The 109,773-nt window shown below is 68.3% G+C and carries 116 protein-coding genes and 15 pseudogenes (1 of these 131 running past the window's edge); 52 read left to right on the top strand and 79 right to left on the bottom strand.

The genetic code is table 11. The annotated features are described in order from the left end of the window. From V8F63_RS07900 to V8F63_RS07890, 3 genes are all read left to right on the top strand, one after another. Positions 1-59, top strand: partial view of a hypothetical protein gene (locus V8F63_RS07900; protein ID WP_392354976.1) — the final stretch only. 640 nt of this gene lie to the left of the window's left edge; only the last 59 of its 699 coding nucleotides appear in the window; the start codon falls outside the window, past its left edge; the stop codon is at positions 57-59. Beyond that, positions 17-1,786, top strand: coding sequence for a phosphonate-binding protein (locus tag V8F63_RS07895; protein WP_392354975.1), 1,770 nt, complete (start codon positions 17-19; stop codon positions 1,784-1,786). Before V8F63_RS07900 ends, V8F63_RS07895 begins: the two co-directional genes overlap by 43 nt. A 93-nt stretch (positions 1,787-1,879) precedes the next feature. Further along, complete coding sequence (locus V8F63_RS07890; RefSeq protein WP_392354974.1) at positions 1,880-2,155, top strand: RNA-binding S4 domain-containing protein; 276 nt, start codon at positions 1,880-1,882, stop codon at positions 2,153-2,155. Between the two features lie 32 nt (positions 2,156-2,187). Here the strand turns inward: V8F63_RS07890 and V8F63_RS07885 are convergent, their stop codons facing one another. Continuing rightward, the gene (locus V8F63_RS07885) at positions 2,188-2,838 is read right to left on the bottom strand and encodes a YceI family protein (RefSeq protein ID WP_392354973.1); all 651 of its coding nucleotides are present in this window, start codon (positions 2,836-2,838) and stop codon (positions 2,188-2,190) included. Positions 2,839-3,006: 168 nt separating this feature from the next. Between V8F63_RS07885 and fdxA the strand changes: the two are divergent. Then, a pseudogene (gene fdxA, locus V8F63_RS07880) lies at positions 3,007-3,347 on the top strand (ferredoxin FdxA). 308 nt (positions 3,348-3,655) lie between these two features. Then, positions 3,656-4,196, top strand: a pseudogene (locus V8F63_RS07875) (CarD family transcriptional regulator). Between the two features lie 74 nt (positions 4,197-4,270). On the opposite strand, the gene V8F63_RS07870 reads toward V8F63_RS07875, so the two are convergent. Beyond that, positions 4,271-4,768, bottom strand: a complete 498-nt coding sequence (locus V8F63_RS07870) for a DUF3617 family protein (protein ID WP_025978495.1) — start codon at positions 4,766-4,768, stop codon at positions 4,271-4,273. Positions 4,769-4,985: 217 nt separating this feature from the next. On the opposite strand from V8F63_RS07870, the gene rpmB reads away from it, so the two are divergent. The 5 genes from rpmB (at position 4,986) to V8F63_RS07845 (ending at position 10,463) form a co-directional block, all read left to right on the top strand. Beyond that, complete coding sequence (rpmB, locus tag V8F63_RS07865; protein ID WP_003170390.1) at positions 4,986-5,282, top strand: 50S ribosomal protein L28; 297 nt, start codon at positions 4,986-4,988, stop codon at positions 5,280-5,282. Between the two features lie 104 nt (positions 5,283-5,386). Continuing rightward, positions 5,387-6,478, top strand: a complete 1,092-nt coding sequence (locus V8F63_RS07860; protein WP_392354972.1) for a M1 family metallopeptidase — start codon at positions 5,387-5,389, stop codon at positions 6,476-6,478. Between the two features lie 14 nt (positions 6,479-6,492). Beyond that, the gene (locus tag V8F63_RS07855) at positions 6,493-6,930 is read left to right on the top strand and encodes a hypothetical protein (protein WP_392354971.1); all 438 of its coding nucleotides are present in this window, start codon (positions 6,493-6,495) and stop codon (positions 6,928-6,930) included. Then, positions 6,927-7,082, top strand: coding sequence for a hypothetical protein (locus V8F63_RS07850; RefSeq protein ID WP_392354970.1), 156 nt, complete (start codon positions 6,927-6,929; stop codon positions 7,080-7,082). The genes V8F63_RS07855 and V8F63_RS07850 overlap by 4 nt, the downstream gene beginning before the upstream one ends. A gap of 510 nt (positions 7,083-7,592) precedes the next feature. Beyond that, positions 7,593-10,463, top strand: a complete 2,871-nt coding sequence (locus V8F63_RS07845) for a TonB-dependent receptor (protein WP_392354969.1) — start codon at positions 7,593-7,595, stop codon at positions 10,461-10,463. A gap of 114 nt (positions 10,464-10,577) precedes the next feature. On the opposite strand, the gene V8F63_RS07840 is transcribed toward V8F63_RS07845, so the two are convergent. The 5 genes and pseudogenes from V8F63_RS07840 to V8F63_RS07820 form a co-directional block, all read right to left on the bottom strand. After that, the gene (locus V8F63_RS07840) at positions 10,578-11,150 is read right to left on the bottom strand and encodes an HNH endonuclease (RefSeq protein WP_201105680.1); all 573 of its coding nucleotides are present in this window, start codon (positions 11,148-11,150) and stop codon (positions 10,578-10,580) included. 136 nt (positions 11,151-11,286) lie between these two features. Then, on the bottom strand, positions 11,287-11,400 hold the full coding sequence (locus V8F63_RS07835) for an ASCH domain-containing protein (RefSeq protein ID WP_392355058.1): 114 nt from the start codon (positions 11,398-11,400) through the stop codon (positions 11,287-11,289). Then, positions 11,397-11,684, bottom strand: a complete 288-nt coding sequence (locus tag V8F63_RS07830; RefSeq protein ID WP_392354968.1) for an ASCH domain-containing protein — start codon at positions 11,682-11,684, stop codon at positions 11,397-11,399. The genes V8F63_RS07835 and V8F63_RS07830 overlap by 4 nt, the downstream gene beginning before the upstream one ends. A 21-nt stretch (positions 11,685-11,705) precedes the next feature. Continuing rightward, complete coding sequence (locus V8F63_RS07825) at positions 11,706-12,359, bottom strand: trimeric intracellular cation channel family protein (RefSeq protein WP_313633933.1); 654 nt, start codon at positions 12,357-12,359, stop codon at positions 11,706-11,708. Positions 12,360-12,428: 69 nt separating this feature from the next. Beyond that, positions 12,429-13,081 (bottom strand): annotated as a pseudogene (locus V8F63_RS07820) (DNA-3-methyladenine glycosylase). Positions 13,082-13,125: 44 nt separating this feature from the next. Here V8F63_RS07820 and V8F63_RS07815 point away from each other — a divergent pair. Together V8F63_RS07815 and gluQRS are read left to right on the top strand one after the other, a co-directional pair. Next, entirely contained in the window at positions 13,126-14,259 is a 1,134-nt protein-coding gene (locus V8F63_RS07815) for a cupin domain-containing protein (protein WP_392354967.1), read from the top strand. Positions 14,260-14,276: 17 nt separating this feature from the next. After that, complete coding sequence (gluQRS, locus tag V8F63_RS07810; RefSeq protein WP_392354966.1) at positions 14,277-15,125, top strand: tRNA glutamyl-Q(34) synthetase GluQRS; 849 nt, start codon at positions 14,277-14,279, stop codon at positions 15,123-15,125. Between the two features lie 80 nt (positions 15,126-15,205). Here the strand turns inward: gluQRS and V8F63_RS07805 are convergent, their stop codons facing one another. Both V8F63_RS07805 and V8F63_RS07800 read right to left on the bottom strand, forming a co-directional pair. Beyond that, complete coding sequence (locus V8F63_RS07805; RefSeq protein WP_003170380.1) at positions 15,206-15,409, bottom strand: cold-shock protein; 204 nt, start codon at positions 15,407-15,409, stop codon at positions 15,206-15,208. Between the two features lie 198 nt (positions 15,410-15,607). Next, positions 15,608-16,207, bottom strand: coding sequence for an extensin family protein (locus V8F63_RS07800; protein ID WP_392354965.1), 600 nt, complete (start codon positions 16,205-16,207; stop codon positions 15,608-15,610). A gap of 288 nt (positions 16,208-16,495) precedes the next feature. Between V8F63_RS07800 and ppk2 the strand changes: the two genes are divergently transcribed. Then, positions 16,496-17,239, top strand: coding sequence for a polyphosphate kinase 2 (gene ppk2, locus V8F63_RS07795; RefSeq protein ID WP_392354964.1), 744 nt, complete (start codon positions 16,496-16,498; stop codon positions 17,237-17,239). 6 nt (positions 17,240-17,245) lie between these two features. Here the strand turns inward: ppk2 and V8F63_RS07790 are convergent, their stop codons facing one another. Both V8F63_RS07790 and V8F63_RS07785 read right to left on the bottom strand, forming a co-directional pair. After that, entirely contained in the window at positions 17,246-17,506 is a 261-nt protein-coding gene (locus tag V8F63_RS07790) for a hypothetical protein (RefSeq protein WP_392354963.1), read from the bottom strand. A gap of 2 nt (positions 17,507-17,508) precedes the next feature. Further along, positions 17,509-17,832, bottom strand: coding sequence for a hypothetical protein (locus V8F63_RS07785; protein ID WP_392354962.1), 324 nt, complete (start codon positions 17,830-17,832; stop codon positions 17,509-17,511). Between the two features lie 226 nt (positions 17,833-18,058). Between V8F63_RS07785 and V8F63_RS07780 the strand changes: the two genes are divergently transcribed. Genes V8F63_RS07780 through V8F63_RS07765 form a run of 4 tightly spaced genes read left to right on the top strand, consistent with a single transcriptional unit; the run spans position 18,059 to position 19,944 of the window. Beyond that, positions 18,059-19,078 (top strand): UbiA family prenyltransferase, encoded by a 1,020-nt coding sequence (locus V8F63_RS07780; protein ID WP_313633927.1) that lies wholly within the window; start codon positions 18,059-18,061, stop codon positions 19,076-19,078. A gap of 25 nt (positions 19,079-19,103) precedes the next feature. Beyond that, complete coding sequence (locus V8F63_RS07775) at positions 19,104-19,475, top strand: hypothetical protein (protein ID WP_392354961.1); 372 nt, start codon at positions 19,104-19,106, stop codon at positions 19,473-19,475. Beyond that, a complete protein-coding gene (locus V8F63_RS07770; protein ID WP_392354960.1) occupies positions 19,475-19,765 on the top strand; it encodes a hypothetical protein in 291 nt (96 codons plus the stop codon). The genes V8F63_RS07775 and V8F63_RS07770 overlap by 1 nt, the downstream gene beginning before the upstream one ends. After that, positions 19,690-19,944: a hypothetical protein gene (locus tag V8F63_RS07765; protein WP_392354959.1), complete on the top strand. Its 255-nt coding sequence runs from the start codon at positions 19,690-19,692 to the stop codon at positions 19,942-19,944. The genes V8F63_RS07770 and V8F63_RS07765 overlap by 76 nt, the downstream gene beginning before the upstream one ends. Before the next feature lie 159 nt (positions 19,945-20,103). Here the strand turns inward: V8F63_RS07765 and V8F63_RS07760 are convergent, their stop codons facing one another. Both V8F63_RS07760 and V8F63_RS07755 read right to left on the bottom strand, forming a co-directional pair. Next, complete coding sequence (locus tag V8F63_RS07760; RefSeq protein WP_025978509.1) at positions 20,104-20,301, bottom strand: helix-turn-helix transcriptional regulator; 198 nt, start codon at positions 20,299-20,301, stop codon at positions 20,104-20,106. Then, positions 20,301-20,708 carry a hypothetical protein gene (locus tag V8F63_RS07755; protein ID WP_392354958.1) on the bottom strand — a complete coding sequence of 136 codons (408 nt, stop codon included), beginning with the start codon at positions 20,706-20,708 and terminating at the stop codon, positions 20,301-20,303. The genes V8F63_RS07760 and V8F63_RS07755 overlap by 1 nt, the downstream gene beginning before the upstream one ends. Before the next feature lie 123 nt (positions 20,709-20,831). Here V8F63_RS07755 and V8F63_RS07750 point away from each other — a divergent pair, with 123 nt between their 5' ends. Beyond that, the gene (locus tag V8F63_RS07750; protein ID WP_392354957.1) at positions 20,832-21,404 is read left to right on the top strand and encodes a hypothetical protein; all 573 of its coding nucleotides are present in this window, start codon (positions 20,832-20,834) and stop codon (positions 21,402-21,404) included. Further along, entirely contained in the window at positions 21,391-22,056 is a 666-nt protein-coding gene (locus V8F63_RS07745; protein WP_303705801.1) for a methyltransferase, read from the top strand. Before V8F63_RS07750 ends, V8F63_RS07745 begins: the two co-directional genes overlap by 14 nt. Before the next feature lie 7 nt (positions 22,057-22,063). Here the strand turns inward: V8F63_RS07745 and V8F63_RS07740 are convergent, their stop codons facing one another. From V8F63_RS07740 to V8F63_RS07725, 4 genes are all read right to left on the bottom strand, one after another. Continuing rightward, entirely contained in the window at positions 22,064-22,222 is a 159-nt protein-coding gene (locus V8F63_RS07740; RefSeq protein ID WP_392354956.1) for a hypothetical protein, read from the bottom strand. Next, positions 22,219-22,635, bottom strand: coding sequence for an NADPH-dependent FMN reductase (locus V8F63_RS07735; RefSeq protein ID WP_392354955.1), 417 nt, complete (start codon positions 22,633-22,635; stop codon positions 22,219-22,221). Before V8F63_RS07735 ends, V8F63_RS07740 begins: the two co-directional genes overlap by 4 nt. 77 nt (positions 22,636-22,712) lie before the next feature. Then, positions 22,713-23,492 carry a hypothetical protein gene (locus V8F63_RS07730; protein WP_392354954.1) on the bottom strand — a complete coding sequence of 260 codons (780 nt, stop codon included), beginning with the start codon at positions 23,490-23,492 and terminating at the stop codon, positions 22,713-22,715. After that, positions 23,384-24,022, bottom strand: coding sequence for a hypothetical protein (locus tag V8F63_RS07725; protein WP_392354953.1), 639 nt, complete (start codon positions 24,020-24,022; stop codon positions 23,384-23,386). The genes V8F63_RS07730 and V8F63_RS07725 overlap by 109 nt, the downstream gene beginning before the upstream one ends. A gap of 242 nt (positions 24,023-24,264) precedes the next feature. Here V8F63_RS07725 and V8F63_RS07720 point away from each other — a divergent pair, with 242 nt between their 5' ends. From V8F63_RS07720 to V8F63_RS07710, 3 genes and pseudogenes are all read left to right on the top strand, one after another. Next, the gene (locus V8F63_RS07720; protein ID WP_134582385.1) at positions 24,265-24,678 is read left to right on the top strand and encodes a CBS domain-containing protein; all 414 of its coding nucleotides are present in this window, start codon (positions 24,265-24,267) and stop codon (positions 24,676-24,678) included. 89 nt (positions 24,679-24,767) lie between these two features. Continuing rightward, positions 24,768-25,357: pseudogene (locus tag V8F63_RS07715) on the top strand (hypothetical protein). Between the two features lie 102 nt (positions 25,358-25,459). Continuing rightward, entirely contained in the window at positions 25,460-27,847 is a 2,388-nt protein-coding gene (locus tag V8F63_RS07710; protein WP_392354952.1) for an ATP-binding protein, read from the top strand. Here the strand turns inward: V8F63_RS07710 and V8F63_RS07705 are convergent. The 3 genes from V8F63_RS07705 to V8F63_RS07695 form a co-directional block, all read right to left on the bottom strand. Further along, a complete protein-coding gene (locus V8F63_RS07705; protein WP_278070438.1) occupies positions 27,832-28,365 on the bottom strand; it encodes a periplasmic heavy metal sensor in 534 nt (177 codons plus the stop codon). The genes V8F63_RS07710 and V8F63_RS07705 overlap by 16 nt on opposite strands. Before the next feature lie 451 nt (positions 28,366-28,816). Then, positions 28,817-29,392, bottom strand: a complete 576-nt coding sequence (locus tag V8F63_RS07700; protein ID WP_303703074.1) for an RNA polymerase sigma factor — start codon at positions 29,390-29,392, stop codon at positions 28,817-28,819. A 62-nt stretch (positions 29,393-29,454) separates the two neighbouring features. Next, on the bottom strand, positions 29,455-29,619 hold the full coding sequence (locus V8F63_RS07695) for a hypothetical protein (RefSeq protein WP_392354951.1): 165 nt from the start codon (positions 29,617-29,619) through the stop codon (positions 29,455-29,457). A gap of 74 nt (positions 29,620-29,693) precedes the next feature. Here V8F63_RS07695 and V8F63_RS07690 point away from each other — a divergent pair, with 74 nt between their 5' ends. Next, entirely contained in the window at positions 29,694-30,044 is a 351-nt protein-coding gene (locus V8F63_RS07690) for a hypothetical protein (RefSeq protein ID WP_392354950.1), read from the top strand. 115 nt (positions 30,045-30,159) lie between these two features. Here the strand turns inward: V8F63_RS07690 and V8F63_RS07685 are convergent. From V8F63_RS07685 to V8F63_RS07640, 10 genes and pseudogenes are all read right to left on the bottom strand, one after another. Beyond that, a pseudogene (locus tag V8F63_RS07685) lies at positions 30,160-33,041 on the bottom strand (bifunctional [glutamine synthetase] adenylyltransferase/[glutamine synthetase]-adenylyl-L-tyrosine phosphorylase). Next, a complete protein-coding gene (locus tag V8F63_RS07680) occupies positions 32,965-34,452 on the bottom strand; it encodes an ATP-binding protein (protein WP_392354949.1) in 1,488 nt (495 codons plus the stop codon). Before V8F63_RS07680 ends, V8F63_RS07685 begins: the two are co-directional and overlap by 77 nt. Next, on the bottom strand, positions 34,449-34,847 hold the full coding sequence (locus tag V8F63_RS07675; protein ID WP_392354948.1) for an endonuclease domain-containing protein: 399 nt from the start codon (positions 34,845-34,847) through the stop codon (positions 34,449-34,451). Before V8F63_RS07675 ends, V8F63_RS07680 begins: the two co-directional genes overlap by 4 nt. A gap of 77 nt (positions 34,848-34,924) precedes the next feature. Beyond that, on the bottom strand, positions 34,925-35,596 hold the full coding sequence (locus V8F63_RS07670; RefSeq protein ID WP_025978525.1) for a response regulator transcription factor: 672 nt from the start codon (positions 35,594-35,596) through the stop codon (positions 34,925-34,927). Positions 35,597-35,659: 63 nt separating this feature from the next. Next, positions 35,660-36,988 carry a Do family serine endopeptidase gene (locus V8F63_RS07665; protein WP_392354947.1) on the bottom strand — a complete coding sequence of 443 codons (1,329 nt, stop codon included), beginning with the start codon at positions 36,986-36,988 and terminating at the stop codon, positions 35,660-35,662. Positions 36,989-37,380: 392 nt separating this feature from the next. Then, the gene (locus V8F63_RS07660; protein ID WP_392355057.1) at positions 37,381-37,731 is read right to left on the bottom strand and encodes a cytochrome c-type biogenesis protein; all 351 of its coding nucleotides are present in this window, start codon (positions 37,729-37,731) and stop codon (positions 37,381-37,383) included. Positions 37,732-37,852: 121 nt separating this feature from the next. After that, positions 37,853-39,861, bottom strand: a pseudogene (locus V8F63_RS07655) (heme lyase CcmF/NrfE family subunit). Next, positions 39,858-40,354, bottom strand: a pseudogene (gene ccmE, locus V8F63_RS07650) (cytochrome c maturation protein CcmE). The pseudogenes V8F63_RS07655 and ccmE overlap by 4 nt, the downstream one beginning before the upstream one ends. 66 nt (positions 40,355-40,420) lie before the next feature. Beyond that, on the bottom strand, positions 40,421-41,239 hold the full coding sequence (gene ccmI, locus V8F63_RS07645) for a c-type cytochrome biogenesis protein CcmI (protein WP_392354946.1): 819 nt from the start codon (positions 41,237-41,239) through the stop codon (positions 40,421-40,423). Positions 41,240-41,257: 18 nt separating this feature from the next. Then, positions 41,258-42,601 (bottom strand): hypothetical protein, encoded by a 1,344-nt coding sequence (locus V8F63_RS07640; protein ID WP_278070426.1) that lies wholly within the window; start codon positions 42,599-42,601, stop codon positions 41,258-41,260. Between the two features lie 318 nt (positions 42,602-42,919). Here V8F63_RS07640 and V8F63_RS07635 point away from each other — a divergent pair, with 318 nt between their 5' ends. Continuing rightward, positions 42,920-43,372 (top strand): GNAT family N-acetyltransferase, encoded by a 453-nt coding sequence (locus V8F63_RS07635; protein WP_392354945.1) that lies wholly within the window; start codon positions 42,920-42,922, stop codon positions 43,370-43,372. A gap of 112 nt (positions 43,373-43,484) precedes the next feature. Here the strand turns inward: V8F63_RS07635 and V8F63_RS07630 are convergent, their stop codons facing one another. Next, complete coding sequence (locus tag V8F63_RS07630) at positions 43,485-44,957, bottom strand: sensor histidine kinase (protein ID WP_392354944.1); 1,473 nt, start codon at positions 44,955-44,957, stop codon at positions 43,485-43,487. A 10-nt stretch (positions 44,958-44,967) separates the two neighbouring features. Beyond that, a pseudogene (locus tag V8F63_RS07625) lies at positions 44,968-45,647 on the bottom strand (response regulator transcription factor). 616 nt (positions 45,648-46,263) lie between these two features. On the opposite strand from V8F63_RS07625, the gene V8F63_RS07620 reads away from it, so the two are divergent. Together V8F63_RS07620 and V8F63_RS07615 are read left to right on the top strand one after the other, a co-directional pair. Next, positions 46,264-46,494 (top strand): hypothetical protein, encoded by a 231-nt coding sequence (locus V8F63_RS07620; protein WP_392354943.1) that lies wholly within the window; start codon positions 46,264-46,266, stop codon positions 46,492-46,494. A gap of 1 nt (position 46,495) precedes the next feature. Continuing rightward, the gene (locus V8F63_RS07615; protein ID WP_392354942.1) at positions 46,496-46,639 is read left to right on the top strand and encodes a hypothetical protein; all 144 of its coding nucleotides are present in this window, start codon (positions 46,496-46,498) and stop codon (positions 46,637-46,639) included. Between the two features lie 80 nt (positions 46,640-46,719). Here V8F63_RS07615 and V8F63_RS07610 read toward each other — a convergent pair whose 3' ends face one another. Genes V8F63_RS07610 through V8F63_RS07600 form a run of 3 tightly spaced genes read right to left on the bottom strand, consistent with a single transcriptional unit; the run spans position 46,720 to position 48,475 of the window. Further along, positions 46,720-47,319, bottom strand: a complete 600-nt coding sequence (locus tag V8F63_RS07610) for a nucleotidyltransferase family protein (protein ID WP_392354941.1) — start codon at positions 47,317-47,319, stop codon at positions 46,720-46,722. Continuing rightward, positions 47,316-48,134 (bottom strand): bifunctional hydroxymethylpyrimidine kinase/phosphomethylpyrimidine kinase, encoded by an 819-nt coding sequence (gene thiD / locus V8F63_RS07605; RefSeq protein WP_392354940.1) that lies wholly within the window; start codon positions 48,132-48,134, stop codon positions 47,316-47,318. Before thiD ends, V8F63_RS07610 begins: the two co-directional genes overlap by 4 nt. After that, positions 48,134-48,475: a multidrug efflux SMR transporter gene (locus V8F63_RS07600; protein WP_303705292.1), complete on the bottom strand. Its 342-nt coding sequence runs from the start codon at positions 48,473-48,475 to the stop codon at positions 48,134-48,136. Before V8F63_RS07600 ends, thiD begins: the two co-directional genes overlap by 1 nt. 283 nt (positions 48,476-48,758) lie before the next feature. On the opposite strand from V8F63_RS07600, the gene V8F63_RS07595 reads away from it, so the two are divergent. Beyond that, entirely contained in the window at positions 48,759-49,205 is a 447-nt protein-coding gene (locus V8F63_RS07595) for an SRPBCC domain-containing protein (RefSeq protein ID WP_392354939.1), read from the top strand. Between the two features lie 3 nt (positions 49,206-49,208). Here V8F63_RS07595 and folP read toward each other — a convergent pair. Continuing rightward, positions 49,209-50,038: pseudogene (gene folP, locus V8F63_RS07590) on the bottom strand (dihydropteroate synthase). Positions 50,039-50,507: 469 nt separating this feature from the next. Here folP and rnk point away from each other — a divergent pair. Further along, positions 50,508-50,915 carry a nucleoside diphosphate kinase regulator gene (gene rnk, locus V8F63_RS07585; protein WP_392354938.1) on the top strand — a complete coding sequence of 136 codons (408 nt, stop codon included), beginning with the start codon at positions 50,508-50,510 and terminating at the stop codon, positions 50,913-50,915. A gap of 69 nt (positions 50,916-50,984) precedes the next feature. Here rnk and ftsH read toward each other — a convergent pair whose 3' ends face one another. From ftsH to V8F63_RS07480, 21 genes and pseudogenes are all read right to left on the bottom strand, one after another. After that, positions 50,985-52,919 (bottom strand): ATP-dependent zinc metalloprotease FtsH, encoded by a 1,935-nt coding sequence (gene ftsH / locus V8F63_RS07580; protein ID WP_392354937.1) that lies wholly within the window; start codon positions 52,917-52,919, stop codon positions 50,985-50,987. A gap of 42 nt (positions 52,920-52,961) precedes the next feature. Continuing rightward, a complete protein-coding gene (locus V8F63_RS07575) occupies positions 52,962-53,546 on the bottom strand; it encodes a hypothetical protein (protein ID WP_392354936.1) in 585 nt (194 codons plus the stop codon). Positions 53,547-53,643: 97 nt separating this feature from the next. Beyond that, positions 53,644-54,351, bottom strand: coding sequence for a tRNA lysidine(34) synthetase TilS (tilS, locus tag V8F63_RS07570; RefSeq protein WP_392354935.1), 708 nt, complete (start codon positions 54,349-54,351; stop codon positions 53,644-53,646). Next, the gene (locus V8F63_RS07565) at positions 54,351-55,199 is read right to left on the bottom strand and encodes a tol-pal system protein (protein ID WP_025978543.1); all 849 of its coding nucleotides are present in this window, start codon (positions 55,197-55,199) and stop codon (positions 54,351-54,353) included. The genes tilS and V8F63_RS07565 overlap by 1 nt, the downstream gene beginning before the upstream one ends. A gap of 43 nt (positions 55,200-55,242) precedes the next feature. Then, positions 55,243-55,392: a hypothetical protein gene (locus tag V8F63_RS07560; protein WP_392354934.1), complete on the bottom strand. Its 150-nt coding sequence runs from the start codon at positions 55,390-55,392 to the stop codon at positions 55,243-55,245. 2 nt (positions 55,393-55,394) lie between these two features. After that, positions 55,395-56,363 carry a DUF3667 domain-containing protein gene (locus V8F63_RS07555; protein WP_392354933.1) on the bottom strand — a complete coding sequence of 323 codons (969 nt, stop codon included), beginning with the start codon at positions 56,361-56,363 and terminating at the stop codon, positions 55,395-55,397. 132 nt (positions 56,364-56,495) lie between these two features. Further along, a pseudogene (gene pal / locus V8F63_RS07550) lies at positions 56,496-57,048 on the bottom strand (peptidoglycan-associated lipoprotein Pal). Between the two features lie 151 nt (positions 57,049-57,199). Further along, positions 57,200-58,045, bottom strand: coding sequence for a hypothetical protein (locus V8F63_RS07545; protein WP_392354932.1), 846 nt, complete (start codon positions 58,043-58,045; stop codon positions 57,200-57,202). Further along, positions 58,021-58,581, bottom strand: coding sequence for a hypothetical protein (locus V8F63_RS07540; RefSeq protein WP_392354931.1), 561 nt, complete (start codon positions 58,579-58,581; stop codon positions 58,021-58,023). The genes V8F63_RS07545 and V8F63_RS07540 overlap by 25 nt, the downstream gene beginning before the upstream one ends. 124 nt (positions 58,582-58,705) lie before the next feature. After that, positions 58,706-58,969, bottom strand: coding sequence for a hypothetical protein (locus V8F63_RS07535; protein ID WP_392354930.1), 264 nt, complete (start codon positions 58,967-58,969; stop codon positions 58,706-58,708). 613 nt (positions 58,970-59,582) lie between these two features. Continuing rightward, positions 59,583-60,047: an ExbD/TolR family protein gene (locus tag V8F63_RS07530; protein WP_025978548.1), complete on the bottom strand. Its 465-nt coding sequence runs from the start codon at positions 60,045-60,047 to the stop codon at positions 59,583-59,585. A 3-nt stretch (positions 60,048-60,050) separates the two neighbouring features. Further along, positions 60,051-60,805 (bottom strand): annotated as a pseudogene (gene tolQ, locus V8F63_RS07525) (protein TolQ). A 301-nt stretch (positions 60,806-61,106) separates the two neighbouring features. Continuing rightward, complete coding sequence (ybgC, locus tag V8F63_RS07520) at positions 61,107-61,556, bottom strand: tol-pal system-associated acyl-CoA thioesterase (protein ID WP_025978550.1); 450 nt, start codon at positions 61,554-61,556, stop codon at positions 61,107-61,109. 6 nt (positions 61,557-61,562) lie between these two features. After that, the gene (locus V8F63_RS07515; RefSeq protein ID WP_227157509.1) at positions 61,563-61,913 is read right to left on the bottom strand and encodes a hypothetical protein; all 351 of its coding nucleotides are present in this window, start codon (positions 61,911-61,913) and stop codon (positions 61,563-61,565) included. 104 nt (positions 61,914-62,017) lie between these two features. Beyond that, positions 62,018-63,048 (bottom strand): annotated as a pseudogene (ruvB, locus tag V8F63_RS07510) (Holliday junction branch migration DNA helicase RuvB). Between the two features lie 172 nt (positions 63,049-63,220). Further along, positions 63,221-63,847, bottom strand: coding sequence for a Holliday junction branch migration protein RuvA (gene ruvA, locus V8F63_RS07505; RefSeq protein ID WP_227157510.1), 627 nt, complete (start codon positions 63,845-63,847; stop codon positions 63,221-63,223). Then, on the bottom strand, positions 63,844-64,356 hold the full coding sequence (gene ruvC / locus V8F63_RS07500; protein ID WP_253109964.1) for a crossover junction endodeoxyribonuclease RuvC: 513 nt from the start codon (positions 64,354-64,356) through the stop codon (positions 63,844-63,846). Before ruvC ends, ruvA begins: the two co-directional genes overlap by 4 nt. A gap of 70 nt (positions 64,357-64,426) precedes the next feature. Beyond that, entirely contained in the window at positions 64,427-65,077 is a 651-nt protein-coding gene (locus tag V8F63_RS07495) for an MgtC/SapB family protein (protein ID WP_392354929.1), read from the bottom strand. A 130-nt stretch (positions 65,078-65,207) separates the two neighbouring features. Then, positions 65,208-65,378: a hypothetical protein gene (locus V8F63_RS07490; protein WP_392354928.1), complete on the bottom strand. Its 171-nt coding sequence runs from the start codon at positions 65,376-65,378 to the stop codon at positions 65,208-65,210. Further along, positions 65,342-65,908: an MgtC/SapB family protein gene (locus V8F63_RS07485; protein ID WP_392354927.1), complete on the bottom strand. Its 567-nt coding sequence runs from the start codon at positions 65,906-65,908 to the stop codon at positions 65,342-65,344. The genes V8F63_RS07490 and V8F63_RS07485 overlap by 37 nt, the downstream gene beginning before the upstream one ends. Beyond that, positions 65,901-66,419: a hemerythrin domain-containing protein gene (locus V8F63_RS07480; RefSeq protein WP_025978556.1), complete on the bottom strand. Its 519-nt coding sequence runs from the start codon at positions 66,417-66,419 to the stop codon at positions 65,901-65,903. The genes V8F63_RS07485 and V8F63_RS07480 overlap by 8 nt, the downstream gene beginning before the upstream one ends. A 128-nt stretch (positions 66,420-66,547) precedes the next feature. Here V8F63_RS07480 and V8F63_RS07475 point away from each other — a divergent pair, with 128 nt between their 5' ends. Then, positions 66,548-67,246, top strand: coding sequence for a hypothetical protein (locus V8F63_RS07475; protein WP_392354926.1), 699 nt, complete (start codon positions 66,548-66,550; stop codon positions 67,244-67,246). Positions 67,247-67,249: 3 nt separating this feature from the next. On the opposite strand, the gene V8F63_RS07470 is transcribed toward V8F63_RS07475, so the two are convergent. Then, complete coding sequence (locus V8F63_RS07470) at positions 67,250-68,023, bottom strand: YebC/PmpR family DNA-binding transcriptional regulator (RefSeq protein WP_025978558.1); 774 nt, start codon at positions 68,021-68,023, stop codon at positions 67,250-67,252. 125 nt (positions 68,024-68,148) lie between these two features. On the opposite strand from V8F63_RS07470, the gene V8F63_RS07465 reads away from it, so the two are divergent. Then, positions 68,149-68,358, top strand: coding sequence for a hypothetical protein (locus V8F63_RS07465; protein WP_025978559.1), 210 nt, complete (start codon positions 68,149-68,151; stop codon positions 68,356-68,358). A gap of 164 nt (positions 68,359-68,522) precedes the next feature. Here the strand turns inward: V8F63_RS07465 and V8F63_RS07460 are convergent, their stop codons facing one another. The 3 genes from V8F63_RS07460 to V8F63_RS07450 form a co-directional block, all read right to left on the bottom strand. After that, positions 68,523-69,368, bottom strand: a complete 846-nt coding sequence (locus tag V8F63_RS07460) for a ribokinase (RefSeq protein ID WP_134582350.1) — start codon at positions 69,366-69,368, stop codon at positions 68,523-68,525. Continuing rightward, positions 69,365-70,264: a nucleoside hydrolase gene (locus tag V8F63_RS07455; protein WP_392354925.1), complete on the bottom strand. Its 900-nt coding sequence runs from the start codon at positions 70,262-70,264 to the stop codon at positions 69,365-69,367. Before V8F63_RS07455 ends, V8F63_RS07460 begins: the two co-directional genes overlap by 4 nt. Before the next feature lie 85 nt (positions 70,265-70,349). Beyond that, on the bottom strand, positions 70,350-71,381 hold the full coding sequence (locus V8F63_RS07450) for a S1/P1 Nuclease (protein WP_253119872.1): 1,032 nt from the start codon (positions 71,379-71,381) through the stop codon (positions 70,350-70,352). Positions 71,382-71,933: 552 nt separating this feature from the next. On the opposite strand from V8F63_RS07450, the gene V8F63_RS07445 reads away from it, so the two are divergent. Continuing rightward, positions 71,934-72,440, top strand: coding sequence for a 3D domain-containing protein (locus tag V8F63_RS07445; protein WP_392354924.1), 507 nt, complete (start codon positions 71,934-71,936; stop codon positions 72,438-72,440). A 117-nt stretch (positions 72,441-72,557) separates the two neighbouring features. Here V8F63_RS07445 and V8F63_RS07440 read toward each other — a convergent pair whose 3' ends face one another. The 3 genes from V8F63_RS07440 to V8F63_RS07430 all read right to left on the bottom strand — a co-directional run bounded on the left by V8F63_RS07440 (position 72,558) and on the right by V8F63_RS07430 (position 75,883). Further along, positions 72,558-72,878 carry an Mpo1-like protein gene (locus V8F63_RS07440; RefSeq protein WP_392354923.1) on the bottom strand — a complete coding sequence of 107 codons (321 nt, stop codon included), beginning with the start codon at positions 72,876-72,878 and terminating at the stop codon, positions 72,558-72,560. A gap of 175 nt (positions 72,879-73,053) precedes the next feature. Continuing rightward, a complete protein-coding gene (locus V8F63_RS07435; protein WP_392354922.1) occupies positions 73,054-75,051 on the bottom strand; it encodes a DEAD/DEAH box helicase in 1,998 nt (665 codons plus the stop codon). Positions 75,052-75,223: 172 nt separating this feature from the next. Beyond that, on the bottom strand, positions 75,224-75,883 hold the full coding sequence (locus V8F63_RS07430; protein ID WP_392354921.1) for a helix-turn-helix domain-containing protein: 660 nt from the start codon (positions 75,881-75,883) through the stop codon (positions 75,224-75,226). 122 nt (positions 75,884-76,005) lie between these two features. Between V8F63_RS07430 and V8F63_RS07425 the strand changes: the two genes are divergently transcribed. From V8F63_RS07425 to V8F63_RS07410, 4 genes are all read left to right on the top strand, one after another. Next, a complete protein-coding gene (locus tag V8F63_RS07425) occupies positions 76,006-76,449 on the top strand; it encodes a VOC family protein (protein WP_392354920.1) in 444 nt (147 codons plus the stop codon). 3 nt (positions 76,450-76,452) lie between these two features. Further along, positions 76,453-77,049 carry an SRPBCC domain-containing protein gene (locus V8F63_RS07420; RefSeq protein WP_392354919.1) on the top strand — a complete coding sequence of 199 codons (597 nt, stop codon included), beginning with the start codon at positions 76,453-76,455 and terminating at the stop codon, positions 77,047-77,049. After that, positions 76,937-77,425 (top strand): VOC family protein, encoded by a 489-nt coding sequence (locus V8F63_RS07415; RefSeq protein WP_392355056.1) that lies wholly within the window; start codon positions 76,937-76,939, stop codon positions 77,423-77,425. Before V8F63_RS07420 ends, V8F63_RS07415 begins: the two co-directional genes overlap by 113 nt. 166 nt (positions 77,426-77,591) lie before the next feature. Then, positions 77,592-77,945, top strand: coding sequence for a DUF1428 domain-containing protein (locus V8F63_RS07410; protein ID WP_134582340.1), 354 nt, complete (start codon positions 77,592-77,594; stop codon positions 77,943-77,945). Between the two features lie 194 nt (positions 77,946-78,139). On the opposite strand, the pseudogene rpoD reads toward V8F63_RS07410, so the two are convergent. Then, positions 78,140-80,061 (bottom strand): annotated as a pseudogene (gene rpoD, locus V8F63_RS07405) (RNA polymerase sigma factor RpoD). Between the two features lie 74 nt (positions 80,062-80,135). Continuing rightward, positions 80,136-82,008, bottom strand: a pseudogene (gene dnaG / locus V8F63_RS07400) (DNA primase). Between the two features lie 172 nt (positions 82,009-82,180). Here dnaG and V8F63_RS07395 point away from each other — a divergent pair. Both V8F63_RS07395 and V8F63_RS07390 read left to right on the top strand, forming a co-directional pair. Further along, positions 82,181-83,392, top strand: coding sequence for a patatin-like phospholipase family protein (locus tag V8F63_RS07395; protein WP_392354918.1), 1,212 nt, complete (start codon positions 82,181-82,183; stop codon positions 83,390-83,392). A gap of 172 nt (positions 83,393-83,564) precedes the next feature. Continuing rightward, positions 83,565-83,840 carry a hypothetical protein gene (locus V8F63_RS07390; RefSeq protein WP_392354917.1) on the top strand — a complete coding sequence of 92 codons (276 nt, stop codon included), beginning with the start codon at positions 83,565-83,567 and terminating at the stop codon, positions 83,838-83,840. A 6-nt stretch (positions 83,841-83,846) separates the two neighbouring features. Here V8F63_RS07390 and V8F63_RS07385 read toward each other — a convergent pair whose 3' ends face one another. The 5 genes from V8F63_RS07385 to V8F63_RS07365 all read right to left on the bottom strand — a co-directional run bounded on the left by V8F63_RS07385 (position 83,847) and on the right by V8F63_RS07365 (position 88,091). Continuing rightward, entirely contained in the window at positions 83,847-84,674 is an 828-nt protein-coding gene (locus V8F63_RS07385) for a hypothetical protein (RefSeq protein ID WP_392354916.1), read from the bottom strand. 140 nt (positions 84,675-84,814) lie between these two features. Then, positions 84,815-85,975, bottom strand: a complete 1,161-nt coding sequence (gene carA / locus V8F63_RS07380; RefSeq protein WP_392354915.1) for a glutamine-hydrolyzing carbamoyl-phosphate synthase small subunit — start codon at positions 85,973-85,975, stop codon at positions 84,815-84,817. 86 nt (positions 85,976-86,061) lie between these two features. Further along, positions 86,062-86,358, bottom strand: a complete 297-nt coding sequence (locus tag V8F63_RS07375) for a hypothetical protein (protein WP_392354914.1) — start codon at positions 86,356-86,358, stop codon at positions 86,062-86,064. A gap of 14 nt (positions 86,359-86,372) precedes the next feature. Then, positions 86,373-87,368, bottom strand: coding sequence for an amino acid permease (locus V8F63_RS07370; RefSeq protein ID WP_392354913.1), 996 nt, complete (start codon positions 87,366-87,368; stop codon positions 86,373-86,375). A 9-nt stretch (positions 87,369-87,377) separates the two neighbouring features. Continuing rightward, positions 87,378-88,091 (bottom strand): SDR family NAD(P)-dependent oxidoreductase, encoded by a 714-nt coding sequence (locus V8F63_RS07365; protein ID WP_392354912.1) that lies wholly within the window; start codon positions 88,089-88,091, stop codon positions 87,378-87,380. Between the two features lie 133 nt (positions 88,092-88,224). Between V8F63_RS07365 and V8F63_RS07360 the strand changes: the two genes are divergently transcribed. The 14 genes from V8F63_RS07360 (at position 88,225) to trxB (ending at position 101,829) form a co-directional block, all read left to right on the top strand. Next, positions 88,225-88,923 carry an HAD family hydrolase gene (locus tag V8F63_RS07360; RefSeq protein WP_312446986.1) on the top strand — a complete coding sequence of 233 codons (699 nt, stop codon included), beginning with the start codon at positions 88,225-88,227 and terminating at the stop codon, positions 88,921-88,923. A gap of 223 nt (positions 88,924-89,146) precedes the next feature. Next, positions 89,147-90,835, top strand: coding sequence for a TonB-dependent receptor plug domain-containing protein (locus V8F63_RS07355; protein ID WP_392354911.1), 1,689 nt, complete (start codon positions 89,147-89,149; stop codon positions 90,833-90,835). A gap of 170 nt (positions 90,836-91,005) precedes the next feature. After that, complete coding sequence (locus tag V8F63_RS07350; RefSeq protein ID WP_392354910.1) at positions 91,006-92,040, top strand: TonB-dependent receptor; 1,035 nt, start codon at positions 91,006-91,008, stop codon at positions 92,038-92,040. After that, a complete protein-coding gene (locus V8F63_RS07345) occupies positions 91,935-92,465 on the top strand; it encodes a TonB-dependent receptor (protein ID WP_392355055.1) in 531 nt (176 codons plus the stop codon). The genes V8F63_RS07350 and V8F63_RS07345 overlap by 106 nt, the downstream gene beginning before the upstream one ends. 172 nt (positions 92,466-92,637) lie before the next feature. Then, positions 92,638-92,958: a ribonuclease E inhibitor RraB gene (locus V8F63_RS07340; RefSeq protein WP_134582329.1), complete on the top strand. Its 321-nt coding sequence runs from the start codon at positions 92,638-92,640 to the stop codon at positions 92,956-92,958. Positions 92,959-92,968: 10 nt separating this feature from the next. After that, positions 92,969-96,268 carry a carbamoyl-phosphate synthase large subunit gene (gene carB, locus V8F63_RS07335; protein WP_227157429.1) on the top strand — a complete coding sequence of 1,100 codons (3,300 nt, stop codon included), beginning with the start codon at positions 92,969-92,971 and terminating at the stop codon, positions 96,266-96,268. A gap of 351 nt (positions 96,269-96,619) precedes the next feature. Beyond that, the gene (locus V8F63_RS07330) at positions 96,620-97,936 is read left to right on the top strand and encodes an amidohydrolase (RefSeq protein ID WP_303705311.1); all 1,317 of its coding nucleotides are present in this window, start codon (positions 96,620-96,622) and stop codon (positions 97,934-97,936) included. A gap of 70 nt (positions 97,937-98,006) precedes the next feature. Then, positions 98,007-98,204, top strand: coding sequence for a cysteine protease (locus V8F63_RS07325; protein WP_392354909.1), 198 nt, complete (start codon positions 98,007-98,009; stop codon positions 98,202-98,204). A 42-nt stretch (positions 98,205-98,246) separates the two neighbouring features. After that, positions 98,247-98,447, top strand: a complete 201-nt coding sequence (locus V8F63_RS07320) for a hypothetical protein (protein ID WP_227157431.1) — start codon at positions 98,247-98,249, stop codon at positions 98,445-98,447. A 189-nt stretch (positions 98,448-98,636) separates the two neighbouring features. Continuing rightward, positions 98,637-99,110 (top strand): transcription elongation factor GreA, encoded by a 474-nt coding sequence (greA, locus tag V8F63_RS07315; RefSeq protein ID WP_003170051.1) that lies wholly within the window; start codon positions 98,637-98,639, stop codon positions 99,108-99,110. Between the two features lie 157 nt (positions 99,111-99,267). Next, entirely contained in the window at positions 99,268-99,759 is a 492-nt protein-coding gene (locus tag V8F63_RS07310; RefSeq protein ID WP_392354908.1) for an ELM1/GtrOC1 family putative glycosyltransferase, read from the top strand. Between the two features lie 5 nt (positions 99,760-99,764). After that, complete coding sequence (locus V8F63_RS07305; RefSeq protein ID WP_392354907.1) at positions 99,765-100,244, top strand: ELM1/GtrOC1 family putative glycosyltransferase; 480 nt, start codon at positions 99,765-99,767, stop codon at positions 100,242-100,244. A gap of 159 nt (positions 100,245-100,403) precedes the next feature. Beyond that, positions 100,404-100,745, top strand: a complete 342-nt coding sequence (locus V8F63_RS07300; RefSeq protein ID WP_134582324.1) for a hypothetical protein — start codon at positions 100,404-100,406, stop codon at positions 100,743-100,745. 76 nt (positions 100,746-100,821) lie between these two features. Further along, a complete protein-coding gene (trxB, locus tag V8F63_RS07295; RefSeq protein WP_392354906.1) occupies positions 100,822-101,829 on the top strand; it encodes a thioredoxin-disulfide reductase in 1,008 nt (335 codons plus the stop codon). A 9-nt stretch (positions 101,830-101,838) separates the two neighbouring features. Here trxB and V8F63_RS07290 read toward each other — a convergent pair whose 3' ends face one another. From V8F63_RS07290 to V8F63_RS07275, 4 genes are all read right to left on the bottom strand, one after another. Beyond that, positions 101,839-102,966 carry a cell wall hydrolase gene (locus V8F63_RS07290; protein WP_392354905.1) on the bottom strand — a complete coding sequence of 376 codons (1,128 nt, stop codon included), beginning with the start codon at positions 102,964-102,966 and terminating at the stop codon, positions 101,839-101,841. Positions 102,967-103,157: 191 nt separating this feature from the next. Further along, positions 103,158-103,634 (bottom strand): Dps family protein, encoded by a 477-nt coding sequence (locus V8F63_RS07285; RefSeq protein ID WP_392354904.1) that lies wholly within the window; start codon positions 103,632-103,634, stop codon positions 103,158-103,160. A 166-nt stretch (positions 103,635-103,800) separates the two neighbouring features. After that, complete coding sequence (locus tag V8F63_RS07280) at positions 103,801-104,163, bottom strand: DUF6481 family protein (RefSeq protein WP_025978589.1); 363 nt, start codon at positions 104,161-104,163, stop codon at positions 103,801-103,803. 220 nt (positions 104,164-104,383) lie between these two features. Further along, on the bottom strand, positions 104,384-104,581 hold the full coding sequence (locus V8F63_RS07275; RefSeq protein WP_134582320.1) for a hypothetical protein: 198 nt from the start codon (positions 104,579-104,581) through the stop codon (positions 104,384-104,386). A 427-nt stretch (positions 104,582-105,008) separates the two neighbouring features. Between V8F63_RS07275 and V8F63_RS07270 the strand changes: the two genes are divergently transcribed. Beyond that, the gene (locus V8F63_RS07270; protein ID WP_025978591.1) at positions 105,009-106,091 is read left to right on the top strand and encodes a cell wall hydrolase; all 1,083 of its coding nucleotides are present in this window, start codon (positions 105,009-105,011) and stop codon (positions 106,089-106,091) included. Positions 106,092-106,097: 6 nt separating this feature from the next. Here V8F63_RS07270 and V8F63_RS07265 read toward each other — a convergent pair whose 3' ends face one another. The 4 genes and pseudogenes from V8F63_RS07265 to V8F63_RS07250 all read right to left on the bottom strand — a co-directional run bounded on the left by V8F63_RS07265 (position 106,098) and on the right by V8F63_RS07250 (position 109,657). Next, positions 106,098-106,307, bottom strand: coding sequence for a hypothetical protein (locus V8F63_RS07265; protein WP_253119915.1), 210 nt, complete (start codon positions 106,305-106,307; stop codon positions 106,098-106,100). An 88-nt stretch (positions 106,308-106,395) separates the two neighbouring features. Further along, on the bottom strand, positions 106,396-107,271 hold the full coding sequence (gene nadC, locus V8F63_RS07260; protein WP_029972737.1) for a carboxylating nicotinate-nucleotide diphosphorylase: 876 nt from the start codon (positions 107,269-107,271) through the stop codon (positions 106,396-106,398). Further along, positions 107,272-108,850, bottom strand: a pseudogene (locus V8F63_RS07255) (L-aspartate oxidase). It lies immediately after the preceding gene. Between the two features lie 3 nt (positions 108,851-108,853). After that, positions 108,854-109,657 (bottom strand): site-2 protease family protein, encoded by an 804-nt coding sequence (locus tag V8F63_RS07250; RefSeq protein WP_392354903.1) that lies wholly within the window; start codon positions 109,655-109,657, stop codon positions 108,854-108,856. Between the last annotated feature and the right edge of the window lie 116 nt (positions 109,658-109,773).

Raw genomic sequence — 109,773 nt, 5'->3', positions numbered from 1 at the left:
GTTCCAGTCGGGCGAGGTGGACTTCCTGGTCGCCACCGACGCCATCGGCATGGGGCTGAACATGGACGTGGACCATGTGGCCTTTGCGGGCCTGCGGAAGTTCGACGGGCGGCGCACGCGCTGGCTGCACGCCGCCGAGATCGGCCAGATCGCCGGGCGGGCCGGGCGGCACCTGCGCGACGGGACCTTCGGCGTCACGGGCGAGGCCGAAGAGCTGGACGAGGATCTGGTCGAACAGGTGGTCGAGCATCGCTTCGATCCGGTCGAGGCGGCCGAATGGCGCAGCGGGCGGCTGGACTTCGACACCCTGCCCGACCTGCTGCGCTCGCTGACGGTGACGCCGGACCGTCATGGACTGCGGTTGACGGCCCAGGCGTTGGACGAAACCCTGCTGCGGCGCTTTGCGGTCGATGAGGACGTCAGGAAGATCGCCCGCTCGCGCGGCGCCCTGATGCGGCTGTGGGAGGCATGCCAGCTGCCGGACTTCCAGAAGACGACGCTGGACGAGCATGCCCGCCTGTCGAAGGAGATCTTCACCGCCCTGACCAGCCGACGCGGGCGGCTGACCGAGGACTGGGTGGCGCCGCGTTTCAACGACCTGGACCGCGACGACGGCCAGATCGACCAGCTTTCGGCGCGGCTGTCGGGGGTGCGGACGCTGAGCTACATCGCCAACCGGCCCGACTGGATGGCGGGCGCGCAGGAGTGGCGCGACAAGACCAAGGCGCTGGAGGAGCGGCTCAGCGACGTGCTGCACGAGCGGCTGACGGCGCGCTTCGTCGACCGGCGCACGGCGGCCCTGATGCGAGCGCTGCATGTGCGCTCGGACGTGCTGGCGGGCGTGGCCGACGACGGCGAGGTGACGGTCGAGGGCGAGGTGGTCGGCCATCTGGACGGGGTGCGCTTCACCGTCGACGCGGGCGGCTCGGCCCTGGCCGACCGGGCGCTGCGACAGGCCGCGACGCGCGCCGTCGGGCCCGAGGTGGCGCGGCGGCTGGGACGACTGGCGGCGGACGAGGACGCGGCCTTCGGCGTCACGCCCGACGGCGGAGTTCTGTGGACCGGGGCCCTGACCGGCCGCATCGTCAACGAAGACCCCTTCTCGCCACGCGTGCGGCTGCTGGGCGAGCTGGGGCCGGCGCCGGCGCGCGAGCGGGCCGAGCGGCGCATGGAGGCCTGGCTGGCGGGCGAGGCCGGACGCGCGCTGAAGCCGCTGAAACGGCTGCGCCATGCGATCGAGAGCGGCGCCCTGACCGGCCTGCCGCGCGGCCTGGCCTTCCGCCTGATCGAGGCGGGCGGCCTGATCCCCCGACGCGAGGTCGAGCGCGACCTGGCGGCGCTGAGCCAGCATGAGCGGCGCACGCTGAAGACCTTCGCCATCCGCGTCGGCGCCCATTCGGTCTGGCTGCCGGGCGTGACGAAGCCGCGCGGCGCGGCGCTGGCCCAGGCCTTTCTGCCCCGCGAGGCGGCCAACGGCCTGGCAGGCGAGGGCCTGCTGCCCCTGCCGGAGCCGGCGCCCTCGGCGCGCGCTCTGTCCGCCTTCGGCCGACGCGCGGTCGACCGCTGGACAGCGCCGGTCGAGGCGCTGGAAGCTCTCGCTGACGCGGCGCGGGCGGCGGGCAAGGAGCCGCTGTCAGCAGAAGCGCTGGATGCGCTCGGCTGGACGGCGGATCAGGCCAAGGCGATCCAGGCCGCCCTGCGTACGCCGCGCGCCGAGCGGGCGCCGCGCCCCGGCACGCCCACGCCGCCGCCCAAGGATCGCCCTTCGCCGCCCTCGCCCAGCTGAGCCAGCCGGCGCGCCCGGCCCCTCAGCCACGCCCAAGACGGCGCGCAGACCCCGGCGACGCCCTCGCAGAGCGGCGGCCGGCAAGACCGCCGAATGAGCGTGGAGAGCTGTCGCATCGACCTCTGGCTGTGGCGGGCGCGCTTCGCCAAGACCCGCAGCTTGGCCGCCTCTATGGTCGAGAAGGGCGCGATCCGCCTCACGCACAACGGCGTCCAGGCGCGCCTCGACAAGCCGAGCCGCAGCGTTCACCCCGGCGACGAGGTGCTGTTCGCCCAGGGCGGGCGGCTGGTCGCCGTGCGCGTGGTGCAGACGGGCGAAAGGCGCGGCCCGCCAGAGGAAGCGCGCGCCCTGTATGAGGCGCTGGACTAACCCCTCTCCTCCCCTGCAATGGGGAGGAGAACTCAGCCCTGCGGCTTCACGAACTCGCCTTCGATGTGCAGCTTCACCTCGTCGCCCAGTGCGGGCAGGCCGAAGTTGATGCCGAAGTCGGACCGTTTGATCGTCGCCTCGCCGTCGAACCCGGCCTTGTAGCCGCCGCGCGTCGGACCGGCCTGATTGAACTCGACCTCCATCACGACCGGGCGGGTCACGCCGCGCAACGTCAGATCGCCGTGAACCGTCGCCTCGCCGGGGTCGTCGGCGTCGATCATGATCCGCGTCGATCGGAAGGTGGCGACGGGGTGGTTGGCGGTGTCGAAGAAGTCCGCCGTCTGCAGGTGTTTGTTCAAGCCGTCGGAGTTGGACGCCACGTCCGTCAGCGGAATGGTTGCGGTCAGGGTGCTGGCGGACGGATTAGCGGGATCTAGCTTCAGCTCGGCCTGCACGTTCACGAACTGGCCGACATAGGTCGAGAAGCCCAGATGATCGACCGACCAGGTGATCTTGCCGTGCGCGGAATCCAGCTTGTAGTCGCCAGCCTGCACTTCGGCCGGGACCTTGGTCATGGCGGCCTGGGCGACGACCGCGCCGCCTGTCAGCAGGCTAAGCGCCACGCCGGCGGCGCCGATGCGGCCGAGAGCCGAGCGAGGGATGAAACCTTGATTGAAAGTCATAGGGCTGCCTCCAGGAAGATGACGATTTGGCGTTGGCGAAAGGAAGCGCGGCCCGGCGCCGTCGGGCCTGAACAGCGTTGCAACAGCGCCGTCGGTTGACAGTTGGTTCCGTCGGGGCCATGTGCCCGCCCTCGACCTCCTCGCTGCCACAGGCCCGCCCGAAACGCCATGACCTACATCGTCACCGACGCCTGCGTGAAATGTAAGTTCATGGACTGCGTCGAGGTGTGTCCGGTGGACTGCTTCTACGAGGGCGAGAACTTCCTGGTCATCGCCCCTGACGAGTGCATCGACTGCGGCGTGTGCGAGCCCGAGTGCCCCGTCGACGCCATCGTCCCCGATACTGAGGACGAGCCGGATGGCAAGTGGCTGCAGGTCAACGCCGAATACGCCAAGGTCTGGCCCAACATCACCGTCAAGGGCGTCCCCCGGCGGACCGCGAGCAGTACGAGCGCGAAACCGGCAAGTTCGAGAAGTATTTCAGCCCCAAGCCGGGCAAAGGCTCCTAAGAACGCGCCACATTGCAGTCACAATGTGCCAGTCGTCGCCGACGGCCCTGTGGATGTTTTGAGATTTCCTAATTTTATGATAGGTTCCTCCCTATTCGAAACGGGCGGTACCGCAAGTCTGCGCGCCGCCGGCATTTACGACAGAACCTCGCCGCGAGGACGGGGTCGGCCAGAGGTTCGGTGATCCTTTTTCGCGTCTGACAATACCACCTCCGCTCAACCGCCTGGCTCCTTGCCCGGCGGCCGGGCGGATTTTGCTTTGAAAGACACGGCGGAGATCTCGCCCTTCGGTTCGGGAAAGGAATGACATGACGAGCAAGACCGGTCTGGAATTCAAGGTTGGCGATGCGGTGGTCTATCCCGCGCACGGCGTCGGCAAGGTCGCCGCGATCGAGACTCAGGAAGTCGCCGGCATGGCGCTCGAGGTCTACGTCGTGACCTTCGAGCACGAAAATGACCCTGCGCGTCCCGACCAAAAAGGCCAAGACCGCCGGTCTGCGCACCCTGGCCGCCGACGACACCGTGTCCAAGGCCCTGACGACCCTGAAGGGCCGCGCCCGCGTCAAGCGCACCATGTGGTCGCGTCGCGCCCAGGAATATGAAGCCAAGATCAACTCGGGCGACCTGATCTCGATCGCCGAAGTGGTCCGCGATCTGCACCGCGCCGACACCCAGCCGGAACAATCCTATTCGGAGCGTCAGCTCTACGAATCGGCTCTGGACCGCATGGCCCGTGAAGTCGCCGCTGCGAACAAGATCGACAAGGACGCCGCCATGGCTCTGCTGGGCAAGTCGCTCAGCGCCAAGAAGCCGGTGGCTCCTGCGGCCGAAGAGGCTGAAGCCGCCTGATCTAAGGCGCCTGCCGATAATGAAAAGGCCCGGCGGCGACGCCGGGCCTTTTGTTTTGGGCCGAACCGCTGAGTTTAGAAATACTCCGCACCGGCCGGGCATTGGGCGGCCAGCCGCCGCGCCGTGATGCTGGCGGGGATGTAGGGCGTCCCGCGCGCCAGCTGGGCGCCGCCGTTGAAGCGGAAGGCCTGCTCCTCATAGGTCCCGTTCAGACGCACGTTGATGCGGCGGCCCTTGCGGTCCTGACAGCTGCCTTCAAAGCGGGCCTTGCCGTCGCCGACCTCGCGCGTGGGGTAGGTGCAGCGCCATTTACGCGTCGACAGGCCGCCGAAGAAGCGGTTGATCTCGCTGGGACGAACGCATTTCTGCTCGGTGTCGCGAGCGCCCATCACGCTTGTAGTGTATTCCCAATAACCGGGCAGGACCTCGGATTGGGCGGCCGACTGGGCCTGGGGCGCCGACGCGGGCGCGGCCAGCATAACAGCGCCCGCGACCATGGGGGCGGCGACGGCCATCAGCTTGGCCAGGTTGGGCAGGGTCTTCATGGATTTGCCGTTCATGGGACTCATCATGGGGTTCTCTATATAGTCAGGGCTTGAACGGCTGCTGAACGAAGGTGATCCCTCGCCTTCACAATGACTCGACGCGTACTGCGCCACGACTCCGGCCTTGACGCCCGACGATTCATTCCTCTATACGGCCCCCTCTCGCGCAGGCCTCCTTGGCTTGCCGCGCCCCTGTTTCATGCGTCCGCGCCGGTATTGCGGATGTGACCTTGAGGATCTTCAGATGTCGCGTCGCTGCGAACTCACCGGTATCGGCCCCATGGTCGGCAATCACGTGAGCCACTCCAACATCAAGACCAAGCGTCGTTTCCTGCCGTCGTTGAAGACGGTCAAGGTTCAGTCGGACGCTCTGGGCCAAACCTTCTCGCTGCGTATCTCGAACGCCGCGCTTCGCACCCTGGACTTCAAGGGCGGCCTGGACGCCTTCATCGTCAAGGCGCGCGACGAGCAGCTGTCGATCGCCGCCCTGCGCATCAAGCGTCAGGTCCGCGCCAAGCTGGCCGAGCAAGCCGCCGCCTGATTGGCGTCAGCTGACGGATTTTGAAGAGGCCGGTGGAAACACCGGCCTTTTTCTTTGAGCGCGCTCCCGCTACCCTCACAGCTCGTCCAGCCGGAGCCACAGCCTTGCGTCCTCTCGCCGCCCTCTGCCTGACCACGGCCCTATTGTCGTCCCCAGCCTTCGCCCAGGAGGCCGCGCGCGAAACCTCCGCCTTCACCCTGTCCAGCGGCACGCCGCGTACGCCTGAACAACTGGCCCTGCGTTTCGACAAGGCGGACCTGTCCTTCAAACTGCTGCCCGAGACGCAGTCGCTCGAAGGCGTCGCCGTTCTGGACTTCACCGCTACAGCGCCGACAGCGGCGGTCGGGGTCGAGCTGGACGCCGTCTTCGCCATCGCCGCCGTCACCGTGGACGGTCAGGCGGTCGCCGACTGGTCCAACCCCGAGGGACGGCTGACCATCCCCCTGCCCCGCCCTCTTAAGACCGGGGAGACGGCCAGCGTCCGCATCGTTTACGCCGGCCGCCCGCATCAGGCCAAGCGCGCGCCCTGGGACGGCGGCTTCGTCTGGACGACCACGCCCAACGGCCAGCCGTGGATCGCCAGCGCGGTCCAGGGCGAGGGCTGCGATCTGTTCTGGCCCTGCATCGACCATCCGCAGGGCGAGCCGAAGCGGGTCGACCTGCATATCACCGTCCCCTCAAGCCTCAGCGCCCCCGCCAACGGGCGCTTTCTGGGCAAGAGCGACAATGGCGACGGCACGACCACCTGGAACTGGACGACGCGTCAGCCCGACACCTACGCCATCAGCCTGAACGTCGGCCCCTATGTGGAGATGGCCGCCGACTATCACAGCCGGCTCGGCCATGTGATTCCGTTGCGCTTCTGGCGCCTGGCCTCGGCCGATCCGGCCAAGGCGCAGCGCCTGTTCGACGAGTTCCCGCAGATGCTCGACTTCTATGAGGCGACGATCGGCCCCTTCCCCTTCGGCGACGAGAAGATGGGGGTGGTCGAGACCCCGCACCTGGGCATGGAGCACCAGACCATCAACGCCTATGGCAACGGCTATAAGCTGGACGGCAAGGGCTACGACTGGCTGCTGCAGCACGAGTTGGCGCACGAATGGTTCGGCAATCAGCTGACCAACGCAGACTGGGACGACATGTGGCTGCACGAAGGGTTCGGCACATACATGCAGCCCTCTACGCCCGCTGGCTGAACGGCGAGCGGGCGATGCAGGCCGAACTTCAGACCATGCGGCTGACCCTGGCGAACCGCTTCCCGGTCGTGTCCGGCCAGTCGCAGGACGCGGCGACCGTCTATGACGACAAGACCGGCCCGGCGCTGGATCTCTACTATAAGGGCGCGCTGATCGCCCACACCCTGCGCCTCTACATCGGCGACGACGCCTTCTATGAGAGCCTGCGCCGCCTGGTGTACGGCCGCGCCGATCCCAAGCCGGGCAACTTCCAGCCGCGCTACGCCACGACCCGCGAGTACATGGCCATCGTCAATGAGGTGACCGGCCGCGACCTGGGCTGGTTCTTCGACGCCTACCTCTATCAGGCCGCCCTGCCCGACCTTGTCATGTCGCGGCAGGACGACCAGGTCACTCTGGAGTGGAAGACCGGAAACGGCCGCCCCTTCCCCTGCCGGTCGAGGTCGAGGTGAACGGCGAGCCGGTCGCCTTGCCCATGACCGACGGCCGCGCGACCTTCACCACCCCCGAAAGCGCGCACATCCTGCTGGACCCCGGCTCGAAATTACTGAGACGGTTAGAATATCTAGAGGCGTGGAAAGCCTCGCAGGCGAAGACGAACTAGCGCCTGCGCGACACTCGCACCGGCCAGGGCGCCCGTTGCCCTATGCCTTGAGCAAGACCTCTAGGCGCGCCAGGCTAGCTGCGCCCGCTTTGTCGAAAGACGGCGGATGTGAGTTCCCATCGTCCCCAATCCCACGACAGGCTCGACGCAAGCCTGTCGCCTCCAGGCAGTTTACCGGGGCTAGAGCGATCCGTCCTTCTTGCGCCGCCGCACGGGCCGCCACCCGCGCGGGCCGCCAGAATGTGGCAAATGTGTCAAAGCGACGAAAATAAAGCGCAAAAAAGGCAAGACTCGACTTCTGGACCTAAACATGGCTTTTTCCGGGCGCTGTCATATGGCTATAGCTAAGCTCACGTCGACGATTGTGACGTACGGTAGCGGCCCAGGCTGGGGAAGAACCTTCAGCAATAATGGGCGCGCGTTCTTCAATGGGGGCCTCTTTTGAAAAAGAGATTTATGCGCGAGCAGTTGCTCGCAACGACAATAATCGGGGGAGCTGCGCTGGGCTTCATGGCGGCCACGCCTGTCATGGCGCAATCTGTCAGCGAGGAAGTGTCCGAGGTCAGCGCGATCGTCGTGACCGGCTCGCGCATCCGCCAGCCGGGCTATGAGGCGGCCAGCCCGATCTCATCGGTAGGGGCCGAAGAGATCGCCCTGGAGCAACCGGTCGCGGTCGAAGAACTGGTCAAGGACCTGCCGGCCGCCGTTCCGGCTGTCGGTTCGGCCACCAACAACGGCTCGGGCGGCGGCGCGACCATCAACCTGCGCGGCCTGGGCACCAACCGTACGCTGGTGCTGATCAACGGCCGCCGCGTGGTGCCGTTCAACCTGGCCGGCGTCGTCGACACCAACACCATCCCGGTGGCGCTGGTCGAGCGCATCGACGTCGTCTCGGGCGGCGCCTCGGCCGTGTACGGCGCTGACGCCGTCGCCGGCGTCGTCAACTTCATCCTCAAGGACAACTTCGAAGGGGTGGAGTTTGCTTCATCCTACGGCATGTCCGAAGAAAACGACGCCATCCGTCGTAAAGTCGACCTGACCATCGGCGGCAACTTCGCCGACGACCGCGGCAACGCCGTCGTCAGCTTCGGCTACACCAAGACCGACCCGCTGTATCAGGATCAGCGTCCGTGGGGTCTGGTCGCGCGCTCGTCGAACACTGGCGCTCCGCTCGGTTCGGGCACCTCGGTCCCCGGCCGCTTTGGCGTGACGCCCGTCGCTGGCGGGACCCCGCTGCCGTCCGGCGCCGAAATCAATCCGGCCACCGGCGCCCTGATCGGGGCGGGCTCACCCGGCTACAACTCGGCGGGCTATAACTACAACCCGTTCAACCTGTATCAAACGCCGCTGAGCCGTTATCAGATCAACGCCCTGGGATCCTACAAGATCAGCCCGGCGGCCGAGGTCTACAGCCACCTGACCTACGTCCAGAGCGACGTGTCCCTGGACAACGCTCCGACCGGGACGTTCGGCAACACCTACAGCGTGCCGATCGGCAACCCGCTCATCCCTGAACCGATGCGCCAGCAGCTCTGCGCGGCGCGCGGCATCCCGGCCGCCAGCTGCGTCCCCGGCGCCGCCGGTTCCACCATCGTTCCGCTGACCATCAACCGTCGCTTCACCGAGATGGGCAGCCGCCCGGTGGACTATGAGAACAAGACGGTTCAACTGCTGGCCGGCATCCGCGGCGACATCGGCGCCAGCTGGAACTACGACGTCTACGCCTCGCACGGCGAGACCGAGCAGCTGGTGACGCGTCGTGACTGGGGCTCGCTCTCCAAGCTGCGCAATGCGCTGAACACGACCTCGGCCACCCAGTGTATCGCTCCGGGCACCACCACCCCGGTGGCCGGCTGCGTGCCGATCAACGTCTTCGGCGCCGAAGGCTCGATCACCCAAGCGATGATCGACTACATCAACCTGGCCTCGATCAATAAGACCTCGATCGACCAGGATGTGATCTCGGGCTCGATCTCGGGCGTCCTGCCTGAGCAGCTGAGCAGCCCGTGGGCCGCCCGCCCGATCGCGACGGCCTTCGGCCTGGAATGGCGTCGCTCCGGCGCCGCCACGCGCGCCGATGCTCCGTCCCAGATCAACGGCGAAGTCCTGGGCACCGGGGCGCCGGTTCCGGATCGTGAAGGCCAGTTCGAAATGCGCGAAGCCTTCGCCGAACTGTCGATCCCGCTGGTCGAGAACCTGCCCTTCGTCCAGAGCCTGAACCTGGAAGCGGGCTACCGCTACACCGAGTTCGAAGCCTCGGGCGCCAAGACCGACTACGGCAGCTACAAGATCGGCGGCGACTGGTCGCCGATCGAGGACGTCCGCGTCCGCGCCATGTTCCAGCGCGCCACCCGCGCCCCGAACATCGGCGAGCTGTTCAACCCGCAGGTCACCGGCCTGAGCAACCTGGCCGTCGACCCCTGCCAAGGCGCCAGCATCAACGCGGGCCAAGCCACCTCGGCCGGCACGCTCAGCAATCTGTGCCGTCTGACGGGCGTTCCGACCGCAGCCGTCGGCTTCGTCGCGCCGCCGAACTCGGGCCAGGTCAACGTGCTCACCGGCGGCAACCCGAACCTGGGGCCGGAAGAAGCCGACACCTGGACCATCGGCGCCGTCTGGCAACCGGCGTTCGTGCCGAGCCTGCGTCTGAGCCTGGACTACTACGACATCAAGATCGACAAGACCGTCAGCAGCAACAGCGTCAATGACGTCATCCAGGGCTGCTACAGCACGGCTTTGAACCCGAGCTTGACGTTCAACGAGTTCTGTCAGCTCATCGGCCGCAACACGGCCAACGGCACGCTGAACGGCGTTGAATCCCCGGGCGTGGCCCTGCTGCTGTCCAACCTGGGCAATGAGCGGGTGTCGGGCTTCGACCTGGCGGCCAACTATCGCGTCGAACTGTCGGACTACGGCTTCGGCGACGTCGGCCGGATCGACCTGAGCGTCAACGGCAACATCGTCACCAAGAACGAGAGCCAGGCCACCCCGTCGTCGATCCTGCGCGACTGCGTCGGCTTCTACTCGACCTCGTGCGGCGAGCCGCGCCTGAAGCAGCGTTGGACCAGCCGTGCGACCTGGTCGCTGGGCGACTACGCCGCCTCGCTGCAGTGGCGTCACCTGGACGGCGCCGTGGTCGAACCGGGCACCGGCAACTGGTACGCCCCCTACGCCAAGATCGACGCCTACAACTACTTCGATCTGACCGCGCGTTGGGACCTCACCGAAACCGTGCGCTTCACGGCGACGGTCAACAACCTGCTGAACGAGGCGCCCCCGAGGTCGGCTCGAACATCGGCACCACGGCGTCCAACAACGGGAACACCTTCCCGCAGACTTATGATGCGATTGGCCGCTACTACACCTTCGGCCTGCGTCTGAAGTTCTAATCGGAACGAAGGTCAAACAGGGCGACGGGAAGCATTCGCTTTCCGTCGCTTCTGGAGCTGAAAACTTCAAGGCTCGCCTCGGCGGGCCTTTTTCATGCCGCCCGGCCTAGGGTTCCAGCTCGATGTCCCAGTAGAGATAGTCGAGCCAGCTCTGGTGCAGGAAGTGCGGCGGGAAACGACGTCCCGCCTGTTGCAGCTGCCAGGCGCTGGGTTGGTGGGCGGTGCGGCGCAGGGGCATCTGCGCCTGGCCGGGCGTGCGGCCGCCCTTCTTCAGGTTGCAGGGTCCGCAGGCGGCGACGATGTTCTGCCACGTCGTGCGCCCGCCGCGCGAACGCGGGATGACGTGGTCGAAGGTCAGGTCCTGGGACGTGCCCGGCTCGCCGCAGTACTGACAGGCGAAACCGTCGCGCAGGAAGACGTTGAAACGGGTGAAGGCCGGCTTGCGGTCCTGGTCCACATAGGACTTCAGGCAGACCACGCTGGGCAGCTGCATCTCCAGCGAGGGGCTTCGCACGACCTTGTCATAGGTGGCGACCACGTCGACGCGGTCCTGCCACACGGCCTTGACCACCTCTTCCCAGGGCCAAAGCGACAAAGGGAAGTAGGACAAGGGCCTGAAATCGGCGTTCAGCACCAGGGCTGGAAAGCCGGACGGCGGACGGGTCAGGACCTGCATCAGGCCCTCCCGCAGATACGGGGGTTATCGACGCGACAGGACTGAAGACACGTCTCCTTCCTTGGTCTGATGGCGAAACCCTACGCCTGATTCTCCCGCATCGCCATGACAGATACGGCGCGTTTTCGTGACGCGGCGGTCAGAACTCCTCGACCAGTTCAAAGCGTTCGCAGACCACCTTCATGCCCGGCGCCCAGGCGCCTTCGCGGCGGAAATAGGCCTCATGGGCGTCGCGCCACCATTCGTAGCTCAGGTCGCCCTCCCCTCGGCCCGGGCGAAGTCCTCGCTAACCTGCTCGAAGGGCATGATCTCGACCTCGGTCGTGCGGATCGCGCAGCGAGGAACGCCGGCGCCGTCCAGAATGACGCTGACCTCGCCCACGGTCGGCATGATGTCGGCCTCGCACGACGCCAGCGACGAACAGGTCGCGCGCTTGCCGCCGGCCAGCACCAGGGTCAGCAATTCATCAGCCAGTTCAGGGCTGTCGCCAAAGGGCCAACGGGGCGCGGCTGCATAGGCGGCAGGAAGGTCTTTCATCTGCGTTCTCGTCAGTTGGGTTCAATATCGCGAAGCGGCGGTTGGGAAGGCGGGCAGGCTCCAGCCCCATTTCAGAGCGCCGGCCCGCACGCCGAACCCGGCCACGACAGCCACCGCCACAGCGGGCCATGTGGGAAGGCTCACGGCCTTCAGCCCGACGAACAGGGCCGCCGAGACCAGGGCGGCGGTGATGTTCAGCTCGCGCCGCAGCAGGATGGAGGGCTGGTGCGCCAGCACGTCGCGCACAATGCCGCCGAAGCAGGCCGTCAGCACGCCCATGACGATGCAGATCAACGGCGTCACGCCATAGGACGCCGCCTTGGCCGCCCCCATGACGCCATAGGCCGCCAGCCCGACCGCATCCAGCCACAGCAAGGCCCGGAACCGCCACGAGCGCGCGCCCAGCAGCCAGAAGCCGACCGCCACCGCCAGACAGACCGCCACATAGACCCAGTCCTGCACCCAGAAGACCGGCGCCCCGATCAACAGGTCGCGCAGGGTGCCCCCGCCCATGCCGGTGACGGCGGCGAAAAAGGCGAAGGTCAGAACATCGTGCTTGGCCCGGGACGCCGCCAGGGCGCCGGTGGCGGCGAACACGGCCACGCCCGCGAAATCCAGCAGCGGCAGCACCGCAGCCGGACGAACCAGGTCTGCGCCCGCGATCGGCTCCAACATCGTCATCATCCCCAGGGCGCCGCCGGGCGCCGTCTTCGGGGTCGCCCCCAGCCTTCATGAAGACGAGGATCAGGCGCCCTCGTCCAGCGCGATTTCGCCGCGCCGAACGCCACCATACCACCCCCAGAGCAAATGCGCCGCCACCGAGCGATGCGGCCGCCAGATCTCGGCCCGGGCGTAGGCCTGTTTCTCATTTGGACGGTCCTCGGCGCGGTCCGCCCAGCGCATGGCCTCCTGCAGGGCCACGTCGCCGCCGGGGAAGACGTCCTGTCGCCCCTCGCAGAACATCAGGAAGGTCTCGGCCGTCCACCGCCCCACCCCTTGATGGCCACAAGGGCGGCGATGGCCTCGGCGTCGTCCAACCGCTCCAGATGGTCGAAGTCGATATGACCCTCGGTCTGGGCGCGGGCGATCTCATGGCCGTACTTCGCCTTCTGGCCGGACAGGCCGAAGCTCCGCAGCGTCTCGACATCGCGCGCCAGAACCGCCTCGGGCGTCACCTGCCCGTCCAGCCCCTCGACCACCCGTTTCCAGATCGAGGCGGCGGCCGCCACCGAGACCTGCTGCTCCACGATCATGCGGAACAGGCCCTCATAGCCGCCGGGCCTCAACCGCCATTCAAACACGGGCGTCGAGGCGTGGGCGCGCGCCAGGGCTGGATCGGCGGCGGCCAGAGCCTCGCGTGCGGCGGCGACGGAGGCGGGAGACGGAGCAAGGGCCATGGGATCGTATCGACAGAAAAACGGCGCCGCTTTAGCATCGCGCCATGCGTACCTTGGACGATCTTCTCCACCCGATCACGCCTGATCGTTTCTTCGCCGAATTCCACGGCCGAAAACCGCTGCATATCCCCGCGGAAGCAGGCGCCGCCAAGCGGGCCCTGCTGGACTGGTCGACGTTCAACGGCCTGCTGAACCAGCCCTCGATCTGGACGGCCCAGAGCCTGAAACTGGTGCAGAACACCCAGCCCGTGCCGCCCGAACGCTATTGCAGCACCGTCCAGACCCAATCCGGGCCGGCCTTCCGCCCCGAGCCGGCCAAGGTGGCGCTGTTCGTCGCCGAGGGGGCCAGCCTGATCGCCGGCGACGTGCAGGATCTGACCCAGCCGATCGCCGAACTGTCCTCTGTCCTCAGCCGCACCTTCGCAGCCAGCGCGGGCGCCAATATCTATTGCTCGTTCAAGGGGGTGCAGGCTTTCGGCGCCCATTTCGACCTGACGGATGTCTTCGCCGTTCAGACCGAGGGCGAGAAACTGTGGCGCATCTATGAGAACCGCGCCGACGCCCCGGTCGAGATGCCGTCCGACGTCGGCGACATGCGCCGCTGGTTCGACCAGACGAAGGGCCGCCTGCTGGCCGAGGTGATGATGCGGCCGGGCGACGTGCTTTACCTGCCGCGCGGCTGCTACCACGACGCCCTGGCCCAAGACGCGGCGTCGCTGCACATCACCTTCTCCATCGCCGCCTTGCATGGCCGCATCCTTTTCAACCTGCTGGAACAGGCCGCCATGCAGGACCCCGCCTTCCGGGCCTATCTGCCGCCATCCGGTCAGGACGGCGGCCGCGCCCTGCAACAGCACCTGGCGGGCCTGGGGCAGAGGCTGGCGCAACTGGCCGCCTCATCCGCCTTCCGCGATGAGATCGCCATGGCGCAGGAACGGCTGACGCCGCGCGCCCATCGCTTCACCCTGCCCTATCGAGAAGCGCTGACCCGCTACAGCCGCACCGCCATGACGGCCCCCGCCTACGCCGGGCCTGTGGCCCACGCCATGCACTGGGCGCTGTCGCAGCACGTCTTCAGCCTTGAAGATCTGATCGCCCAGTTCGACTTCGTGTCCGAGGCCGACATCCGCGCCGCCGTAGATCAGGCGGAGAAGGCAGGAGCGTTGAAGCGGGTCTGACCCGTTTCGCCGACGCCATGTTCGTCACCCGTTTCGCCCCTTCACCTACCGGCCGTCTGCACAAGGGCCATGCCTTCTCGGCCCTGACGGCCTGGCGGGCGGCGAAGGATGCGGGCGGGCGCTTCCTGCTGCGGATCGAGGACATCGACCCGACGCGATGTCGGCCCGAGTTCGAGGTCGGGATCTTCGAGGATCTGGCCTGGCTGGGGCTGGATTGGGAGACGCCGGTGCGGCGTCAGTCCGATCACCTGACCGACTACGCCGCCGTGGTGGAGGCGCTGGACCGGCGCGGCCTGCTCTACCGCTGTTTCCGCACCCGCAAGGAGATATTGGACGCCATCAGCGATGCGCCCCACGGCCCCGCCGAGGCTGCCCGGCCCGGCCCGCACCCGGCCGACGAGGAAGCGCGCCTGCTGGCTGAGGGACGCCCCTTCGCCTGGCGGCTGTCGCTGGATCGCGCCAGGGAGGCGCTGGGCGGCGCCGCCTGGGACGGCTTGAACTTCATCGAGGAAGGCTCAGGCCCCGACGGCGAAAGCGGGCGCATCAAGGCGCGGCCGGAGACGGCGGGCGACGTCGTGCTGGCCCGCAAGGACGCGGGAACGGCCTATCATCTGGCGGTGACGCACGACGACGCCCTGCAGAAGGTCAGCCATGTCATTCGCGGGCAGGACCTGTTCGAGGCCACCCACATCCAGCGGTTGATGCAAGCCCTGATGGGCTGGCCCGCGCCCGTTTATCGCCACCACCGCCTGCTGGTCGGGCCGGACGGGCGCCGCTACGCCAAGCGCGACCGCTCCGTCACCCTGGCCGAGCTGCGGGCCGGCGGCCTGACGCCGGATCGCCTCCGCGCGGAGCTGACGCCCTGAGTTCGCGACAAGCGCCCAACAAAAAAGACGCGAAGGTCGCCCTCCGCGTCTCTTCTTAGAATCCGTTAGGATTCTTGGCCTTAGAGAACCTTGAGGTCCACAGCCGAGGTCTTGCCGCGCTGGGTTTCCAGCTCGTATTCGACCTTGGCGTTTTCATCGAGGCCCACCAGACCAGCCTTCTGAACGGCGGTGATGTGGACGAAAACGTCCGAGCCGCCGGTGTCGGGTTGAATGAAGCCGAAGCCCTTGGTGGGGTTGAACCACTTGACCGTGCCGGTCGCCATATTGCGTCTCCGTAAACGCGCTTTTCCAGGCGGACGTCCTTGCAGGATCGCCCGTCAGCCCATCTGGACAAGCTCGTTCAGGCGAAGGAGCAAGACGCGGGTTTGGACCCCACGTGAAATCCGGACTGCGCCGATGTTGTCACCCGACTATCCACAGCGGTCAACTGTAAAGCGAATCTGGAACGACGGCCTTTACAGTTAATCTCGGGTCCTTGCGCACACGCCTGTGGCGGCGGCGTCTAGATGAAAGTGGTCCCCATGCGCAGCATTATAGTCCGGCGTCAGGACATTTTTGAACAACTTGCACCCGCCGTCGCGCAGACGCCGAAGAAAGATTGCGCCTTCGCGTCCCGTCGGCCCCAAACCGTCCCAATCCTCCGCTACCGACACCCGGCGGCCATCCGAAAGCCTTACCCCGCTGACGTCCAGGGCGTTGGCGCGCGCATGCTGGCTGGGCCGCGCGGCCGCATCGCGCGAGCCATAGACCCGGCGGCAGGCGAAGGTCCCCAGGTTGTCGATCCGCGCCGCCTGCGACCCAAGGATGTCGCGCGACGCCGGCTGCACTGTCTCGCGATCCCACAGAAGCAGACGCGCGGCCATGGGGCAGCGCATGACCACCCCCGCCGGATTGAGCGGCGTCTGCTCGCCGCCGGAAATCCTGACCGCGCCGCGCACCACACAGAAGCCGCCGTCATCCTGATCCGGGACCCGCGACGCGGTCACGCCGGCTTGCCGCAGCAGGGTCAGGCATTGAGCCGTCAGTTGATCGGCGCGTTGCGCCGTGTCCGCGTCGGACACCTCCAACGCCGCGAGCTTGGCGGCGGTCGCCGCGCCGATCGGCTGACGCAGGTCCAGAGGCTTCCAGGGAGGTCCTGAGCCGGCGCGAAGGCGTCCACGAGCGCGAACAAGCCGCAGGCGGCCAGGATCGCCGCCCAGAGTCCGCTCCACAGATCCGCAACAGGGGTCGCACGCGTCGCCATAGGGGCCAATGCATCGAACCGCGCGTTGATCCTTCAAGCCGGCCGCCTCTGGCGCGTCCGGCGAAATGGCCGCAAGGTCGATACATCACGACACAGGGACACGCCGATGGCCAAGGACGACTATGCCGACATCCTCGAAGCCCTGCAGATCCAGATGGTCGAGACCCAGGCCTGGGCCATCGAACAGGGGCTGAAGGTCGTCATCGTCTTCGAAGGGCGCGACGCCGCCGGCAAGGACGGGGCGATCAAGCGGATGACCGAGTATATGGCGCCGCGCCAGACGCGGGTGGTCGCCCTGCCCAAGCCGACCGAGCGCGAGACGACCCAATGGTATTTCCAGCGCTACGCCGCCCATCTGCCGGCGGCGGGGGAAATCGTGATCTTCAACCGCTCTTGGTACAACCGGGCCGGGGTGGAGCCGGTCATGGGTTTCTGCACGCCTGCGCAACATGAGCGCTTTTTGCACGACGCTCCGCATTTCGAGCGGATGCTGAGCCAGTCGGGGACCCTGCTGATCAAGCTGTGGCTGGACATCAGCCGCGACGAACAAGCCCGGCGTCTGGAGGAGCGCGTCGACCATCCGCTGAAGCGTTTCAAGGTCTCAGCCCTGGACGCCGAGGCTCAGGCCCGCTGGAGCGCCTATTCCGCCGCACGCGATGAAATGCTGAATCGCACCCATGTCGACTATGCCCCCTGGACCGTAGTGGCGACTGACAAGAAGAAGACAGCGCGGCTGAACATCATGCGCCACGTCCTGCGCCGTCTGGACCGGCCCGGTCTGGAATGCCGCGAACCGGACCCTGCGGTCGTCTTCTCCGCCGATGCGGCGCAGGGGCGACTGGCGCAATAGGCGTCGTCAGCCGCCGAACAGACGCCGGTTCCTGTCGATGAAGGCGCGCATGGCCCGCACCAGCGGCCCGCCTTCGCGCCCTTTCAGATAGGCCCAGCCGGCGCCCGCCCCGATCAGGGCGCCGACAGTGTCGACGATCAGATCCCACATGGTGTCGACCAGGCCGGACTTCTGGGTGTTGAGGCCGAACACCTGGTCCAGCATGAACTCCCAGATCTCCCACAGGGCGCCGATGGTCACGGCGAAGCAGAAGGCGAAGAAGGCCACCGTCAGGGCGCCGCCTTCAGCTGGCTTCCCTGCACCAGCATCAGCATCAGCAGGGCGCCGACCAGGCCGAAGGCCACGGCCGAACCGCCGTGCAGCACCACGTCCCACCACCAGTAGCGCTCGTAGAAATCGCCCAGTTCGCCCAGGAACAGGGTGGCGCACAGGAAGACGGCGATGGCGGTGACGAAGCCGATCGGCAGATTCAGCCCCACGCGCGGCGCCAGCCAGAAGGGAACCAGGGTAAGCAGGAAGGTCCCGACGCCGACGAAGGTGACGCTGAACTCCCCCGTCAGAAAGCCCCCGACGGCCGCCCCCAGCAGCACCATCCAAGTCAAAAGCAGCAGCCACGGTAAAGGGGCTCTTGAGCGCGTCGTCATCCGTCCTGTCCGCCCGGCTGCTGTTCTCCGGTCACGACCCTGATCTGGACGGCTCGGGCGCGCAAGCCCGCCCTCTCCGATCCCCTCGCCTGTCTGGCCGGTGAAAGACCTTACGCAACGGCGATCTGACGCAGCCTCTTCACCCGGCGCCGCCTTGGAGGCTAAGACCAGAGGCATGAACACAGCCCCGCTTCCCGACGCCGCTGGCCAGAACTGGGTCGATCGGCATGCGCCCGAGCGTCTGAAGCCCTGGCTGAAGCTGGGCCGCTTCGACCGGCCGATCGGGACGTGGCTGCTGCTGCTGCCTGGATGGCAGGGGATCATGCTGGCGCTGAACCAGTACGACCGGCCGTTCGGCGGCTATGAGCTGTGGCTGGTCGTCGGCTTCGCCATCGGCGCCGCCCTGATGCGCGGGGCGGGCTGTGCGGTGAACGACATCGTCGACCGCGACTTCGACGCCCAGGTGGCGCGCACCGCTTTGCGGCCTATTCCGGCAGGCCAGATCAGCGTCAAGCAGGCGTGGGCCTTCGTCGGCGGCCTCAGCCTCGTCAGCCTGTGCATCCTGCTGACGATGAACCTGATGTCGGTGCTGCTGGGCGCCCTGTCGCTGGGGCTGGTGGCGGCCTATCCCTTCATGAAGCGCATCACCTGGTGGCCGCAGGCGTGGCTGGGCCTGACCTTCAACTGGGGCGCCCTGCTGGGCTTCGCCGCCGCGACGGGCGGGCTGTTCGCGCTCGGCTGGCTCTATGTGCTGCAGGTCAAGCTCAGCGGCGACAGCTACTGGATGGCCGAGGGTCTGAACCGCATGGGGAACCTGGCCCTGTCGGCGGGGCTGCTCTATGCGGGCGGGCTGTTCTGGACCCTGGGTTACGACACCATCTACGCGCTGCAGGACATCGAGGACGACGTCATGGCCGGGGTGAAGTCCTCGGCGCGAGCGCTGGGCGGCAAGGTGAAGGAAGGCGTGGCCGTCTTTTACATCCTGGCCGTGGCCCTGGCGGGCGCGGCGGGCTACGTCGCGGGCCTAGGGCCGGTCTTCTATGTCGGTCTGGCGCTCTACGCCCTGCATTTCGTCTGGCAGGTGCGGCGGTTGCGGCCGGACGATCCGAAGCTGTCCCTGCGTCTTTTCAAATCAAATCGCGATGCGGGGTTGATCCTTCTGGCCGCCATAGCGTTCAACGGCCTAGCTTTCTGATCGAACCGTTCCAAAGGAGCCCGGCATGATCCCTTCGCGCCCCCTTCGCGTCCTTCTCGTCACCGCCGCCGTCGCGGCCTCGCTCGCAGCGTGCCAGCGCAATGAGAAGAAGGAGGCCCCGGCCGCGCCGGCCGCCTCCGCCCACGCCGTCGAAGGGCCGCTGAAGTACGACAGCGCCACGCCCTACGCCAAGGTCAGCCTGAGCCTGCCGGAGGCCGTGCTGTCCTATCCGGCGCTGTACACCCCGCTGTACCGCGACGAGGTGGCCAAGCTGAAGGAATACGCCGAGGGCGCTCAGGCCGACCGCACCGAGGCCGGCTCGCCCGAAGGCATGCCCCCTATGAGAAGACCATCGTCTACGGCGCCCCGATCGAGACCGGCCGCCTGTTCAGCCTGATGCGGACCGACTTCGACTATTCGGGCGGCGCCCACCCGAACACGGTCGCCACCGGCCTGCTGTGGGACAAGAGCGAAGGCCGCCGCATCGCCGCCGCCGACCTGTTCGCCGACAAGGCCGACAAGACCAATCTGGAGCGCGCCCTGTGCCAGGCGGTGAACACCGCCAAGACCAAACGCCCCGGCGCCACGCCCGTCTCGACCACCAGCGGAACGTGGACCTGTCCCAAGCTGAAGGACGTGGCCGTGACGCTGGCTCCGGGCTCCACGCCGGGCAAGGCGGGGGCCTGACCTTCCTGCTGGACGCCTATGCGGTCGGTCCCTATGTCGAGGGCGCCTACTACCTGACCTTGCCGCTGTCGGCTTTCCAGAGCGCCCTGTCGCCAGAGTATGCCGGCGAGTTCGCAGGCGCCCCGACCAAGGCAGGCGACGTGACCGAGGACTTGCGCCTGAAAGCGCCGGCCGCCTGATCAGGGCGCCCAATCGTTCCGGTTGGTCGATCATGGTGAAGCGCCGGGCGTCGTCGACGCGCTTCAGCGTCACGCCCGGCGCCGTCGTCGTGCGTCCACGTCTCCCCGGATGACGGTGACGCGGGCGATTATGAAGTAAGGTTATCCTGACTTTACGTGTCAGGCGTGCGGGTTCTCGAAGATGTCCTCGACCGGCTGTTCGAACAGGGCGGCGATGCGATAGGCCAGGTCCAGAGATGGGTCGTGCTTTTCAGTCTCCAGCGCATTGACCGCCTGGCGCGACACGCCCAGTGCCTGACCCAACTGCTCCTGGGTCCAGTTCCTCTCGGCGCGCAGCAGTTTCAGCTTGTTCTTCATCAGTTCGACGACCGGATGAAGGGCGAGACCAGGCCGAACGCAGCCCAGAACAGCGGATAGATCAGCCAGGCCGGCAAATGCGGCGCCCCGGCGAAACTCTCCCCGAAGCCCCAGAAGGTTGCGACCGCCATCGCCAGGCCGGAGGCGATGATGAACTGCTTGGCCGTGACCATACGCACGAACTCGTCGCTCTCGCGCATCAGGGCCAGGGTGGCCCAGATTTGCCCCACCACGGGGGCGACGACCATAGCGGCGAGCGCCCAACCGACAGGCCTGCCGATGACGCCATCGAACAGGTCCGTGGTCATCATCGCCACGCAGATCGCCACATAGGCCGCCATAAAGCCGAACGTGCGCAGGACGTAGCGGCGTCCCGCCGGAGTGTGTTGCTTGGAAAGGGCCGGCATAGCAGGTGCTCCTGACTTTATGTCACGGAAACCTGACACCACCCTCATGTCATGTCAACCTGACTTTTTATCAGCCTGTGCTGACTTTATTGCCAGAGGCTTCGGCGCCCCTAGCTTGCCCTCATGCGTAGTCTCCCCGCCCTCGTCGCCGCTTTCCTGTCGACAGCCGCGCCGCTTTCAGCGGTCGCCTCCGCCCCCGCGCCATTTCACGCGGAAGACGTGCGCGGCGCCCGCGACTACAAGGACCTGCCGCGCCTGGACGGGGCGCGCATTCGCGCCTGGCGGCAGTTGTCGGTGGCAGAGATCACCTTGCCGACCGCCGCCGTGGCCGAAGGCGCCGCTTCTGAAGACGCCCTTCGCATGCAGGGCCAGATCAGCCACCTGGACTATGTGGTGCGCCCTGCCGTCGCGCCGATCGACATGGCGCGGCATTATGAAGACGCCCTGCGCGAGGGCGGTTATGAGACCGTCTTCGCCTGCACCGGCATCGCCCGCTGCGGTTCCGGCATGAGCGCCTTGATCCTTCTGAGCGACACCGTGGCCCCGGCCGGGTTCGCCGACGGCGTGTTCAACGATCAGGTCAGAGTGATCGTGGCGCGCAAGGGTTCGACCTGGGTGCTGCTGCACATGACGCGCGGGCCGGACCGGTCGCTGGTCTATCAGGCCGTCGTCGAGGGCGCCCGTGAGCTCGACTAGGCGCATCGCCGACCCTGCCCGTTTCATTCGCGACAACACCCGTCTTCAGCCCGTTTCGCATACGCCCGAGATTTCCCTGTGGCTGGCAGACGAGGTCACGCCCATCTGGCGCCTGACGGAAGAAGAGCTGGGCGAGATGGGCCTGCCGCCCCCGTTCTGGGCCTTCGCCTGGGCGGGCGGACAGGCGCTGGCGCGCTGGCTGCTGGATCATCCGGAAGCTGTGGCGGGGCGGCGGGTGCTGGACCTGGCCGCTGGATCGGGCCTGGTGGCGATCGCGGCGATGAAGGCCGGCGCCGCCTCGGTCCTGGCCGCCGACATCGACCCCTTCTGCGCCGCCGCCGTGGCCGCGAACGCGCAGGCCAACGGGGTCCAGATCGCCTTCACCGCCGACAATCTGCTGGAGGCGCCGCCTGCGTCGTTCGACCTGATCTGCGCCGGGGACGTTTTCTATGAGGGGCCGATGGCGCAGGCGATGCTGGCATGGCTGAAGCAGGCGCGCTCAGCCGGGGCAAGCGTGTTGGTCGGCGACCCCGGCCGCACCTATTTCCCTAAGGAAGGCCTCAGCCTGCTGGCGGAATACCGGGTGCCCACGACGCGCGAGCTGGAGGACCAGGAGGTCAAGCGCACGCGGGTCTGGTCGCTGGACGCCTGACGCCCCCTCAGGCGTCTCTCGGCAGGACGGTCAGCACCCGCGCCATATGCTGGTGGAAGGCTTCCATATAGTCGCGCAGGAACTGTTCGGTGCCGGGGACGCTGACGTTTCCGTCATCGTCGATCAGGTCTGGCTTGAACTGGATGTAGGCCTCGACCGCGTTCATCTGCGGGGCCTGGAGGAAGCCCAGGATCGGGCGCAGGGCCTGTTGACCGACCGCCGTGCCGATGGCGCCGGGCGAGCGCCGATGACCGCCGTCGGCTTGTTCTTGAAGACGTTGGTCCCATAGGGCCGGCTGGCCCAGTCCAGCGCGTTCTTCAGCCCGCCGGGGATGGAGCGGTTGTATTCCGGCGTGACGATCAGGATGGCGTCGGAGCCCTTGATCGCCGCCTTGAAGTCGTTGGCGACGGCCGGATAGTCGGCGTCGTAGTCAGAGGAATAGAGCGGCAGGTCGGCGAAGCTGATCTCGCTCATGTTCAGCTTGTCCGGCGCCAATCGAACCAGCGCCTTGGCCAGTTTGCGGTTGATCGAGCCCTTGGCCAGGCTGCCGATGATGTAGCCGACGTTATAGGTGGTCATGAGGGGCGTCCTGCTGGGTAAGGGCCGCGTCCACGGCCGCTGGCGAGTCAATGCCCAGCCAAGCTTGGCGGTTCCGTTCAGACGCGCACGGCCTGCCGCCCCCGTCCCGCCTCGCCGAAGACGCGCAGATAGCGTTCGATCTCGGCGCGGTCGCCGGTGGCCTTTTCGACATTGTCCGACAGCTTGACCGCCGGGCGGCCCGCCGCCTGCGTCACCTTGCACACCAGCGACAGGGGCAGAAGTTCAGGCGCCTCGACCGGCGCGCAGTCGCGGAAGTCGTTGGTCAGATTGGTGCCCCAGCCGAAGCTGGTGCGCACCCGGCCCTTGAAGTGGGCGTGGGCCGCCTCGATGCCGTCCACGTCCAGCCCATCGGCCAGGACCAGCAGTCGTTCGCGCGGGTCGCGGCCCTTGGACGCCCACCACTTCATGATGATCTCGCCGCCCTCGATCGGCGGGGCGGAATCGGGGCGGAAGCCCTTCCAGTCGGCCAGCCAGTCGGGCGCATCATCCAGAAACGCCTGCGTGCCGAAGGCGTCCGGCAGGGCGATCAGCAGATTGCCGTTATAGGCGGCGCGCCATTCCTCCAGCACGCGATAGGGCGCGGCGCGCAGAGCCGCCTCGTCCTCGCCCGCCATCGCCGCCAGCACCATCGGCAGTTCGTGGCCGTTGGTGCCGATGGCCTCAAGGTCGTTGTTCATGGCCAGCAGGACGTTGGAGGTGCCGATGAAGGCGCTTCCCAGCCCCTCCTTCAGCGCTTCGACGCACCAGCCCTGCCACAGGAAGCCGTGGCGGCGGCGCGTTCGAAGTCGGACAGGGACAGCGGCTCCAGCTGTCGCAGGCGCTCGATCTTGCTCCACAGCTTGGTCTTGGCGCGCGAATAGAGGATGTCCAGTTCGAACCGGCCCATTCGGCGCAAGGCCCGGCGGCTGCGCAGCTCGTTCAGGATCGACAGGGCGGGGATTTCCCACAGGCTGACATCGGCCCAGCTCCCCGAAAACTCGAGTCGGTATTGGCCGTCGGCGCTGCGCGAGAGGTCGTATTCCGGCAGACGATACTCGGCCAGCCACGCCAGGAAATCAGGGCTGAAGATCTGCTTCACCCCATAGAAGGTGTTGCCGCCCAGCCAGATCAGCTCGCGGTTGGTGAAGCGCAAGGAGCGGGCGTGGTCCAGCTGGGCGCGCAGTTCGGCCTCGTCCACCTCTTCGGCCAGGCGCACCGAAGTCGTGCGGTTGATGACCGAGAACGTCACCGGCACGTCGCGGAACCGCCGCCAGATCAGCTGCAGCATCAGCAGCTTGTAGAAGTCGGTGTCCAGCAGGCTGCGCACGATGGGGTCCAGGCGCCAGCCGTGGTCATAAGCCCGCTTAGCCAGGTCGATGTTCGCCATGCCCGATCAGTCCGCCTTTTATTTCACCGGTTCGCCTGACGCAGGGCGCGTCGGCCCCCTGCCTATCACACACAAGCTCGGCCGCCAGGCTGCGCCTCCGCTAACATATTGGGCGCGCCGCGATCGATTACGATAGCGGGCGTCCTGGCGGACGTCGCCAACACGCCTGCGGTGGAACTGCACGCCTCGCGCGCGGGTTTCCCCGCAGGGCCGCCACGAGCCCCTTTCACCGGGAGAACGCCATGAAGATTCGCGACGTGATGAGCAAGGACGTGCAGGTCGCCCGCCCCGAAGACACCCTGCAGGCCGTCGCCGGACGGATGGCGGCGGGCGACTTCGGCTTTATCCCGGTGGCCGACGGCGACCGGCTGATCGGCGCCCTGACCGACCGCGATATCGTCGTGCGCGGCGTAGCGTCGGGGGCCGGGCCGGACGCGCGAGTGCTGGACGTGCTGTCGCGCGACGCCCTTGTGGTGCGAGCCGACGATGATTTGAAGGTCGCCCTGGACCTTATGTCCTCGCGTCAGATCCGCCGCTTGCCGGTGGTGGACAAGGACGGCCGCCTGGTCGGGGTGGTGTCGCTGGGCGACCTGTCCACGCGGGTCAAGGAACGCTACGCCGGAGAGGCGCTGGAAGAGATTTCCCGCCCCGGCTGACGGCTTTAATGCCCGCTAACCATGTCGCGGAACCCCGCGATAACAGCTGATGCGCCATGCTGCCTCTTTGATTTTCAGGAGAGACCGGCATGGCGCGCGCCCAGTTCCAGAAGGGCCAGAAGGTCTGGGTCGAAAGCGTCGGCGTGTGGGCCCAGGTCGAGAAGGTCAATCCGGTCTGGGCCAAGGGCTTCGACGAGCCCGTCCGCATCACCTACGACGTGGGTCTGGGGCGTGAATCGCCGGCGCCGAGCTGCAACTGCCCGCTGAGGACCGCGCGGCCACAGCCATAGGCGACTGGCGCATCCTCCGCGCGCGCAACAAGTGGCAGGACGCCGCCGATTGCGCCCACCATCCCTTCCCCGGCAGCTATCCGGTCGTAGTCACCGACAAGGCCGACTGGGGCGGCTGGCGCGTGCCCGGCGCCGAATACGACCGCGATCCTCAGCGCATCGAGTTCCAGTCCCGCCTGATCGCCGCCGCGCCTGACCTGATGGATTTGGCGCGCGAGCTGCTGGCGTCGGTGGCCGAGGCCCCGGAAGACGCCCCGCCCGAGACCGTGCGCCTGGCGCGCCGGGCCCAGACGGTGCTGCGTCGGATCACCGACGTGCTCGCCCCTCCGCCCGAAGCCTCGAAACCCGGGCCCGGCGAGGCCGCCCCGCCTTTCGAAACCGAGGCTTAGCGGCCAAGCGCAGCCTTGAGGCCCCCTCCCGGCCGCCGACCCTCGACAGGAGTCGGCGACACAGCCTAGATTCTTCGCTGAATCGGCACAGGAGGTCGCCTTTTGCAGGGCATAGAGCGGCGCAGCTATGGGCCGGGCCGCAGGGCCACGGACCGACAGGGCGCGCGATCCGCTCCCTGGGCGCGCATCCTTGCGCTCGCCGTCGCCATTGCGCTTGTGGCTTACGCCCTGCTGGTCCTGCGCGAAGCCGACCGGCCCCGCCGCGAGGCCGAAGCCGCCCGCATCGAAGCGCTGAGCCTTGAAGCGCGCCTTGCCGCCTCGCAGGTCGAGGCCCAGGCCAACCGCGCCGCCCTGGCCCTGCGCGCGGGCGCGCGGGCCCTGAACCAGACGCCCGCTCAGCCCGCCGCCGCCCTTGATCATGCGCGCGGCCTGGCGCCCGAAGCCGCCTTCATGATCGTAGACCCGCAGGGCCGGATTCTGGCCGCCAGCGGCGCGCGCCTGTCCGCCCCCGCCGCCGCTATCTCCGCCGTCCAACTGGGCGAGGACGGCATGACCCAGAGCGTCACGGCGGGCGGCGGCGCGATCCTGCTGGCCCGCACGCCCCTGCCCGAACTCAAGCCCAGCCTGAAGGACGTGACCCTGTCGGTCATGCCGGCGGGCCAGGCCCCGGCCGAGCCGGGCCGCGCGGTCAAGGGACCGGACGGACAGGCGCGCTCGGCCGCCGTCGCGCCCATTGGCGACACCGGACTGGCCGTGGTGGCCGCCCTGCCCCGGGCCCACGGCCTGGCCGCCTGGCTGGAAGACGCCTGGATGCTGGCCGGGCCCTTGCTGCTCGTGGTGCTGATGCTGGCCGTCATCGCCGTTCAGAACAGCCGCCAGATGCGGGCAGGCCGTCGCTGGGCCGAGACCGAGCGGCGCTTCCGCGTGGCGGTCGAGGCCGCTCGTTGCGGCATATGGGAGTGGGACATCAGTCGCGGCGAAATGGTCCTGTCCGACTATATGGCCGCCCTTCTGGAGGTCGAGGAGGGCACGCGGCTGACGACCCAGGCTCTGATCGAGCGCGTCCACCCCTCCTATCGCGACGTGCTGCATCAGGCCCTGGACGAAGCCGCCGTCAGCGGCGCGTTCGAGGCCGCCTTCCCCATTCCGCTGAAATCGGGCGGCGTCCGCTGGATCGACGCGCGCGGCCAGTCGCGCCAGCCGCGCCGCGACGGCGCCTTCGTCAGCCTGATGGGCGTGGCGCTGGACGTGACCGACGCGCGCCGCACCAAGGCCCAGGCCCAGGCAGCCGAGGGTAGGCTGCGCGACGCGATCGAGAGCGTGTCGGACGCCTTCGTCCTGTTCGACCGACGCGGCCGGCTGATCCTGTGGAATCAGGGCTTCCAGGACGCCTTCGCCTTTCCGCCCGGCGTCGTTCGTCGCGGCGCGCTGAAGGACGAGCTGAACCGCATCGCCGCCGACGCCATCAAGAGCGAGCGTCCCTCCGTCGAAGGCCGCGCCGGGGTGCGCGAGGTCGAGCTGAAGGACGGCCGCTGGCTGCAGATGGCTGAGCGCTTCACCGGCGACGGGGGCACGGTGGTGATCTGCGCCGACATCACCGTCGTCCGCCGCCAGGAGGCCGAGCGCCGCCGCGCCGCCGATGAACTGCGCGCCATGGTCGAAGAGCTGGAGGCCAGCCAGGACAAGCTGTCCCTGCTCGCGCGCAAATATGAGGTCGCCATGACCCGCGCCGAAGACGCAAACCGCGCCAAGTCCGAGTTCCTGGCCAATATGAGCCATGAACTGCGCACGCCGCTGAACGCCATCAACGGCTTCTCGGAGATCATGGCGGGCGAGATGTTCGGGCCGCTGGGCGACCCCCGCTACAAGGGTTACGCCGCCGATATCCACGCCTCGGGCCAGCATCTGCTCAGCCTGATCAACGACATCCTCGACATGGCCAAGATCGAGGCGGGCAAGCTGACCCTGCACTATGAGGCGGTGGCGCTGGACGTGCTGTGCGGCGAGGCGGTGCGGCTGATGCGCGGCAAGGCCCTGGAGTCCCAGTTGCGGCTGGCCCTGTCCTGTCCGGAGGGCCTGCGCGTCGAGGCCGATCAGCGGGGCCTGAAACAGGTCCTGCTGAACCTGATCTCAAACGCCGTGAAGTTCACGCCCGAGGGCGGGGCGGTGCGGGTCAGCGTGGTTCCCAGAGACGATGAGACGGTGCGCATCGCCGTGGCCGACACCGGCATCGGCATCTCGGCGGACGACCTGGCGCGCCTGGCCCAGCCGTTCGAACAGGTCGAAGGCCAGCATTCCAAATCGACGCAGGGCACGGGTCTCGGCCTGGCCCTGACCAAGTCGCTGATCGAGCTGCATCGCGGCCGGATGACGATCGACAGCGAGCCGGGACGCGGCACCACCGTCTGGTTCGACCTGCCCGTCAAAGCCCCGCAAGGCGCCATGAAGCCTGTGGACGGCCCGGTTCAGCGGGTTCAGCGCGCGGCCTGATCACCCGCCGGATCGCCCGCCTTGTGCGCCGGATGCTGCGTGTCGGACGCCGCGCCCTTGTCGCGCGCTTTCGACTTATGACGCGACAGGATCGGCGCCAGGGCCTTTCTGTCGGCCGCCGACAGCCGCCCCAGAGTCTCGACGGCCCCGGCTTCCAGCCGCGCCCGCCCGCGCATCTCCGAGGCGCGCGAGCGTTCCAGCAGGGCGGCGACCGCCACTGCGTCAAAGCCGTCTGACGCCGTCATGGCGATGGCCTCGCGCCGCGCGGCGCGGGCGTCTTCGAAGTCTGGCCGCGCCTCAAGGGCGCTGGCGCGCAGCTCGCCCTTGACCTGATCGCGCACGGCGGGCGGCAAGGCCTCGACCACGGCCCAGACGGGCTCGCTGCGGCCCGGCCGGCGCCCTTCCGCCGCCTGCTCCTGCGCCTTGCGCGACAGCACCCAGGCGGTGCCCCCGCCGACAACGGCGAAGATGTTGAGCGCGACCGAGGCCGCCAGGGCGATCTTCAGACCCTTGTTCATACCTATCCCCCAGGCCAGCGGCCAGGATCTCAGCGTCGTCCGGCGCCGTCAGACTGGCCTGATACAAGACGGTGTCGGCCCGGATTTCCGCAGTCATCTGACTGGTCAGCACCATGCCGAAGGCCACGCCCGCACAGGCGGCGGCGGCCCAGCCTGCGCCCGACATCCACGCGAACGGCCCCAACAGCCCTCGGCGCCGCCCAAGATGGGCGCCCGCCGCATCAGCGATGACCCACTCGCGCAGGGCGTGCGACGGCGCCGGACGCGGCGCGGCATCCAGAAAAGCGTCCAGCAAGTCCGCCTCGCCCAGAACCCGCCCTGCGCGCGGATCGGCGACCAACAACCGGCGCGCGGCCTCGCGCTCCGCTTCGGGCCAGCGGCGCAGGTCCGCGCCATAGGCGTCGGCCAGATGCTCAAAACGTTCCAGGTCCATCGTCGTCATCTTCAGCCCTTATCTCCCCGTCGCCTTCACGACGCCCTGCGGCGCGATGTCCGCCAGCGCCGTCCGCAACGCCCGCCGCCCGCGTGACAACAGGCTTTCCAGCGCCTCCACGCTGATCTCCATCAGGGCGGCGGCCTCGATATTGCCCAGCTCCTGATAGTGGCACAGGACGATGGCCTCGCGCTGGCGCGGGGGCAGGCGCGACAGGGCCGCCTGAACCTGGGCGCCCGTCTCGGCGGCCAGCAGGCCCCGGTCCGGCGCCGGGCCGTCGTCGACATGGTCAGGCATGACGTCCGTCGCGATCTCGCGGCGGCGGCGCAGCCGGTCGTAACAGAGGTTGAGGGCCACGCGATGCAGCCAGGTGTCGAAGCGCGCCTGACCGGGCGTCCAGCGCGGCGCCTGTTTCCAGGCTCTGAGCATCGCCTCCTGAGCCACGTCCTCAGCCTCCGCCGCGTCGCCCAGCATCCGCTGAGCGAGCGACAACATGCGCGGCAGCTTGCGCGCGACCATGGCCTGAACGGCGGCAGGATCGCCCGCGCCCACGCGCTTCACCAGGTCCTCGTCGGGGTCGGCGACCTTCGCCAATCACGCCTCTTTGCTTGGCTGCAACAAGGGCGAGCGGTCCAGCCGCCGTCCCCGACATCACCTTACTCCGAAACGGGCGCCGAAGGCGACGCCGTCCCCTGCGGGCGCTCGGCCGACGGACGCTGCATCCGGCGCATCTCGCGCTTCTGACGCATCTCGGCGCGGCCCGCCTGCATGGCGGCGCGGCGCTCTTCGACGCTCAGCATCCCGTCGCTGTTCGCGTCCATGCGGGCGAAGCTTTCCGTCGCCTTGCGCTCCGCTTCGGCGATGACGATGGGAAAGCGGCGCCGCCGCGCGCGGCGTGCCCGCCTATGCGCCCCTGCTTCATGCCGCCTCGTGCATGGCTCGCCATACGGCCTTCACCGCGCGCCTGCGGACCCGGCGCCACGAACTCGGCGCGGCTGATGGAGCCGTCCTTATCGGCGTCCAGACGGTCGAACTGGGCGGCGCGACGTTCGGCGCGGCGGGCCTGAGCATGGGCGCGCATTTCCTCGGCCGTTACCTGACCGTCTCCGTTGGCGTCGGCGGCCCGCAACCGCTCGACGCGGCGCTGAACAAAGTCAGCCTGACTGATCGGCTGACCCGCAGACTGGGCCATGCGCGCCTGGCGTCCTGTTTCCGGCGTGGTCTGCGCCGCAGCGGCGCCGCCTAGCGTCAGCATGAGGGCGGATACGGCGGCGGCGGCGAATATGGTCTTCATCTCGATGGTCTCCTGGGGCGAAGCCGTCCCGAAAGCATCCCTGTCGAGAGATAGAACGGCGACCGGATCAGTTTCCGTCGCTTATCGGCGGCAGAACCGAATCAAAGGCCCGCCGCGCGCGCAGCCGCAGGTCGATCAGCTGCGCCTTCAGCGTGTCGAAATCCGGCCCCGACCGCTGCGGCCAGACGCTGCTGAAAGCCCGGCGGCTCCTCATCGGGGTCGTTTTTATCTTCAAAGGCGCAGGCGGTCAGTTGCGACAGCTGCTGATGCATGCGCCAGCTGTCGGCCAGCACGGGGTCGTCCTTCAGCGCCTCCAGCGTCGAGACGGTCAGGGGCCGGCCCGCCGCCCCCGCCATCAGCTGGCGGTACTGGCCGACGAACTCGGCGTCCACCTGAGCCCCCGCCGACAGCTTCAGATCCCAGAACCCCTTAGCCGCCCGTTCGCGCTCCATCAGATCGCGCATGGCCCGCACTTCGCCCGCGGTTTGCGCCGCGTCCCTGGGCCGCCGCAAGGCCTCCTCCAGCGCCGCCGTGACCTCGGCGCCGAATGCCTCATCGCTGGCCCAGACCACGCGCGCGCGGGTCAGGGCCATGAACTCCCAGGTGTCGGCCTCTTCGGCGTAATAGGCGCGCAGGGTCTCCAGCCGCACCGACACCGGCCCCTTAGACCCCGTAGGGCGCAGGCGCATGTCGACCTCATACAGGCCGCCCTCGGCGGTATGGGCGGACAGGGCGGCGATAAACCGCTGGGTGAAGCGGCCATAGAAAGTCTCGGCGCTCCAGCCGCGCCCGGCGGATGCGGCCTCGGGCGGCGCCGCATAGACGGTCATCAGGTCCAGATCCGAGCCCGCCGACATCTCGCGCGAGCCCGCCTTGCCCAGGGCGACGACGGCGGCCGCACCGTCCAGCGCCCCGCCGAGGCGCTCGGCCTCCTTCAAGGCCGCCGGGGCCAGCGCCCGCATACAGGCGTCGGCCAGATCGGTGTTGGCGCGGCCGGCCTCCTCGGGCCCCGCGCGGCCGGTGATGGTGTGCATGCCGATGCGGAAGACCTGCTCGCGATGCTGGCGACGCACGACGTTCATCGCCTCCTCGAAATCGCTTGCGGCGGCGGCCTCGGCCAGAAGCTGGGCGACGACGCCCGAGTCGGTGTCCAGATCCGTCAGGAAGCGCGCGTCCAGCACGCCGTCCAGCGCCTGCGGACGCCGCCCCAGCATCCGGGCCAGCCGCGGCGCAAAGGCCATCACCTCGACCACCAGTTCGAACAGCTTGGGCTGGTTCAGGAACAGGGCCTGCACCTGCACACCCGCACTCAGCCCTGCGAAGAAGACGGCGAACCGGCGGAAGGCCGCATCCGGCCCCCGTCTTGGCCACCGCCGTCAGCAGTTGCGGCGCCAGCCGGGTGAACAGTTCGCGTCCCCGCGCCGTGCGCGTCGCCTGAATGCGGCCGTGGTGCCAGCTGCGGATCGTATCGGACACGCTGGCGGGCTCGGAGAAGCCCATGCGGGCCAGCGTCTCCAGCGTGCCGGGGTCGTTCTCCACCCCCGTGAAGACGAGGCTGCCATAGGGAGAGGACAGGTCTTCGCCGCCCTCGAACAGTTCGCCATAGCGGGCGTTGACGCGCATCAGCAGGCGCTCGATCCCGGCGTCGAAGGCCGCCAGATCACCCTGCCCGGCCAGAGCCGCCACATCGGCGCGGCGTTCGGGATCGACCGGCAGTATATGCGTCTGTTCGTCCGCCAGCATCTGGGCCCGATGCTCCAGCGCGCGCAGTTCGACATAGGCGGCGCGCAGTTCATCGCGCGCCTCGGGGCTGACGTGGCCCGCCCTGGTCAGGGCGTCCAGCGCCTCCAGCGTGCGCGGCGAGCGCAAGGCCCGGTTGCGGCCTCCCAGGATCAGCTGCTGAGTCTGGACGTAGAACTCGATCTCTCGGATGCCGCCGCGACCCAGCTTCAGGTTGGCGCCCGCCGCCTCCAGCCCCTCGCCGGTCTTGTGGACGTGGATCTGCTTCTTGATCGACTGGATGTCGAGCACCGCCTGATAGTCCAGACTGCGGCGCCAGATGTAGGGGACCAGCGCCTTCAGGAAACCGGCGCCCTCGGCCGCGTCGCCGGCGCAGACGCGGGCCTTGATGAAGGCCGCACGCTCCCAGTTCTGGCCGACGGATTCATAGTAGGCCAGGGCCATCGGCGCCGCGACCGCCGGCGGGGTCGACGACGGGTCGGGCCGCAGCCGCAGATCGACCCTGAAGACGTAACCGTCCGCCGTCCGCTCGCTCAGAAGGGCGGTCAGCCCCTGCGCCAGACGGTTGACGAAGCCCTGCATTTCGACGCCCTCGGACAGGGCGGCATCCAATACCTCCGGCTCGTAGAAGAGCGACAGGTCGATGTCCGAGGAATAGTTCAGCTCGAACGCCCCGCCCTTGCCCATCGCCAGGACGAACAGGCCGGGAACCGGCCCGCGCGGGTCGTGAGGCGCCGAGATCAGCCGCCCGCGCCTGCGCCAGTCGTCGGCCAGTATTCTTAGCGCCGCGCGCGCCGCCGCATCGGCGAACCGCGACAGGGCGCCCGTCACCTGATCCAGATCCCAGACTCCGCCCAGATCGCACAGGGCCGTCAGCAGATGCAGTTCCGCCTTCAGATGACGCAGCGGCGCCTTGGCCTCGTCCGGCGCGCCTGCCACGGCTTCAGTCGCCGCCAGAATCTCCGCCAGCCGCGCCTCAGGATCGCTGTCCAGCGTCCGCCGCAACCGATCCGGCCAGCGCCGCGCCAGTCCGGCCAGATAGGGCGAGGCGGCGAACACCGGCAGCAAGGCCGCCCACGCCGCATCCAGCGTCGCGCGCCAGCCATCGGCGCCCGCCGCCTCGGTCAGTCGTTCATGCAGGCGCGCCGCCGCCTGTGCGTCGCGCACAGGGCCGCAGGGCTGCAACCGCGCCGCCAGACCTTGGCTCACGCCTCGGCCTCGGGCGGGCGCGTCGCGGGGGCAGGATCAGGGCCACGCGCAGGCCTGGCCCGCGCCCGTCATAGACGCCCGGGCCTTCGTCCAGCTGGATGCGGCCGCCGTGCGCCTCGGCCACCGCCGTGACCAGCGACAGACCCAGGCCCGAGCCCGGCTCGGTGCGGCTGTTGTCCAGCCGCACGAAGCGTTGCAGCACCCGTTCGCGATCCTCGTCCGGCACGCCCGGTCCGTTGTCGGTGACGGAAAACTCCACATCGCCGGACGAGCGCCGCCGCGCGCGGAACATCACAGCCCCGCCCTCGGGCGTATATTTGATGGCGTTGTCGATCAGATTGGCCAGGGCCTGGGCCAGGAAGGGCTGGTTGCCCTCGATCAACAGCCCCTTCTCGATCTCGGCGGCGAACTCCAGCCCCTTGTCCTCGCCCGCCGGTTCGTAAAGCTCGGCCATGTCGGCGGCCAGATCGGCGGCGTCGAACACCCTCGGCTCGGGCGAACCGCCCGACTGAAGGCGGGCGATGGCCAGGACGGTGTTGAAGGTCTTGAGCAGGGCGTCAGCCTCGTCCAGCGCCACGCTGAGGGCGTCGACGCCCGAGGTCCGCCCCGCCTCGGCGTCGATCAGGGCCACCTCCATCTTGGCCTTCATCCGGTTCAGCGGCGTGCGCAGGTCGTGGGCGATGGCGTCGCCGGCATGGCGGATCGAGGCCATCGAGCCTTCCAGCCGGTCCAGCATCCCGTTCAGCCCCTCGGCCAGTTCGTCCAATTCGTCGCCGGAATGGCGGATCGGCACGCGCGCCTTCAGGTCGCCCTCCTGCACCGCCGTGACCACGCGGTTCAGCCCGGCCATGACCCGCTCGACCCTGCGGCTGATCCACAATCCGCCGCCGACGCCCAGCACCAGCACCATGACCATCGCCCCCCACAGGGCTTGGGTCAGCCGCGCCAGATAGGCCTCGATGTCGCCGATGTCCTCGCCCACGAACAGGTGTTCGCCGCCCGACAGCGGGGTGTCGATGCCGATCGATTGGCGGCGCCGGACGCGACCGTCTTCATCCGTGTCGGTCAGGCGGAAACTGTCCCACTGCCCCGGCTTCACCCCGTCGGGCACGTCGGTGATGTTGGCGGTGATGATGCGGCCCTCGGCGTCCTTGAAGACGTAGAGATACGGCCCGTTGCGGATCGCCCGTTCGACCAGCGCCTGATTGAGGGCGTCTCGGCCGCGCGTGCGATAGATGGCGGTCAGACTGTCGATCTCGCCCTGAACGCTGGCCTCCGCCCGCATCCGCGCCTCTGACGCCGAGGCGAAATAGACATAGGCCAGCACCGCGCTGGCCGTCGCCACGAACAGCGCCAGAAACAGCAGCGTCAGCCGAAAGGGCGTGCGGCGGAAAAGGGAGGGCAGTTTCACTTTGGTTTATCTCCCTCCCCTTCATGGGGAGGGTGGTCGCGCAGCGACCGGGTGGGGAGGGCTTCAAGCGCGCCCATTATGCCCCCCATCACGCCGTCCAGATCATCGCGAACGGCGGCGTTGTCGAACCTCAGCGTCGTGAACCCTTCGCCTGCCAGCACGGCGTCCCTCATCTTGTCCCTGTTCGCCCGCGCCTCGACCGTATGGGTGACGCCGTCGACCTCTATGACCAAGCGCCGGTCGAAACAGACGAAGTCGAGATAATAGCCGCGAAACGGCGCCTGCCGCCGAAAATGAAACCCTTGAGCGCGCAACAACTTCAACTGCACCCTCAAGCGCGCCTCGGGCGGCGTCAGCGCCTTTCGCATGGCGCGGGCTCGAGCGATGATCGCCATGATCTGCAAGCCCTCCCCACCCGACCGGCTGCGCCGGCCACCCTCCCCATCAAGGGGAGGGAGAAAGATTGCGCGCCTTACGCCTCCAGCCGGTACCCCGCGCCGCGCACGGTCTGCAGCATGGCCCTGTCGAAACCCTTATCGATCTTGGAGCGCAGGCGGCTGATGTGCACGTCGATGACGTTGGTCTGAGGGTCGAAGTGGTATTCCCAGACTTTCTCCAGCAGCATGGTGCGCGTCACCGACTGGCCCGCGTGGCGCATCAGGAACTCCAGCAGCTGGAACTCGCGCGGCTGCAGGTCGATCTCCTGGCCGTCGCGGTGGACGGTGCGGGCGATCAGGTTCATCTCCAGGTCGCCGACCTTGAGCACGGTCTGGACCCCGCCGGTCTCGCGTCGGCGCGACAGGGCCTCGACCCGGGCGACCAGTTCGGCCAGGGCGTAGGGTTTGACCAGATAGTCGTCGCCGCCCGCCTTCAGGCCCGTCACGCGGTCCTCGACCTCGCCCAGGGCGGACAGGAACAGCACGGGCGTCTGGTCGCCGCCCTTGCGGATGGTTTCGACCATGCCGACGCCGTCCAGGCGCGGCATCATGCGGTCCACGACGTAGACGTCGTAGCCGCCCTTCTGCGATTCCAGCAGGCCGAAGGCGCCGTCCACAGCGTGGGTGACCTCGTGCCCGGCCTCGCTCAGGCCGCGCACCATGGCGGTCGCGGCTTCAGCATCGTCCTCAACCACCAGAATACGCATGCAGCCTCCCAAAAGATTCGGCGGCGATGTTAGCGCATCGCCGCCGATCCCGTGAGTTACGCCTTATTCAGACTTGGCGAAGGGCAGTACCACCGAGGAGTTGGTTCCCTGCACCCGGATGAGCAGGAAGACTCCCGGCCGTCCCGCCGAGCGCGCCTCGTCCACAGCCGCCTTGAAGTCCGCCTCGGAACGGACCACGCGGTTGTTGGCGCGCTGGATGACCGTGCCGACCGGCATCCGCATCTTGCCCGCTTCCGAACGCGGAGCGACGGCGGTGACCACCACGCCCTGCATGTCGTCGGGGATGGAGTAGCGCTGACGCAGCGCCGAGGTGATCGGCGCTACGGTCATGCCTTCGATCGACTGGCCGACAGCCGCGCCGTCTTCGCCGGGTTGCTGGGCGCTTGAACCCTGATCGCCGTTCAGCTCGGCTTCCGAGGGACGGGTGCCTGCGCGGATGTTGAGAGTCTGGCGTTTGCCGTCCCGCAGGACTTCAAGCCGCAGCGTATCGCCAGGCTTGGCGCGGGCGACGCGACGGGTCAGCTCGGTCGAGCTGTCGACCGCCTCGCCGTTGACGCTGACGACCACGTCGCCGATCTGCATCCCGCCGCGCTCGCCCGGCGCGCCGGCCGTGACCTCGGCGACATAGGCGCCCTTGACGTCTTCGGCCAGGCCCAGGGCGGCGGCCGCCTCCTTGGACAGGGTCTGGATCTGCACGCCCAGATAGCCGCGCTGGACCGTCTCGCCGCGCATCAGCTTGTCGGTGACGGCCTTGGCCGTGGTCGCGGGAATGGCGAAGCCGATGCCGACCGAGCCGCCCGACGGCGAAAAGATCGCCGTGTTCACGCCGATCACCCGACCGTAGATGTCGAAGGTCGGACCGCCGGAGTTGCCGCGGTTGATGGCCGCGTCGATCTGCAGATATTCGTTGTAGCCGATTGGATCGATGTCGCGCGACTTGGCTGAGACGATGCCCGCCGTCGCCGTGCCGCCCAGGCCGAAGGGGTTGCCCACGGCGATGACCCAGTCGCCGACGCGCGGCTCGGCGGCTTCTTCAAAGCTGACGAAGGGGAAGGCCGAACCTTCGACCTTGATGACGGCCAGATCGGTGCCTTCGTCGCGGCCGATCAGCTTGGCCTTGAGTTCGCGGCCGTCGCTGAGCTTGACCGAGATCTCCTCGGCGTTCTCGACGACGTGGTTGTTGGTGACGATGAAGCCGTCGGCCGAGATGAAAAAGCCCGAACCGGCGCCGGCGGCTGGTTGGGTGTTGTCTTCCTCGCCTTCCGCCGAGCCGCCTGGCGCGCCGGGGATGGGAATGGAGCCAAAGCCCGGAATCTGGAACACGCCGCCGCGTGGGCGCTGGACGCGGGTCTTCACATCGATCTGCACCACGGCGGGGGCGACCTGCTGGAAGATGTCGGCGAAGCTGAGCGGCGCGCCCTGCGGGGGCGAACGCCAAGGCTCCGGCCCCCGCGGAGGGAACCAGCTGCCCGACCTTGGCGGCAGGCGCGGCTTCGGCGCCCGGCCAGGTGATGACCCCGCCCGCCGTCGCAGCGGCGGCGAAGGTCAGGCCGACAGCGGCCCCCAGAATGAACTCCTTGCGTTTCAGCATCGTCGTCCTTGCAGTCTTTACTGGCGGATACGGAAAGCTCCGTTCGCACATGGATATAGGGCGTTACGGCTCAAGCCAATGCACGCCGTCGCGATGATTGTTCCCGATCATCGTTCGGCGTATGGCGCGTCTGCGTCAGGAAGGCGGCGAAAGGCTTGCCGAATGGAAAGCTTCAGGCGTTTTCGTCGTCAGCCGTAAACTCGGCCAGGGCGCGTTCTTCTTCCGCCGTGAGAGGGGCGGCGTCGCCCGGCCCGCGACGGCGTGCGCGCAGGACCAGCACAATCCCCGCCCCCGCCGCCAGGGCGAACGGGCCGAACCACAACAACCAGGTGCCGATCCGCACCGGCGGCTGGAACAGCACATAGTCGCCATAGCGACGGATCAGGTCGTCCTTGATCTGGGCGTCGGTCTTTCCCGCCGCGATCTGTTCGCGCACCAATCCGCGCAGGTCGGCGGCGATGCCTGCCGGGCTGTCGGCGATCGATTCATGCTGACAGACGACGCAGCGGATGTCGCCGAACAGGACCCGGGCGCGGGCCTCCTGCGCCGGGTCCGTCAGCGGGGGTCGGGCGCGGGCGGCGGCTCGGCCAGAGCGGGCGCGGCGCTCGCCAGCAGGGCGGCGGCGAACAGGGCGACGGCGCGCCTCATGCCTGAGCCTCGACGGGCTCGACCGGCTTGGCGGCCTTCTTCGCGCGCGAACCCGCCCCGACGCGCAGGCGACGGTCCAGCAGCGAGATCAGACCGCCCAGCGCCATCAGCGCCGGCCCCAGGAAGATCAACCGCGCCCACGGGTTGTAATAGATGCGCACGATCCAGGCGCGCTCGCCGTCGTCGGTCGCCGCCCGGTCGCCCATGACCGCGTAGACGTCGTCCAGACCGCGGAAGTCGAGGCCGACCTCGGTCGTCGTCTGGCCGCCCGCCGGGAAGAAGCGACGCTCGGCGGTGATGACGCGCTCAGGCGCGCGGCCGTCGACGGACATGATGGTCAGGCGGCCTTGCTCAGCCAGATAGTTCGGCCCCTCTATGACCTGCACCGCGTCCAGCCGCGCCTTCCACGGCCCGGCGGCGACTTCCCCGCCCAGCGGCAGGGCGGCGGCGGCCTCGGCCTTGAAGCTGGTCTCGACGACGGCGCCCAGGATGAAAACGCCCAGACCCGCGTGGGCCAACGCCATGCCCCAGGCGCCCAGCGGCAGGCCCTTGGCGCGGCGCAGAGTCTCGCTCAAGGGCGCGCCCAGGGCCTTGGTCCGCACGCCCAGTTCGGCCAGCGCGCCGAGGATCAGCCACGCCCCGACGCCCAGCCCTGCGGCGGCCAGCGCCTTCTTGGGCTCGAACAGGAAGAAGGCGGCGACGGCGGCGGCCAAGGCCAAGCCAGCGGCCAGCCAAAGGCGCTGCAGGGCGCCCTTCAGATCGCCTCGCTTCCACGCCAGCAGCGGCCCGGCAGGCAGGATCAGACAGGCGACGATCATCAGCGGGTTGAAGACGGCGTTGAAATAGGGCGGGCCGACCGAAATGGTCGCGCCGGTCGCAGCCTCTAGGATCAGGGGATAAAGGGTGCCCAAGAGCACCGTCGCCGCCGCCGCCGTCAGGAACAGGTTGTTCAGCACCAGCGCGCCTTCGCGGCTGATCGGCGCAAAGGCCGCGCCCGAGCGGATGGCCGGGGCGCGAAGGGCGAACAGGATGAAGGCCGCGCCCGCCGCCACGCCCAGAATGGCCAGCAGCACCATCCCCCGCTGGGGATCGACGGCGAAGGCGTGGACGGAGGTCAGCACGCCCGAGCGCACCAGAAACGCGCCCAGCATGGAGAAGGTGAAGGCCAGGATCGCCAGGAACACCGTCCAACCCGCCAGCGCGCCTCGCCGCTCGGTCACGATGGCCGAGTGCAACAGGGCCGCGCCCGCCAGCCACGGCATGAAGCTGGCGTTCTCGACCGGATCCCAGAACCACCAGCCGCCCCAGCCCAGCTCGTAATAGGCCCAGAAGGAGCCGAGCGCGATGCCGACCGTCAGCAGCGCCCACGACGCCAGCGCCCACGGCCGCACCCAGCGCCCCCAGGCCGGATCGACCCGCTTCTCGATCAGGGCGGCGACCGCCAGCGAGAAGCAGACGGAAAAGCCGACATAGCCGCCGTACAGCAGCGGCGGATGCACGGCCAAGGCTGGGTCCTGCAGCAGGGGGTTCAGCGACGCGCCCTGCACCGGGGCCGGGTCCAGCCGGAAGAAGGGGTTGGAGGTGAAGGCGGCGAAGGCCAGGAACAGGCTCGACAGGGCCGCCTGCACGGCCACGGCCGAGGTCTTCAGCCCGAACGGCAGGCCGCGCGCCAGGGCCAGCGCCCCGCCGAAGACCGTCATCACCAGACACCACAGCAGCAGGGAGCCCTCATGGCTGCCCCAGGCGGCGGCGACCTTATAGAAGACCGGCTTGTCGGTATGGCTGTTCATGGCCACGTTCGACACCGAGAAGTCCGAAACGACGAAGGCGTAGATCAGCGCGCCGAAGGCCAGAAGGATCGCCCCGGCCGAGGCCAGCATGGCGCCGCCCCCGCCCCGGCCAGCACCGGGCTGAGCCGCAGCCGTCCCGCCGTGGTCAGCGCCAGACTGAGCACCGACAGCGCCAGCGCCAGGATCAGGGCGAAGGCGCCCAGTTCGACGATCAAGGCTTAAGTCCCCTGCTGCGCGGCGACGGCGGGCGCCCCGCCTCGTCAGGCCGCCACTCGCCCTTTTCCTTCAGCCGGTCGGCGACTTCGCGCGGCATGTAGGTCTCGTCGTGCTTGGCCAGCACCTGGCTGGCCTCGAACACGCGGTCGGGGCGGAACGACCCTTGCGCCACGATGCCCTGCCCCTCGCGGAACAGGTCGGGCAGGTCGCCCTGATAGATCACCTGCGCCGTCGCCCCGTTGTCGGTGACGACGAAGACGACCGAGCCGTCGGCGGCCTTTTGCACGCTGCCCGCTTCGACCAGACCGCCCAGACGGATCATCTGACCGGCCGGGACCTTCTGCGGCGTCACTTCCGAGGGGAGTAGAAGAAGGTCACATTGTCCTTCATCGCCCACAGCGACAGGCCGACGGCCAGGGCCAGCACGGGCGCCGCGGCGATGACGACCCACAGGCGACGGCGCGCCTTGGGCGATTTGGGCAACCAGCTCATGTCAACGATCCGAGTGCGGCGAAAACGCCGTCGCATATAGGGCGAGGTTCAGGGCGGGCCAAAGCGTCATCGCGCGGCCTCGGTCAGGCGTTTCTGCAGATCTGCCCGGCGCGGGTCGGACGGCGCCAGCGCGGCGATCAGCGGCGACCACATGGCCTCGGCCTCAGCCACGTCGCCGCGCGCCAGGGCGGCGTCGCCCAGATAGAAGCGCGCGCCCAACTGATCCGGGTCCAGCTTGACCGCCTGACGGAAGGCCGCCTCGGCGTCGCCGTCGGCCGCGCCGCCGTTGGCGCGCACCAAGCTCTCGCCCAGCCGCGCCCAGCTCTGGGCGTCCTCCGGTTGGATGGCGAGGGCGCGGCGGAAGGCGGAGGCCGCGCCGATGGGGTCGCCGGCCTCGAAACGGGCGGCGCCCAGCATGGTCAGGGCCAGACGGTCGTCGGGCCGGTCCTTGACCACCTGCCCCAGCACCGCCGCGACCTGAGCGGGCTCCAGCGCCTCAGGCGCCGAGGCCCACGCGCGCACCCGCGTTTCGTAGGCCTGATCCTTCATGCCCGGCGCGCCGAAGACGGCGTAGAGGCCCAGCGTCGCCGCGGCCGTCGCCGCGATGCCGCCCAGCACCCAATAACGGTCGCGCGGCCCGGCGACCGGGCGGCGATCCGCGCGACGGGCGGCCAGCAGGCGGCGCCCCGCCTCGGCCCGCGCAGCGGTCCAGCCCGCCTCGTCCAGCAGGCCGCGCGCCTTCAGCCGGTCCAGCTCGGCCAGCTCCAGCGCGCCCGCATCGCGGTCGGCCACGCTCTCAGCCTGCGCCCCGCGCCGGGCGGCGGACAGCACGGCCAGCCCCGCCAGGGCGGTCACAAGCGCCGTCATGATCCAGAAGATCGTCATGGCCGCCGCTGTAGCGGATCAGGCGGCCGGAGGCGAGGCGCGCGACGACGCACCCGTGTTTGATCTGGCGATAGCCAGCCGCCTCCGCACGGTGCGCGACGCGTCTTTAGCGCCCAGCAGGCCCAGCATTTCGGCGGTCAGGCCGATCCGTTTGCGGGCCACGCCTTCATCCGGCGCTTGACCGTCGTTCAACTGCTCGATCGCCTCATCAGCCCAGGTCGCCAGCCGTCCCGTCAGGGCCTCGGCGGTCTGACGGCGCTCGGCCTCGCAGCCGAAGACGGCCGCCATGGGCCGCACCTGACCCGTCAGCGTCAGAAGAACCCGCGCGCGCGCCGCCGCTTGAGGATCGGGCGCCTCGGCCAACAAAGGCGTCGGCCGCGTCATCCGTCCAACCAGAGGCGTGCGCTGGACCGGCAGGACCGCATCCAGCGCCTTCTCGGCCGCATCGAAATGCTCAGATAGACGAAGCGCAATCCTCAGGCGCGCCTGACGCACGGCCTTGGCCCAAGCGCTGTCGGGCCGCAGCGGCAGGACGGCGTCGATTTCCGTCAGGATTTCGGCGCACCAGGTCAGGGCCGCCGTCAGCCGCCTGCCCTGTACGTCGTCCTCAAGGCTCTGGGCGGCGATGTCGGCCGCGCGATGGGCCAGCGCCGATATGATGCGGTCGATCAGCAGATCAGCCTCGTCGCGGCCCGGCGTCGCCTCGCGCCCCGACGCTCCGATCAGGGCCAGCACCCGCAGCATCATCCGCGCTTCGGCCATATGGGCGAAAAGGATCTCCAGCAGCCGCTCGACCCCGCCCGGCCCGGCCGAGGAGGCCTGCCGCAGGGCCAGCTTCAGCTCCGCCAGTTCGGCGCCGCTGGGCCGCCCGTTCCAGGCCGACAGATGCGGCAACGCCCGCCGCGCCACCGGCGCCAGGTCCAGACACGCCGCCAACGCCTCGATGCGGTCGGGCGCGGCGCCGGGCCACACGGCCTCGGGCGCATCGCGCAGCACCACGGCGGCGCTGTGGCACAGGCGGTCGGCGACCATGCGCGACAGGTCGTCGTCACGGTCCAGTTGCGGCAACAGCTCGGGCTCGCCTCGCGTCGCCACGCGCCACAGCCGTGCGGGCAGGCCGGCAGGAAAGCTCAGCCCCTCCAGCGCATCGGCGCGCGCCCGGAACAGCGGCGCCAGCGGACCGAAGGCGACCTCGCGGCGGCGGCGATCCAGCTGCTCGACCTCGACCAGTTCGCGCAGGGCGGCCGCCCGATCCCCCGCCATCGTGCCCGCCAGCCCCAGCAACTGAGGCAGGGCCCGGTCCGGACACCGTTCGATCAAATGAGCCAGAGCGGCCCGCTGGGCGACCGACAGGTCCGCCATCCACGCATCCTCCGGCCCCACTCAAATACCGGCCAAGACCCCAAGGGTGGCCCGACGCGGGTTAACAAGGGCTTTTGAGGATGAATGGCGAACGCGTCCGATCTGCGAGCCGAAATCGGCCCTCGGCGCCTAAGTCGGGGACTGTAATCGACCCATTGCGGCCATTGACCAAGTGCGCGCAGCAACCTTAGAACCCAACAGATATCAGAAGGAGACTTATGCGCAGGGGCTTACAATCCTGACCGCAAATAGCGGTCTCGCGTCGGCGCCATAGGACGGTCGCCGTGCCTCTTTGCATATCTATCCTTCGGAGTTCTCATGAAGAACGATGACGTCGTGATCCGGCCATATGTGCCAGAAGACGATCTTAAAAAGCTGTCGCGCATTTGGCTTGATGCTTCCCTATTGGCTCATCCTTTTATCGGCGAACAGCGCTTGCGTGATCAACAAACTCTGATCGAAAACGAGTATCTGCCTAATGCCGAGACTTGGGTAGCGTGCGTTGATGATGAGCCTAGCGGCTTTATAAGCCTGATGGATACTTTTATCGGGGGAATATTCGTTTCTCCCGCCCAGCAAGGGCGCGGTATAGGCCGTCAGCTCATAACCCACGCTCTGAACCTTGCTGGTGAGCTCGAGCTTGAGGTTTACACCGACAATCAGCAGGCCATGAATTTCTACGCCAGCATCGGCTTTCAGGAGTTGTCACGCCGTGCTTGTGATGATGATGGCCATGCTTTTGAAAATGCTCGTCTTCGCCTAATCGGATAAGAGTGAGTCGGGCGGCAAGCACGGCCGCCCGACGATCATTCTGGACTTTAGAATACCCAAGCGGCCTGTCTGGAAACCCCCGACGCAGACCTGCGCAACAGCCGCTTGTCCCTCACCCCTCGGCGGCCGGCAGCTCCAGCACCACCTTCAGCCCGCCCAGGCTGCTGTCGCCCAAGGTGACGCGGCCGCCGTAGGCGCGGGTCAGTTCGTCGACGATCGACAGGCCCAGCCCCGTGCCGGGGGTGTCCTCGTCCATGCGGGTGCCGCGTTTCAGGGCGGTGTCGCGCTGGTCGGCGGGCAGGCCGGGGCCGTCGTCCTCGACCACGGCGATCAGCTGGCCTGGCATGGAGGGACCGGCCGAGACCCGCACCCGGCGGCGGCACCATTTGGCGGCGTTCTCCAGCAGGTTGCCGAAGATTTCCTGCAGGTCCTGGCGCTCGCCCAGGAAGGCCAGATCGTCAGGAGCGCGCCAGTCGATCTCGACGCCTTTCTGTTCGAACACCCGCTCCAGCATGACCGCCATCTCGTCCAGCACCTCGCTGACGTCGGTGCGTTCGCCCAGGCCGTGGGCGGCGCGGGCGGCGGCGCGAGCGCGGCGCAGGTGGTGATCGACCTGATCCTGCATCACCTTGGTCTGCTTGCGCACCATGTCGGGCAGCACGCCCTCCTGGGTCCCGGCCTCGGCCAACATGACGGCCAGCGGCGTCTTCAGCGCATGGGCCAGGTTGCCGACGTGGGTGCGCTGGCGTTCAACCGTCTCCTGATTGTGCGCCAGCAGGCGGTTGACCTGTTCGGCGAGGGGCTGGATTTCTAGCGGATAACCGCCCTCGACCCGGTGCGAGCGGCCTTGTCGCACATTGGAAATCTCGTCGCCCAGATCGAACAGCGGGCGCAGGCCCACCCGCACCTGAATGAACACCGCCGCGACCAGCCCGGCGCCCAAGAGCAGCATGGCGATCCAGGTCACAGTGGCGAACTGGCGCGTGTCGGCGTCGACGTCGGACCGGTCGATCCCGGCGAAGAAGACGACCGGCTGCTGGCGGCCGGGCAGTTGTTTCATGCTGGCGGCGATGCGCAGCGGCTCGCCCTTGGGGCCGTCCTCGGCGTTGTAGCTGATAGTCTGACCGAAAGCGCTGCGCAGGCGGCCAGACAGGTCGGGGGCGTACTCCAGGTCGGCATTGGCCAAGGACGCCGAGCGCGCCAGCACATGCAGCGCGCCTTGAGGCCCAGGCTCGGCGACCATCCAGTATTTTCCCGACAGCAGGCGCTGGGTGCGGGCGTCCCGTATTTCGCCCACGAACACCTCGCGCTCGGGCGTGATGACGGAGGCGACGACGGTCTCGTCGATGGTGTCGCTCAGGGTGTTGCCGAGGCGGCGCAGGGCCGATTCCTGGAACACGGCCGTCAGCACCACCGCCGCCGCCGCCAAGCCGACCAGGATCCATGCGGCGGCCAGCCAGATCAGACGCCGCGTCAGCGAACGGCCGGGCCGCCCGAACCACCGACCCCATTCGCGCCGGGCCGACGAACGCTCGGCGCCATCGGCCCCAGACTTGATCTCGGCCTCGGTGATCGCCTCGGTCATCGGCGAGCGATCAAGCCGCGTCGCTCTCGCCCGCCAGCGGCGACAGGCGATAGCCCAGCCCGCGCACGGTCTCGATACGGTCCGCGCCGATCTTCTTTCTCAGGCGGCCGACGAAGACCTCAATGGTGTTGGAGTCGCGGTCGAAGTCCTGATCGTACAGGTGTTCGACCAGTTCGGTGCGGCTGATGACCCGGCCCTGATGCATCATCAGATAGTGCAGCAGCCGGTATTCCAGCGAGGTCAACCGCAGCGGTTCCCCGTTGACCGTAGCGCGCGCTGCGCGCGGGTCCAGCCTCAGCCCCCGCAGGTCAGGGTCGCCGCCGCATGGCCGGCCGAGCGGCGCAGCAGGGCGCGCAGGCGGGCCAGAAGCTCCTCGGTGTGGAAGGGCTTGGTCAGATAGTCGTCAGCCCCGGCGTCGAAGCCCGCCACCTTGTCCGACCAGGCGCCGCGCGCGGTCAGGATCAGCACCGGCGTCGCCTTGCCTTCGCGGCGCCAGCGCTCCAGCACGGACACGCCGTCGATCTTGGGGAGGCCTAGGTCCAGCACCACCACGTCATAGGGTTCGGTGTCGCCCAGGAACCAGGCTTCCTCGCCGTCCGGCGCGTGGTCGACGGCGTAGCCGGCGTCGGTCAGGGCGGTCTTCAACTGGCGCGACAGATCGACGTCGTCCTCGACAAGCAGCACCCGCATTCAGTCGTCTCCGCGAACCCGGCCGGATCGGCCGTCAACCTGTATGTCCGACACGCGGCCGCCGGGATACTCCCAGCGCACCACATAGTCGCCGCCGCGCTCCTGCACGCCCAGCATACGGCCGGGGCGGCCCGACTGGACGCGACGGGCGACGTCGCCCGGGTTGGCGCGCGGGCTCGACCTGGGCTCATCACGCAGCCCCTGACCCGGATAGTTGCGGGCGCCTCGCGACGATCCTGAGAACGGCTTTCGTCGCGGTCCCGATCACGGCCGCGCGACTGGGCCGCCGCGTCCGTCAGGGGGACGATGGCGATCAGACCGGCCAGAAGGAGGGCTCGAATACGCATCATGCTCGTCTTCTAGACAGGGGCCTCTGAACGGCGGCTGAACGTGCAGTCTATCGCTGTTCCTCTGAACAAGGAACGCGCGCCCGAGGAATCTCCGTCGCGGTCGCCCTCGCGCCTGATCGGAACCGCCTCCCGCCCGAGGAGATGACAAAGTTCTCATGCTGATGAACGCCGACTGAAACGCGCCGTTCAGGCGAGGATCAGGCTCAGGGTGGTCTTGTGAGGTCAACGCAGCCCGATCGGTTGCGAAGACCCGAAGGAGTTCGATCATGAAGACCCTGCTGATCCCCGTCCTGGCCGCCACGGTCGCCGCGACCGCCCTGCCCGCCGCGGCGCAATCCTATGATCGGCACGGCCCCTCGCGCGGTCCCGCCTATGAGCAGAACTATGGCGGCTGGCAATCGGTCAGCCAGCGCAAATACAACCTGGACCGCCGCATCGACCAGGGCGTCCGCACCCGCCAGCTGAGGCTCACGCGAAGCCTCGCGCCTCAAGGATGAGTTGGACGGCCTGGTCCGTCTTGAGCGCAACTATACCCGTGGCGGCCTGACCCGCTGGGAGCGCCAGGACCTGGATCGTCGCTACGACCGCCTGTCGGCCAAGATCCGGCTGGAGCGCCGCGACCACAACAACCGTCGCTACTGAGACGGTTCAGCATCAGGGCCTCATCCCTCCCTGTCAGGGGCTCTGCCGAGGGCGCGATCCGAAAGGGTCGCGCCCTTATTCTATGCCGGTTCGATCACCGTGATTTCGGGCCAGCGCCCGCGCGCATTGGCGATCACCCGGTCCCAGCCCCTGGCCAGGCCTCGCGTGGGATTGGGCCGGATCGCCATGTCGAACACGTCCTGCAGGCCGAAGGGGGCGACGACGCTGATCGCATCGTCCTTCTCCAGCCGCACCCCCAGGGCGAAGGCCGGAGCCACGAAGCGAGCCGGGGCGTCGTCGGTGCAGGTCAGCGGCTCATAGGTTTCGCCGAACTTGCCCTCGAACCACAGATGCACTCGCGCCTGGTTGCGGACCTCGACGATATCGCGAAACTCCGGCGCGAACGCCGCTGCGACCCGCTTGATGATCACGTCCTCGGCGTCCCAGGAGGTGTCGCGGTCGAAATAGCCGATGTCGTAATCCTTGACGCCATAGCCCGGCGCCCGGCCGGTCCGCTCGTTCCACACCGACTGGTAGACCGCCCCCGAAAACAGCCGCCAGTCCGGCAGGTCCAGGTCGCGCATCACGCCCAGCACATGCATCAGTCCGGCATTGGCGCGGACGATCTCGGTCAGGCGGGTCTCTAGCTCCGCAGCCGCCGCCAACCCCTCTACGCTCATCGCAGGGGCCATCCGTGATCCAGCGGGCCGTGACCCTGACCCAGCCCTGGCGCGCGGCGGATGGCTTCGGCGACGTAGGCCCAGGCTTCAGCCACCGCCGTCGTCAGGGGCAGGCCCTTGGCGATGCCCGCCGCGCAGGCGCTGGCCAGGGTGCAGCCGGTGCCGTGGGTATGGCGGGTCTGCACCCGCTCGCTTTCCAACACCGTCTCGCCGTCGGCGGTCAGCAGCAGGTCGGTCACCGTCTCGCCGGGCACATGGCCGCCCTTCATCAACACCGCGCGAGCGCCCATCGCCAGCAAGGCTTCGCCCGCGCGGCGCTGACCATCCAGATCGAGGACCGCGATCCCGGTCAGAGCCTCGGCCTCGGGCGCATTGGGGGTCAGCAGGGCCGCGCGCGGCACCATCAGGCGCCGGACCGCCTCGACCGCCGCCTCGGCCAGCAGAGGCGAGCCGCCCTTGGCGATCATCACCGGATCGACCACAGCTGGCACGCCGCCCGCATAGTCGATCAGACCGGCGACCGTTTCGACCACCTCAACCGAGCCCAGCATGCCGGTCTTCAGGGCGTCCGCGCCGAGATCGTCCAGGACCGCCCTGGCCTGCGCCTCGATCACGTCCAGCGGCACAGGATGCACGCCGTGAACGCCCAGGGTGTTCTGAACGGTGATGGCGGTGATCGCCGTGGCGGCGAACCCGCCCAGCATGGTTACGGCTTTGATATCCGCCTGTATGCCCGCGCCGCCGCCGGAGTCCGATCCCGCCAGGATCAGCACCCGGCCCAGCGGCTTCGTCGCCGCTTCGACGAGAGAGGTCATCAGTGGGCCCCCGAAAACAGCTTCAACCCGACAATGCCCGCCACGATCAGCAGGATGCAGACGGCCCGCACCGCCGTCGCGGGCTCGCCATAGACGGCGATCCCGACCGCCGCCGCCCCGACCGCGCCGATGCCGGTCCAGACCGCATAGGCCGTGCCTACTGGCAGCTTCTGGGTCGCCGCCCACAGGCCGATCATGCTCGCCGCCAGGGCGAGCGCCACGCCCAGCGAAACCAACGGTCGCTGAATGCCGACGTATTTGACGCCGGACGCCCACCCCACCTCGAAAAGCCCCGCCACGACGAGCACCAACCAAGGATTCAGGGACAGCAACCAGGACATGACGGCTGCATGGCTGATGGCGAAGCGTCAGACAAGGGATCACGCGTCGAAAGGCGCCGCCCTTTCAGCTCAGGCGGGCAGGATGGAAAGGCTGTGCTAAAACAACGCGCAAATGAACGATGCTACCCAGAAAGCAAGTGGTCGCACAAAGTTATTGCAACGTTCTGTGGGGTTTTTGGCAAAATCTGGTAAAATTTCCGCAACAACTGCAGCCGTATAAGCGTTGCCATGCCGGAATTATGATAGAGAGGGCTTTATGGAAGCTCCTGTGGTGAAGACTGGGATGTTGATCCGTCGGCCCGCCGACGAAGTCTACCAGGCCTTTACCGAGCCCGGCGTGACTTCGTGGTTCTGGTTCACCCACGCAGATCGACGGATGTCGCCCGGCGCACAGTTGACCTGGACGTGGGGCATGTACGGCGTCGCCACGCGCGTTGTGGTGAAGGCGCTGGACCCCAATCGCCGCATCCTGATCGACTGGAATCTGGACGACGATCCGACCGAAGTGGAATGGACGTTCGAAGAGCGCGGCCCGGCGACCTGGGTCGAGGTTTCAAACCGCGGCTTTCCCGCCTCCGACGCAGGCGTAAAGGCCGCGCTCGAAGCGATGGAAGGCTTCACCCTGGCGCTGGCGGGCGCCAAGATCTGGCTGGAGCGCGCCATCGAGCCGACCTTTATCCTGGACCGGTTCCCTGATCAGGTCCTGCCGAGCTGGAAGCCTAAACTCTAAGCCCTAGTTTCCAACCGCGCCCTCGACCGCCGCCTGAAGCTGCAAGGCCTGAACCGTCTCGCGCACGTCGTGGACGCGCACCATACGTGCGCCGCGCCGCGCCGCCTCCAACGCCAGCGCCAGCGAACCGCCCAGCCGATCCGCCGCATCCAGCGCCGTCGCGTCCACTCCCGGGATCATCCGTTTGCGGCTGGCCGCGTAAAGGATCGGAAAGCCCAGCGCGACCAAAGCCTCCAACCGCGCCGTCAGCGTCAGATTGTGCGCCGTCGTCTTGGCGAAGCCGAGGCCGGGGTCCAGCCAGATCCTGTCGCGCGCCACGCCCGCCGCCATCGCCGCTGCGGCGCGAGCGGCCAGATGGGCCGTGACCTCGGCGACCACATCGTCATAGCGAGGGTCGTCCTGCATGGTCTTGGGCGCGCCCTTCATATGCATCAGCACCACCTCGCAGCCCAGTTCGGCGGCGACGGACAGACTATCGGGCGCATGGCCGAGCGCCGAGACGTCGTTCCAAATAGTCGCCCCAGCGGCGACGGCGGCGCGGGCCACGGCCGGCTTCATGGTGTCGATGCTGATCGGCCCGGCCCAGCGCGCGCGCAGGGCGGCGATGAAGGGCAGGGTGCGGGCCGCCTCTTCGTCCTCGCCGACCGGATCTGAGCCCGGCCGGGTGCTTTCGCCGCCGATGTCGAGCACGTCAGCGCCCTGCGCGATCAATCGCAGGGCGTGCTCAAGCGCGGCCTCCGGCGTCGTCAGCCGCCCCCGTCGGAAAAACTGTCGGGCGTGACGTTGACGATGCCCATGACCAGGGGCCGTTTCACGGGGGATTGAAGGCTCATGCGACGATGACTCCGCGAGCGCCGGTTTGACTTTCGCTGCGCTGGGGTTCAGCCTCTAACGGCAATGAAACGCTTCGTCAGCCAGGCTCGACGCCTCACCCACGCGGGACGCCGCGTCGAAGGCTCTTAACCCGTAGCGGTCTGCCACGCGCGCGCCCGCGCCGGGCGCCCGCTACGGGACCCCGTTGCACGCTTTCGGTTCCCTTTTTTATCATCGCAGAAACAGGCCGGTCGGCGACCGGACCAAGAGACTTTGCGCCATGACCACCGAAATTCATAACCACAGCCTGCCGGCTGCACCTCAGCCCGACGCCGGCGGGGCCGAGATTATTCCTTTCCGGCGCCCTAGCGCGCCCGACAGCGGGCCGCCGCTCGCGCCGGATTCTGACGACCATCAACCCGACGACGACGGCCCCTCAGCCGCCTGAGCGCGTCGGCCCTATCGCTTTTTTCGAGAACGAGACGTTCCATGACCACCCCTCGCAAGGGCGCCCTGCCCGCCATCACGCTTCGCAGCGACGACTTCGACGCCCTGGATCGCCTGGTCGGCGACCTGCCCGGCTCAGGCCCCGCCGGCTTGCTGCAACAGGAGTTGGACCGCGCCAAGGTGTGCGAACCCAAGGCCATGCCCAAGAACGTCGTGACCCTGAACCGCTGGCTGCACTATTCGGACGACCACAGCCCCGAAGTGCGGCGTGTCCAGTTGGTCCTGCCCAAGGAAGCCGACATCGACGCCGGCCGCGTCTCCATCCTGTCCTACGTCGGCGCGGGCCTGATCGGTCTGAAGGAGGGCCAGTCCATCACGTGGCCTGATCCGTCCGGCGCTGCGCGCAAGCTGACCCTGGTCAAGCTGGAAGACCCCGAGCCAGCGACCTAAGTCGAGGCCTGGATTAAAGAAGGGCGCGCCCATCGGGCGCGCCCCTTTTCGTGGCTGCTACATCGCCGTTCAGACCGCGGGAGCTGGTTCAGCCGGCGTCGCAGGCTCGTCCTCCGGCGTGGCTGGGACGGACAGCGACGGGCCGGCGACCGTGTCGTTCTCCTCATCCCGCTTGGGCGGCTGGTCCTTTTCCAGCAGGTCCCGGATCTCGTCGCCCGACAGGGTTTCGTATTCCAACAGGGCCTGCGACAGCTTCTCGTGATCGCTCGCCTTGTCGGTCAGGATGCGGCGCGCCTCTTCCCAGCCTTCGGTGACGATGCGGCGGACCTCTTCGTCGATGATGCGGGCCGTCTCTTCAGAGACGTTCTGGCTGCGCGAGACCGAGTGGCCCAGGAAAACCTCTTCCTGGTTCTCGCCATAGGCCACCGTGCCCAGACGCTCCGAGAAGCCCCAGCGCGTGACCATGGCGCGCGCCAGCTTGGTGGCCTGCTCGATGTCCGAGCTGGCGCCCGAGGTGATGCTCTCCGGCCCGAAGATCAACTCTTCGGCGACGCGGCCGCCGGCCATGATGGCGATGCGGTCGATCATCTGCTGGAACTTCATGGAGTAGCGGTCGCCTTCGGGCAACTGCATCACCATGCCGAGCGCCCGGCCGCGCGGGACGATGGTCGCCTTGTGCACCGGGTCGGCCATCTTGACGTTGATGGCGACGATGGCGTGGCCGGCCTCGTGATAGGCGGTCAGGCGGCGCTCTTCCTCGTTCATGGCCATGGACTTCCGTTCGGAGCCCATCATGACCTTGTCCTTGGCGTCCTCGAAGTCGCGGTGCGTGACCATGCGGCGGTCCTTTCGGGCCGCCATCAGGGCCGCTTCGTTGACCAGGTTGGCCAGGTCGGCGCCCGAGAAGCCCGGCGTGCCGCGCGCCAGCGTCTTGACGTTGACGTCGGCGGCCAGGGGCACGTCCTTCATGTGCACGCGCAGGATGCGCTCGCGCCCCGAAACATCGGGGTTGGGCACCACGACCTGACGGTCGAAGCGGCCCGGACGCAGCAGGGCCGGGTCCAGCACGTCGGGACGGTTGGTCGCGGCGATCAGGATGATGTTTTCGGACGCCTCGAAGCCGTCCATCTCGACCAGCAGCTGGTTCAGCGTCTGCTCGCGCTCGTCGTTGCCCCCGCCCAGGCCCGCGCCCCGGTGACGACCGACGGCGTCGATCTCATCGATGAAGATGATGCACGGCGCGTTCTTCTTGGCCTGCTCGAACATGTCGCGCACGCGGCTGGCGCCGACGCCGACGAACATTTCGACGAAGTCCGAGCCCGAGATCGAAAAGAAGGGCACGCCCGCCTCGCCCGCCACGGCGCGCGCCAGCAGGGTCTTGCCGGTGCCCGGAGGGCCGACCAGCAGGGCGCCCTTGGGAATCTTGCCGCCCAGGCGCTGGAACTTGGCCGGGTCCTTCAGGAAGTCGACGACCTCCTGCAGTTCGTCCTTGGCCTCGTCCACGCCGGCGACGTCGTCGAAGGTCTTGCGGCCCTTGTGCTCGGTCAGCAGCTTGGCCTTGGACTTGCCGAAGCCCATCGCGCCCTTCGCGCCGCCCTGCATGCGGTTCATGATGAACAGCCAGAAGGCGACGATCAGCGCCACCGGCAGCAGCAGGCCCAGCAGGCCCGACCACCACGGCTGGCGGGTGCTCTTGACCTCGACGTCGCCGCCGCTGGTGCGGATCTGGTTCAGCAGGTCGACGTTGGGCACCGGCGTCACGGCGTTGAACTTGACGCCGTCCTTCTTCTCGCCGGTCATGGCGTCGCCGCGCACGACCACGGATTTGATCTGCTGCGCCTCTACGGCGGTCATCAGCTCCGAATAGGTCAGGGTCTCAGGGCGTCCGGCGGCGCCTTCCTTGGCGCCGGGCATGGCCGGGCCGCCGTTCTGGCTGATCGCGGCGTAGACGCTCACCAGTCCCAACAGGATCACGGCCCAGATGGCGAAATTGCGCAGGTTCATTCGGTCCTCGGTTCCTCGACAGGGCCGCGCTGGGCTCGTCGATCAGCAGTCTTCGCCTGAAAATAGGTCAGACGGCGGCGTTTCGCCATGAAGGGTTTGAAAGAGTCCGGCTTCCTGCGTCGTTTCGCCCTCGGCGGGAGGCAGAGCCAAGGCCAATCGGCGCAGGCCCAGCGCCCTGACCTGCGCCGCGCGCCAGGCCAGCCGCGCCCGCCCCTGCCCGTCGATCAGCACCGGTGCGGCGGCCCGGGCGGCGGGCGGCAGACCAGACAAGGCCGCCCGCTCCTGGTCCGACAGTTGCGCCAACCGCCCGGCCGCCGCGTCCACGCGCAGACCGGGCTGATCGGTCGTGATCTCAAAGCGCCCGTCCCAGACGGCGGCGACGCCCGGCGTCAGGTCGAGCGGCGCGACTGGACGACGCCGCCATTCGCCCGGCTCGCGCATCGCTCGAACGCGGGCGCCGGACGCCTCGATGCGGGCGCCGCACAGCACGGCGGTGAAATCCTCTCCGGACGCCAGCCGGGATTGAAGAACCGCCAGCCGGTCCCCGCGCGGCGGCGTCGCGCCTCCGCCTGCACAGAGCAGGACGGCGGCCAGCGCCGAGGCGGATGCGTCGCGCGACAGAGGCAAAACCCCGGCCCATGCCGGATCGCTGTCACTCCCCCTTCCCCCTTGAGGAGCAAAGGGCCGGGGATGGGGGTGGGCGCACGACGCCTGGGAATGAGCCTCAAACGACGACGCCGTCACCCGCGCCTGAGCGGAAGCCACAGCGTCCACACCCCCGCCCACCCCTCCCCCTCGAGGGGAGGGCTTTAGAAAGGGCCGCCCGCGCCCGGCCTCGTCCATAGCGCAGATCGGCGTTGGCCGGGTCTTCCAGCCACGACAGTCCGCGCGCGCGCAGATAATCGCGCAACGCCTCGCGCTGTTCCTCCAGCACCGGACGCAGCAGCATCAGCCCGCGCCCCTCCGGCCAGGCGGGCGACGGCGACCAGCGGCGCAGGCGCCCCAGCGGCGCGCCCTCGGCCCGCATCCACTCGCCCTCGGCGACGTCATCGACCGTGTGGCCGGTCAGCAGGACGCGCGCCCCCGCATCCCGCGCCGCCTCGGCCAGCAGGGCGTGGCGCGCCGCCCGCGCCCGCGCCGGAAGGCCGGCGCCGCCTCGCGCCTGCGCCCAGGCCAGACCGCGCCAGTCCGCGCCCGCCGCGCGCGCTGCCTCGGCGGCGAACCGCGTCCAGGCCGCGCTGTCGGGATTGAGGTTGTGATCGACCGTCAGGGCCAGCAGCCCCCGCCCCCTCGCGCGCGCCCATTCGGCGGCGAGGTCCAGCAGGGCCATGGAGTCGCCCCCGCCCGACAGGGCCAGGGCGACCGGCTCAGGTCCAATGTGGTTCAGACGCGCGTCCAGCCGGGCGAAGACCCGACTGGCCAGATCGCTCATCAGCTGCAGCTGGCGCGCGTCCGCAGCTGGGTCGCGCGGGTCTTCTGCGCCGCCGTGGCCGCCTCGGCGTAGCGGCGGCCGAACTCGGTCAGGGCGCCGCAGGCCTGGGTCGCACGGTCGGTGGCGCGCAGGGCCTCGGCCAGCTTCAGCGTCGTCTCAGGCGCCCACGGCGTGCGCGGCCAGCCGTTCAGGGCCGCGGCATAGGCCTGAACCGCCGCGGCGTTGTCGCGCGCGGCGACGTGCAGGTCGCCCAGACGGCTGTTGGCTTCGCGCGCCTGGGGCGTGTTCGGCCAGGTGACGATGACGGTCTCCAGCGCGCGGCCGCCGCGCACGGCGTCCTCGCCCGCCAGACGCATGGCGGCCTGCAGGTCCTGAGCCGCGTCGCCGGTCGGCGAGTTGGCGACCACCGGGCCGTTCAGTTCAGCGGCTTCCTCAGCAGCCTTCTCGGCGCGCTCGACCCGGCCTTCCAGATCGCGCAGGCGACGGCTCAACTGCGTATTCTCGCGCGTCGCCTCGTCAAGTTGGAACGTCAGCCGCTCGCTGTCGGCGTTCATGCGCTGGAAGGTCTGCTCCACGTCGCCCAGACGGCGCTCTAGAATCGAGACCTGCCCCTGCAGGGCCACGACCTCGGGGTCCAGCTCGACCAGAACGGGTTCTCCGGCGGCGTTGCGCTGGGTCAGGGCGCGCTCAAGACGGCGGACGTTGCGGTCCAGCTGGTCCAGGCGGCGCTTGTCCCACTGGATCGGCTCCATCGGCTGGACCTGGGCGACGACGGCGCCCCCGATCAACGTCAGGCCGATCGCCGTCAGCACGGCGGGTTTCGTAAGGCGGAAAGGCGTCTTCAGCATGGCTCTGTCGTCCCACCGATTTGCGGCGACGGCAAGGCCCAGATCAATGTCCGAAGCCTAGATAAAGGATGGAGACGATGAACAGCGTCGCCGCGATCTCGCAGAAGATCAGCAGCACCACCGTCCGCCACAGGGTCGAGAAGACCGACAGGCTGTAGGCGCCCTTCAGCTGAGCGAACATGTGCACCGGCACGATCAGGGCCGCGATGACGCCGACGGCACCGCCCGCCCCTTCAGCGTCGTCGCCACGACGACGACCGCCATCAACAAGAGCGACATGAAGGTCAGGGAGTAAAGGACGAAGACCCCATGGTCGTAGAGCGTGAAGCCTCGCTTCCACAGGAACATCAGGGCCACGAACGGGATCGACAACGGGACCAGCAGGAAGGCGAATTTGTAGATGGTCTGCTGCAGCTTGTAGAGCGCCAGGTCAGGGTTCTTCAGCTTCTTGGCGATCGTCTTGGTCAGGCCGTTGGTCTTGCCGTCCTCTCCGGCGCTCGCGGCCATGTCAGCCACCTGAGCCTGCCAGCTTCCCGGAGCCAGACCGTCCTTGCGCCCCTCGACGGCGTCCTTCTGCAGGCGCTCAAGTCGCGCCTTCTCGGTGATCAGCCCCGCTTCGGCCGCAGCCAGCACGCCGGCGGCCACCCCGGCCCGAGCGCCGCTGTCGACAGGCGGGGGCGATCCGTCAACGGGCTGCGAAGCCGTCTGTGCGAGGTCCGCCTCTTTCCGCGCGGCGGCGACGGCGGCTTCGGCGGCGGTCACGGCCTCTTTCTGCGCCTCGATCTGCTGCGGCAAGGACGCCAACGTCACCTCCCGCTCGGGCATGAAGCTGAGCGCGAAGAACATGACGAAAAGGGTGAACAGAAACATCGCCAGCGGCGACACATAGCGCGTCCGCTTGCCTTCAACCCACTCGCGCGTCAGCCGCCCAGGGTTGACGATCAGCAGCGGCAGGGTCCGCCACAGCCGGCCGTCGAAATGCATGACCCCGTGCAGCAGCTCTTCGCCCAGATGCAGCAGGGTGCGGTGGACGTGGGCCGGCTGACCGCAGTTGGAGCAAAACCGGCCCGTGACCTCTGCGCCGCAGTCGGCGCACACGCTACGAGGCTGACCCGCTTGGCCGGTCGGCTTCTCGATCGCTCCAGCGATGACGCCTGCCGTCATGGCCCCGCCTGCCGCCTCCAGATCCATACCGCGCCTCCCCCGATTCAAGGCGGACTTTGATCCTCACTGGGCGCAAAGAAAGAGGCGCCGGCTTGCGCCGACGCCTCGATCCCTCAGTTCTTCGCCTGCGGCTTAGCGCGGGGCGCCCGACACGATGGCCGTGCGGCCGTTGCGGTTCTGGGCCCAGGCCGCCTCATTGGAGCCTTCAGCGATCGGACGTTCCTTGCCGAAGCTGATGGTGTCGATGCGGCTGGCGGCGACGCCGCGGCTGATCAGGTAAGAGCGAATGGCCTCGGCGCGACGGGCGCCCAGGGCCAGGTTGTACTCGCGCGTGCCGCGCTCGTCGGCGTTGCCTTCGATGCGGACGGTCACCTGCGGGTAGCGGGCCAGCCAGGCGGCCTGCGCGTCCAGACGCGGCTGGGCCTCGGAACGCACCGAATAGAGTCCAGGTCGAAGTAGACGCGGTCGCCGACGTTGACGACGAAGTCCTGTTCCGAGCCCGGCGCGGCGGCGCCGACGTTGCCGCCGGTGACCGGGGTGCTCGGCGCGGTCGGGTACTGCGGCCCGGTGGCGGGCGGAGGGTTTCGGTCGGGACGGCGGGCTCGACCTTGGGCTTGGTGCAGGCGGCCAGCGAGGTCACGGCCACGCCGACGGCGGCGAGCCGGATCAGGGTGGAGGCGTTCATGTAATTCTCCTTCTCATTCGGTTCGAGGCCGATGCCTCTAGCTTAGCTGTATTTCACGGCTGCTACAGCGCTATGCAGCGGTACGCTAGCGGTGATAACGCACAGTTTATGGCAATGGCTCCGCTACCGACGCAGCGACGGCCAATCCGCGTTACGCCGGGCAGGAATCCGGGCCTTGACCGATGCCCAGATTGACCGGCGGCGCATCCAGCAGCCCCGACCAGGCGGGGTCGGAACCGCGCCCGTCATAGCCCGCCTGCGACACGACGCGGCCCGAAAGATCCACCGTCCACAGACGGGTGTCGCCGCCCGGGCTCTGACGCGCGAAGGCGATGTAGCGGCCGTTCGGCGCCCAGGACGGGCCTTCCTCGAAATAGGAGGACGACAGGATGCGCTCGCCGGTGCCGTCGGACTTCATCACGCCGATGTGGAAACGGCCGCCCTGCTGCTTGGTGAAGGCGATCAGGTCGCCGCGCGGACTCCAGGCCGGGGCGGTGTAAAGGCCGCCGCCACGGCTGATCGGGCGCTGGCCCGAGCCGTCGGCCCGCATGGTGTAGAGGCGCGCCGAGCCCGAACGGTCCGAGGTGAAGACGATCTGATTGCCGTCGGGGCTGAACGACGGCGAGGTGTCGATGCCCGGATCGGTCGTCAGGCGAGACAGCTGACGGCTGCGCAGGTTCATCACATAGACGTCCGTGTTGCCGCCCCGGATGATCGAGAAGGCCATCTTCGATCCGTCGTTCGAGAAGCGCGGCGCCAACACCTGGCCATCGAACTCGCCCAGGCTTTCGCGGCGGCCGGTCGACAGATTGTAGAGGTAGATGCGGCTGTAGTCCCTGCCCAGGGCCACATAGGTCACTTCGTCGGGGTTCGAGGCCGAGAAGCGCGGCGACATGATCACCTCGTCGCCCTGGGTCAGGAAGACGGGGTTGTAGCCGTCCTGGTCCACGATGGTCAGACGCGACAGCTTGTTCAGCTGGGTGCCGCTTTCCGACACGAACAGGACGCGCGATCGAAGAAGCCCGCCTCACCCGTCAGGCGCTGATAGACCACGTCCGAGATCTTGTGCGCGATGCGGCGCCACTGCTCCGACGTGGCGGTGAACTGGTAGGAAACCAACTGGCACTGGCGGTAGGGGTCGTACAGACGGAAGCCCACGTCGATCCGACCGTCCGCGCGCGGCGTCACGCCGCCGTACAGCACCGCCTGGGCGCCGATGGAGGTCCACTGCGGAAAGTTCGGCGCATTGGCCAGGGTCAGGCCCGTCTCGACGAAGCTGGCCGGGTTCAGCGGATCGAAGAAGCCCGACCGCTTCAGATTGCCGCTGATGACGCCCGAAATCTGCGACCCGTTCTGACCAGTGAAGGGAACGACGGCGATCTGCAGCGGGCGCAGGACGCCCTCATCGACCACCACGTCCTGCATCGGCGCCGACGAGGGGGCCGTCGACTGGGCCTGCACCGATCCGCCCAGCGCCAGAGGGGCGGTCAACGCCAACGCAGCGGCCGAGGCGAGAAAACGGTTCAGGCGCATGGGTCATTCCTTCGCAGATCGTGACAGGGTCGGGCCCGGTCGCCCCTCATAGCATCGGCGCGACCGACAATCGCCAGCTTCACAAGGATTTGGGCGACTTTGGGGTGATAGACGGCCTTAGCCCCTAACGGTTCCCGCATTGGCGCTTGGTTTCAAAGCGGAACGGCACGTCCTGGGCCTGGAAACCGTCGGGCACGGTGAAGGGCGAGGTCGCCCGCAAGGCCCGCTGCATGGCGTCGGACGCCGCCCGCCAGGTCGGATCGTTCTGCACGTCCTGAAGGCGCGGCGTGCCGATGATCTGGCCGTCGGCGCTCAGGCGCACGGTGACGCGGATGACCAGATCGTCCATGCCCGGCATGTCGCAGTTGATGTTCCAGTTCGGCGTCACCTGGGCGCCCAGGGCGGCCAGTTGCGGTCCGGTGGCGCGTGGGGCGGCGCCCGCCCCTGCTGGCCCGCGGCCGGACGGCCGGAATTCTGGGTCGGCCGCGGCGGTCCGGCCAGGGCGTCCAGGTCCAGACCCGGCGCCGGGCGCGCCGGGCGCGCCGGCGTCGCGGGCGCCTTCTTTTCGGGCGGAGCGGGCGTAGGCCGAGGTGGCGGGGTGGGCGCCTTTTTTCCGGCGGCGTCGGCGTCGGGCGCGGGGTCGGCGCGGGCGCGGGCGTCGGCGCCTTCTTCTGCGGCGGCGTCGGCGTCGGGCGCGGCGCGGGCGGCGTCGGGCGCGGTTGCGGCTGGGGCGCTGGCGGGGTCGGCTCAGGTTCCGGCGGCGTCGGTTCCGGCAGGGTCTCGACCGGCGCCGTTTCGCCGTCGTCGGGCGAAGGCTCTTCCTGCGGATTGTCGGCCGGAGCGGCGGCGATCTCGATGTCCGAGACGATCGATACCGGCACCGAGTTCACCAGCGGCTTAAGCTCGTCCTTCGACGACCACGATACGAGGGCAAGCGCCACCACCCCCGCGTGCAGGGCGATGGAGCCGAGGATGGCGGGACTGGGGCGGCGCAAGGTCCGTCAGCCCTCCGTCGGCTCGTCGGCGGCGGTGTCGGTGATCAGGTTCAGCTTGGTGAAGCCCGAGGCCGACAGGCGGGCCATCACCCGCGCCACGGCCTGATACGGCGCGCGGCCGTCGGCGCGGATGAAGATCGGCTTCTCGCGCGCCTTGTCGCCGCCCTCTTCAGCCACGCGCAGGGCCAGCTGTTCCCAGCGGACCTCGCCCTCGCCGATGAAGATGGCGCCGTTCTGGTCGATGCTGACCGTGACGGGCTTGTCGGTCGTCTCGACCGCGCTGGCTTCGGTCTTGGGCAGTTCCAGCGGCACCCCGACGGTCAGCAGCGGCGCCGAGATCATGAAGATGATCAACAGCACCAGCATGACGTCCACCAGAGGCGTGACGTTGATCTCGCTCAGCGGCCGTTTCCGGCTACGGCGACGGCCGCGTCCGCGCGCTTCTCCGCCGCCTCCTCCACCCAGGGCCATGGATCAGGCGCCCCGGCGCAGGTTCAGGTCCGCAGACGGCGGCGGGGGCGGAGGCGGCGGGGTCGCAGGCGCGCCCAGACGACGGGCGATGGCCGATTGCAGATCGTCCGCAAAGGCTTCCAGACGGCCGGTGAACTTGCCCGCCGACACCGAGAAGGCGTTGAAGGCGATATAGGCCGGAATGGCCGCCGCCAGACCGATGGCCGTGGCGAACAGGGCTTCGGCGATGGCCGGGGCCACGGTCGTCAGATTGGTGTTGCCCGCGGCTGCAATGCTGTCGAAGGCGTTCATGATGCCCCACACCGTGCCGAACAGGCCGATGAAGGGCGAAGCGGTGGCGACCACCGACAACACGCCCAGGCCGTTCTCGATCTTCTGGCTCTCGCGGGCGATGACGGAATCCAGGGCCCGGTCGATGCGGGCGATCAGCATGGAGCCTTGCGTGTCCGTCATGGCGCGCGCGCGCGCGCCTCGCGCCAGTCCTGCAGGGTCAGCACCAGCATGCGCGGCAGCGGGTCGGCCGGTTGCGGCCCGGCCTGGGCGGCGACTTCTTCCAGCGAGCGGCCGCCTTCAACCTGCTTTTCGAACTCGGTCGCGCGGGCGTTCATGCGCGAGAAACGCACCGCCTTGTCGATGATGATGGTCCAGGACCAGACCGAAGCCACGGCCAGGCCGATCATCACCGTCTTCACCACCCAGTCGGCGGTCATGAACAGCTCGATGGGGTTCAGCAGAGAGGCGTCGACGGGCGGTGTCATGCGTGGTCCTTGGCGAAGGGTCCGTTTATTCCGCCAGTTGCACCGGGCGGACGTGGCGGTTTCATGGCGGCGGTCTAACCGGCGTCGCGCCCGGCGTCATCAGGCGAAAGGGTGACAACCTCGTTATTGAGGAAACAAGCGCTCCACCTCTCCCTCCCCTTCATGGGGAGGGTGGTCGCGCAGCGACCGCGTGGGGAGGGCTGGGTGATCGGCCCTCAGCGCTTGAATAGCCTCGCCGCCCCCACCCGGCTTCGGCTTCGCCTCAGCCACCCTCCCCATGAAGGGGAGTGAGAAGTTGCGCCTATTCCGTCCCTGAGAGCCAGGGCGTGACCAACTCCACCAGCCGCTTCGTCGGCCGCCGGGGCCGCCCGTCCAGGTGGATGCAGACGGCGACGACATCCGCCCGGCACAAGGCCTCCCCGTCCCGCTCGACCGTCTGGCGGATGATCAGGCGCGGTCCCTTGATCGCCTCATAGCGGGTGCGCACCACCAGGGCGTCGTCGATGCGCGCCGGCTTCAGATATTTGATCGTCAGGTCCGAGACGACGAAGGCCAGCGGCTCATCCTGCTCCAGCAGGTCCGCATGGCCCACCCCGGCCAGACGCAAAAAGTCCGACCGTCCCCGCTCGAAATAGCGGACATAGTTGGCGTGATAGACCAGGCCGGTGAAGTCCGTGTCCTCATAATAAACGCGCACGGGCAACAGGTGGTCGCGGCCGTCGAAACGGCCTGCGCTGGGTTGATCGGTCATGGTCGGTCAGCTCTTGCCAGCGGCGGGAACAGGGGCGTCGAACCCCGGACAATAGCGCGATTTCAGCGTCGCGAACTCGCCGGTCAGCGGATCGTGGCTCATCAGGATGCGGTTGGGCCGCGAGACGAAGGCCACCGCCTCCTTGCGGCCCTTCAGCCCGGCGTAGCCGCAGGCCGCCCGGCCGCGCCCGGCCTCGACATAGCGCACCTCAGCCTCGGCCCCCATCTGCTCGCGCACCTGAGACAAGGCCCGCTCCGCCGGCGTCGTCTGACGCGGCCCGAAGCGCGCGCCCTGATTGACGGCGTAGAGGCTGAACCCGCCCAGCACCACGACAGCCGCGCCAAGCGCGACGATCATCCGGTTCATCCTGCGAGGGTGGGCCAAAACCGCCTCCTTCTGGGAAAACGGAGGATGACCGGCTTCGCCGCCGAGGTGAAGCCCTGTTGCGAAAGAGTCGCGGCTTATTTGCCGAACAGGTCCGGGGCGGCGGCGGGCGGCGCGGCGGGTGTCTCCAGCCCCAGATGCTCATAGGCCCTGGCGCAGGCCATCCGGCCTCGCGGCGTGCGCTGGATGAAGCCCTGCTGCAGCAGATAGGGTTCGATCACGTCCTCGACCGCGTCGCGCGCCTCGGCGATGGCGGCCGCCAGCGTGTCCATGCCGACCGGCCCGCCGCCATAGTTTTCGATCAGGGCCTTGAGGAAGCGGCGATCCAGGCTGTCCAGCCCCGCCTCGTCCACCTCCAGCCGCGCAAGGGCCCGCGCCGCCGCCAGTTGGTCGATGGGGGTCCCTTCCGCATCGGCGAAGTCCCGCACCCGGCGCAGCAGGCGCCCGGCGATGCGCGGCGTCCCGCGCGCCCGGCGCGCGATCTCCATCGCCCCGTCCTCGGTGATGGCCGCGCCCATCTTGCGCGCCGCGCCCCGGATCACCGCGGTCAGCTCTTCGGGGGTGTAGAATTCCAGCCGAAGGGGATTCCGAATCGGTCGCGCAGCGGCGTGGCCAGCAGGCCCGCCCGCGTCGTCGCCCCGACCAGGGTGAAGGGCGCCAGGTCGATGCGCACGCTGCGCGCCGACGGCCCCTCGCCGATGATCAGGTCCAGCACATGGTCCTCCATCGCCGGATAGAGGATTTCCTCCACCTGGGGCGCCATGCGGTGGATCTCGTCGATGAACAGGACGTCGCGCGGTTCGAGGTTGGTCAGGATCGCCGCCAGATCCCCCGCCTTGGCCAGAATGGGGCCGGAGGTGGCGCGGAAGCCCACGCCCAGCTCGCGCGCCACGATCTGCGCCAGCGTCGTCTTGCCCAGCCCCGGAGGCCCGAACAGCAGGACGTGGTCCAGCGCCTCCGAGCGGCCGCGCGCGGCGTCGATGAAGACTTTCAGATTGCCCTTCGCCGCCGACTGGCCGACGAACTCGGACAGGGTCTGGGGCCTCAGGGCGCGGTCGTACTGTTCGCCGGGCGCGGGCGCGGGCGAGATGATGCGGTCGTCGGTCATTTTGCCTTCTCCCTTGAGGGGAGAAGGTGGCTCGCGAAGCGAGACGGATGAGGGTGAGCCCGGCGGCAAGCTGAACGACGGCTGGAAGAGCGCGCGGACACAGCACCCTCATCCGAGCGCCTCCGGCGCCCACCTTCTCCCCTCAAGGGAGAAGGAAGCGAGAGGGCGGCCCTCATCGTCCCAGCTCCTGCAGGGCCGCGCGGATGACCAGGGGCAGTTCGGCCTCCTCGCCCAGCTTGATCAGGGCGTGATCGACGGCGCGGCGGGCGTTGACCTCGGCGATGCCCAGGCCCAGCAGGGCGGCGACCGCCTCGCCCGTGACGCTGGGCGGCGGCGGGGCGGCGACGGCGGCCTCGGCGTGGACGCCCGGCGCAGTCGGGGCGAAGACGCCGTCGGTCAGGCTCTTGCCCTTCAGTTCGGTAACGATGCGCAGGGCCAGCTTTGGCCCCACGCCGTTGGCGCGGCCCACGGCGGCCTTGTCCTCGCGCGCGACGGCGGCGGCCAGCTCGGCGGGCGGCAGCACGTCCAGCACGCCCAGCGCCGCCTTCGGCCCCACGCCCTGAATGGTCTGCAACAGGGTGAAGACCTTGCGCTCGTCGCGGGTCAGGAAACCATAGAGGCGCGGCCCCTGATCCTGGCTCCACTGGCTATGGATGAACAGGGTGGTCTCGTCGCCCGGCGCCGGCAGGCGGCCCAGCGTCCGCGCCCCGCAGGTCGCCACATAGCCCACGCCTCCGCAGTCGATCAGGCATTCCGCCTCCCCGACCTCGGCCAGAACACCCCGCAGACGACCGATCATGCCGCCCCTCTCACTGCAACAGCCTTGAACCGCCGGTGATGGGCGTGGGTGACGGCCACGGCCAGCGCATCGGCGGCGTCGGCCTTCACTTCGCCGGAAGCGGGCAGCAGCCGCTTCACCATGAAGGCGATCTGGCTCTTGTCGGCCTGGCCGGCCCCCACCACCGCCTTCTTGATCAGGGTCGGGGCGTATTCGGCGACGGAAAGGCCCGCCCGCGCCGGGGCCAGCATGACCGCCGCCCGCGCATGGCCCAGCTTCAGCGTCGAGGCCGGATTGACGTTGACGAAGACCTCCTCGATCGCCGCCTCGTCGCAGTCATAGGCGGCGCAGACCTCGCCGACCTGCTCCAGCAGATGCAGCAGCCGTTCGGAGAAGGGCGCCTTCTCGCTGGGCGCGACGACGCCGTGCGCGATCCAGCGCAGGCGGCTGCCCTCGCTTTCGATGACGCCCCAGCCGGTGCGGCGCAGGCCGGGGTCGAGCCCCAGGATCCGAGTCGTTTCGTTCGCCATCCGTTCCTATTGCCCCAAAGAGGGTTAGCGAACAATGACCGGGCGTTTTGTCAGAAGGTCGCTCGTCCGCTCAGTCGTCTCGGGGCATGACTGAAAAGCCCGCCAGGCCTGCCTGTTCGGCCAGGACGCTGGACAGGGCGTCGACCTGCAGCGGCATGGGTCCGCGCGCCTTGACGTGGTGTTCATGGATCAGGCCGTCGGGGCTGACGACGTGACCGATGCGGGTCGGTCTCAACCCCTTGTCGGCTAGCAAGGCGCGCAGCACCTTCTCGTCCGGAGCCGCGCCGCGCGTCCAGCGCAGGGTGACGTCCATCACGCCGACGTGCGGCAGGCGCGCATCCAGAAAGCGCAGAATGGCCAGCACCAGCAGGGTCGCCCCCGCCGCGATCAGTCCCAGCTTCCACAGGCCGACGCCGAACATCACCCCGATGGCCGAGGTGGTCCACAGCGACGCCGCCGTGGTCAGGCCATGGACCGAGAAGCGCTCGCGGAAGATGACCCCGGCGCACAGAAAGCCGATGCCGGTCAGGATGCCGTGCGCCATGCGCGTCGGGTCGATCACCAGACGCTGCTCCGGCAGGGCGACGAAGCCCCAGCTGGCCTGGTGCATGGCCGCCAGCATGAGCACGCAAGACGTCATGCAGACCAGGATATGGGTGCGGAACCCCGCCGGATGGCCGTGATAGGTCCGCTCGATCCCGATCAGGCCGCCTGCGATCATGGCGGCCGCCGCGGCGCCAGCAGGCTCAGATCCTCGACGCCCCAATGCGTCACGCCCCAGTCAATCGCCATGTCACAACCACTCCCAACGACCGTTCAGGTTGAACCGCGCCGGGGCGCCCGGCAAGTCGTCAGTCGTCGCGCGGATCCAGCACATAGCCGCAGACGGAAGGCAGGGCCGACAGCCGCGCCGCCAAGGCCTTCAGCGCGCCTTCGCCCTCGATGCGGACGCGCCAGCTGCGGCGCACCACGGCGCCTTCGTCGATCAGCTCGAAGCGATCGGGGGCAGGCGCCGGGTCCAAGGCGCGCAGGGCGGCTTCGACCTCCGCCTCCGGCGAGGGGCGTCGCGGCGCCATCGTACCTCCACGTCCGCCAGGGTGCGATCCGGCAGGCGAGCGTTCACCACCCTGAGCGAGATCAGGATCAGGCCCGTAATCACCGTCCCTGCCGCGCCCAGACCGAACAGCCCCGCCCCGAACAGCAGGCCGATGGCCGAGGTGATCCACAACGACGCCGCCGTCGTCAGACCGTGAATGGAGAAGCCCGTGCGAAAGATGACGCCTGCGCACAGGAAGCCGATCCCGGTCAGCACCCCGTGAGCCATACGGGTGGGGTCGGTGACGATGTTCTCGTCCGGCAGGGCCCGGAAGGCCCAATCGGCTTGCGTCATGGCCGCCAGCATCAACAGGCACGACGCCAGGCTGACCAGGATGTGGGTGCGGAACCCCGCGGCCCGGCCCCGCCACTCGCGTTCAAAGCCGATCGCGCCGCCGGCGACCAGCGCCCCGGCTATGGGCAGGACGATCGTTTCCAGCCAGGCCGCGTCAACCATGCTGTTCGACGTAGGCTTCGGGGTCCTTGTTGACCGGCTTGACCCCGGTGATGTGACGCGCCTGGAAGGCGGCGTAGCGCACGCCGAGCTCATGACGCGTCTTCAGGTCGGCGTTGATGCGGAAATCCGTCAGCCCCTGACGCTCTTCCTCGCCCATGTGCTTGGAGTTGACGACGTTGGCCTCGCCCACCGCCTCGAACCAGGCCTTGCTGCCGACCTTGTGCTGGGCCACGGCCTTGACTGCGTCGCGCAGCTTGTTGTGGTCTTCGATGGCGTCCTCGGTCTCGCCCTCCACCGTCCCGTCCTCGGCGTCGTTGGCCCCCTCGCCCAGCTTCAGCAACTGGGGATAGAAATGCTGTTCCTCGGCCTCGGCGTGGGCGTCCAGGAACGCCGACAGCCGCCCCCACACCGCCTCCAGCGCCTCTACGTCCTTGCCGTCGATCTGCTCGATGAGCGAGAAGAGACGCCGCTGTTCGGCGTGGTCGTCGAGGATCAGCTGGGTGATATCCATGGCGTAAAGCTCCCTAGCGGCCAGGCTTGACCCTCTAGAAGCCGCGGTGACGCTTGTGAGTTCCCGGCTCCCGCGCCGGCGAGAATTGAGGCATAATGGCGGCTTGGAACAAACGTCGGAGCCGTCCCATGTCTCCTCGTATCCCTCGCTTGCTTGTCATCGCCGGTCTGAGCCTGGCGGCCGCCGCCAGCGCCACCGCGCCCGCCGCCTCATTCCCGCAAGATGCTCGCGCCAACTTCATGAGCCGCTGCCGCGAGCGCGCCCTGGCGCAGAATCCTGGCGTAGACTGGGCCGACTCCTACTGCGCTGAAACCTGGCCGGCGGTGACGCGCTCCAATCCTCTGGTCGACGCCATCCTGGCCCCGTTCGTCGAGGGAACGCCCGCCGCGCTGGATCCCGCCGACGTGAAGGCGCGGACCACCGCCGTGCGCTGGCTGCCCGCCCGCCCTGGCGCCCAGGCGTTCGAGGGCGCGATCGGCCCGGTGAAGGCCGTGGCGCGTCGCGCACCGGGCGCCGTGCTGGAGTTGAGCTGGACCGCTGTCGGCGAACCCGTGCCCTATGAGGTCGTGGAGGCCTTGCGCACGCGCGGCGCTCGCGTCGCCCCGGTCGGTTGCCACGCCTTCGGCGCCGGCGAATCCAACACGGTCTACCGCGTCGAGGCGGCGGGACACGTCCCCTTCGCCATGACCGTCTATCGACGCGAGGCGCCGACAGGCGCCGCTTGGTCCACCCTGACGATCACGGCGGACGCGGAACGGCGCATCCCGACGCTCGACGGCCTCAGGGCCGCCGAGCCCGATTCAGATTGGTCTGCGGACTGCAGCTAGGGATCAGCCCGCGTATTTGGCTGCGTCTTCGTCCGAGATGTTCTCGTTAGAATAGACCTGCTGCACGTCGTCCTCGGCGTCCAGCGCGTCCAGAAGCTTGAACAGGACGCCCACGGAGTCGCCCGCCAGATCGATTTCCGATTGCGGCTTCCAGACGATGGAGGTCGATTTGGGATCGCCCAGAACCTTGGACATGGCCTCGGCGACCTCGTTCAGGTCCTCGAAGGCGGTCCAGATGGTGTGGCCCGGCGCGTCCTCATAGATGTCCGGCTTGACCAGATCGCTCTCGACGTCCTGGGCGCCGGCCTCGATGGCGGCCTCCATGACGGCGTCCTCGGTGCCCGCTTCAGCGGGGTAATGGATCTTGCCGACCCGGTCCCACATGAAGGTGACCGAGCCGCTCTCGCCCAACGCCCCGCCGTTCTTGGCGAAGGCCGAGCGCACGCCCGAAGCGGCGCGGTTGCGGTTGTCGGTCAGGACTTCGACGATGACCTGGACGCCGCCGGGGCCGCGGCCCTCGTAGCGGATCTCCTCCATCGCATCGACTTCGCCGCCCGAGGCCTTCTTGATGGCGCGCTCGATGTTGTCCTTCGGCATCGATTCGGCCTTGGCGTTGTTCACCGCCAGGCGCAGCCGGGGGTTCATCGCCGGGTCGGGCATCCCCGACTTGGCCGCCACGGTGATTTCCCGTGACAGGCGCGAAAAGAGCTTGGAGCGCACGGCATCGGCGCGCCCCTTGCGGTGCATGATGTTCTTGAATTTCGAATGGCCGGCCATGGTCTCACCCGACAGGAATTTGTAAGTTGGGGCAGGTCCTTTAATGGACAGGCTCCCTTCTGTCACCTGAGGGGAACCGCCGAACCGCGCCGGGGATTAAGCGCGGGCATGATTGGGAGACGCCGATGGCCGCCGCTGACGACACCTATCTGGACGACGCCTATGACGAAGGCATCGACCACGCCCATGCCGGCGAGATCGTACAATGGTACGCAAAGCGCCCGGTGACGGTCTCCACCGCCGCCGCCACCAGTTCCCTGGTCGGCGCCTTCGCCCTTGGGGTTCTGACCACCATCGGCGCCCTGGCCGTCATGCGTCTGTACGACCGGGACTAAGGCTCAGATTTCTCCCTCCCCGTCTCGGGGAGGGTGGCTGAGGCCGGGTGGGGGCGGTTTGGTGATTAGGGCGCGCGACGGAATAGCCAAGCCCTCCCCACCCGGTCTCCGCTTCGCTGCGACCACCCTCCCCGGGACGGGGAGGGAGAAAGGCGGCGCTTGTTTTATTTCCCCATCAAGGCTTCCACCTCAGCGCGGTCGCCCAGCGATGGCTGCGCGCCCGGTCGGGTCGCCGCCAGCGCCCCGGCCGCACAGGCGAAATGCAGCGCGTCGTTCGGCGTCATGCCTTCCAGCAGCGCGACCGTGATCGCTCCGACAAAGGCGTCGCCCGCCCCTACCGCATCGACAGCCTTGATGCGCGGCGGCGTGGCCCAGGCCATCTCGACCCCGCGTCGATACATGACCGCCCCGCGCGCGCCCTTGGTCACCACCACCATGCCGCCGCCGACGTGCAGGGCGTCGCCGTAGAAGGCCGCCTCCGTCTCATTGACCACCAGCAGGTCGGCCCGGCGCAGCAGCGCCTCCGACACCGGCGCGGCCGGCGCCAGGTTGACGCAGACGAAGTCCGTCGCCCGCCCGACCGCCGCCTCGACCGTCTCGATCGGCAGCTCCAGCTGGGCGATCAGCGGGCATTCGATGCGCGCGGGCAGTTGTTCGGGCGTGGCGAAATGGTTGGCGCCGGCGGCCACGGTGATCTGGTTCTCGCCGGTCGGATCGACGGTGATCAACGCCACCCCGGTGGGGGCCGCAATGTCCGTCTCCACCCCCGACAGGTCGACGCCGTGGGCCAGCATCAGGGCGACCGCCGCGCCTGACATCTCGTCGTCGCCGACCCGGCCGATCAGGCTGACCTCGGCGCCCAGCCTGCGCGCGGCCAGCGCCTGATTGGCGCCCTTGCCGCCGGGATGGCGGGACAGGCTGGCTCCCGTCACCGTCTCGCCCGGCGCGGGCAGAGACGGCGCGGCCGCCACGAAGTCCAGATTGATCGAGCCGACGACGGTGATCCTCATGCGCCTTCTCCCAAACGCTGCTTGATCAGGGCGAAGATTCCGGCCGCATCGGCCTTGGTCGCCCAGAAGTGGTTGGCGTTCGCCGCCTCGACGCGGAACTCGACCGCCGTGTGGCCGCGGGTCAGCTCGCTTTCGGTCTCCACCGCGATTCGGCAGGGGGCCAGTTCGAACAGCTCCGGCTTCAACAGCCAGGCCACGGTGCAGGGGTCATGCAGCGGCCCGGCGTCCCAGCCGACGATCCGACGCTCCACCCGCTGGGAGAAGCGCAGCATGGCCGCCGCCGTCCTCGCCGAGGCCGTGGACAGGGCCTCAATGGCCGCGATCCGTTCCTCCGTCGCGCGCACCTGGTGGGTGGCGTCCAGCCCCATGACGATCATGCGGCAGCCGGAGGCGAAGACCTCGGCCGCCGCGTCCGGGTCGGCCCAGATGTTGAACTCGGCCGAGGCGGTGATGTTGCCGCCCTCTGCGCGCGCGCCGCCCATGGCCACCACGGGTCCCAGATGCGCCGCCAGCGCGGGCTCGGCGCGCAGGGCCAGAGCCAGATTGGTCATCGGCCCCATGACCGCCACGGCCACGGAGCCCGCCGGACGCGCCATCACCTGCTGCACGATGGCGCCCGCCGCCGTTCCCTCGGCGACCGGGGCCACGGGTTCGAACGGCGTCAGGTCGCCGAGCCCCTCAGCTCCATGAAACTCGTCCGCCCCGGCCGGGGCGCGGCGCAGGGGCCGTTCGGCGCCGGCATAGACCGGCACGTCCTCGCGCACGGCGATCTGGCGCAGGATCCGGGCGTTGCGGGCGGTCTTGGCGGCGCTGACGTTGCCGCCGACCGTAGTCACGGCCAGCAGGTCGAGGTCAGGCGAGGCGAAGGCGGTCAGCAACCCGGTGGCGTCGTCCACGCCCGGGTCGCAATCAATGATCAGGCTCTGTTTCACCGGCCTGATGTGCCGCCTGCCGCGGCGCGATCAATCGCGCTTCGCCTGATCAGTCTTCGCCGACCATCGAGGTCCACGGATCGACGCGTCCAGCCTCGACCTCGGCGACCTTAACGGCGGGCCAGCCGATGCTGCTGCTGGCCGACACGCGCCAAGCGGCCGACACGAAGTCGCGCAGTTCCGACGCGCCCGCCGCCAGCCGCTCGGTGACGAAGACCGCGCCGCGCGGGTCCGTGTCCTTGAACGCGCCCGCCTTCTCCATGCGATAGAAGGGGATGACCGTCGCCAGGGTGGCGTTCAGGTGCGAGGCCGTGCGGGCCCGCACGTCGAAGCCTTCGATGCTCATCGGGATCATGGCCGCCTCGACCGCATCCTGACGCAGGGTTCGGCTGGTGAAGGCGCCTTCAAAGTCGCCGTGGGTGCGTCGCGAGGTGGTGAAACGCTCCGGATTGGTCTCGCCGGCCCAGCCGTTGAAGTGGATGGTCGTGTGGTGCGGCTGGGCCGCGTCGCCGACGAAGTGGCTCAACACCCCGATGTCGCGCAGGATCAACTGCTCGCGGCGCTGACGGTCGGCGCGGTACCAGGCCTGTTTGGCCAGGTCCGGCTCGCGCGCCTCGGCGGCGCTCAGCACGCGCCAATAGGCGAAGTCGCGCTCCAGGTTCTGCCAGGCGTCCATGATGGCGTAGGGCAGATAGCCGGCCTTATCCACGTCCAGACCAGCGCGGATCAGGGCGGCGTCGTATTCCGATTTCAGGCGCGGCAGATCGGCCATGGTCATGCCGCGCGCGTCCATCACCCGGCCCTGATCGTCCATGTCGACGAAATGGGCGGTGTCGCGCTCGCGGTCGTGGGGCTGGCCGGCGCCCTTCCAGCGATCCGGCTCGCGCGAATATTCGCCGACGTCGGCGGCGGCCCCGGCCGTGCGCAGGAAGGCGGGCAGATCGCCCGGCAGGTGGCGCATCGCCGCCACGCCGATCACCCGGTGTCCCGAACTGCCCCACGCCTCGACCTGAACGGCGGGCGCCGCGACCAGCATGAGGGCCGCGGCGGAAATCATCAGTCGTTTGACTTGTCGGTTCATAGGGCGACGCCATCGGAAATTTCAGAAGGGGAAACGACGGCTTATCCCATTCCGGCGCCCGCCTCTACCCGCCCCGGACGACAGCCGAAGCGCCCATCACGCCGCCGTTATCTTGTCGTTATCGCCAGCTTTTCTTGCCAATAAAGTGTTAGCGAGAACGATCAAGTCGTTAACGACGCAGACGCTCGTCAAAGTATAGAACTTAAATCGGGTCAATACTGATATGATATAGTCATGATAGTCTGAGACCGACCGGCGATAGACTGGCCCCATTTGCGCCTTATCCACTATCGATACAGCGACTGATCTCATTCGCCGCAATTGCGCCGTAATTGGCCGTCAAAAACCGCCGTGCCGGAGCGTGTCGGGACCGGTGCTGCGTGAAGTTTGAACGATGTTGAGCACGGCCGCCGCGCTTGCCATGTTGTGGACCATGGCCTTCTCCGGGTCCGGAGAGCCTGTCCCGTACGAAACCGCCGTCGTCCGCGACGCCGCAATCGTAGAAGCCGCCGCGACGGCCCTGGTTCCATCGAATCCGTCGAAACGGCGGATTTGTCGGCCGAACAGCTTGAGCTGATGGCCGGCGATCCCGACTGGCGCGCCTCGGCCCGCCTCTATCACGCCGGCGGCGGCGGAGCGACGGGCAACGATTCCCTGGGCTGCCGACCGATTCCGATGCGCACGGTCGCGGTCGACCCGCGGGTCATCCCGCGCCGCACCAAGCTGTTCATCCGCGAGACCGTGGGTCTGCGCATGAGCGACGGCACGGTGCACGACGGCTACTGGTATGCGTCCGACACCGGCGGCGCGATCAAGGGCGCCAAGGTCGACCTCTACACCGGCCACGGCCGCGGCTCGATGCAGCAGGCCCGCACCCTGAACATGAAGACCCTGACCATCGCCGACGCGGGCGATTTCGACGGCTGCCCCCGGCGTGGGAAACGGCCTCGAACTAAGGCCTTTGAGCCTGACGACAAAAGGGCGGCCGGATCGAACCGGCCGCCCTTTTTTCTCCTCCCTACGCAGTGGGGAGGTGGCGCGACGCCGGAGGCGACGTGACGGAGGGGCTGCTTGGTTCCGCGCCCTAAAACCTGACCGCCCGCACAGGACTCGCCGTTCCTGCCCCTCCACCGTTTCGCGGTTCCCCTCCCCATTTCATGGGGAGGAAAGGCGCCTTCAGAACTTCCGCTTGCCTCTGACCGTCTCGAGGAACAGACGGAAATCGCCCATCAGGCTCCACAGCGGGTATTTGAACGTCGCCGGCCGGTTCTTCTCGAAGAAGAAATGCCCGACCCAGGCGAAGCCGTAGCCGACCAGCGGCATGGCCAGCAGCCACCAGGCGTTGCGCGTCGCCACAAACGCCACGAAGGCCGCGATCACCAGCCCGGTGCCGACCACGTGGATGCGGCGGCACGTCCGGTTGGAATGCTCATGAATATAGTAGGGGTAGAAGGCCTCGAACGAGGCGTACCGCCTTTGGGGTTGCTCGATGCTCATGACCCCAGCCTGCCCCCGGATCGCGCCGGGGGCAAGTCGCGCGCCCCCGACCACACCGCTCATCCCCGCGGAGGCGGGGACCCAGTAAGAGCTTCACGCTCATCGTTCAGAGTGGCTATCCGCGCGCTCTCGGCCAAAGCACTGGGTCCCCGCCTCCGCGGGGATGAGCGGGTGTTTACGCCCGCTTGGCCTTCGGCCCCTTGGCGAAAGGCTTGGCGCCCGCCTTGAAGTCCGGCTTGCCCTTGAAGCCCGGCTTGGGCGTGAACGGCTTCTTGTCGTTCTTGTCCTTGAAGCTCGGCTTCTTGCTGAAACCGCCTTCGCCCGGCGCCGCATCCGCGCGGGGCGCATAGGGCTTCTTCTTGAAGGGGCGTTCGCCGTCCGCGCTGCGCGCCGCGTCGCCGTCCGGGCTCCACGGCTTCTTCTTGAACGGCGGGCGGCTCTGGCCGTCCTCGTCCCGGCGGAAGGGCTTCTTGGCGTAGGGGCGAGCCTCCCCGTCCCGTTCAGCATTGCGATTGCGCGCGCCCTTCATCGACCCAGGCGTCGGCGCCTCGGACGGGGTGATGCGGGCCTCTTCCTTGCTCATCTCAGCCAAGCGGGCGAAGGCGTCGGCGTGGCTCAGGGCGATCTCGAAACGCGTTTCCTCCGGGAAGGTGCGGATCGAGCCGATCTGCTGCTTGGTCACGCCGCCGATGCGGCAGATCAGCGGGATCAGCCATTTCGGGTCGGCGTTGCGGTTGCGGCCGATGTCCAGGCGGAACCAGCGGACCTCGTCCGGTTGCAGGCGGTCGCCCGGCCAAGGGGCAGGGGCGTAGTCGTCGCCGCCCGCCGCATCGCGTTCGCGGCGCGGCTTGCGCTGCGGGCCTTCGCCCGGATCGCTCAGGTCTTCCGGCGCCGGCAGGTTCTTGCGCAGCAGGACCAGCAGGGCGCGGGCCAGATCGTCCGGCGTACGCTCCTTGACCAGCGTCTCGATCAGGCCCGCATCCTCGTCCGAGCCTTCCTCGGCGAAGACGGGCGCGGCCAGCAGGCGCTGTTCGTCCTGGGCGCGGATCTCCTCGGCGGTCGGCGCGCCGGACCAGACGGCCTCGACCCCGGCCGAACCCAGCAGCATCTCGGCCTTGCGGCGACGGCTGTGCGGGACCAGCAGGACGGAGATCCCCTTCTTGCCCGCGCGCCCGGTGCGGCCCGAGCGGTGCAGCATGGTCGCCTTGTTGATCGGCAGTTCGGCGTGGATCACCAGACCCAGGTCGGGCAGATCCAGACCGCGCGCGGCTACGTCGGTGGCGACGCAGACGCGGGCGCGGCGATCGCGCAGGGCCTGCAGCGCCTCATTGCGCTCGCGCTGGCCCATTTCGCCCGACAGCGACACCGACGCGAAGCCGCGCTCCTGCAGCGAGGCCTGAAGGTGACGCACCGAATCCCGCGTCGAGCAGAAGACCAGCACGCCCGGCGCCTCGAAATAGCGCAGGACGTTGACCACGGCGCGCTCGATCTCGTTCGGCGCGATGCGCATGGCGCGGTATTCGATGTCGTTGTGCGGCTGGCTGCGGTCGACGGTGTCGATGCGCACCGCGTCCTTCTGATAGCGCTTGGCCAGGATTGCGATGTCGCGGGCGATAGTGGCCGAGAACAGCAAGGTGCGGCGCTCTTCCGGCGCCTGTTCCAGGATGTATTCCAGGTCCTCGCGGAAGCCCATGTCCAGCATTTCGTCGGCTTCATCCAGCACGACGACGCGGGCGGCCGACAGGTCCAGCGCCCCACGATCGATGTGGTCTTTGAGGCGGCCGGGCGTGCCGACGACGACGTGAGCGCCGTGGTTCAGGGCGCGGGCCTCCTTGCGGGCGTCCATGCCGCCGACGCAGGTGACGATCTTGGCGCCCGCCTCGGCATAGAGCCACTCCAGCTCGGCCGCGACCTGCAGCGCCAGTTCGCGCGTGGGGGCGATGGCCAGCATCAGCGGCGTATCCGCCTGACCGAAGCGTTCGTCTTCGCCCAGCAGGGTCGGCGCTGCGGCCAGGCCGAAGGCCACCGTCTTGCCCGATCCGGTCTGGGCCGAGACCAGCAGGTCGCCTTCGCCGTGGCCTTCCAGCACGGCCGCCTGGACCGGCGTGGGCTCAAGATAGCCCTTGTTCAGCAAGGCGCGGTCAAGCGCGGGATGGATCGCGGGAAAGGGCATGAAGGGCCTGGAAATTCAGATGAGGCGACCGTTAAACGGCCGCGCCCGGCGAGGCGTCGCAGCCTGCCGGGCGTCGGGAAAGGCGCTCCCTATACACGAATAACGGCCGCGGTGGGGCCGATTTTCACAAATCGACCCGCGTTCACCACCGGAGCGGGAAACAGGGCGTCCCCTACCCCGCCTTGGCCGGCAGGTGGAAGAAGTCGACGAACCGCTCAAACGCCGCCCGATCGCCCTCGACCGCCATGGTCCCCTCGCGCTCCAGAGCCTGCAGCGGGGCCTTGCCGTAAACGGCAGCCGCGACGGCCCGGGCCGGGGCGCGCACCACCACATCGCAACCCTCGACGTCGCCGCGCATGGCGTCGATGACGCCGCCCGCGACCGTCACGACCATCGGGTCCTCGCCCAGCACAAAGCCCAGCCGCATCGTTGCGCCTTGGGCGCGGGCCGGGTCGAACATGGTCTTGAACGACAGCATGACGGAGACGGCGCTGATCGGCAGGGTGGGATCGTGCAGGGGCGAACGCGCGGCCCAACGACCCAGCACCATGAAGACCGGCTCGATCTCATAGCCCCAGTCGGTCAGTTCATAGACCTGGACCGAGGCGGGCGGCGGGAGCTTGCGGCGCTGGATCACGCCCGAAGCCTCCAGCCCCTCCAGCCGCTGCGTCAACACATTGGCCGATAGGCCGCACAGGTCTTTTCGCAGGTCGCTGAAACGACGCGGCCCCATCACGAGTTCTCTGATGACCAGCAAGGCCCAGCGCTCGCCGACCAGATCGAGCCCGTGCGCCGCCCCGCAGGCGTCATGATAGCGGCGGACTCGGGACAAGGGCTCAGTAGTTACTTTTTCTAACCGCATAGTTGACTAACATAACATCGAGGCGCAGAAATCGCCACACTACAGGGCAGGCCGTCCGGGGAGGGAGGGCCGCGCAGAGGAGGAACCCGCCGATGCCCAAGCTGATCTTCGTCAACCTGCCGGTCGCCGACCTATCGCGCTCCGTCGCCTTCTACGAGGCGGTCGGCGCAAAGATGAACCCGATGTTCTCGGACCAGACGGCGGCCTGCATGGCCTTTTCCGAGACCATCCACGTCATGCTGCTGACCCATGAAAAGTGGGCGACCTTCACCGACCGCGCCATCCCCGACGCGCACAAGACGGCCCAGGTGCTGCTTTGCCTGTCCGAGGACAGCCGCGCGGCCGTCGACGTCGTGGTCGAACGCGCGGCCCAGGCCGGCGGCCAGGCCGACCCCAGCGCCAAACAGGACTACGGCTTCATGTACAGCCGCAGCTACGCCGACCCCGACGGCCACATCTGGGAGGTCATGTGGATGGACCCGGAAGCCGCCGCGCAAGGCCCGGAAGGCTTCGCCTCCCAGATCGGCGGAGGCTGAGCCATGAGCGAGCTTTACGAACTCAGCGTCAGCCGTTTCATCCAGACCCCGCCCGAGAGGGTGTGGCGGGCCTGGACCCGGCACGCGACCGAATGGTTCACCCCGCGCCCGTGGAGCACGGTGTCGGTCGACCATGACCTGCGCCCTGGCGGCCGCGCCGACGTCGTCATGCAGTCGCCCGAGGGCGAGCGGCATGAGTATCGCGGCGTGGTGCTGGAGGTGGAGCCGGGTCGCCGCCTGGTGACCACCGGCGCCTTCACCGAGGGCTGGATCCCGCAGCCGGGCGACATGAACTTCGTCCGCATCGACACCTTCGAGCCCGAAGGGGACGGCACGCGCTACACGGCCTGCGCCCGCCACTGGACCGAAAAAGCCATGCAGACCCACCGCGACATGGGCTTCGAGACCGGCTGGGCGCCGCCGCCGACCAATTGGCCCAAGTCGCCGAAAATCTCTCGCCGCAGGAGGGCGTGTCATGAGCGACAAGATCATTCCCTGTATCTGGTACGACCTGGGCCAGGCGAAAAAGGCGGCCGAGTTCTACGTCTCGCTCGGCCTGCCCGACAGCCGCATCGACCGCGTCGTCGCCAGCCCGGCTGACAATCCGTCCAATCCCGAAGGCGCCGAACTGGTGGTGGAGTTCACCCTGGCCGGCAGGCGCTACATGGGGCTGAACGGCGGCCCGATCTTCCCCCAGACCGAGGCCGTGTCCTTCATGATCATGACCGACGATCAGGCCGAGACCGACCGCCTGTGGGACGCCATCGTCGGCAACGGCGGGGCCGAAAGCGCCTGCGGCTGGTGCAAGGACCGCTGGGGCGTGAACTGGCAGATCACGCCGCGCCGCCTGATGGCCTTCTACGACGACCCCGATCCCGCCCGCGCCAAGGCCGCCTTCGAGGCCATGATGACCATGCACAAGATCGACATCAGCGCCCTGGAAGCTGCAGCTGATGCAGCTTCCAAGGCTTCTTAGTCGGCCGCGGTCAGAAGGCTCCGCCTTCTCGACTCGACGCGGCCTGAAATACCTGTGACCTGCCACCAATCCTGCGCCTGCCCCTCCGCCCCGCCCCGCCCCGCCCCTCAAGCAGCAAGCCGCCGCGCGGCGAGCGATAGGGGCCAACCTCCGAAGGAGAACTAGAATGACCTACATCACCGGCTTCCTGACCCCCGTGAAGGTCGAGAACAAGGACCGCTACATCGAGTCCGCCCGCGTCGCCTGGCCGCTGTTCAAGGGCTACGGCGCCCTGGCCCATGTCGAGAACTGGGGCGTCGACGTGCCCGACGGCAAGGTCACCAGCTTCCCCATGTCGGTGAAGCTGGAAGATGGCGAGGTGGTCGTCTTCTCCTGGTTGATCTGGCCCGACAAAAAGACCGCCGACGACGCTTGGGCCAAGATGCAGGACGACCCCGCCATGGCCGACATGGACATGCCCTTCGACGGCAAGCGCATGATGTGGGGCGGGTTCGAGACGGTTTTCGACGAGAAGCAGTAAAGCGGTGCTCTCCTCCCCACATCGTGGGGAGGGGGACCACGACCCGAAGGGCGGCGCGGAGCAGCCAAGTGGTGGAGGGGCTTTGCGACAGCGGAAGCCAGCAGCCCCCCGTCTCGACAGCTACGCCGCCGATCCACCTCCCCATGTCATGGGGAGGAGAAAAAGGGCTCCTTCGGAGCCCGCCCTTTGATCGCTTAGGAGTCCAGGAAGCTCCGCAGCTTCCGCGACCGCGAGGGGTGCTTCAGCTTGCGCAGGGCCTTGGCCTCGATCTGCCGGATGCGTTCGCGCGTGACCGAGAACTGCTGGCCTACCTCTTCCAGGGTGTGGTCGGTGTTCATGCCGATGCCGAAGCGCATGCGCAGGACGCGCTCTTCACGCGGGGTCAGCGAGGCCAGCACGCGGGTCGTCGTCTCACGCAGGTTCGACTGGATGGCGGCGTCGATCGGCAGGATGGCGTTCTTGTCCTCGATGAAGTCGCCCAAGTGGCTGTCTTCCTCGTCGCCGATGGGCGTCTCGAGGCTGATCGGCTCCTTGGCGATCTTCAGCACCTTGCGGACCTTCTCCAGCGGCATGGCCAGACGTTCGGCCAGCTCTTCCGGGGTCGCCTCGCGGCCGATCTCGTGCAGCATCTGGCGCTGGGTGCGGACGATCTTGTTGATCGTTTCGATCATGTGCACCGGGATGCGGATGGTGCGCGCCTGATCGGCGATCGAGCGGGTGATCGCCTGACGAATCCACCAGGTGGCGTAGGTCGAGAACTTGTAGCCGCGGCGGTACTCGAACTTGTCGACCGCCTTCATCAGGCCGATGTTGCCCTCCTGGATCAGGTCCAGGAACTGCAGGCCGCGGTTGGTGTATTTCTTGGCGATGGAGATCACCAGGCGCAGGTTGGCCTCGACCATCTCCTTCTTGGCCTGACGGGCTTCGCGCTCGCCCTTTTGAACCATCTGGACGATGCGGCGATAGTCGTCGATCGGCACCCCGGCCTCGGACGCCACAGCGGCGATCCGGCTGCGGATGTCGGCGATCTGGCTGGTCTCGTTTTCGCTGAACTTGGTCCAGCGGACGCCCATCTCCTTGATGCGCTCGGCCCAGTTGGGGTCGGTCTCCGAGCCGAAATAGGCCTTGAGGAATTCGGACGCGAGATGCCGTAGCCGTCAGCCAGACGCAGCAGGCGACCTTCCAGACCGATCAGACGCTTGTTGATGGCGTAGAGCTGCTCGACCAGCGCCTCGATGCGGGCGTTGTTCAGCTTCATCGTCTTCAGGCGGTCCGAGATCGCCGTCGACAAGGACTCATAGGTCTTCTGGTCCTTGGCGGTCAGGACATCGCCCTTCAGGCGCGCCTCGACCAGCTTGTCCTGCAACTTGCGGAACTCGCCGAAGTCCAGAGCGATGGCGTCCAGCACCTCCATGACGCCGTCGCGCAGCTCGGCTTCCAGCGCCGAGATCGACATGGCGCCGCCGTCGTCGAAATCGTCCTCGTCATCCTCTTCGCCGTCGCCGTCCGGCTCGCCGGTCGGCTGGGCCGGGGCGGGCTGGTTATGCGGCAGGGACGAGGGGTTCAGGATGCCGTAGGTGGCGTCCAGGTCGATGACTTCGCGCAGCAGAATGCGGTTGTTGGCCAGCTCCTCGCGCCACACCATGATGGCTTCGAAGGTCAGGGCGCTTTCGCACAGCCCCGAGATCATCGCGTCGCGGCCGGCCTCGATGCGTTTGGCGATGGCGATTTCGCCCTCGCGGCTCAGCAGCTCGACCGTGCCCATTTCGCGCAGATACATCCGCACCGGGTCATCAGTGCGGTCATAGGCGGACTTGGCGGGCGCCTCGGCGACCGAGGTCTCGGCGGCGGCGGCCACGTCGGTGCCGGTCGCCTCGGCGGCGTCCTCTTCGGCTTCGACGACGTTGACGCCCATCTCCGACAGCATGGCCAGAATGTCTTCGATCTGGTCCGGCGTGACTTCCTCGGACGGCAGGACCTTGTTCAGCTCCTCCATCGTGACATAGCCGCGCGTCTTGGCCTGGCGGATGAATTTCTTCACCCCGGCGTCGGTGAGATCGAGCAGGGGCCCGTCGGCGTTGGTTTCGGCGTCCTGCGTCTCGGTCTGCGCGCTCATTCAGTCTGTCTCCACGGCCGACGGGGGTGATCAGGCCCCTGCGGCGAAAATACAACGCCCGACAACTTCGTTCACTACGAAGAAGCCGAGTCTTCCCAAATCGTTCCGGTCTTGATGGCCCGTCGCAACGCATCGCGCTCGGCCTTCACCAGAGCGAAAGCCGAGGTGTCGAAAGCCTTGTGGGCCTCCGACTTTGCCGAAGCGAGCGCCTCGTCCAACGCCGCTGCGCGGGTCAGAGCGTCGAACGCCTGCGACCACCGGGTCCTCGCCTCGCCGAGGGGCTTGTCTGTAGCCAGGAATGGCGCGCCGGACTTCGCCGCCGCCTTCTCGACCTCGCGCAACATGGCGTCATGACCCGATTGGGCCAGATGGCGGCGCAGGGCGGCGGAGTCAAGGGTCCGGCCTGAGAAACGCAGGCGCACCATCTCCTGCGCCAGCCCGTCCAACGCCGGATCGCCGAAGCCGTAGCGGGCCACCGCCTCCATGTGGTCGTCCAGCCGCTCCGGGTCGTCCAGCGCCCCGTGCGCCAGAGCCGCCGCGATCGGCTCTATGGAGCGGAACAGGGCCTGCATGGCCTGGGCGCCCTCGGCGGTCTGCCCCTGCAGCGGCGGCGGGCCGCGCCAGCGCCCGCCCGGTCCCGGTCGACCGCCCTGCGGCTGCGGCCGCGGCTGGCGCGGAAACAGGGCGTCGAAACGGTCGAACAGGTCGCGGCGATATTGCTCCGCCAGATCCTTGTCCTGCACCGCATTGGCCGCCTGTCGCAGCCGCCCCTTCAGCCCCGCCTTGCGCTCGGGCGTGTCCAGCGGTTCAGCCTCGACCTCGCGGCGGAACAGCACCTCGGCGAAGGACCGCGTGGACGCCATGGCCTGGCGCAGGGCCGGCGCCCCTTGTCCCTCAGGATATCATCCGGATCCTGCCCGCCCTCCAGCAGGGCGAAGCGGAAGGACTTGCCAGACTTCAGCAGCGGCAGGGCCCGCTCGATCGAGCGATAGGCGGCGCGCAGGCCCGCTGCGTCGCCGTCGAAGCTCAGCACCGGCTCGGACGATACGCGCCACAGCACCGCCATCTGCTCTTCGGTCAGGGCCGTGCCCATCGGCGACACAGCCGGCAGCCCCGCCCGGTGACAGGCGATGACGTCCATATAGCCCTCGACGACGATGATCCCCTGCTCTCCCCGGCTCTCGGCCCCCATGATCCGCCGCGCCTCGGGCAGGCCGTAGAGGGTCGCGCCCTTGTGAAACAGCGACGTCTCCGGCCCGTTCAGATATTTGGCCCGGTCGTCGGGATTCATCGCCCGGCCGCCGAAGCTGACGATGCGCCCGCGCGCATCCAGAATGGGGAAGATCAGCCGGTCGCGGAAACGGTCGTAGGGTTGCCCCCGCCTTCGGGCGCGATCAGCAGCCCCGCCTCGACCAGATCGCCCGGCCGCGCCCCGCGCTGGACCAATGCCTGCTTCAGCCCCTCCCGGTCGTTGGGCGCATAGCCCAGGCCGAAGCGCTCCCACTGATCCTCGGGCAGGCCGCGCTTTTCCAGATAGTCGCGCGCCGCCTTGCCGACGTTGCGGCGCAGATTGGCGGCGAACCACTTCTGGGCCAGATCCATCCAGTCGGCGAGGCCCTGACGCTTCTGTTCGCGCTCGGCGGCATGGGGGTCTTCGGCAGGCAACTGCATCCCCGCCTCGCCCGCCAGACGGCTGACCGCCTCGACGAAGCTGAGCCGCTCCGTCTCCTGCAGGAAGGTGATGACGTCGCCGTGCTTGCCCGAGCTGAAGTCGTGGAAGAAGCCCTTGTCGTCATTGACGAAGAAGCTCGGCGACTTCTCCTTCGAGAAGGGGCTCAGGCCGACGAACTCGCGTCCCTGACGCTTGAGCTTCACCGTCCGCCCGATGATGTCGGACGGCCGAAGGCGGGCCTTCAGCTCTTCAATGAACCGCTCGTCAAATCGCACCTTGGACCTATGCCGTCCGATGGCGGGCGAAAGCCAGCCCCCGCCGCTGCGCCGACCGGACGGCCCCCGAGCAAAACCTCGCCTGGGGATAAGTGCGGGGACAACCGCTGACTTCCTTCGGGCGAGCGTCTGGGCTTTAACTCATTCAAGCCTCGCCGGAGCCTTTGCGACCATGCGCCGTCTTCGTCTTCTGATCCTGATGCTCTTGCCGGCGGTTCTGCTGACGCTCGGCGCCTGCCAGACGATCCCGCGCCCGGCCTTCGACGCCGCCGATCTGGCCGCCGCCAGCCCGCCGTGGCGCTACGACTTCCTGACGGCAGACGCGCGCGACCGCTTCGTGCGCGAGACGGTCAGGGCCCAGAACGCAGCGACGGACGGGACGTTCGACATCCTGGCCCTATCAGGCGGCGGAGCCAACGGCGCCTATGGCGCTGGCGTCATGGTCGGCTGGAGCCAGGCCGGCGACAGGCCCCAGTTCGAGGTGGTGACCGGGGTCTCCACCGGCGCCCTGATCGCCCCCTTCGTCTTCGCCGGCCCTAGGTTCGACGCGGCGCTGGAGCACGCCTACACCAGCGGACAGACGGACGATCTGCTGAAATCGCGCGGCCTGTTGGCCCTGACGTTGCCGGGCGTGTTCAAGCCCGAGCCCCTGACCAACCTGGTGCTGAACAACATCTCGCCCGAGCTGTTGACCGCCATCGCCGAGGAGCATCGCAAGGGCCGTCGCCTCTACGTCTCGACCACCAGCCTGGACACCCAGACCCAGGTCGTCTGGGACATGGGCGCCATCGCCCAGCAAAACGACGAGGCCTCGCGTCTGCTGTTCGTCAATGTGCTGATCGCCTCGGCCAGCATCCCCGGCGCCTTTCCGCCCGTGCTGTTGAATGTCGAGCATCAGGGGCGCCGCATTCAGGAGTTGCACGTGGACGGCGGCACGGTGTCCAGCTTCCTGGTGGTGCCCCAGGCCCTGCTGCTGGACGCGCCGAACGTCCGCCCGCTGAACGACGCCCGCATCTGGATCGTGGTCAACGGCAAGTGGGACCCGCGCTTCGAGGTCTCGCGCATCTCGGCCATCAGCATCGCCGCCCGCAGCTTCGACACCATGATGAAGGCCCTGCAACGCTCGGATCTGACGGCCATCACCCAGTTCGCCCGCCGCTATGACCTGACGCTGGCGGTCGCCGCCATCCCTGACCACGCCGAGGCCAACACCCTGGATTTCACACAGGCTCATATGACCGCGCTGTTCCAGACGGGCGAGGCGGAAGCCCTGGCCGGCCGCGCCTTCGACCGGCGCGTCGACCCGTCCGAACCGTACCCCACAGGCCGTCGATCCGGCGAGCAGGCGCCGGCCACGGTGGTCCTTGCTCCGCCGAAACATTAGGACTTCATTAACCATATTGACCGCAATGCGGCCACAACCATCTGATTACGAACAATATTTCTCGTATAACAGCGGAACTATTCACAGCATCTGTGGATTCTTCTAACGTCTCCGAGAAACGGAGACGCTTGCCGACGGCCCCGTCGCAGACCGCGACAACCGCCGTTTTCAGATGGGTATTCTCATGTTCATCGCCATCGCCCGCCCGGCGGTGGAGCCCCAAGGCCCCGACGCCGTCGCCGTCCCCGGCTCTCCCGCTGTTCCCCTGCTCAACCCGCGCGCGCTACACGCCCGCCTGCTGGCCAACGCCGCCCTGCGCCGTCAGCGCGGCTGGCTCCGGCGTCAGGAGAACCGCAGCGAGGACGCCGACTACTGGCTCCATGCGGCCTGCGTCGCCGTCAGCAAGGCCGCCGCCCTGCGTCGCGCCGAACCGGCCTTCCTGCCCTAGGACGCCTCAGCGCAGTTCCGGCAGGCGTCGCGCGACGGAATCTCTGAGCTTGCGCCCCCGCTCGGACAGGCTCTTGCCCCGACGTCGCTCGCGCGCCTCGAAACCCTGCCCCCAGCGCTCGTGCATGGCGGCCATCAGCGCCGGGTGGCGATCATACTGGTGCACGATCGGACTGACCCCGCCGTCCGGGTTCACGATCCGTCCCGTCCCGTCCAGCGACAGCGCGTCGCCGGGCGTCAGGCCGACGGTGGCGATGCGGCCGTAGTTGGGCCGCGTCTCTCCCTCGATCAGGCCCAGGTGTAGAGCGATGTTACACGCCGCCTGATCCGCTCCGAAGGCGCCGCCGATCTCTGACCGGGGGATGGCCGCCAGCATCAACAAGGTGCGGCAAAAACGGATCATGCACGCGCGCGGCCCCGCGACGGTGCCGACACAGACGCACGGCTTGTCCGCCAAAGCGCGCGCCACGGCCTCGCCGCCGACGCCGCGCAGATATTTCATGTTGAAGGCATGCCCCTTCAGCCCGCCGTCATACTCGACGAAGAACTCGAGCTTCTGGGGCGGCGGATCGAACGGCGGCGCCTGAAAGACCACGTCGCGCACATCCGTGAGCAACACCTGGCGCGCCCAGGGCCGCTCGCTCATCAGGACGTCGAAGGCGGCGAAGCGCTGCATTACCGGATGCGGACGCCAGACGCCGTTGCAGGCCGAAGGCGGCGGCGCAGACTCCACGCCATGCTGCGCCAGAAAGTCCAGAAGCGCCGGCTCCTGATCCGTCACAAGCACGACGGGCCCGGCGTAGACCGCCCGCAGGGAACGCACAAAGACCGCCACATCGGCCGCTTCATAGCCGGTGGCGTAGCCCAGGATCAGATCATGCTCAGCCGCCGCAAAGGTCGGAGAGGCCCCCTCTCGCCCGCGATCGCGGCGGTTACCCAGCCCAGATAGGCCGACTTCGCCGCCGGTGAAGCCATTTACGCCCTCATGGAATCCACGAAACGCTTGAACAGATAGAGGCTGTCGGTCGGACCCGACGAGGCCTCCGGGTGATGCTGCACGCTGAACACCGGACGGTCCTTCATCGCGATGCCGCAGTTTGTGCCATCGAAAAGCGACACATGTGTTTCAACCACCGCCTCGGGCAGGCTGGCGCCGTCGACCGAGAACTCGTGGTTCATCGACACGATCTCGACCTTGCCCGTGGTCAGGTCCTTGACCGGGTGGTTGGCGCCGTGATGGCCCTGTTCCATCTTCAGCGTCTTGGCGCCGAGCGCGATGGCCAGCATCTGGTGGCCCAGGCAGATGCCCATCAAGGGCTTGCCGCTATCCAGCAGCTTCTTGATCTCGGGCACTGCGTATTCGCCGGTCGCGGCCGGATCGCCCGGACCGTTCGACAGGACCACGCCGTCAGGATTGCGGGCCAGGATGTCCTCGGCCGTGGTCGAGGCGGGGACCACGGTGATCTTCACCCCGGTCGAGGCCAGGGCGCGCAGGATGTTGCGCTTGACGCCATAGTCGACGACGACCACCGACTTGTCGCCGGCCTCAGGCTTGGCGTAGCCGGTCGGCCATTCCCAGGCGCCCTCGGTCCATTCGAAGGCCTGGGTTGTCGAGGCGTCCTTGGCCAGGTCCAGGCCGACCAGGCCCTTCCAGTCGCGAGCCTCGGCCGTCAGGGCCTCCAGGTCGAACCGGCCTTCCGGGTCGTGGGCGATGACGGCGTGCGGGGCGCCCTTCTCGCGGATCAGCTGGGTCAGGGCGCGGGTGTCCACGCCGGCCAGACCAATGACGCCGCGCGACGCCATCCAGCCATCCAGGCTTCCAGTGGCGCGCCAGTTGGCCGGCTCAGTCGGCACGTCGCGCAGGATGACGCCGCGCGCGGCGCGCTCAGGCGCCTCGCCGATCTGCTCGACGTCTTCCAGGTTCACGCCGACGTTGCCGATGTGCGGAAAGGTGAAGGCCAGGATCTGGCTCATGTACGAAGGATCGGTCAGGATTTCCTGATAGCCCGACATGGCGGTGTTGAAGACGACTTCACCCACGGCCGATCCGGTCGCCCCGACGCCGATTCCCGACAGCACCGTTCCATCTGCGAGCACGAGGACGCCGGTGGCGCCGGACAGGATTTGAGTCGTCATGGCGCAGGGCTCCTAGCAGTGAATACGGGCGGACAAACGGCGGGGTCGCTAAAGAGATGAAGGGGCCGTGTCAACACGGCCTGAGATTATGCCGTCTGGAAGCGCCCCTGGCGCTTGCGAACCCACAACCAGGCCAGGCTAGTCACGGCGAAGAAGCCGACGCTGGGCCAGATGTACCCGCCCGCCGCCGCCGCAACCGCAAAGGCCGAGAACACCGCTCCGCCGACGGCCAGCAGACGCCAGCCCGGCTTGGTCGTCAGCTTCCACAGCGTCACCGAACACAGGGCGTAAAGGCACAGCGTCAGCACCGAGGTCACGCCGATCAGCACGCCGAACTGCTGGCCCAGCGTCGGCTGGGCGCTGGCGATCACCATGGCGCTCATGATGACGCCGTTGATCAGGGGTTGGACAGGGGCGTCTTGCCCTTCTGCGCACCGCCGAACCAGCGCGGCAGCCAGCCCGCCTCGGCCGAGGCGCGCGCCGTCTCGCCCCCCATCATGGTCCAGCCCGCGATGGTGCCGGTCGCCTTGATGACGGCGCAGGCCGCCACCAGACCGGCCACCGAGGCCCCCATGACCCGCGCCACCAGATCGGCGTAAGGGCTGGTCGAATGGGCCAGCACGTCGGCCGGGATGACGCCGAACACCGCCACGCTGGCCGCCACATAGACGACGAAGGCCAGCAGCACCCCGCCCAGCGAGGCGCGGCCGACATCGGTCGCCGGATTCTTCACCTGGCTGGACAGGGCCGCCGCGCTCTCGACGCCCAGGAAGGCCCAGAAGATCACGGCCAGCGACGCCGGAACCGTCTTCATCAGCGGCTCGCCCGCCGGGCTCCACGACGCTGCGAAGGTGTCGCCGCTGAAGGCGATGACGCCGGCGATGATGGCCAGGCCGATGGGGATCAGACCCAGCACCAGGGTGATCGCCCCGAAGCGCGCCGCCGTCTTCGACCCGGCCGCATAGGCCGCCGTGGTCAGCCAGATCAGCGCCAGATTGCTGAGCGCGCCCCACAGCGGCTCCTTCAGCGCCGGAAAGAAGAAGGCCAGATAGCCGGTCCCCGCCACCGCCACGGCGACATTGCCGGTCAGACAGGCCGCCCAATAGGCCAGTCCCGTCTGATAGCCCAGGAACCGCCCCAGACCGCGCCGGGCGAAATCCGACAGGCCGTCGGCCTCGGGCTGCATTCGCCCCAGACCGCCGAACACCAGCGCCAGGGTCACGGCCCCGACGCCGCAGACGATCCAGCCGATCAGGCTGCTGCTGCCGGTCGGCGCCAGGGTGGCGGGCAGAAGATAGACGCCCGATCCGATCATATTGCCGGCCACCACCAGGGCGGCCAGACCCCAGCCGATGCGGCGCGACGGTTCAGGCAGGACGTCCAGTTGGCTCATACGCGCCCTTTACTCGGGAATTCGCGCGCTGTCCCATGCGAATACGCCGCCGCTGTCGGCCGGCGTGAGCCCCTCGATCACCGTCAGCAGGCTGGCGGCGGAAAAGGCGGGCGAGAACAGCTTCTCGGGCTTGACCCCGCGCTGGAAGGGCGCGCTCAAAGCCGTGTCCACCGTGCCCGGATGCAGGCCCGCGACCACCGCCTGCGGATGGGTGCGCGCCAGTTCCACCGACAGGGTCTTCAGGATCATGTTCAGCGCCGCCTTGGACGCGCGATAGCTGTGCCAGCCGCCCAGCCGGTTATCGCCGATTGACCCGACCCGCGCCGACAGGGCCGCGAACACCGCCCGCCCGTCGCGCGGCAGCAAGGGCAGGAAGTGACGCGCCGCCAAAGCCGGCCCCACGGCGTTGATCCGATAGTCGCGCATCAGATGCTCCGCCGACAACTCGCGCCAGCTCCGTTCGGGCGTTTGGCCGGAGTGCAGCACCCCGGTCGCCACGATGACCAGGGTCGGCGCAGGACCCTCGGCGATGCGCGCGGCGGCGGCGGCCATGCTGGCCTCATCCTCCAGATCCAGATAGCCGTGCGTCACGCCCTCGATGGGCGCCGCCGGCGTACGCGACAGGCCGTGCACCACGCGGTCGCCCGCCTGACCCAGTTGCTGCGCCAGCGCCCTCCCCACGCCGCCCGACACCCCCACGATGATCGCCGAACCCGTCCTCATGTCTTTCGCCTTTCGCGCGCGCCTGTCGCCGGGAATACGCCGCTGAACCGCCTCTGGACCGATGACGCCCTACCTTCGCCATCCACGCGGGTTTAGGAAGCGGGCAGCCCCCTCGCGCCTGGACGACGCCCCCATGAGCATCACCACGGTCGGCCTCGATGCCGACGACACCCTCTGGCACAATGAGACTCTCTTCCGCCTCAGCCAGAAGCGGTTCGCCGAACTGCTGGCCGACCATGCCGAAGAGCCGGTGATGATGGACCGCCTGGCGCAGGTCGAACGGCGCAACCTGCGGCTCTACGGCTACGGGGTGAAGGGCTTCACCCTGTCGATGCTGGAGACGGCGATGGAGCTGTGCGACGGCTCGGCGCCGCCCCACATCGTGCGGGAAATCCTGGCCGCCGGGCGCGAAATGCTGGTCCACCCGGTCGAGACCCTGCCTGGCGTCGCCGAGACGGTCGCCGATCTGTCGACGCGCTACCGCCTCATTCTGATCACGAAGGGCGACCTGATGGACCAGGAACGCAAGCTCGCCGCCTCAAGACTGGGCGACTACTTCTCGGGCGTCGAAATTGTGTCGGAAAAGGACCGGGGAACTTACCAAACTGTATTTTCCCGTCACGGCGTCGCCCCCGCCGACGCCGCAATGGTCGGCAATTCCATTCGATCGGACGTGTTGCCCGCCATCGAGGCCGGCGCCTGGGGAATCCATATCCCATACCCGATCACATGGGCGCACGAGCTGGCCGAAGCCCCCGAAGGCCATCCCCGTTTCGTCAGCCTGAGCCGTTTCGATGAAGTGTCAGACTGGCTTCAGACAGTCGAACCATAACCAAGCTATTTGGCCCACTTTCAAACACAGTTCGCCCCATTTGTCACAATAACGTGCCGTTATCTCGTCATTATTGGACAGATTTCGTCCCAAATTTGCAACACGGCAACATTACCGTCGTACTTCGGCCCTCATGCGAGCGATGCAACTTGACCTCATCTGGTTGAGGCAATCCTGTGGCGGATCATGGTTCGTACCGTGTCGCAATGTGAGGCTTAACTGTATGCGTATTACCCGCTCCCGTTTGCTGGGCAGCACTGTTCTGATCAGCGCAATCGCCGCCGCTGGCGTTGCTTCGGCCCAGGTCGCTGAACAGCCCGCGTCGGACGCCCAAGCCACTGAAGTCGGCGAAATCGTCGTCACCGGTTCGCGTATCCGTCGTAGCGCCGCCAACGCGCCGACCCCGATCATCCAGGTTACGCAGGAAGAGATCCTGTCGACCGGCCAGACCAGCCTGATCGACTACCTGGCCACCATCCCGGCTCTGCAAAACTCGACGGTGCCGTCCGACACCACCGGCTCCAGCCTGAACACCGGCGGCCTGTCGCTGGCCAACCTGCGCTCGCTGGGGGCCAACCGCACCCTGACGCTGGTCGACGGTCGTCGCCACGTCGGCTCTTCGGGCGGCGAACTGTCGGTCGACGTCGACGCCATCCCGCGTCTGCTGATCCAGAACGTCGAGATCATCACCGGCGGCGCTTCGTCGGTCTACGGCGCCGACGCCGTCTCGGGCGTGCTGAACTTCATCCTCAAGAAGGATTTCGAAGGCCTGGAGATCGACGCCAACTACGGCCAGATCAACGACAACGGCGAAGCCACCCGCCGCATCTCGGGCCTGATCGGCAAGAACTTCTTCGACGACCGTCTGAACGTCTATGCTCACGCCGAGTATGAGAAGATCGACAACGTCGACTCGATGGACATCGACTGGATCCGTCGCGGCCCGGCCCGCCTGGCCATCGACGCCGACCCGACGAACAATTCGTATGACGGCCGTCTGGACGCCCAGGTCTTCTACGGCCTGAACCGCCTGGACATCCTGCCGTGGGGTCAGACCACCCTGGCCAACCTGCAGCGTCCCAGCGACCTGACCAACCCGAACGTCCCGTACCAGAACTGCTTCTCGGACGGCGACTTCACCTACGCCGCCAACTGCTACGGCATCATGCCGGGCAAGACCTTCGTCTATGACGGCGGCGCGGCCCGTGAAGCCAACTTCGGTCAACGCGTCGGCAACGTCGGCATCAACCGCCCGTACAACATCGGCGGCGACGGCATGCCGATCGGCGAAGTCGCCGGCTACAGCCGCATTCCGGCGTCGGAATCGCAGCGTTATCAGGTCGGGACCAACTTCAAGGTCACCGACTCGATCAACTTCCACGCCTCGGCCAAATACATCACCGAGGAAACCTTCATGCGCGGCCAGCCGACGTTCTTCGACGTCGACCTGGACAACGACTCCTACGGAGCCGGTGAAGCAAACTCGATCTGGGCCACCTCGGCCTTCGACCTGCGCTGGGACGACAACGCCTTCCTGCCGCAGTCGATGAAGAGCGCGATCGCCAACAACAAGATCGACATCTACGCCCCGCCGACGGCCCAGAACGCCGGCGAGCTGATCGGTTCGCAAGCCCTGCCGATCGCGCGTCACAGCTTCTTCGGTCCCGAGCGTTCGCAGAAGAACACCCGCGACCTGCAGCGCTACGTCGTCGGCTTCGACGGCGACCACGGTCCGATCGGCTTCGCCAAGTCCCTGTCGTGGGATCTGGGCTACACCTACGGCAAGGTCGAGATCGAAAACATCGAGCGTGGCGTGGACGTGCAGCGCATGGCCCTGGCCGCTGACGCCGTGGTCGACACGACGGGCCTGCTGGGAACCCCGGCGCCATCGTCTGCCGCTCGACCCTCCTGAACGCTCGCGGCGTCGCCGAAATCGCCGACCAGGTCCGTGGCGGCGACCTGCGTGACACCGAGTATGGCCGCAACGCCATCGCCCAGTGCACCCCGCTGAACATCTTCGGCGCCGGCAACCAGTCGGCCGAAGCTCTGGACTACGTCGACGCCTTCGTCCGCGTCGAGGAAATGAACGAGCAGCACCAGCTCCTCGGCTCGATCTCGACCGAGCTGTGGGACTTCTGGGGCGCCGGCAACCTGGGCTTCGCCTTCGGCGGCGAATGGCGCAAGGAAACCACCTCGGCCGTCGGCCGCAGCACCACGGCCGGCGACCGCCTGCTGTTCCTGAACACCGGCGCCGACTTCCCGGAAGTCAGCTATGAGTCCAAGGAACTGTTCGCGGAAGTCTCCGTGCCGCTGTTCCGCGACTCCTTCATGGGCGAATACGCCGAACTCAGCGGTTCGTACCGCTGGGCCGACTATTCGACCGTCGGCAACGTCGACGTTTACGGCGTGAACCTGGTTTACCGTCCGATCCGCGATCTGACCTTCAAGACCAGCTTCAACACCTCGGTTCGCGTGCCGAACCTGGGTGAGAACTACTCGCCCTACGGCCAGACGTTCGCCAACAACTTCAGCGACCCGTGCGCCACGGCCAACATCGCGAATCTGGACGACCAGGAGATCAAGGCCAACCGCGTGAAGAACTGTACGGCCCTGGCCGCACAGCAGGGCCTGTCGTTCGACTTCGCCGGCGCAACCGCCACCAACACCGACGACTTCCGTCCGAACTACACCTCGGGCATCGCCGGCGTTTCGGGCGGCAACCCGGACCTGAAGCCGGAAGAGTCGGAATCCTTCACCTTCTCGACCGTCTATCAGCCGAGCTACGTCCCGGGCCTGACCCTGTCGCTGGATTACTATGAAATCCGCATCGACAAGGTCATCGCCGCCGTGTCGGCCGCCGGCATCGCCGCCAACTGCGTGAGCGGCGCCGAACTGAACATGGACGCCTGTAACTCGATCTTCCGCAACAACCCGAACATTCCGTTCGGCATGGGCGCCCCTCGGGCGATCCCATCGGCGGCTTCATCGAGCGTTCGTTCAACTACGCGGCCCTGGAAACCCGCGGTCTGGACTTCGGCGCCAACTATTCGTGGGACACCGCGGATTGGGGCAAGAACTGGGGCTCCTTCGACTGGCGTCTGCAAGGCTCGTGGTTGATCGAGCAGAAGCAGTACCTGAACGAGGCGGATCCGTCGGACTACAACGAACTGGCGGCCAGCATCGGCCTGAGCGGCACCAACGCCTACCCGCGCGTCCGCATGGCCTCGTCGCTGTCCTGGCGTCCGAACGACATCTGGAACGTGAACTGGACCGCCGACTGGCAGTCCGCCACCAACATCGTCCGCGCCCGCGACTTCGTGAACAACGCGGACTCGCGTCTGGCCGACCAGATGGACACCGGCAACTTCGTCCGTCACGATCTGACCGTGCGTTACAACGTGCGTGAAGACCTGACGCTGCGCGCCGGCGTGGTGAACCTGTTTGACGCCGAACAGCGCGACATCCTGGGCACCACCATCTACTCCAACTTCGACCCGTACGGCCGTCGCTTCTTCGTCGGCCTGAACTTCCGTCCCTTCTAAAGGACGGACGAGGTTTGAAACTCTGGGGGCGGTCCTTACGGGCCGCCCCTTTTTCTTGTGCGCTCGGGGGGATAAGCCCTTGCCCCCGGCCCCCTCCTCTCTAAACGGGCCGCTTAACCGACAACCCGAACGGATCGGCCGCGACAGCGCTCGCGCCCGGCCGTCTGCGCGCGTGGAGACCGCCGCCCTGACCAGTCATGAAGAAAAGGACGCCATGGTGCGCGCCGCGCTCGCAGAGCAGGGCGACAGCGGGATCACCCCGCGCCATACGCTGTTCTACTTCTACGGCGAGGAAGAGGCGCACGGCGACCTGTGCGAGGTGGCCCGCCGTGCGGGCTTCCTGACGCGGGGCCAGGGCGACATGACCGTCCTGGAGACCACCATGCCGGTCGACGAGGCGTCTTTTGCGCCTGTGTCGGCCATGATGCAAACCTGGGCCGCGGCCTTCCAGCTCGACTACGACGGCTGGGAGTGCGCGGTCGTGACGAACTGAGTAGACGCCGATGCCCAAGCGCACAGACATCAAGTCCATCCTGATCATCGGCGCCGGTCCGATCGTCATCGGCCAGGCGTGCGAGTTCGACTATTCCGGCGTTCAGGCCTGCAAGGCGCTGAAGGCGGAAGGCTACCGGGTCATCCTGGTCAACTCGAACCCCGCCACCATCATGACCGACCCGGAGGTGGCCGACGCCACCTATATCGAGCCGATCACGCCCGAGATGGTCGAGAAGATCATCGCCAAGGAGAAGCCGGACGCCCTGCTGCCCACCATGGGCGGCCAGACGGCGCTGAACACCGCCCTGGCGCTGAACGCCTCGGGCGCCCTGGCCCGCCACGGCGTCGAGATGATCGGCGCCAAGGCCGAGGTCATCGACAAGGCCGAGGACCGTCAGAAGTTCCGCGACGCGATGGACAAGCTGGGTCTGGAATCGCCCCGCTCGCGCGCCATCCACCACATCGAGGAAGCCGACGAGGCCCTGGCTTTCGTGGGCCTGCCCGCCATCATCCGCCCGTCGTTCACGCTCGCCGGCACCGGCGGCGGCATCGCCTACAACGTCGAGGAATTCCACGAGATTGTGGAGCGGGGCCTGGACCTGTCGCCGACCACCGAAGTGCTGATCGAAGAGTCGGTGCTGGGCTGGAAGGAATATGAGATGGAGGTCGTCCGCGATCATGCGGACAACTGCATCATCATCTGCTCGATCGAGAACATCGACCCGATGGGCGTCCACACCGGCGACAGCATCACCGTCGCCCCGGCCATGACCCTGACGGACAAGGAATATCAGATGATGCGCGCGGCCTCGATCGCCGTGCTGCGCGAGATCGGGGTCGAGACGGGCGGCTCGAACGTCCAGTTCGCGGTCAACCCCAAGGACGGCCGTCTGGTCGTCATCGAGATGAACCCGCGCGTGTCGCGTTCCTCGGCGCTGGCGTCCAAGGCCACCGGCTTCCCGATCGCCAAGATCGCCGCCAAGCTGGCCGTCGGCTATACGCTGGACGAGCTGAAGAACGACATCACCATGGTCACCCCGGCCAGCTTCGAGCCGGCCATCGACTACGTCGTCACCAAGATCCCGCGCTTCGCCTTCGAGAAATATCCGGGCTCCGAGCCGTCGCTGACCACGGCGATGAAGTCGGTCGGCGAGGTCATGGCCATCGGCCGCACCTTCCAGGAATCCATGCAGAAGGCCCTGCGCGGACTGGAGACCGGCCTAAACGGCTTCGACGATATCGAGATCGACGGCGTGACCGGGGCTGAGGACGACGCCTCGGTCAAGGCGGCGGTGATCCGCGCCCTGGGCCTGCCGACGCCCGACCGCATCCGCGTCATCGCCCAGGCCTTCCGCCACGGCCTGACGGTCGAGGAGGTCCACGCCGCCTGTTCGTATGAACCGTGGTTCCTGCGCCAGATCGCCGACATCGTGCGCACCGAGGGCCATGTCCGCGTCCAGGGCCTGCCGACCGAGGCGGCCGACTTCCGCAAACTGAAGGCCAAGGGCTTCTCCGACGCCCGCCTGGGCGCCCTGACCGGCAAGACCGAGGGCGAGGTCCGCAAGGCCCGCCGCGCCCTGAACGTGCGCCCGGTGTTCAAGCGCATCGACACCTGCGCCGCCGAGTTCGCCAGCGCCACCGCCTATATGTATTCGACCTATGAGACCGGGGCCCTGGGCCAGGTCCCGGCCTGCGAAGCCGCCCCTTCGGATCGCAGGAAGGCGGTCATCCTGGGCGGCGGTCCCAACCGCATCGGCCAAGGCATCGAGTTCGACTACTGCTGCTGCCACGCGGCCTTCGCTTTCGCCGACATCGACGTCGAGAGCATCATGGTCAACTGCAACCCCGAGACGGTCTCGACCGACTACGACACCTCCGACCGCCTGTATTTCGAGCCGCTGACGGCCGAGGACGTGCTGGAACTGATCGACGTCGAGCGCTCCAAGGGCGAGCTGATCGGCGTGGTCGTCCAGTTCGGCGGCCAGACCCCGCTGAAGCTGGCCCATGCGCTGCAGGAAGACGGCGTGCCGATCCTGGGCACCAGCGTCGACTCCATCGACCTGGCCGAGGATCGCGAGCGCTTCCAGCAGATGCTGAACGAGATCGGCCTGATCCAACCGCCGAACGGTCTCGCCCGCTCCGCCGAGGAAGCCGCCCAGAAGGCCGAGGAAGTCGGCTATCCGGTCGTCCTGCGCCCGTCCTACGTCCTGGGCGGCCGCGGCATGATGATCGTCCACGACCGCGAGCAGCTGGACCGCTACGTCCACGAGGCCATGCGCGTCTCGGGCGACGACCCCGTGCTGATCGACCACTATCTGAACCGCGCCACCGAGGTGGACGTGGACGCCCTGTGCGACGACGAGACCGTCTTCGTCGCCGGGGTGCTCGAGCATATCGAGGAAGCCGGCGTCCACTCGGGCGACAGCGCCTGCTCCATGCCGCCCTTCTCCCTGCGCCCCGAGACCGTGGCCGAGCTGAAGCGCCAGACCGCCGCCATGGCCAAGGCCCTGAAGGTGCGCGGCCTGATGAACGTGCAGTTCGCCATCGAGGAGCCGCACAGCGAGAACCCGCGCATCTTCGTGCTGGAAGTGAACCCGCGCGCCAGCCGCACGGCGCCCTTCGTCGCCAAGACCATCGGCCAGCCGGTCGCCGCCATCGCCGCCAAGGTCATGGCCGGGGTTCCGCTGGCGTCCTTCGGCCTGGTCGACAAGGAACTGGACCACATCGCCGTCAAGGAAGCCGTCTTCCCCTTCGCCCGCTTCGCCGGGGTCGACACCATCCTGGGCCCGGAAATGCGCTCGACCGGCGAGGTCATGGGCCTGGACTGGAAGCGTGAGGGCGAGGCCGACCTGGCGCCCGCCTTCGCCCGCGCCTTCGCCAAGTCGCAGACCGGCGGCGGCACCATCCTGCCGACCGAGGGCACGGCGTTCGTCTCGGTCAAGGACGCCGACAAGCCCTTCATCGTCGAGGCGGTGAAGACGCTGCTGGCGCAAGGCTTCGCCGTCATCGCCACCGGCGGCACCCACGCCTATCTGAGCGAGCAGGGCCTGGACGTCGGCCTGGTCAAGAAGGTGCTGGAAGGCCGTCCGAACATCGTCGACGCCATGAAGAACGGCGAGGTCCAGCTGGTCTTCAACACCACGGACGGCAAGCAGGCCCTGGCCGACAGCTTCTCGATCCGCCGCACGGCCCTGATGATGAAGATCCCCTACTACACCACCGCCGCGGGTTCCCTGGCCGCGGCCCAGGGCATCGCCGCCGTCCGCCACGGCGAAATGGATGTGCGCCCGATCCAGAGCTACAACTGAGACCAGGCTTCGAGTTGAACAGAGCCCCCGCCGAGCGATCAGCGGGGGCTTTTCCTTTCCTCCCCATTTCATGGGGAGGGGGACCGCGAAGCGGTGGAGGGGCGGCTTCACGCGCTTACCCCCTCCGCCTTCCGCCTTCCGCCTTCCGCCTTCCGCCTTCCGCCGTCATCCTCGGGCTTGACCCGAGGATCCAGGGTGGCGGCGCGCTCTTCCTTGCCGACGCAGTGCAGACGGACGGCTGGATCCTTGGGTCAAGCCCGAGGATGACGGCGGATAAATCAACATCCTTGCCCGGTTGCCCCCTCCCCGTCAGCAGCTAAGGTCGTACGTGACATTGGAGGGGACGCCATTATGAAGAAGACCACGCTCACCGCCGTTCTGGCTGCCGTTCTGGCCGCAGGCGCCGCGCCCGCCGTGGCGCAGGACGCCGCCCTGAAGGCTGCCGTCAAGGCCGACTACGACGCCAACCTCGGCGCCCTGTTCGACCACTTTCACCGCAACCCCGAGCTGTCGGGTCTCGAAGTCCAGACCGCGGCCCGCATGGCGCAGGAGCTGCGCGCTCTCGGCTATGAGGTCGCCACCGGCGTCGGCGGCACGGGCGTGGTCGCGGTCCTGCGCAACGGCCCCGGCCCCACGGTCATGATCCGCGCCGACATGGACGGCCTGCCGGTCGAGGAGCAGTCGGGCCTCGCCAACGCCTCCACCGCCCGTCAGGTCGACACCGACGGGGTGGAGAAGCCCGTCATGCACGCCTGCGGCCACGACGTGCACATCACCGCCCTAGTCGGCACGGCGCGCCAGATGCAGGCGCGCAAGGCCAACTGGTCCGGCACCCTGGTGCTGGTCGCCCAGCCGGCCGAGGAACGCATCTTCGGCGCCCGCGCCATGGTGCAGGACGGCCTCTACTCCCGCTTCCCCAAGCCGGACTACGCCCTGGCCTTCCACGTCTCGTCCGACACGCCGACGGGCCGGATCGGCGTGCCCCTGGGCATCACTTCGTCCAGTTCGGACAGCGTGGATATCGCCGTGCACGGCGTCGCCACCCACGGCGCCTCCCCGCACCTGGGGGTCGATCCGATCCTGGTCGCCTCGCATATCGTGGTCGCGCTGCAATCCCTGCGCAGCCGCGAGACCAGCCCGCTGGAGGGAGCCGTGGTCACGGTCGGCGCCATCAAGGGCGGCATCAAGCACAACATCATCTCCGACCGCGTCGACATGCAGCTGACCGTACGCTCGGACAGCCCCGAAGTTCGCGCCAAGCTGCTGGACGGCATCGACCGCATCTCGGCGAACACCGCCCGCGCCCTGGGCGTGCCCGAAGACAAGCTGCCGACCGTCGTACGATCGCCGCTGGAAAACACGCCGCCCACCATCAATGACGCCGAGACGGCCGCCCGCGTCCGCGAGGCCCTGACGGCCGGTCTGGGCGACGGCGTCCTGATCGACAATCCGCGCACCGGCATGGGCGCCGAGGACTTCGCCGAGTTCGTCACCCCGGAACTGGGGGTGAAGGGCGTCTACTTCCGCGTCGGCGGCACCCCGGCCGATCAGGTCAAGGGCGCGCCGGGCCACCACTCAGGCCTGTTCCGCATCACGCCCGAGCCCGCCGTCACCCTGGGCGTGGAAGGTTCGGTGCTGGCCGCCGAGGCCCTGATGCCGAAACGGTAAAGGCTGATGAACCGGGCGGCGTCCTGGTCGTTGAGGCAGGAACATTCCCTGTCCGTCCGGAGACGCGCCCATGTTCCTGCCTAGCCTGCCGACCCTGGTGAGCAGTCTGCTGTTGTCGCGTCGCGGCCGCGCGATGATGGGCCGCCACATGGGCAAGATCGCTCTGGCGGGGATAGCCTGGCAGTTGTGGAAGCGCCGTCGCGGCCCCGTTGGGGAAGCGCCTGCGGTCAAGGCGGCCCCCGCGTCGCGACGCAGGCCCCGGCGCTGAACTCAGTCGCAACCCGGCGATCCGTGAGGCGTTAACATCCCCATGCGCCTGTCTGTAATCCAAGTGATCGCGGCCCTGTTTTCGGCCGTCTGTTTCATCATCGCCTTTATCGCGACGGGCGTCGCCGTCGTCTCCGGCGCCTTCATGCTGCTGGCGCTGGCGGCGCTGGGCTTTATCGCCTGGACCGCCCTGCGCCGCGCCTTCGGTAAGGATCGTCTGCCACGGCCGCCGTCTAGCGAATAGAAGGTGCGGCGAAGCGCGGCTAGCGCTTTCCCGTCGCGACGAACAACGTCCAGCGACCTGCCTGGCCCATCTTGAGTTTGAGCGCAGGGCGCCCTACCTTCTTTGGCCGGTCACGCGACGCCCCCGTGGCCGCGGTGCACCAAACCGTCTCTCATCTGTCTTCGGGCGTAGCAAGAAACTCACGACACAATGGAAAAAGTGCCGATGACGGCCGAGGGTTATCGCGCCCTCGACGACCAACTCAAGCAATTGAAGTCGGTGGAGCGACCCAGCGTGATCGCCGCCATCGCGGAAGCCCGCGAGCATGGCGATCTGTCTGAAAACGCCGAATATCACGCCGCCAAGGAGCGTCAGGGCTGGATCGAGGGCTCGATCGCCGAGATCGAGGACAAGCTGTCCCGCGCCCAGGTCATCGACGTGTCCAAACTGTCGGGCGACCAGGTCAAGTTCGGCGCCACCGTCACCTTCGTGGACGAGGACACCGAGGAAGAAGGCGTCTACCAGATCGTCGGCGAACACGAGGCCGACGTGAAGCTGGGCAAGATCTCCATCGCCTCGCCGATCGCCCGCGCCCTGATCTCCAAGGAGGTCGGCGACGTGGTCGAGGTCAACACGCCCGGCGGCGTGAAGGCCTATGAGATCCTCAAGGTCGAGTGGAAGTAACACAAAGCCTCTCCCTCCCCGTCCCGGGGAGGGTGGCTGAGCCGCAGGCGAGGCCGGGTGGGGGCGGCTTGGCTATTCAAGCGCCGCGTTCGTATCACCCGACCCTCTCCACCCGGTCGCTGCGCGACCACCCTCCCCAGGACGGGGAGGGAGAGGGGTGAGCGCCCCTCTTGCCATCTGGGTCGTCTCCGACGGCCGAACCGGCATCCAGAACCAGGCCCTGGGCCTGGCCGAGGCCGTCGCCCGCCTGACCCCCGCGCAGATCGAGATCAAGCAGGTCCGCTGGCGCCGCGCCTTCGACCGGCTCCCCTCGGCGCTGAAGACCCCCGCCATGCTGGCGCCGGGGTCTTTCGATCCCCGCACCGTGACCCAATGGCCCGACCTGTGGATCGCCACGGGCCGCGCCAGCCTGCCCCTGTCGGCGCGTGTGCGCGACTGGAGCAGCGGCAAGACCTTCGTCGTCCAGACCCAGGACCCGCGGTGGCGCAACGACCGCTATGACCTGATCGTCGCCCCCGCCCATGACGGCCTCAGCGGCCCCAACGTCCTGTCGATCACCGGCAGCCCCCACCGCATCACGCGCGCAAGACTGGCCGAAGCGGCGCCCGCCTTCGCCTCGCGCATCGCCCCCTGCCCCATCCGCGCGTAGCGGTGATGGTCGGCGGCGCGTCCGCCGCCTTCGACCTGCCGCCCGCTCACGCCGCCGATCTGGCCGAGCGCATCGCCGAAGCCGTCGCCGCTGCGAAGGGCTCCCTGTTGCTGACCTATTCGCGCCGCACGCCGGAGGCCGCCAAGGCGGCGATGACCGAGCGCCTGTCGGCCCTGCCCGGCTGGATCTGGGACGGCGAGGGCGACAACCCCCTGTTCGCCATGCTCGACGCCGCCGACCACATCCTCGTCACCGAGGACAGCGCCAACATGGCCGCCGAGGCCGCCTCGACCGGCAAGCCCGTCCATATCCTGCCGATGGTGGCGAAGAAGGCGCCCGGCAAGTTCGCCCGCCTGCACGCCGACCTTCAGGCGCGCGGCGCCGCCCGCCCCTTTGACGGGGCGCTGACGCCGTGGACCTATGCGCCGTTGGACGAGACGGAACGCGCCGCCCGCGCCATCCTGACGGCCCTGCAGACCCGCTGAGTCTGGGGACCCGCCCGGCGAGGGTGGCGAAACGCCCTCGCCATCCCCATATGTAGGCATCAAGGCAAAACCCGGCCCCCCATCCGACGGCGAAACCGCCGGGCGGCCGACCGCGCCTTGAACTCTGTGGCTCTTTTTCCACCGAAAGGACGCTTCGAATTGATCGTAGAAAACTTCATCCGGATGTACGCCCACGACTTCAGCCAGATGGCTGGCCGCGCCGAGTTGGGACAGGATGTCGATGATGCTCTGGCCCGGCGTCTGCGAGACGCCGACAACCACGCCCAAGTCATGGACCAACATAAGGGCAAGGGACACCTCGCCGCACTGGTGGCCCGAATTCGCGAAGAGGCCGCCGTTTTCAACGGCCGCGTCATGCGCAACGGCACCGACCCTGCCGAGGCGGCCGCGCGGCGTGAGGCGTTCCTGTCCGACGTCGCCGACACCTTGGAGAACCTGCGCGCCGCCCGCAGTTCTGAAGGCCAGCTGGCGCACGCCTGACGCGCTCTCGGCGCCCCAGGGCGTGAAATGTCGAACCGGGATCGCGCTTCAGGGAATCAGCGCCTAAATAGGCGCCATGACCCAAGCTCGTAACGTCCGCGTCGCCATCATCGGTTCCGGCCCTGCCGGCTGGACCGCAGCCATCTACGCCGCCCGCGCCTCGCTGAACCCGGTGATGATCGCCGGGCTTCAGCCTGGCGGCCAGCTCACCATCACCACGGACGTCGAGAACTACCCCGGGTTCGCCGAGACCATCCAGGGCCCCTGGCTGATGCAGCAGATGCAGGCCCAGGCTGAACATGTCGGCACGGAAGTCCTGCATGACATCGTGACCCAGGCCGACCTGTCCCAGCGCCCCTTCCGCCTGACGCTCGATTCAGGCGCGGAAATCCTGGCCGAAACGGTCATCATCTCCACCGGCGCCCAGGCCAAGTGGCTGGGGCTGGAAAGCGAACAAAAATATCAGGGCTTCGGCGTGTCCGCTTGCGCCACCTGCGACGGCTTTTTCTATCGCGGCAAGCAGGTGGTGGTCGTCGGCGGCGGCAATACCGCGGTCGAGGAAGCCCTGTTCCTGACCAACTTCGCCGAGACCGTGACCGTGGTTCACCGCCGCGACGAGTTCCGCGCCGAAAAGATCCTGCAGGAGCGCCTGTTCGCCCACCCCAAGATCAAGGTGATCTGGGACTCGGCCGTTGAGGAGATTGTCGGGGTCGTGGACGGCGTCGCCCGCAACGTCACCGGCGTGCGCCTGAAGAACGTCAAGACCGGCGAAATTAGCGAAATCCCCGCCGACGGCGTCTTCATCGCCATCGGCCACGCGCCCTCGTCAGAGCTGTTCCAGGGTCAGTTGGAAACCAAGGCCGGCGGGTATCTTGTCGTCAAGCCGGGCACGGCGGCGACGGCCATCGAAGGCGTCTGGGCCGCCGGCGACGTCACAGACGACGTCTATCGCCAGGCCGTGACGGCGGCGGGCATGGGCTGCATGGCTGCGCTGGAGGCCGCCCGCTTCCTGGCCGAGGAAGACCACAAGGCCGCCCAAAATCCCATCAGCCACAAGGAAGCCGAGAAGATCGGCGCCTGGTGAACCACGCTCTCACCCCTGCGGCTTGCCGACCTCTTCGACGGCCATGGGGGTGACGCCGGCGGGCGGCGGGGCGGTTACGGTCACGCTGGGGACAGCGCCGCTTTCAAAGGCCTTCAGCCGCTCGTTGATGGCGGCGATCTCGTCCTTACTGGCCTGCCGACGGCCGCCGAGGCTGGCGATCCCCACTACGCGGGTCTGGCCGTCGATCTCGACCGTGCGCAGTTCGCCGGACTTGGCGCCCGCCAGCGCCTCCTCGACGCTGTCAGCCGCCGTGGCCAGCAAAACGCGCGACTGGGCGAAGCGCGCCTCGTCGATCGACGGCTCGCGGCCCGCATAGGCGTTGACAAAGGCGGCCGTCTCTCCAGCCGCGCCCTTCCAGCGATAGAAGATGTGCGCCCCGACCTGAGTGATCTTGGCCAGGGTCGGCGACCACCAGGGGTGGACGTAATCGGCGTGATAGTGCGTGGCCGTGCCCACGCGCTCGGCCACATGGCCGTTCAGGGCGCGAGCCGCGACCCGCTCGGCCCGGTCCCAGGCCCAGCGCACCGGCCCGCGCGCCAGGGAACCGTCGCAGGTGAAGCTGAACTGGCAACCCGTGGTCCGCTCGGCGCCCTGATAGACGACGCCGCAGACGCTGGAGGGATAGTTGGGATCGCGCACCCGGTTCAGCACGACCTGGGCCACGCCCTCCTGCCCCTCGGTCGGCTCCAAGGCCGCCTCATAATAGACCGCCTGGGTCAGGCAGCGCAGGGCGCGCCGGCGCGACGCCTCATCGGCGGGGCGGAAGACAAAGGGCCGCGCGGGCTGAAGCGCGCCCAGGGCGCTGGGCATGGCGGCGTTCAACTGCTGGGCGGCGACGCCGGCCACGCCCTGATCCAGAGAGGGCTTGCCGCCGAGCGTCAGGCTCTCCCAACCAGGCGTCAGGCCGTAAAGTTCAGGCAGCCCCAGAGCGGGGTCATGACGACGCGCCACAGCCAGTTGGCTCGCGTCCATCCGCTCCATCACCGCCGCCAGGCCGTTCGGACCGAGATCGCCGCCGGTGGCGCGGGCCACCGCCTCGGCCGTCCGGTCGATGTCGGGGCGCGGCGTCGAACTGGCGGACATGGCCACGCCCATCGCCGCCAGGGTGACGGCCATGGCGGCGCGCCGCAGCCAGGGCGCGGCGTCCGGTCGTCTTCAGCGGCGTGAGGCGGCCAAGAGTCATGCAACGCCCGTATAACGACGCCTGACAGCGCCGGAAACCAGCGATCTGCATGACCGCCCAATCCGGCGCTTTTCAGACGCCAAGATTACCGTTGCGTGAGATGGAGCGTTAATCACGCCGCCCCTTATCGCTCGCCGAGGCTGGAGCGCAGCATCCAGGCCGCTTTTTCGTGCGCGGCCAGACGCACCGTCATCAGGTCGACCGAGGCCTCGTCACCGACCTCATCGGCGGCGTCCAAAGCCGCGCGGGCGGTGGCGATGACGACGCCGTGGTCCTTGACCAACTCCTTGAGCATGGCTGCGGAATCCTTCTCAGGATCGCCGTCCTTGATCGAGGTCAGATTGGCGAAGGCCGCGGCGCTCTGCGGCGCCAGCTCGCCCAGGGCGCGGATGCGCTCGGCGATCTCGTCCAGCGCGGCCCAGATCTCGCGGTACTGTTCTTCCAGCAGGTTGTGCAGGCTGAAGAACTCCGGCCCGCGCACGTTCCAGTGATAGCCGTGCGTCTTCAGATAGAGGGCGTAGCTGTCGGCCAGAACCTTGGACAGTTCGCGCGCGACGTCGGCGCGTTCCTTGGGCTTCAGACCGGTGTCGATGGCGTTCATGACGGCTCCTGTTCGCATGGCTGGGAAGATCAGCCTTGCAGTTAGGTCGTCTGGCCCGCGTTCCAAGGGGCCGGCGACGTCACTTCGCAGGAATCTTCGCTCTGACATGTCAGAGCGGCGTCAGCGTCGCCCCTTCCCGGTCAGGAAGGGGCACGAACCGTCATAATCAGCGATTGCGCGCCTTGCGGGCGGCGTAACGGGCGTCGCGAGCAGCCTTCTGCTCTTCCTTGGTCAGTTGCTTGCGCTCCTTGCGAGCGGCGCGCTTGGCGGCGTCCACCTCTTCCTGGGCGGCCATGTCGGCGGCCAGGCGGGCGGCGTCCTTCTCGGCCTTCTCACGGCGCTGTTCGGCCTTGGCGAGTTCGTGTTGCTGGCGAAGGGCCTCCTTCTCGGCGGCGCGCTTGGCGGCCAGCTTTTCGAACTCGGGGTCCTGAACCATCGGCTTTGGCTTGAACCGGGCCAGCAGGGCTTGTTTGGCGTCTTTCTGGGCGGACAGGCGGTCGTTGAAGCCGGTGTTCTTGAGGTCGCGCATGCTGAGAGGCGGGTGTCCTTGATAGCGAATGGAAACGGCGAATGGGGCCGATCGGAGAAGCGACGGCCGCAAGACGGGGCGATGAGCGCGTTTCGGCACGCTCGGCCCGGCGGGAGGGCAAAGCCGATTTCGCGCCGAAATCAAGCTCTACAGCCCGATTTCATGGGATTTAATGCGACTGACGCCTCTCGACCACGGTTCGCGACGAAGAGGCGCGTCGTTAGTGCGGTTTTTGAGCGTGACCCACCGCAGCGCCTGCAGCGCCGCCGACAGCCGCGCCGACCGGACCGCCGACCACGGCCCCTGCCACGGCGCCGGTCGCCGCCTTCTGTTCCACGGTATGGCCGCAGGCCGACAGGGCCAGGGCGCCGGCGCCGATCAGCGTCAGAACGGCCAGACGAGATACGATGTGGGTCATGGGGTCAACTCCTTGAAATAGCTCAGCTTGGAACGCGAAAATTACCGCCCGGTTCCCATCTAAGGCACGACTCTGTCATCCAAGATGTCACACCCCCTTAAATAGCTTATTCGACAATCCGATGCGGCCCCCCAAATCTTCAGTCAACATCTCAATACAGTATTCGCAAGAAGGTCTGGCGCGCAATTTCGTCATGATTTAAAACAGTGAAAATAATGACTTTCAGAGAATTTCTGGATGCTGCAGAAATTTTGATTCTAGCGAATCAGTCACATTGAGGCCATAAACCAATGGATAAAGGCCCGCCTTCGAGGGCCGGCGTTCAGTCGGCGTTCACCCGACCCGCTTGAAGCGCGACGCGTCCTTGTCGCCAGGGTTCGGGAACTACGGGGGCGGCATCCTCGCCCTGTTGTACAGGACTACGCCTTTGTCTTTCTCCTCGCAGACGCGCGCGCTGATGCACGCCGCCCGCTCATTCCGCCTGCGCCCCACGACGGCGGCGGCGGCGTTCGGCGGCGTGGTCGGCCTCGCAGTCGGAGGGGCCTATCTGGGCGGCCTGGCCGCCCAGGCCTCGACCGTGCGCCAACAGGCCGAGCGCCTGCAGGGCGCCTATACTCAGGAAGCCTTGGCCGAAGCGGCCGGCGGACTGGACGCCAGCGCCCTTGCCATCGCCCACCGCCACGACCCCTACTCCGTCGCCGGCTCGGCCCAACGCGACCGCCAGGCCGAGCTGCTGACCGCCCGCCTGGAACAGCTTGAAGGCCAGGACGGCCTGCGCCGCGCCAACCTGCAAACCGCCGGCGCGACCAAGATGTCCGCCGCCCGCCCCTTCCGCCTCGACGGCGCGCTGGACCAATCGCGCGACCTGGAATGCCTGACCCAGGCCGTCTATTATGAAGCGCGCGGCGAAGGCCGCGACGGCATGAAGGCGGTGGCCCAGGTGGTGCTGAACCGCGCCCGCCACCCCGCCTTCCCCAAGACGGTCTGCGCCGTCGTCTATCAGGGCGCAAACCGCGGCACGGGTTGCCAGTTCAGCTTCACCTGCAACGGCGCCATGCGCGGCGCCGTCAACCGCAGCGCCTGGAACCGCGCCCGCGAAGTGGCGACCAAGGCCCTGTCCGGCCAGGTATTCAGCGCCGTGGGCAACGCCACCCACTTCCACACCACCGCCGTCTCGCCGTCATGGCGCAACAATCTGATCCGCGTGAATCAGGTCGGCGATCACCTGTTCTATCGCTTCGGCGGTCGTTCGGGCGCCAGCCAGGCCTTCGCCTACAACCCGCGTCCGTCGGGTCCGGCCGAGGCCGCACCCCGCCTGGTGCAGGCCAGCCTCGATCCGGTCGAAGCCGCCCGCAACGCTTCGGGCGCCGTGGCCTACACCGCCGTCGTGGCGCGCGAGGTCTTGGCTTCAGGCAAGGCCGAGACTCCGCCGCCGACGCCGTCCAGCTCGGGGAGCGCTGCGCCGTCGCCCAAGCCGGGCGCTCCGGTCTCGGTCAGCGCCGAGGCTTGATCCCTCCTACGGATGGCTCATGCGGCGGGTGGTCAGGTTCTGATGCAGATTGCCGAAGCGCCCCTGCTGGCCCAGATTGACGTCGGCGTCGCCGGGTTGGTCGGACTGCACGCCTTCCGCCCTGTGGCGTCGTCCAGCTGCGGCTTCATCCATCGGCCGATGGCCGCGGTCGGCAAAGCTGCGCTGCTCCGGGGGCGGATGTGGAACCTTGGTCATGGCGTCGCTCCTTCGAGGTCGCGCCCTCCCGCCGCATGAGAACGGCCCCCGCGGGGCCCGTTCCCCGAAAACCCCGGTCCGTGTCCGCTCAATCGGCGTCCAGGCCGATATCCAGCTGCATCACCGAATGGGTCAACGCGCCCACGGAGATGACGTCCACGCCGGTCGCAGCGATGCCCGCGACCGTGGTCAGGTTCACCCCGCCTGACGCCTCCAGCACCACCGGCCCGAAGGCGCTGTCCCGCACCCGCCGCACCGCCTCGGCCATGTCGTCCAAGCTGAAATTGTCCAGCATGATCACGTCGGGCCGCTCGGGCAGCACCTCGTCCAGCTGATCCAGGCCGTCGACCTCGACCTCGACCTTCATCAGGTGCGGGGCGAAGGCTTTGGCGCGGCGCACCGCCTCGCCCGCCCCGCCGCAGACGGCGACGTGGTTGTCCTTGATCAGGATGGCGTCATCCAGGCCGAAGCGATGGTTCAGCCCGCCGCCGCAGGCCACCGCATGCTTCTCCAGCGCGCGCAGGCCCGGCGTGGTCTTGCGGGTGTCGGCGATGCGCGCGTGCGTCCCTGCGACCGCCTGCACATAGGTCCGCGTCAGGGCAGCGATGCCGCACATCCGGCCCAGCAGGTTCAGCGCCGTCCGCTCGGCCGCCAGCAGGGCGCGGGCGTTCGCCTCGACCGCGACCAGCACGGCCCCCGCCTCGAACGCCTCGCCGTCGGCGACCTTGACCGTCACCGTCGCCTGAGGGTCGAGCGCATGGACGGCGATCCGCACCACCGCCCCGCCCGCCATCACCCCGGCCTGGCGCGCCGCGAAGACGGCGCCGAAGCGGGCGTCCTCGGGGATGCAGGCCTGCGCCGTCACATCGCCCGTGCGCCCCAGATCCTCGGCCAGCGCCATGCGCACCACGGGCTCGATCAGCAGGTCCGGCAGGGTTCGGGTCACGGAAACGTCCTTCGTCATTCAGATCACGGCCGCCAGGGCGGCGAGCGTCGCCGCCTCGGCCTCTTCGTCGCGCGCCGGCGCCGGCGCTGCGCGCATCCGCGTGTGCTCGGCCCTCGGCAGACTGTCGGGGAAGTCGCGGCGATAGTGGCCGCCCCGGCTCTCGCGCCGGTTCAGCGCCCCTTCGGCGACCAGCCGCGCCGCCGCCAGGCACGCCGCCGTCGGATGGGCCTTCGCCAGGTCGTCGATCAGGGCCAGCAGCGCCGTCAGCCCCGCCTCGTCCCGCACCACGCCCGCATAGCGCGTCATGGCGGCGCGCAAGGTCGCTAAGGCCTCGGGCGGCAGATCCGTCGTCGCCTGCACCGCCGCCAGAGGCCGCCGCTCGGGCTGGACCTCGGCCGCCGCCGCCCGGCCCGCGCGCCGTCCGAAGGCGCCCGCTTCCAGCAGGGAGTTGGACGCCAGCCGGTTGGCCCCATGCACCCCCGTCGCCGCGCACTCGCCGATGGCGAACAGGCCGGGGACCGAGGTGCGCCCTCGTCGTCGGCGACGATGCCGCCCATGTGATAGTGGGCCGCCGCCGCCACCGGAATCGGGCTGACGCGCGGGTCCAGCCCCGCCCTCATGCAGGCGGCGAAGACGGCCGGAAACTCATGCGGAAAGGCCTCGCCCACCGCCTTGGTCGCGTCGAGGAAGGCGCCGCGCCCCTCGATGCGCGCCGCGTGCACCGCCCGCGCCACGATGTCCCGCGGCGCCAGATCAGCGTCGGGATGATCGCCCAGCAGGAAGACGCCGCGCCCATCGACCAGCCGCGCCCCCTCGCCGCGCAGGGCCTCGGTCGCCAGCGGCGCGGGTCCAGCCCCACGTCGATGGCCGTCGGGTGGAACTGCACGAACTCGGGGTCCAGAATCTCGGCTCCCGCCAGATAGGCCAGCGCCAGCCCCTCGCCGCGCAGGGCCGAGGGGTTGGTGGTCGCCTCGAACAGGCCGCCTATCCCGCCGGTCGCCAGGACCACGGCCGGTGCGAAGACTTCGTCCAGCCTTCCATGTCCCTGGCCGCCGCGCCGCTCGATCACCGCGCCACGCACCCGGCCGTCGACGTCGCGGATCAGGCCGCGCAGCCGCCCGTCCTCCCAGATCTCGATGCCCTTCACCGCCCGCGCGGCGGCGACCACAGCCGACAGGATGGCCCGGCCCGCGCCGTCGCCGCCGACCCGCGCCACGCGCGGCAGGCTGTGGGCCGCCTCCAGGCTGACGGAAAAGCCGCCGTCGGCGTCGCGGTCGAAGGGCGCGCCCAGCGCCGCCAGCCACTCGACCGTCTCGCGCCCCCGCATCGTCAGGGCGCGCGCCGCCTCAGCCTCGACCAGACCGGCGCCCGCCCCCTCGGTGTCCTTGGCGTGCAAGGCCGCGCTGTCGTGCGGCGAGAGGGCCGCCGCCATCCCGCCCTGCGCCCAGGCCGACGAACAGGCGTTCAGCAAGGGCTCCGGCGTCACCACCAGCACCTTGCCGTTTGGACCGAGCGCCTCGGCCGCCTCCAGCGCCGCCGACAGGCCCGCCAGCCCGCCACCGATGATCAGAGGGCCGTCATGCCGGATGCGCGCCATGGCCTAGCGGCCTCCCACCCCGAAGAAACGCAGCCCCATCTCGAAGGCCGGCTCGACCGCCCCGCCCGTCAGGGGCAGCAGGGCGCCGATCGCCGCCGCCGCGCAGACAACCGCCGTCAGCAGATAGAGGGCCAGACTGCGTCCCGCCTCGGGCCAGCTCAGCTGTCCCCAGGCCGCCCGCCACACGCCGCGCTTCAGATGGCCGATCACCGCCAGCCCCAGGAAGACGGCGAGGATCAGCCGCCCCGTCGACAGCCCCCACCACACGGCCAGTCCGCCGACGGCCAGCAGGGCGACCTGCTCCAGCCGAGGATGCACCCGGGTCAGCACCGGCCCCAGCGCCTTGGACCCGTCCAGCGGCGGGGCGGGCAGCAGGTTCAACAGGTTGATCATGGCGATGAAGAAGGCGCCCATCAGCCATTCCGGCGACTTCATCGCCAGACCCACGGCCACAAAGGGGATCATCGCCAGCAGGCCGAACGCCGGCCCCGCCAGCGACACCAGCACCCCGTGCCATTCGCTCTTCGGCGCGCGCTGGCCCTTCGCCAGTCCGCCCAGAAACGGAATGATGTAGATGCGCGCCGGGCCCATGCCGACGCGGTTCATCGCCAGCACATGGCCGTATTCGTGCACGAACAGGCCGAACAGGACCGCCCCCGCCACGACCCAGCTGCCGGTCAGGAACCACAGGAAACCCGCCATCAACAGGGTGGAGACCACCGCCCAGACCGGGTGCTGCCCCTTGTCTTCGCGCGGCGTGTCGTGACGCGCGCTGTAGCGCGGAGTCTCGCGCTCCGGCGTTCGCACAGGCGGGGGCGTCGACCCGTCGCGCGCCCCCCAAGGCCCCTGAACGCTCATCCTTCTCCCTCGGGGGAGAAGGTGGACGGCGAAGCCGGACGGACGAGGGGGACGCTCGCCACCCC

Source organism: Brevundimonas sp. LF-1, from assembly GCF_037055305.1.
Taxonomy (GTDB): Bacteria; Pseudomonadota; Alphaproteobacteria; order Caulobacterales; family Caulobacteraceae; genus Brevundimonas; species Brevundimonas sanguinis.
This window is presented reverse-complemented; position numbering and strand designations above follow the sequence as displayed.

Excerpts from the sequence above, each read along its gene's own strand:
- V8F63_RS07330 (WP_303705311.1), top strand. The coding sequence starts at position 96,620 with ATGAAGAAGACCACGCTCACCGCCGTTCTGGCTGCCGTTCTGGCCGCA.
- V8F63_RS07350 (WP_392354910.1), top strand. The coding sequence starts at position 91,006 with ATGAACGAGCAGCACCAGCTCCTCGGCTCGATCTCGACCGAGCTGTGG.
- V8F63_RS07735 (WP_392354955.1), bottom strand. The coding sequence starts at position 22,635 with ATGACCACCTATAACGTCGGCTACATCATCGGCAGCCTGGCCAAGGGC.
- rpmB (WP_003170390.1), top strand. The coding sequence starts at position 4,986 with ATGTCGCGTCGCTGCGAACTCACCGGTATCGGCCCCATGGTCGGCAAT.
- V8F63_RS07325 (WP_392354909.1), top strand. The coding sequence starts at position 98,007 with ATGTTCCTGCCTAGCCTGCCGACCCTGGTGAGCAGTCTGCTGTTGTCG.
- V8F63_RS07395 (WP_392354918.1), top strand. The coding sequence starts at position 82,181 with ATGCGCCGTCTTCGTCTTCTGATCCTGATGCTCTTGCCGGCGGTTCTG.
- V8F63_RS07785 (WP_392354962.1), bottom strand. The coding sequence starts at position 17,832 with ATGGTGCTGCTGGGGGCGGCCGTCGGGGGCTTTCTGACGGGGGAGTTC.
- V8F63_RS07355 (WP_392354911.1), top strand. The coding sequence starts at position 89,147 with ATGCGTATTACCCGCTCCCGTTTGCTGGGCAGCACTGTTCTGATCAGC.
- V8F63_RS07480 (WP_025978556.1), bottom strand. The coding sequence starts at position 66,419 with ATGGATATCACCCAGCTGATCCTCGACGACCACGCCGAACAGCGGCGT.
- V8F63_RS07320 (WP_227157431.1), top strand. The coding sequence starts at position 98,247 with ATGCGCCTGTCTGTAATCCAAGTGATCGCGGCCCTGTTTTCGGCCGTC.
- V8F63_RS07475 (WP_392354926.1), top strand. The coding sequence starts at position 66,548 with ATGTCTCCTCGTATCCCTCGCTTGCTTGTCATCGCCGGTCTGAGCCTG.
- V8F63_RS07375 (WP_392354914.1), bottom strand. The coding sequence starts at position 86,358 with ATGAGCGCCATGGTGATCGCCAGCGCCCAGCCGACGCTGGGCCAGCAG.
- thiD (WP_392354940.1), bottom strand. The coding sequence starts at position 48,134 with ATGACCTCTCTCGTCGAAGCGGCGACGAAGCCGCTGGGCCGGGTGCTG.
- V8F63_RS07750 (WP_392354957.1), top strand. The coding sequence starts at position 20,832 with ATGCGTAGTCTCCCCGCCCTCGTCGCCGCTTTCCTGTCGACAGCCGCG.
- ruvA (WP_227157510.1), bottom strand. The coding sequence starts at position 63,847 with ATGATCGGTCGTCTGCGGGGTGTTCTGGCCGAGGTCGGGGAGGCGGAA.
- carA (WP_392354915.1), bottom strand. The coding sequence starts at position 85,975 with ATGACGACTCAAATCCTGTCCGGCGCCACCGGCGTCCTCGTGCTCGCA.
- V8F63_RS07885 (WP_392354973.1), bottom strand. The coding sequence starts at position 2,838 with ATGACTTTCAATCAAGGTTTCATCCCTCGCTCGGCTCTCGGCCGCATC.
- V8F63_RS07695 (WP_392354951.1), bottom strand. The coding sequence starts at position 29,619 with ATGGACGCGAACAGCGACGGGATGCTGAGCGTCGAAGAGCGCCGCGCC.
- V8F63_RS07485 (WP_392354927.1), bottom strand. The coding sequence starts at position 65,908 with ATGGTTGACGCGGCCTGGCTGGAAACGATCGTCCTGCCCATAGCCGGG.
- greA (WP_003170051.1), top strand. The coding sequence starts at position 98,637 with ATGGAAAAAGTGCCGATGACGGCCGAGGGTTATCGCGCCCTCGACGAC.
- V8F63_RS07290 (WP_392354905.1), bottom strand. The coding sequence starts at position 102,966 with ATGGCCGTCACCCTGGCGGCGATGGGCGTGGCCATGTCCGCCAGTTCG.
- V8F63_RS07280 (WP_025978589.1), bottom strand. The coding sequence starts at position 104,163 with ATGCGCGACCTCAAGAACACCGGCTTCAACGACCGCCTGTCCGCCCAG.
- V8F63_RS07775 (WP_392354961.1), top strand. The coding sequence starts at position 19,104 with ATGATCCCTTCGCGCCCCCTTCGCGTCCTTCTCGTCACCGCCGCCGTC.
- V8F63_RS07630 (WP_392354944.1), bottom strand. The coding sequence starts at position 44,957 with ATGACCGAGGCGATCACCGAGGCCGAGATCAAGTCTGGGGCCGATGGC.
- V8F63_RS07805 (WP_003170380.1), bottom strand. The coding sequence starts at position 15,409 with ATGGCGACCGGCACGGTCAAGTGGTTCAACCCCACCAAGGGCTTCGGC.
- V8F63_RS07600 (WP_303705292.1), bottom strand. The coding sequence starts at position 48,475 with ATGTCCTGGTTGCTGTCCCTGAATCCTTGGTTGGTGCTCGTCGTGGCG.
- V8F63_RS07265 (WP_253119915.1), bottom strand. The coding sequence starts at position 106,307 with ATGACCAAGGTTCCACATCCGCCCCCGGAGCAGCGCAGCTTTGCCGAC.
- V8F63_RS07495 (WP_392354929.1), bottom strand. The coding sequence starts at position 65,077 with ATGATCGCAGGCGGCCTGATCGGGATCGAGCGGACCTATCACGGCCAT.
- V8F63_RS07370 (WP_392354913.1), bottom strand. The coding sequence starts at position 87,368 with ATGAGCCAACTGGACGTCCTGCCTGAACCGTCGCGCCGCATCGGCTGG.
- V8F63_RS07465 (WP_025978559.1), top strand. The coding sequence starts at position 68,149 with ATGGCCGCCGCTGACGACACCTATCTGGACGACGCCTATGACGAAGGC.
- V8F63_RS07515 (WP_227157509.1), bottom strand. The coding sequence starts at position 61,913 with ATGATCGTCGCGCTTGGCGCGGCTGTCGTGGTGCTGGGCGGGTTCAGC.
- V8F63_RS07410 (WP_134582340.1), top strand. The coding sequence starts at position 77,592 with ATGACCTACATCACCGGCTTCCTGACCCCCGTGAAGGTCGAGAACAAG.
- V8F63_RS07675 (WP_392354948.1), bottom strand. The coding sequence starts at position 34,847 with ATGGCGATCATCGCTCGAGCCCGCGCCATGCGAAAGGCGCTGACGCCG.
- V8F63_RS07530 (WP_025978548.1), bottom strand. The coding sequence starts at position 60,047 with ATGGCCCTGGGTGGAGGAGGCGGCGGAGAAGCGCGCGGACGCGGCCGT.
- V8F63_RS07610 (WP_392354941.1), bottom strand. The coding sequence starts at position 47,319 with ATGAGCGTAGAGGGGTTGGCGGCGGCTGCGGAGCTAGAGACCCGCCTG.
- V8F63_RS07360 (WP_312446986.1), top strand. The coding sequence starts at position 88,225 with ATGAGCATCACCACGGTCGGCCTCGATGCCGACGACACCCTCTGGCAC.
- V8F63_RS07770 (WP_392354960.1), top strand. The coding sequence starts at position 19,475 with ATGCGGACCGACTTCGACTATTCGGGCGGCGCCCACCCGAACACGGTC.
- V8F63_RS07425 (WP_392354920.1), top strand. The coding sequence starts at position 76,006 with ATGCCCAAGCTGATCTTCGTCAACCTGCCGGTCGCCGACCTATCGCGC.
- V8F63_RS07420 (WP_392354919.1), top strand. The coding sequence starts at position 76,453 with ATGAGCGAGCTTTACGAACTCAGCGTCAGCCGTTTCATCCAGACCCCG.
- V8F63_RS07755 (WP_392354958.1), bottom strand. The coding sequence starts at position 20,708 with ATGCCGGCCCTTTCCAAGCAACACACTCCGGCGGGACGCCGCTACGTC.
- V8F63_RS07780 (WP_313633927.1), top strand. The coding sequence starts at position 18,059 with ATGAACACAGCCCCGCTTCCCGACGCCGCTGGCCAGAACTGGGTCGAT.
- V8F63_RS07275 (WP_134582320.1), bottom strand. The coding sequence starts at position 104,581 with ATGACCCACATCGTATCTCGTCTGGCCGTTCTGACGCTGATCGGCGCC.
- nadC (WP_029972737.1), bottom strand. The coding sequence starts at position 107,271 with ATGACGAAGGACGTTTCCGTGACCCGAACCCTGCCGGACCTGCTGATC.
- V8F63_RS07440 (WP_392354923.1), bottom strand. The coding sequence starts at position 72,878 with ATGAGCATCGAGCAACCCCAAAGGCGGTACGCCTCGTTCGAGGCCTTC.
- V8F63_RS07620 (WP_392354943.1), top strand. The coding sequence starts at position 46,264 with ATGAAGACCCTGCTGATCCCCGTCCTGGCCGCCACGGTCGCCGCGACC.
- tilS (WP_392354935.1), bottom strand. The coding sequence starts at position 54,351 with ATGAGCGATCTGGCCAGTCGGGTCTTCGCCCGGCTGGACGCGCGTCTG.
- trxB (WP_392354906.1), top strand. The coding sequence starts at position 100,822 with ATGACCCAAGCTCGTAACGTCCGCGTCGCCATCATCGGTTCCGGCCCT.
- V8F63_RS07450 (WP_253119872.1), bottom strand. The coding sequence starts at position 71,381 with ATGAACCGACAAGTCAAACGACTGATGATTTCCGCCGCGGCCCTCATG.
- V8F63_RS07565 (WP_025978543.1), bottom strand. The coding sequence starts at position 55,199 with ATGCTGAAGACGCCTTTCCGCCTTACGAAACCCGCCGTGCTGACGGCG.
- V8F63_RS07725 (WP_392354953.1), bottom strand. The coding sequence starts at position 24,022 with ATGGCGAACATCGACCTGGCTAAGCGGGCTTATGACCACGGCTGGCGC.
- V8F63_RS07435 (WP_392354922.1), bottom strand. The coding sequence starts at position 75,051 with ATGCCCTTTCCCGCGATCCATCCCGCGCTTGACCGCGCCTTGCTGAAC.
- V8F63_RS07830 (WP_392354968.1), bottom strand. The coding sequence starts at position 11,684 with ATGAAAGACCTTCCTGCCGCCTATGCAGCCGCGCCCCGTTGGCCCTTT.
- V8F63_RS07460 (WP_134582350.1), bottom strand. The coding sequence starts at position 69,368 with ATGAGGATCACCGTCGTCGGCTCGATCAATCTGGACTTCGTGGCGGCC.
- V8F63_RS07390 (WP_392354917.1), top strand. The coding sequence starts at position 83,565 with ATGGGTATTCTCATGTTCATCGCCATCGCCCGCCCGGCGGTGGAGCCC.
- V8F63_RS07870 (WP_025978495.1), bottom strand. The coding sequence starts at position 4,768 with ATGATGAGTCCCATGAACGGCAAATCCATGAAGACCCTGCCCAACCTG.
- ftsH (WP_392354937.1), bottom strand. The coding sequence starts at position 52,919 with ATGAACCTGCGCAATTTCGCCATCTGGGCCGTGATCCTGTTGGGACTG.
- V8F63_RS07595 (WP_392354939.1), top strand. The coding sequence starts at position 48,759 with ATGTTGATCCGTCGGCCCGCCGACGAAGTCTACCAGGCCTTTACCGAG.
- V8F63_RS07845 (WP_392354969.1), top strand. The coding sequence starts at position 7,593 with ATGGCGGCCACGCCTGTCATGGCGCAATCTGTCAGCGAGGAAGTGTCC.
- V8F63_RS07540 (WP_392354931.1), bottom strand. The coding sequence starts at position 58,581 with ATGCGCCTGAACCGTTTTCTCGCCTCGGCCGCTGCGTTGGCGTTGACC.
- V8F63_RS07365 (WP_392354912.1), bottom strand. The coding sequence starts at position 88,091 with ATGAGGACGGGTTCGGCGATCATCGTGGGGGTGTCGGGCGGCGTGGGG.
- V8F63_RS07470 (WP_025978558.1), bottom strand. The coding sequence starts at position 68,023 with ATGGCCGGCCATTCGAAATTCAAGAACATCATGCACCGCAAGGGGCGC.
- rnk (WP_392354938.1), top strand. The coding sequence starts at position 50,508 with ATGACCACCCCTCGCAAGGGCGCCCTGCCCGCCATCACGCTTCGCAGC.
- ybgC (WP_025978550.1), bottom strand. The coding sequence starts at position 61,556 with ATGACCGATCAACCCAGCGCAGGCCGTTTCGACGGCCGCGACCACCTG.
- carB (WP_227157429.1), top strand. The coding sequence starts at position 92,969 with ATGCCCAAGCGCACAGACATCAAGTCCATCCTGATCATCGGCGCCGGT.
- V8F63_RS07640 (WP_278070426.1), bottom strand. The coding sequence starts at position 42,601 with ATGGCGGACCTGTCGGTCGCCCAGCGGGCCGCTCTGGCTCATTTGATC.
- V8F63_RS07670 (WP_025978525.1), bottom strand. The coding sequence starts at position 35,596 with ATGCGTATTCTGGTGGTTGAGGACGATGCTGAAGCCGCGACCGCCATG.
- V8F63_RS07285 (WP_392354904.1), bottom strand. The coding sequence starts at position 103,634 with ATGAACGCCATCGACACCGGTCTGAAGCCCAAGGAACGCGCCGACGTC.
- ppk2 (WP_392354964.1), top strand. The coding sequence starts at position 16,496 with ATGGCCAAGGACGACTATGCCGACATCCTCGAAGCCCTGCAGATCCAG.
- V8F63_RS07760 (WP_025978509.1), bottom strand. The coding sequence starts at position 20,301 with ATGAAGAACAAGCTGAAACTGCTGCGCGCCGAGAGGAACTGGACCCAG.
- ruvC (WP_253109964.1), bottom strand. The coding sequence starts at position 64,356 with ATGGCGAACGAAACGACTCGGATCCTGGGGCTCGACCCCGGCCTGCGC.
- V8F63_RS07825 (WP_313633933.1), bottom strand. The coding sequence starts at position 12,359 with ATGTTGGAGCCGATCGCGGGCGCAGACCTGGTTCGTCCGGCTGCGGTG.
- ccmI (WP_392354946.1), bottom strand. The coding sequence starts at position 41,239 with ATGACGATCTTCTGGATCATGACGGCGCTTGTGACCGCCCTGGCGGGG.
- V8F63_RS07635 (WP_392354945.1), top strand. The coding sequence starts at position 42,920 with ATGAAGAACGATGACGTCGTGATCCGGCCATATGTGCCAGAAGACGAT.
- V8F63_RS07855 (WP_392354971.1), top strand. The coding sequence starts at position 6,493 with ATGCAGGCCGAACTTCAGACCATGCGGCTGACCCTGGCGAACCGCTTC.
- gluQRS (WP_392354966.1), top strand. The coding sequence starts at position 14,277 with ATGTTCGTCACCCGTTTCGCCCCTTCACCTACCGGCCGTCTGCACAAG.
- V8F63_RS07815 (WP_392354967.1), top strand. The coding sequence starts at position 13,126 with ATGCGTACCTTGGACGATCTTCTCCACCCGATCACGCCTGATCGTTTC.
- V8F63_RS07555 (WP_392354933.1), bottom strand. The coding sequence starts at position 56,363 with ATGACGGCAGGCGTCATCGCTGGAGCGATCGAGAAGCCGACCGGCCAA.
- V8F63_RS07890 (WP_392354974.1), top strand. The coding sequence starts at position 1,880 with ATGAGCGTGGAGAGCTGTCGCATCGACCTCTGGCTGTGGCGGGCGCGC.
- V8F63_RS07305 (WP_392354907.1), top strand. The coding sequence starts at position 99,765 with ATGGTCGGCGGCGCGTCCGCCGCCTTCGACCTGCCGCCCGCTCACGCC.
- V8F63_RS07705 (WP_278070438.1), bottom strand. The coding sequence starts at position 28,365 with ATGAACAAGGGTCTGAAGATCGCCCTGGCGGCCTCGGTCGCGCTCAAC.
- V8F63_RS07720 (WP_134582385.1), top strand. The coding sequence starts at position 24,265 with ATGAAGATTCGCGACGTGATGAGCAAGGACGTGCAGGTCGCCCGCCCC.
- V8F63_RS07740 (WP_392354956.1), bottom strand. The coding sequence starts at position 22,222 with ATGAACGCGGTCGAGGCCTACATCCAGTTCAAGCCAGACCTGATCGAC.